The sequence below is a fragment of the Rhodococcus sp. MEB064 genome (assembly GCF_000834565.1).
In the GTDB taxonomy this organism is placed as follows: Bacteria; Actinomycetota; Actinomycetes; order Mycobacteriales; family Mycobacteriaceae; genus Rhodococcoides.
Window position 1 is genome coordinate 1 of the sequence record NZ_JXQS01000053.1, and the last position, 95,559, is coordinate 95,559.

The following is a 95,559-nucleotide window of genomic DNA, read 5'->3' on the forward strand; positions in this document are numbered from 1 at the left end:
CGTGCCTCGTCGTGCTGGCCTGCTCGCTGGCCCTCATCTGGTCGCTCTCCTGGGGCACCGCGCGCATCAGCCTCGCCACTCCGGGTAACACCGCGACGAAGGGCAGCAAGGAGCGCAGTCGCGTATGACGCCCGCCCCGAACGTGATCTACCTGGCGGATCACTCTGTCGTCCTGGCACTTCCGGCTGTCATCCCGGCGCTGCTGATCGCCCTCGTGGTGATCGTCATCGTCGTGCGTGACCGGCGTGCCGAGCGGGCGGAGAACGCCGAGAACGAATTGAAGGATGCGAACGAGAGGGAGGACACGGCGTGAGGCGGGCAGTGGTGGTCGGGCTGGCAGTACTGGCGCTGGCGGGGTGCTCGCAGTCGGAACCGGAGACCGAGGCAACGCTCGAGCAGACGTCGTCGGCACCGGCCACATCTGTCGCGGCGTCGGACGTCCCGCGCATCACGCCCACCACGACCCTGGACGTCTCCATCGCCGGCGGTGAGGTCACGCCAGTGGACCAACGCCTCGAGGGCACGGTCGGTCAGGAGATCGTCGTGACCGTGTCCAGCGATGCCGAGGACGAGATCCACGTGCATTCGGTTCCGGAGCACAGCTTCCCGGTTGCCGTCGGTGACGATCAGCAGTTCCGCTTCACGGTCGACGTGCCGGGCTCGGTCGACATCGAACTGCACGAAGCCGACGTCACCGTCGCCACGGTGCTCGTTCGGCCGTGAGCAGCGAGCTCCTCGCCCACGGACTCGGCGGCTCGTCCGATCTCCCCATCCCGGTCACCTACGCCCTCATCGGCGGCGCGTGGGCGCTGGCAGCATCGTTCGCAATCCTGTTGCTGGCGTGGAAGACACCGCGGTTGAACCCTCGGCGGTACTGGACGACGACACCTCTGGCCGGCGTCGTCGATTCCGCTGTGTTCCGCGGAGTCGTCGGCGGGGTGTCCGTCGCGCTGGCCGTGTGGGTCGGCGCGGCATCGCTGCTGGGACCGCAGGACTCGTCGAATGCGTTGCTCGGAGTCTTCTACGTCCTCGTCTGGGTGGGTCTGGTTCCGGCGTCGCTGATCTTCGGGCCGGTGTGGCGCATCGTGTCGCCGGTCCGCGCCGTCTACCGGGTGCTGCCCGTGCGTCCTCGTCGAACGTTGCCGGAGAGCATCGGGGTACTCCCCGCGGTGGTCGGACTGTTCGCGTTCGTGTGGCTCGAACTGGCGTCCAGTGACCCGGGTTCCGTTGCTGCGGTGCGACTGTGGTGCCTGCTCTACGTGGTGATCATGCTGGCCGGCGCGCTCGTGTTCGGTAAGGAATGGTTCGCACGGGCCGACCCGTTCGAGGTGTTCAGCGACACCGTCGCTCGACTGTCCGTGACGGCACGCGATCCCGAGACGCGGCAGGTGGTGCTGCGCAACCCGCTCGACGGTGCGGCGACGCTGCCCGTTCGGCGGGGAACCGTTGCAGTCCTGGCGATGCTGCTGGGCTCCACCGCTTTCGACTCACTGGCGCAGACACCGACGTGGAAGAACCTCGTGCGCGACGTCGGTGATCCCGTGGTGGCGCGCACCCTCGGAATCCTGGTCTGCGTCGCCGTCGTGGGTGGGTTCTTCCAGCTGGCGTCACGTGCGACCGGCGGGGTGACGAAGGAGAAGCGAGCCCAGCTGCCGGGGCTGCTCGCGCACTCGTTGATACCCATCGTCGTCGGCTATTTCTTCGCGCACTACCTGACCTATCTCGTGGAAAAGGGTCAACAGAGCATCTTCACGTTGTTCGATCCGTTCGACCGAGGGTGGAATCCGCTGGGGATCGCGGATGCGTCGGTGAATTACGCGCTGTCCTCGCACCCGTCGGTGGTCGCGACCGTCACCGTGTTGAGCGTGGTCATCGGGCACGTGGTCGGAGTGACGCTGGCCCACGACGCGGCATTACGGCTGATCCCGAAGAGGCATGCGCTGCTGGGGGGACTGGCGCTGATGATCGTCATGGTCCTTTACACGTTTCTCGGGCTGTACCTCTTGTTCGGTGCGTGAGTAACCGTTGACCTCTACGCAACCGTAGGTTACCGTCCGGTAAGCTAGTGGTGCCGGTCACAGATCGAGCGCCTTTCCTTGTGAGCATGGGGGCTCGAGTGCGGCGTCGTTCCACGGTCATGTCTGGCGTTCTGGTCGCTCTTCTCGTCGCAACCGGTATCGCGGTGCCGGCGACGGCAGACCCCACCGGCGGCGCCGACGCCGTCGCCTGGACCGCCGCGGCCGATGCCCCGCCGCAGTATCCGCAGGTGGCCATCGACTGGGACGTGCCCATCACGATGAGCGACGGAACGGTGTTGCAGGCCAACATCTACCGGCCTGCGGACGCGTCCGGTCGCCCGGTGGAGACCGACCTGCCGACGGTCCTGAACATCACGCCGTACACCAAGCTGGTCGGCAACCTGATCGACTCGATTCAGCAGATCCCCGGTGTCAGCGAGCCGGTGCTCGACTTCCTGGCGAGCCTGAACTTCGCGGGTACGCCGTTCGACGGCATCACCGATCTGACGCAGGCGGTCGACGGCGGCGGACTACGGATCTTCGCCGTGAACCGGAACCTCGTCCAGAACGGGTACGCGCAGGTGGTCGTCGACGCCCGCGGAACCGGCTTCTCCCAGGGTGCGTGGGACGTGTTGGGTCCACGCGAGCAACAGGATTCGGCGGAGATCATCGACTGGACGTCCCGGCAGTCCTGGTCCGACGGCAAGGTCGGCATGTCGGGCATCTCCTACTCGGCGATCAATTCCGTTCAAGCTGCGGCACTTCGGCCGCCTGCGCTGAAGGCCATCTTCCCGGTCGAGCCCGGCAACGACCTGCTCCGCGACATCGTGGGTACCGGCGGCGCGTTGGGTGTCGGGTTCATGCCGCTGTGGCTCACGTTGGTCAACGTGCTGAAGTTCGTCCCGAATGTGCAGTCGATCCTGCAGGGCCAGTTCGATACTCGGTGGCTCGCGGATCGATTGGCGGATCCGGCGATCCTGATTCCGGAACTCGCGAACGCTTTCACGGCGCCGACCATCGGAGACATCCGGCCCGAGACCCTCGGTGTCGCGCAGGACGGCGAGTTCTACGCAGATCGGTCCGCGAATCTGTCGCAGATCGAGGTGCCCACCATGGTCTACGGCGGCTGGCACGACATCTTCACCAACAGTGAGCCGCGCATCTACAACGACATCCCCATGGAGCCCGGACGCAAGCAGCTGATCATGGGCGACGGCTACCACATCAACCCCGGTGCGGGTTTCGGTCGACCGGGCAATCCGCCGCGTCTCGATGCGCTCGAGCGCGCGTGGTTCGACCACTGGCTCAAGGGGATCGACAACGGCGTCGAGAAGTACGGTCCCGTGACCCTGCTCCAGCAAGGCGGCGGGTGGACCACCACGGATCAGTTCCCACGTGCGGGTGCGGAGTCGCAGCGCACCTACCTGGCGGCGGCACCCAGTGGAACCGCCGGGCATGCGTCGTACGACGGCACGCTGTCATCGTCGCCGACCCCGGACACCGCGCGGCTCACCGTCGCTCCCGGATTGCGGGGTGTCTGCTCGCGTGATGCCGCTGTCGGTACGGCGGGCGCGGCGGCGATCCTGGGCTCCGCGTGCACGAAGGATTCCCGGTTCAACGAAGCCGAGGCACTGACGTTCACCAGTGCGCCGGCCGAGTCGCCGACGCAGATCTCGGGTGCGACCAACATCCACCTGAACACGGTGCTGGATCGACCCGACGGATTCTGGGCCGCCACCATGAACGACGTCGCGCCCGACGGCACGTCGACGCCGCTGACGCACGGTGCTCTCACCGCGTCGCTACGCCAGATCGACGAGGGCAAGAGCACCCGCTCCGCCAACGGTGACTACGTCGACGCGAAGCCCGCGCTGACCTTGGCCAGCAGGCAGCCACTGGTGCCCGGCGTCCCGACGACGGTGGACATCAACCTGCTCCCGACGGACGCCGTGATTCAGCCGGGCCACCGGATCCGCGTGGACATCTACGCCGCCAGCGTGCCGCGCTACTTGCCCCTCGGACCGATGCTCGTCGACTCGGCCCTCGCGCCCCAGCACGTGCAGTTGGACCCGGCGAATCCGAGCTTCGTGAACATTCCGTATGTGAACTGAGCGGATACCGTGACCGTTTCGCGTCCTCGCAGGCGGTTCGGTCGCCCGTTTCGGTGGAAGACTTCGTGACATGTGGTGGTTCATCATCGGCTTCGTGGCCGTCTGGATGGTGGTGTCGGTCGTTCTCGGCGTCCGAGTCGGACACGCCATTCACGTGGCGGACGTCGAGGAGGATGTCGAGCACACGCGCGAAGTCGACGGTGACGCTCCGCTGGCTCCCACGAGGTGATCGGTACCGAGATCGGATTGTGATCAATCCCGACAATCCTCGCTAGCGTGTGTGACGAAAGCCGGGTGTGAGACTCCCTGGATTCGGTCACTCCCGCTCAGCGCCCACGGTTGTTCCGGCTCCCGGCGCCGTGCTCACCTTCACCGGCCCGGTCTCACTCCTGGTCGAGCTCGCGGACACCAGGCCGCGATTCGTCGACATCGGGTACGTCGATGTCTCAGGACAGAAGGCGCGGCGAAGCGCTCTGGTCGACACGCTGTGGCCCGAGGAGGATCGGGTCCGCATCGAGTTCTCCGATAAGTCCGTTCCGGACATGGTCGTGGGTGCGGACGAGGACGTCACTTTCCACGTCGTGGACATCGATCGGCCTGATCTCGCGCAGTTCGGTGAGGACGGGTACGTGGTTCGGATGGAACCGCGCTAGGGCGTGCACCTGGACACGACGAGTTCTGGACCGATCGGTCGGATGTCAACGACCGGAGGTCGACGAGGTAACTACGTGGGGCGAAAGGAAGCGCCGCGGAGTTGTGGGATCCCACCAAGTTGGAACCGACCGATTGTTACGGCATCATCTCATTCGTGACTGTCGAGAAAGCGCCACCACGGACTACGCCACGGTTGGCCGCGGTAGTTGCAATCTTCGGGTTCGCAGTCGTCTGGAACGCATGGCGGTTGTCCTCTCCGTCGATGTGGTCCGACGAACTAGCAACGGTATCCACCACACGAAGCGGGCCGTCGGGAATCGTCGACGTCGTTCGGAACCAGGACGCCGTGATGGCGCCCTTCTACTTTTTCATCGAATCGTGGACCTCGGTCTTCGGTACCTCGGACGCTTCGTATCGGTTCCCGTCAGTCGTCGCTGTCGGTGTGGCCGCGGTCGCCGCTTTTCTCTTGGCCGAAAAATATGTCGGCCCCGTCGAATCGTGCATAGTGGCAGCCCTCGTCATCGCGTCTCCGTCAATGACGAGATATGCGCAGGAAGCACGGGTCTACGGTTTCGTCATTGCTGTCGTTCTGGTAGCCACAGTGCTGCTGCACGAGGCGTTGGAGCGCCGTCAGCGCAACTGGTGGGTGGCGTACTCGGTCGTGCTCGTGGCAGTCGCGGCGGGACACTTTCTCGGACTCATGGTGATCGCGTCCCACCTGGTCCTGGCGGTCGGTCGTGGTGTTCCCTGGCGCAGTCTGGCGGCGGCCGTTGCGCCCGCGATCTTGCTCGGTGCGCTGATAGCGGGCATCGGACTCACTCAGACGGCAGTCATCGAGTGGATACCGAAGGGTGGGGTCTGGCGGCTTCAGGTGGCGCTGGAGTTGTTGGCCGGTGGTGGTATCGCGGCGATGGTTCTGCTGGTGTCAGGTGCAGCCTTCACTGTATGGGTTGCCGTGGACCGGGATCGCCGGGCAACGCTGTCGTGGCTGATCGTCATCATGGCAATGCCGCTCGTTCTGTGGGTTGCCGGCAACGTGACTCATATCTTCAACGTTCGTTACGTGCTGTGGGTTGTTCCCTTCTACCTTTTCGCCGCGGTCATCGTGTGGTCGCGTCTCGGACGGACGTTCGCGCTGATCTGTGCCGCCGTCATGATCGTCGTGTGGATTCCGGTCCAAATGGATGTGCGGGCACCCGACGGTCACACCGCCGCTTACAGAGACGCCGTGCGATACCTCGACGAGAACGCCGGTCCTACCGACGTGATCCGATCGAACGATCTACGTACGCGGCAATCTGTCCAGCGTTACAGCGAGACATTGCGAGCAGTCGATTGTGCCGATCTCGTTCGTGGTGTGACGTGGGAGCTCGTGCGTGGAGCGGACTACGCCAAAGCGAGTTCGTGCCCGGCAGACCGAAGTCCGGTAGAAATCGTCGAGTTCACGGGCGTGACCGTCGTGAAGTACGCGCAGTAGTCGGTGGAGAACGCCCGGCGGTCTCATCGCAGGAGTCGCCCGTCTCGGGGCCATGAGTCGACTCATGAAGAAACCGGTCGTACGGGACGATCGCCGAAAGGGGCATTCACCGTTGCGCTCGACGATTCTGCACACGCTGGTGCGAGCAGAGAGATGCAGATGAACTCGGTGGGTGGGCGGCGGCCGGACCTTCAGGGTATGCGCGCGCTTGCCGTCCTGGCCGTCTTCGCTGACCATCTGTTCGGCTGGCCGTCAGGTGGTTTCGTCGGCGTCGACGTATTCTTCGTGCTCAGCGGATTCTTCATCACAGGATTGCTGATTCGTGAATGCAGCACCACCGGAAAATTGTCCTTCGAGCACTTCTACGTGCGGCGAGCGAAGCGCATCCTTCCGTCCGCAATGCTCGTTCTTGTCCTGACGGCCGTCGCTTCCTTCATCCTCTTTCCCGCGGTACGAGCCAAAGAGACTCTGCTCGATGCCCTTTACGCGGCCGTATTCGCCGCGAACATCCACTTCGAGGCGGTCGGCACCGACTACTTCCAGGAGGGTCGACCCCCGTCACCGCTCCAGCACTATTGGTCGCTGTCCATCGAGGAACAGTTCTACTTCGTCTGGCCGGTAATGCTGGTGCTGATCTTCGCACTGACTCGCCGCCTGGAACGCAGGGGCAAGGCCCGGGCACGACAAAGCGGCTTGTTCACATTCATGCTTGCCGTGGTCTCGGTATCCTTCGCATGGTCGATGCACCAGTCCGCGGTCGACCCGAATGCCGCCTATTTCTCGACTTTCACCCGAGTGTGGGAACTCGGCGTCGGTGCTCTCATCGCGATCGCCGGGCCCTGGCTGCTGCGGATCCCGTCGGCCGTGCGCCCGGCTCTCGCATATCTCGGTTTAGCCGGCGTGACTGCATCGCTGTTCCTGATCGACTCGACGGCTCAGTTCCCTGCGCCGTGGGCTGCCCTTCCGGTCGTGTCGACAGCGATAGTTATCGCGTCCTTCCATGGTGCACGGGTTCGAGGCATGGCACTTCTGACGAATCCACTGATCCGATACTTCGGTGACACCAGTTACACCTTGTACCTGTGGCATTGGCCCGTGATCATCCTGCTACTGACGGTCATTCCGAAAGGCCCGGTGTTCTATGGGTCGGCTCTGATCATCGCGGTGGGGTTGACCGCGGTGACCTATAGGTTCTACGAGGACCCGATACGCAAGTCAACCTGGCTTCAGAGGGGTCAACAAGCGAAGGATGACCGGGGCCTCGGCACTTCGCCTACGGCATGGGGAGTGGTCGGTGTCATCGCGGCCGCGGTGATCGTAGCGTCTATTGCGGTGATCCAACTCGACGAAGGTGCGTCCGGTGAATCTCAGGCAGGCCAACGTCTCGTCGTCGAATCGACTGCGCCGTCGGACGAGGCGGACCCGTGCTTCGGTGCTCCTGCGATGGTGACTACGAGTGGATGCGCGATGCGAGACTCGGATATCACGTTGCAACCGGGCGTCGACCGGTTCGCCGATGACACCCAGGGAGCGTACGAATGCTTCCGCAGAGAAGGTGCAGGCGTGAAGTCATGCACCTACGGCTACGAGGGCGACGACGCAATTCGGATCGCACTGGTGGGTGACTCACACGCCGCAATGTTGCTTCCCGCTCTAGCCCCGTATCTCGTGTCGGAGAAATGGCGATTGACCAGCTTCGTGGGGTGGGGATGTCAGTGGCAGGACCAGAGCAAAGGTGACTGCGCGGTCCCTATGAAGGAGGTTCAGTCTCAGTTGCTCACCGAACAGTACGACCTGGTTCTGACAACATCGAGCCGTAAATACGGCGGGCAGCTCGGTGTTGCCGCAGAGTCGTACGAGCGCGCTTGGACGCCAGTCGCAGCCGCTGGCAGCCGGATCGCCGTGATAGCAGACAATCCCGCAGTCAGCCCCGAATCATTGGAATGCTTGACCAGAGTGAGCCTCGGGCGGGACACGGTCGCGGAGTGCGGCACCCCGACTCGCGAGGCGTTGTCGCGGCCCGATCCCCTGATCGCAGCTGCTGCGCGGGTGCCTTCAGTGTCCTTGATAGATCTGACGGAGTACTACTGCACGACTGATCTGTGCCCCTCGGTCATCGGCAATGTCATCGTCTACCGAGACGCGGAGTCGCACCTCACGGCAACCTTTGCCAAGACGCTTGCTCCGACCCTCGTGACGGAAGTGAAACAGGTGCTGACTCCTTCCTGATTCTCGGCCGCCAACCTCAGATGTAGCACCGGGCCACCCGTGCGACCACAGCGCTCGAGCCTCTGCAGTCGTACCCGAACAGTCGTTCAGCAAGGGAACCCGGTGTGATTCCGGGACTGGCGCGCAACGGTGACGAGTTCCGGCTCGAAGTCCGATCGCTTGCTGTCCGGCACCACCCTCGAAGCTCCGACGAGGACCGGGTCCGCATCGAGTTCTCCGACAAATCCGTTCCGGACATGATCGTGGGTGCGGACGAGGACGTCACGTTCCACGTCGTGGACATCGATCGGCCTGATCTCGCGCAGTTCGGTGAGGACGGGTACGTGGTTCGGATGGAACCGCGCTAGGGCGTGCACCTGGACACGACGAGTTCTGGACCGATCGGTCGGGCATCATGAGCATGGTGATCACTGACGTGAGGGTTGGGAAGCAGCGAAGAACCCGCGTCGTCGAAGTCGCGGTTGTCTTCGTAGTTGCGGTCGCCTGGAACGCTTGGCGGCTGTCGTCACCATCCATGTGGGCGGACGAGGTCTCGACGACCCAGAACACTGCACGCGGCTTTTCAGGCATCGTGGATGTCATTCGACAGTTCGATGCCGTGATGGCACCGTATTACTTCGGTATCGAAGCGTTCACCTCTGTCTTCGGAACCTCCGATGCCGCTTTCCGTTTTCCTTCTGTTCTGGCTATCGGTGTTGCCGCATCTGCCTTCTACCTCCTGGCACGCAAGTACGTGGACTCACTCGGCGCAGTCGTGGCGGTGATTCTGGTGATCGCGGCGCCATCCATGACCAGGTACGCCCAAGAAGCGCGGGTGTACGCGTTCGTTGTCGCCGGGGTCGTCCTCTCGACACTGCTACTACACGAGGCCGCAGAGCGCGGCAGTCGTCGGTGGTGGGTCTTTTACTCCGTGGTGCTGGCCTCGGTGGGTGCAGGTCACATCGTCGGGCTCATGATCATCGCCGCTCATGTGCTGTTCGCCAGAAGCCGACCTGTTCCGAGTCGTGCCTTCATCGGAGCGCTCGCGCCAGCGGTGATCGTGGGGTGCACTCTGGCCGTGATCGGGCACTTCCAATCCGGCGTCATCGGGTGGATTCCGAAAGGTGGCTATCGGCGACTCCAGTATGCCGAGAAGATTCTTCTGGGTGGAGATCGCCCCGCGATCCTCTTGATCGTCAGTTGCGTCGGGTTCGCAGCCTGGACGCTGAGTCGACGTGACCGCCGCCGGACGCTGGGATGGTTGCTCGTACCGTTGTCGGCGCCGGTGCTGCTCTGGCTGGTAGGCCACACGACGCACATCTTCAGCGCGCGATACGTGGTGTGGATGGTCCCGTTCTATGTGCTGGCAGCCGTGATCGTGTGGCGCCGACTTGGGACGACTATCACCATTGCTGCAACGGCAGCTCTGCTGATCCTCTGGGTTCCGCAACAAGCCGATGTCCGGTCCTCCGACGGCCACCTTGTGGCGTACCGAGACGTCGCGGAGTTCCTGGACGGGCAGGTGGCACCGGGCGATGCAGTCCGAGCGTCAGAAGAAGCGACCCGACTGTCTGTAGAGAGATACAGCTCGCGGCTGGCGGCTGGCGGGTGTGCGGAATCAGGCGCCGTCACATGGGAGTTGGTGCGGTCCGATCAGATCGACGTATCGAAGACATGCTTTCCCGGTACCGAACCCGATCGCACCGTCAGATTCCGAGGCGTGTGGGTCGGGGTGTACGAGCGGGGAAACGGATAGGCTTCGTCCGAACAGTCGTTCAGCAAGGGAACCCGGTGTGACTCCGGGACTGGCGCGCAACGGTGACGAGTTCCGGCTCGAAGTCCGATCGCTTGCTGTCCGGCACCACCCTCGAAGCTCCGCGCACGGGCTCCCAGCAGGACGGCACAACCGAACATGACCCCACGCCTCGCGATCGCCGCTGTCGTCACGACAGTCGGCGTCTTCGCCACTGGATGCACCACCGGCCCGGCGACCACCGCCGACGACCATTTTCTCACTCTCGAGAACTGCGGCCGCACGATCACCCTCGACGCCCCTCCGCAGCGCGCGGTGTCGCTGAACCAGGGATCGACGGAGATCCTGTTGTCCCTCGGATTGGCCGATCGGATGGTCGGCACCGCCACGTGGACCGACCCGGTACGGGCGAACCTTGCCGACGCGAACTCGACGGTTCCGCGACTGGCAGACAATCAGCCCTCCCTCGAAGCGGTGCTGGATTCCGATCCGGACATGGTCACCGCGTCGTTCGGCGGCACGCTGGGGGAGGGCGGGGTCGCAGATCGGGACCGGTTCGACGCGCTCGGCGTCCCGACGTACCTGTCGCCGACCGACTGCATCGGCAAGTCGGCCACCAGCGTCAACGCGGACGGTGCCCGTGACGAGCCGCTGAGCATCGAGACAGTGTTCCAGGAGGTGCACGATCTGGCGGCGATCTTCGACGTGCGGGAGCGCGGCGATGCTCTGGTGAACGAGCTGCGGGCGCGGTATCAAGCCGCATCACGACGGGTGTCCGATGCCTCGCTCGCGTTCTGGTTCGCCGATACGACGGCGCCGTACATGGCCGGCTGTTGCGGAGCGTCGGGTGTCATCTCCGACGCGGTAGGTGCCCGCAACATCTTCGCGGACACGACAGACGAATGGCCGCAAGTGAATTGGGAGAGTGTCGCAGACCGCAACCCCTCCGCGCTGGTGCTCGCCGACCTCAGCCGACGCAGCATCGACGGTGACGCGCTGGCGAGCAAGATCGCATTCCTCGAGAGCAACCCGGTGACCAGTCGCATGCAGGCGGTGATCGACAAGCGCTACATCGTCGTGAACGGCGCGGACCTCAATCCGTCGATCCGTACGATCGACGGCATCGAGAAAGTGGCTGCAGCCCTGCGGGAGTGGAACCCCAGCACGTGAAAGTGGCGGCGGGACTGTTCGTCGTCCTCGCCTCGGTCGCCGCGTCCATAGCGTTGGGGCCGGCGAACGTGACGGTGCCCGACGTCGTCGCGGTCGTGGTCTCGCATCTCGGAGGGCCACCGGCCGACGTGAGTCGTATTCAAGACGGCATCGTGTGGGAGTTGCGTCTGCCCCGTGCGCTTCTCGCCGCGATCAGTGGATGCGGGCTGGCGCTGTGCGGCGCGATCATGCAGTCGTTGCTGCGCAACAGGCTCGCGGACCCGTTCGTCCTCGGCATCTCGTCCGGCGCCTCGACGGGCGCGGTGTCCGTGGCGGTGCTCGGGGTGGGGGCAGGAGCGCTGTCCTTGTCGACGGGCGCCTTCGTCGGTGCCCTGGTGTCGTTCGTGCTGGTGATGCTGCTCGCGACCGGTGCCGGTGGCGGCACCGGTCCGGTGATCCTGGCGGGTGTGGCGGGGACGCAACTGTTCTCGGCTCTCACTTCGTTCATCGTGCTGTCGTCCGCCGACGCGGAACAGACTCGTGGCGTGCTGTTCTGGTTGCTGGGCTCACTCGCCGGGGCAGGGTGGAGCGACGTCGCGGTGTGTGCGGGAGCAGTCGGTCTCGGGGTGGTGGCCTGCGTCGTCGCGGCGCCGTCGCTCGATGCGGTCACGCTGGGATCGGATACCGCACGCGCTCTGGGCGTGTCACTGCTCCGGCTGAACATCGTTCTGCTCGGCGTCACCGCGCTGATGACCGCGACCATCGTGGCGTCGGCAGGTGCCATCGGCTTCGTCGGGCTGGTGATACCGCACGCCGCCCGCATCCTCGTCGGTACCGCGCACCATCGGGTCTTGCCGACGTCCATGGCTATCGGCGCCGTCTTCATGGTGTGGGCGGACACCCTGGCGCGCAGCATCTTCGCGCCGCAGGAAATTCCGGTAGGTGTAGTGACGGCGCTTGTGGGTGTGCCGGCGTTCGCGGTGATCCTGCTGCGTGGGAGACGGGGATAGTGGAATCGGGACCCCGGAATCCGGGGCGCCGATTCCACTATCGACGCAGAGCCCGACGCACCTCGGCGATCACGGCATCCGGTTCCCGTATCAGCCGGTGGTACGTGAACCGGAGCACCGTCCAGCCGTCGTTCACGGTCGCGTTCTGGCGTACCGCGTCGTGAGCCATGCGCTCGGACGTCCGGTGGTACGCCCAGCCGTCGATCTCTATCGCCACCCGTCGGTCGACGAAGGCCACGTCGATCACATAACCGCACGACCGAACGGCGCACGCCCATCCGGTGACGCGAGCGGCGCGCAGCAACCGCAGGAAGATCCGCTCCGCCTCGGACTCGCCGCCGGATGCCGCGTGCACGAGCATCGCCGCGGCACGAGGTCTGCCGACTCGCCCGGGGTTGCGGTCGTGAGCACTCTGCAGCCGGTCCAGTGACGTGCTGGTCTGCAGTGCTCGATCGAGGAACTGTGTCCCGTCTCCGGGTCGGGCCTCCTCCAGAATCACGGTTGTCTCGAGCACCGTCAGAGCAACGCCGGTGACACGCAGCTCACGGACGACTGCCACGTCGGCCGCGGGAACGTCGCGTCGCCTCACCGTGACAGACCTGTCGCGGTACCGACGCTCGCGCGGAATGGTCACCCAGGTGTGGGTGGGCGGTCGTTCGAGGAGGCCGAGCCACCAGGCGGCGGTGGGTCCGCACGCCAGCGCGCCACGACCGCATCTCAGTACCGCGATGCGCACCATGGCCTTCTGGCTGATCGGTTGGCCTGCCGGCATGTAGATACCCGTTGCCATGCGCGTCCACCGTCCCATGGACACGCGGCGCTCGAGCGCGGTGGACGACAGACCCAAGTCGAGTGCCTGCGTCCGGCTGATGACACCGTCGTGTCGGCCGGCGAATCTGTCCAGTTCGTCCACACATCCTTTGACGCCGATGCGCTCGTCGAGGATCCGTCGTACGAAAGTGGAATGTGGACCCCGGAATCCGGGGTCCACATTCCACTATCAGCAGCGCCTCGCCACCACGAACGCTTGCGCTGCGGTTTCCGACGCGTTGGCAGACCGCACGGCATCCCGGTGCAGCAGGTAGCCGCTCTCGATGAGGAGGGTCTGGACCTCGTCGACGTCGTGGCGGAGGTAGTCGAGGTGCACGGGCTGACCGAACGCCGAGCGCAGTTCCAGTGTCGGCGCCGCGGTCTGGAATGCCAACAGGAGCCAGCCGTCGGGGACGGTGACCCGCCGGAACTCCGCGAACAGCGCACCCAGCGCAGGGGTGGGGGTGTGGACGATCGAGTACCAGGCGCACACGCCGTCGACGGAGCTGTCGGCGAGAGGGAGCGATGTCATGTCGCCCACCACCCACGAGGCCGGCCCGGATGCTGCGGCAACCATGTCCTTGGATGCGTCCAGGCCGATGACGTCGAGCCCTGCTTCGGCCAGTTCCCGCGCTGCCTGGCCGGTGCCGCATCCTGCGTCGAGAACGGTCGTGCCGCGCGAGAACCGCACCGATCGAGCGAACGACGACACGAACCCCCGGTCGAACGGACGCGACGCGAGTTCGTCCGCGAACGCTGCCGCGTAGTCGGAGGCGATGGCGTCGTACGGGGAAGCCGGAGTCACCTGCTCACCATAGTGAGCGCCACAAACCGGCACGGTGCTGACAAACTGCTGAGATAGTGGCCGAAAGTACTGACTTTCGATCTCGGCTCTGATGTCATGGAAGTGGCGTCGAGGGCGGCGCCGCTCAGCCAGCCGAGGTGACGACAGTGAAGTTCCGACCCCGAACCAGACGACCTGTGTCCGTGGTGCCTGCGCCGGGTGCGGTGCTCTCGTTCACTGGTCCTGCCGCCACACTGCTGACTCTCGACGACGGTCGACCCCGTTTCGTCGATCACGGTACCGAGGACGTCTCGGGTGTCGTCATGCGTCGTAGCTCGCTGGTCGACACCCTTCTCGTCGTGGGGGAGGAGATCCACATCGGTTTCAGCGACCCCACGATCCCCGACCTCGTCGTGGCGCGTGGCGGCCAGCTGACCTTCCACGTGGTGGACATCGATCGACCCGACCTCGGAACGCGCGAGATGAAGGACGTGTTCGTGCGAATGGAACGACGAGCCTGACAGGCGCGCAACTTAATACGTCGCGATGACGGCCGACTCCACGTACCGTTCGGACCTCACCGAACACGACGAAGGAGAAAGTCATGCCACCGACAGGCGCGGGACCGCGGCTGCTCAACTGGGCCTCGGCTATCGAGGATGCCACGTTGGAGCAGGCGCGTCGCACCGCGGCCATGCCGTTCATCCACCCGCACGTCGCCCTCATGCCCGATGCGCACCCCGGAATGGGAAGCGCTGTGGGAACGGTCATTCCGACGCTACGGGCTGTCATTCCCGCTGCGGTGGGAGTGGACATCGGGTGCGGGATGATCGGCGTCGAGACGACGCTGAGCCACAGCGACATCGCCGACCTCGACCTGGCGCAGCTGCGTCAGGACGTCGAGCGCGTCATCCCCCTCTCGCCCGGTAACTACAACGGGCACCTCGACCGGTTCGAGTTCACCGCTGCCAAGATCGCGGAGCTCGAGGAACTGGCCGAGAAGAGCGGGGTGGATCTGCCGCACTCGCCGAAGTGGCGTCAGCAGCTGGGGTCTCTCGGTGGCGGTAACCACTTCATCGAGCTGTGCCTCGACGAGCGGGATCGCGTGTGGCTGTTCCTGCACTCGGGTTCGCGGGGCGTGGGCAACAAGATCGCCAAGAAGCACATCGCGATCGCGCAGAAGATGTGCGAGAAGTGGTGGATCCAGCTGCCCGACCGGGACCTCGCGTATCTCGCGCAGGGCACACCGGAGTTCGATCGGTACATCGCGGATCTGACGTGGGCGCAGCGGTTCGCGTACCTCAACCGGGCCGAGATGATGGACCGGTTCCTGCACCAGTTCGCGCACCGCACGGGTACCGACATGGGAATCGAGTCGGACCGGATCAACTGTCACCACAACTACACCCGGCCGGAGAAGCACGCCGGCAAGGACGTGTGGCTCACCCGGAAGGGCGCAGTTCACGCGGCCGAGGGTGTGCGGGCGATCATCCCGGGCAGCATGGGTACTCGGTCGTACGTCGTCGAGGGCAAGGGCAGCGCGAGCGGCCTGAACTCGGCGCCGCACGGTGCGGGTCGGCGGTTCTCACGGGCCGAGGCGAGGAAGCGCTACACGCAGGACGATCTGCGGGAGCGGATGGTGGGTATCGAGTACCGGGACTCGGCGGAGTTCATCGACGAGATCCCCGATGCCTACAAGTCGATCGACGTGGTGATGGAGGACGCGCGGGACCTCGTGACGGTCCTGCACGAGCTCCGTCAGATCATGAACGTCAAGGGCACCTAGACGTTCCGCCACGAGTCGTCGGGCACGAATTGCACGGCTTGTGGACCCATCAGTGCCATTCCGCCGTCGACCACCAATGACGCTCCCGTCATGTAGGAGGACGTGGCCGACGCGAGGAACGCCACGACGGAGGCGATTTCACGCGCGTCCCCGGTACGCCCCAGCGGCACGCCGGGGCGCGCGTTGATCTCGCCCTCCTGACCGGTCATGGGTGTCGAGATCTCTCCCGGTGCAACCGAATTGACCGTGATGCCGTGCTGCGCGAGTTCCAGGGCCATCACCTGGGTGAGCCCACCCAGGCCGGCCTTGGCCGCGCAGTACGGTGCCGCGCCGACCTTCGGGAGATGCTCGTGAACGCTGGTGATGTTGACGATGCGACCACCGCGGCCCTGCTCCACCATCAGGCGCGCGGCGCGCTGGCTGCACAGGAAGGCGCCGTCGACGTCGACGGACAACACCTCGCGCCACGAGTCGTAGTCGAGGTCGAGAAACGGTGTGGCAGTACCGGTACCGGAACAGTTGACCAGTACGTCGATGCCGCCGAGCTGGCCGGCGAGGGTGTCGACGGCGTCGGCGGCACCGGGCAGGTCCGTCAGATCCATGTGGGTGCTGAACGCTGCACAGGCCAGTTGACGAATCTCCTGCACGGTGGCGTCGGCACCGTCCTTGTCGCGGTTGTAGGTCACGCCGACATCGATGCCGGTGCCGGCCAGAGCGACGGCGACTGCGCGGCCGATGCCGGAATCACCGCCGGTGACCACCGCGGTGCGGGGAACGAACGTCGAATCGGTGAACGGGGAAGTCATGGTGTCGGCTGTACCCGGTCAGGGAGCGATCATGCGACCGTTCACTCCGGAGATTTCCTGCGGTCGGCCGACGAGGAAACCTTGCACCATGTCGGCTCCGAGACCACGCGCGGAGTCGAGTTCCTTCTGCGTCTCGACGCCCTCGTAGATGCACTGCGCGCCGATGGCGGCCGCGAACGTGGTCAGTGCGCTGGCGGCGGCGCGGCGCATGTCGTCGGTGTCGATGCCGCGGACGATCGACGCGTCGAGCTTGATGACGTCGGGCTTGATCTCGACCAGCTGACGCAGACCGGAGTATCCGGCCCCGACGTCGTCGACGGAGATGGACAGGCCCGCGTCGCGCAGGTGGTCGAGGGCTGCGCCCAGTGCGGTGTAGTCGCTGACCAGGTCGTGCTCGGTGATCTCGACGACGACGCGTCGACACGTCGTGGCCTCGTCGAGGATCGGCACCAGATCGGTGGCGACGATGGTGGTCGCCGAGACGTTGACGGCGAGGAAGGCGTCGGCCGGGAGATCGCGCGACGCGGCGACAGCGCGTCGCACGGCGGCGAGTTCGAGCGGGATCTGCAGGCCGTCGGCAGCGGCGTCGAGGAACCAGCTCTGGGTGGTGCCGTGCCCGGAAGGGAAGCGGGACAACGCTTCGTAGCCCATGATGCGACCCGTCGCCACCGACAGCACGGGTTGGAAGACGATGGTGGGCCCACCGTCGGCGATGAGTTCGGCGACGTGGTCGTTGTTCCGTGGAGCTACGACGTCGCCGTACTGGAGGAACGCGGCGGCGGTGAGGGTCTTGCCGAGCGCTACGGTCGCCGTGGTGCGGTAGTCGACCGGCACGGTGGAGCTGGTGCACGTCATGCTGACGGTGGCGCTGCGCAGACGGGTGGACTCGACGAGCGACCGGACCGCGGCGAGCCGGGACGCCACGTCGTCTTCGGAACCGAGCCAAATGCAGGCGAACTCGCCGGGTTGTGTCCGGGCGACGATGGCATCGGGGAACGCCTCCGAGAGCAATGCAGACGTTTCGGCAACCAGGTCGTGGCTCGTGGCGCGGCCGAGACGGCGCTCGATCTGCACGAAGTCCCGGAGGTGGACCACGGCCGCGCCCAGTGTCTGCTCGACTCCGCGGGCAACGTCGAACCGTGTGACGGCACCGTCCAGTCCGCGTCGGTTGAGCAGACCGCTGACACTGTCGCGTCGGCTGTTCTCGAGCTTCTCGGTGAGGTAGTCGATGTGGATCTTGAGCAGGATCGGCACGATGATCGCGGTGAGCAGGGTGAGGGATCGGGAGAGAACGAGCCAGCCGGGAACGCCGTCGTGCACCGAGAGAAGAGACAGCGCGACGAGGACAGCCGCAGCGAGGACGAGTTGGGCAGCGAGGACCCGCCCGGAGGTGAACACACCGGCGTACAACGACACCAGCATCAGCAGAACGACGCCGGGAAGGGCGTCGAACGGTGACTGGGAGGCGAACAGCACGACGGTGATGCCGATGTCGGAGTACACGATGAAAGGAATCGAGTAGCGCAGGCTTCGCCCGTACAGGTAGATGAGCAGCGCGGACGGAAGTGTCGTCAGCGCCGCCACCGCGACGACGATGAAGGACATCCTGTCGAACTGCGGCGACAGACCCCAGGTGATCCCGGCCAAGCCCACGACGATGACCAGCGTCAACACCACGAAACGCATCGCGGGCACGCGTGAGCCGTCGCGAGCCGAGCCGCGCTCGGCTGTCGGGATCGGACGTACGGGCAACGCACTCTCTCGTTCGTCGAGCCGCGTCGACCCCCGACGAACGATGCGGCAGTGAAGAGAAGGACAGGTCGAGTTCCCGGTATTCGGAACAGCGGTACGGAAGGACGGGCGAAACGGTACCCGACGTTCGCAGAATAGTTGCCGAGTGAATGCAACAACCGGGAATGGCCCGATTACCGCCATGATGACAACGAGCGTTGTACCAATCAGGGGCGGCTCAGTGGTTGCGTGGTACAGCTGGTTGCAGTAACTTTACTGCGACAGCCTGTCGCATCAAGTCGGCCCGGCACTCACGGAGGTTCACGCCATGACGATCACATCCGACACGCGCTCCGAGTACGAGCAGACGCTGCGCACTCTGTCGGAGGCGTCCGTGCATCAGCACTTCGACGCTTTCCTCGACATTCCCTGGGACGATCCGCACTACGCGATCGTGGCCGACGATCCCCGCTGGGTGCTTCCGGCGGCCGATCCGCTGGGCAACACCGACTGGTACCGGTCGCTTCCGCTCGATCGGCAGATCGCGGTCGGCATGTACCGCCAGGCCAACATCCTCAAGGTGGGTCTGCAGTTCGAGCAGGTACTCATCGCCGGCATCATGAACTACGCACTGCGCCTCCCCAACGGCTCGCCGGAGTTCCGCTACTCCACGCACGAGGCGACGGAGGAGTGCCACCACACCCAGATGTTCCAGGAGTTGGTGAACCGTATCGGCGTCGCTGTCCCGGGTGGCCCGAAGTGGTTCCGCAAGGCCGGCCCATTGCTCCCTCTGTTCGCAGGTCCCTTGCCGTTCGGCTTCTTCGTCGGAGTATTGGCGGGCGAGGAGCCCATCGACCACGCGCAGAAGTCGATCCTGCGCGCCGGTGAGTCGCAGCACCCGTTGATGACGCGCATCATGCAGATCCACGTGGCCGAGGAAGCGCGGCACATCGGGTTCGCGCACCAGTACCTGGAACACCGCGCCCCGAAGCTGTCGCGACGTCAGCGATTCGCGATGTCGATCGCGACGCCGATCATCATGCGCGTGCTGTGCGACGTCATCATGAAGCCCAGCAAGCAGGTTCAGCGCGAGCTCGGCATCCCGCGCGAGGTGGTGCGTGAGGTGTGGTGGGACAACGACGCCTCCGCGAAGACGTTGCGCGACATGTTCGGTGACGTCCGCAAGCTGTCCGAGGACATGGGGCTCATGAACCGCGTCTCGAAGCGTCTGTGGACGAGTCTGCGTATCGACGGACGCCCCTCGCGGTTCCGCAGCGAGCCCGCCTCCGCCGCGGCCTGATTCGATGCCCCACGTCGTCACCGGGACGTGCTGCGCCGACGCGTCCTGCGTCCTCGCGTGCCCGGTCAACTGCATCCATCCCGCGCCGGGCGAGCCCGGGTTCGGGACCACCGACATGCTGTTCATCGACCCGGCGACGTGCGTGGGGTGCAGTGCCTGTGTGACGGCGTGCCCGGTGGGCGCGATCGTTCCCGACACGAAGCTGACGATCGCGACGGCTCCGTACGCGGCCCTCAACGCCGAGTACTTCGAGAGGATGCCGCACGCCGATCGCACACCGCTGGCTCTCGTTGCGCCGCAACGACGTCTGCGCCGCGGCGGTCCGTTCCGCGTCGCGGTGATCGGTGCCGGCCCGGCCGGGCTGTACACCGCGGACGAGCTGCTCAAGCATCCCGAGGTGGCGTCGGTGGAGGTCTACGACAAGCTGAATACTCCGCACGGTCTGGTGCGGCACGGCGTCGCGCCCGACCACGCGACCACCAAGAAGGTCACCGATCTCTTCGAAGCGATCGAGAACGAGCCGGGCTTCCGGTACGTGTTGGGTGCCGAGGTGGGGACCGATATCACTGTGGCGCAACTGCAGTCGGTCTATCACGCCGTCGTGTTCGCCGTCGGCGCATCGTCCGATCGCGTGCTGGGGATCCCCGGCGAGGGGCTGACGGGTTCGGTCGCCGCGACCGACGTCGTCGGCTGGTACAACGGCCATCCCGATCACCGGGACGCCGCCGTCACGCTCGATCACGAACGCGCTGTCGTGGTCGGTAACGGCAACGTCGCCCTCGACGTCGCGCGCATGCTCACCCGCGACCCCGAATGGCTTTCGGAGGGAACGGACATCGCGCCGCACGCTCTCGATCAGCTCGGGAACTCGGGGATCCGTGAGGTACAGATCCTTGGTCGACGCGGACCGGCAGACGCGGCCTTCACCGTGCCCGAGCTGATGGGTCTCGCGGCGCTCACCGATGTCGACGTCGTGGTCGAGGCGGACCCGGCGCAGCTGCAGGGTGACGATCAGCGGAGTCGCCTGCTCGCGGAGCTGGCTGCTCGACCGCACTCGACGGATCCCACGCGTCGCCGCATCGTGCTCACGTTCGCGGTGTCGCCGGTGGAGATTCTGGGCGAGAACGGCCGGGTGACCGGCGTCCGCGTCGCGCGGAACGACCTCGTCGAGGGTGTCGACGGTTCCGTCGTCGCCGTCCCGACGTCGGAGGAGTACGTCCTCGACGCCGGCCTGGTAGTGCGATCGGTCGGCTTCCGCGGCGTCGGTCTGCCCGGGCTCCCGTTCGACGAGCGCACGGGCACCGTCCCCAACGATCACGGGCGGGTGGCGCCGGGTGTGTTCGTCGTCGGGTGGATCAAGCGTGGACCGCGCGGCTTCATCGGCACGAACAAGACCTGCGCGCAGGAGACGGTGGAGGCAGTGCTCGACCACCTGGACTCCGACATCGCCGATCCGCACCACACGCCCGACGAGCTCATCGCGGCGACGACCCCGCGGGCGGGCGACCTGGCAGCGTGGCGCCGGCTGGATGCGGAGGAGCTCGCGCTCGGTCGACGCACAGGCCGGCCGCGCGTGAAGATCGTCGACCGGCTCGAACAGGAGGCCGTCGCGGCACGCGTCAAGGTCAGGGCACCGCGGAGACTGCTGCGTACGTGAGATGCTTCGGTGCAATGAGCACCGAGCGCACTGCCTCCGGTGACGGCCGGAGGCGACGGTGGGAGCAGCACAACGCCGACCGTCGCCGTCAGGTGATCGCCGCTGCCCTCGACGTGCTCGAGCGGGGCGTGAATCCGGGGGAGTGGATCACGGCGCAGCAGATCGCCGACGAGGCGCGCATCCACCGCACCGGCATCTACCGCTACTTCGCCGACCGCGCTGACCTCGACGTCGCCATCCAGCGCACCATCTGCGAGCAGCTGGAACAGACCCTGACCGCGTCGGTGACGCTCGAGGGTCTGCCGCGCTCGGTGGTGCAGCGTGTCGTCGATTCCTACGTGCGTTGGGTGGTGGCCCATCCCACCTGGACATACGTCGTCGAACAGAACGTCACCGGCTCCTCGGAGTCGCCTCTGCAGAGCACGATCGCCCGCGTCGCCCAGAAGATCGAGGTGGCCGTCGGCGGCTTCCTGGCTCTCGTCGGCGCGGACCTGGGTGACGACGATTTGAGATTGGTCGGACCATGGGTGTCCAGCCTCATCTCCGGCTGCGTCGGGGCCGTGAGAACCTGGCGCGCACAGGAAGATTCGGTCGGCCTGGACACCTTCGCCGCCTTCCTTGCCGACACCATCTGGCTGCAGATCACGGGCCTCGGAGCGTCGCGGGGCATCACGATCCCGGACGTGCCGCTCGAGAGGGTTCTGGACGGCCCCTGATCTCTGGCGTCATGGTGGCTCGCACGCTCCCGGCCACCGCACGGGTCGGTCACTGCCCGTAGGTGAATCGAAGGTTGGCGTTGATCAGCCTGTCGATGCGCTTGCGCAAACTCCGAACGACGTCGTCATCGGGGTGCGGCGGATCGAGTAACAACGTCCATCGAAGACTCGTCCCAGTGCCGTCGTCCGCCAGGTCGAAGCGAATGAGGGCACCAGGTCTCGCCGGCCAGAGCGACGACCACACGACCAGCGACGGCGGCTCGGACTCGATGACGCGCGGAAGCGTCTCGTCGTCGAGCAGGTGCAACCACGGCCGTATGGTCTCGCGTCCGGGATTGACGAGATCGTCGAAGACGACATGACGGGGCGGCGGCTGGTTCTTGCGCCGGGTCACCATCTCGTCCATGCACCGAACCGTACGGTGTCGACGACATCATGAAAAACAGTTTTTCGAGCACCTGAATACTTGCCACACTGGACCCATGTGGGGACCTAATCTCGAGTACGTCGACGAGTGGACGCTGCCGTTGCTGCCCGACGCAGGAATGGGTGCACCCACCCCGTTGGTGGACGCGTGTTTCGCAGTGGGGTCGGACCTGGGATTCCGCCGATACGGTGCCCACCTGGACCTCGACCGACTTCGTTGGACCCTCTCGCTGCACGAGACGGGTGTCGTCGGACTCGGAGTGAACTCCAGCGGCCCTCGCCGAAGAGTGAAGGTGACCAGCGTCGACGAGAGGACCCTCGGTATCTCGCTCTACACGGTTGCGTTGCACATGGATCTGTCCCTCGCGGAGGCGACCGTGGTCATCGCTGACATTGTGCAGACCGAACTCGCGGGGTACTCGCCGTGGGTCGAGTGGCCCGTCGAGGAGAAGCGTCTGCTGTGGCCGACGGTCGTCGACGGGGAAGCAGTATGGCGCGATCCCCGCACCGATCGGGCAGTGGCACAGATCGGACTGCTCGCAGCGAGAGGATGACTGACGTGAGTTCGTACGCACGCCCGACAATCGACGAGCCGGTGTTCCGTGACCCCGACGGTCGGGTTATCGAATACGGAAACCTGTGGGCCGACTCTCCCCCGGAGAGCGCCTATTCGGTGACCGAACACCCCGAACGCTATGCACCCCTTCACACCGTTGCCGACGCCCTCATCGAGCACATACGCGAAACCTACGACGTCGAGATCGACGAGGGACCGGAGGCGGCCGCGGAGTTGGTTCGCCCGCATCGCGATACGACCCGTGCTGTTCGGATCAGACCTAACGATTCGATCTGCGCAACACTGGCATTCGTTTTCACGTCCTACCCCGGGATCGGGATGCACGCGGGTCTGCTGCACGACTTTTACTTCCCGACCTGCGGGTGCGACGCGTGCGACTCGACTTGGCAGGACGAAGCCGACCTTCTCGAGCGTCAGGTGTTCGCGGTCGTCACCGGCAACTTCCGGGAGAAGGTCGGGCACGGGCAGCGACCGTCGATCGGGTACGCCTTCACCTATCCCAGCGGCCGTAGCTCGGGCGAATCCCCCTCCGAGGGTGTGCCCGCAGCACGTCTCGACGCCGCGGACCGCATTCTCAGCGCAATCCCCGACGGCTGGGCCGCCTGGCCACCGCGCCAGTGATCGCACCAGGCCCAGGTGTCGCGGCCCGGCATACGGGTAACTGCTGACAACGGCACAAGGACGGAGGTAGTCGATGGAACTTCGTATCGGCATCTCCGGCTGGCGTTACGCGGGTTGGCGGGGTGACTTCTACCCCGCGGGGCTGGCCCAGCGCCGCGAGCTGGAGTACGCCTCGCGTGCCCTGACCTCCATCGAGATAAACGGTTCCTTCTATTCGCTACAACGGCCGTCGAGCTATCAGCGGTGGCGTGCCGAAACGCCGGACGGGTTCGTGTTCGCGGTGAAGGGGCCGCGCTTCGTCACCCACATGAAGAAGCTCGTCGGAGTGGACGCCGCACTGGGCAACTTCTTCGCGTCGGGTGTTCTGGCGCTGGGCCCGCGGCTGGGCCCGATCTTGTGGCAACTGCCGGCCACCTTTCGTTTCGACGCCACCAGAACGGCCGACTTTTTCGCGCTGCTGCCGCGTTCGACGACGGAGGCAGCCCGGCTGGGGGAGAAGCACGACGACAAGCTTGCCGACGACCGGGTGTTTCTCGACGTCGACGAGGATCGTCCGCTGCGGCACTGCCTCGAGGTGCGGCACCCGAGCTTCGACTCACCCGAGGCGTACGAGCTCATGCGCGCACACGACATCGGCTGTGTGGTCGCTGATTCGGCCGGAAAGTTCCCGATGCTCACCGAGGCGACGAGCGACGTGGTCTACGTCCGGCTGCACGGCGACACCGAGCTGTACACGAGCGGGTACTCCGACGATGCGCTCGGCCGGTGGGCCGAGCGCATCGGAGAGTGGCGCGCAGCGAAGCGAGACGTGTACGTCTACTTCGACAACGACGCGAAGGCTTCGCGCCGTGGGATGCGTTGCGGCTCATCGAGATGCTGCATTCGTAGCACCAGTCGTCGGAACTGCAGCGGCAGTAGAGCCCTGTCTCGGTCGACCGTGTAGTCCGAATGGACGCTTTCCGCGCACCTGCTCTCCTGCTTACGCTTCGGCAGTTCGATTCGAGATGGCGAAGGGAATAGACGATGACGTGGGACAAGCGGTGCAAAGACTGTGAGCACGGGAAGTGCAGGACCTGCAACGGCGAAGGCAAGGTGTGGGGGATGTTCGGTAATTGCACGAAATGCCACGGCTTCGGTGGCAATCCTTGTGCGCGGCATCGCTGAGAGACGGCCCATGATATTTCTGCTGTGCGTCGTTCTCGGCTTCGCCATGACTGGAGGCACGTGGTTGGCGACGAACGACGGAGTGTCCGTCTTCGTCGCATTTCTCGTATGGATCGCCGCAATCTGGGTTTTGTTCATGGTTCTGTCCGTCATCGCCAAGCGCCAGGTCGACTACCTCGTCGATGCGACGGAAGAGGCGGTAGTGCAGGCCGTTCGAGGGAGTTTCGGCGCGTTGTGGCGTGAAACCTCAGGACCTGGAACCCTCAACTTTCGATCTCGCGGACCAGGGGTCGGTATTCGCTCGCCCGGTAAGCAGCCCGTCATGTCCATCACGATCGAGACAACTCCGGATGCGGTCGAAGTGTCGGAATGGATGTCGACTTGGTTCTCGCAGAACGGGATGGTGTTGGCGATCGATCGCTTCGCCTTCCAACGCCTTCGTGTTCGTCGCTCATTGGCGGGTATCTCGCCGATCAGTGAGCCGAGCGCGTCGTTCTGACAATCGCATGCCACGGCGACCGGCCGGGCCACCGTCGACGACGCCGTCGAGTGTTGTGGCCCGGTCCGGTTGGTAGAGAGCCCGCCCGCTCACGCCGCCGGCTCGTCGTCCTCCCACAGATAGTCCTGTGGATGGTGAAAATGGTTCACTCGGCCTGTCCTTGACGGGTCGATAAGTGCAGGCGGGTGCCACAGAGTGCGCCCGGCGTAGGGGTGACCTGGTGGCGCTGTGGTGGTGGACCACCCGAGTGCACCGTCGTGAATCATCGGATGGTGCATGTCGCACACGAAGGTGAGCGACTCGATGTCGGTGGGCCCGCCGTCCTGCCACTCGTGGATGTGGTGCGCCTGTGTTGCGACGGCGGGGCGATCGCATCCCGGGGCGGTACACCCACGATCTGTGGCCATGAGGACGAGGCGCTGATCTTCGCTGGCGATGCGGCGGGTGCGGCCGAAGTGCAGTGGCCTGCCGTCGTCGTCACCGAAGACCGCGAGGTAATGGTCGGCGTGTGACCCCATGCGGATGACGTCTCGAATCGACACGGTGGAACCCGTTGCGGTGGTGGCGAGTCCGGCGCCGCGCAGTAGGTCCACGAGCCTCGCGACGATGATGACCTTGACCGGCACGCCGCGATGCTTGCCGAGATCGTCGGACGACAGTGTGTCGCGCAGGAGCAGCTTCAGGGCGTCGTGCCTACGTTGCGGTGTGGTCCGGGTATCGCGCCGGCGGGTCTCGTCGTCAGGGTCCGTGCCGACGACGGGCGCACGCGTGTCCTCGGGATTCCCTACTCCGCGCGCCGCGTACTTGCTGTTGTAGGCGTCCATGTACGCCGCGGTCTCGGAATCGAGAACGAACCTGCCGGTGCGCATGCCGTCGCTGCCCTGCTTGTTCATGATGATGCCGCGCTTACGCACCCGCTCCGGCGGCAGCTCGAATTCGCCCTCCTCGACGATGTGCGCGGTAAGGCGCTCGGCGAGTGCGGTGAGCTCCGCAGGACGGACCTCGCGCGCCGCAGTGGCTAGGTGCCGCTCAGCGTGAGCGCGGGTGTCGGCGTCCACAGCGGCGGGGAGGTTCTTGTCGAACTTCCGGATGACCGTCACGTGAGCCGGGTCGATGGCGCCTTCACGCAGCGCTGCGGCTGTGGTGGGTAGTTCCGGTTCCATGACGTCACCGAGCAGGGTGGTCCTGTTGCCGAGCTGTGCGGCGAGGGCCAGGCGCGTCGAGGCGGCCGAGCGGTCGATGGTGAGGAGCAGTGCCAGGGCATCGGCATTGCGTGCTCCGGTCTCCTCGAAGCCGCGCTGCTGGACGAGCTCCGCCAGCCACACGTGGGCCTGGCCCAGACGGGCACGCGTCACCTTCTCGTCCCGCACCAGGAGAGCGAGGCGGTCCGCCGTGTCGAGGTGCTGTGTGCCGTACGCCGCGATGCGACGCGTCAGCTCTTCCTGCTCGGCGATGAGCTGGGCGAGAACGGGGTCGCCGATGGAGCCGTCGTCACGACGACCAGCCCCTGCGTTTCCCCCCGAAAACATGCCCTAAGCTACCGCGACCCACCGACAGAAATCGAACATGCGTTCGAGTTACCTACCCGCGCGCAAGCGGCCGAACTTAGAAAAGGCCGTGGCTGATGCAAAGAAACAGCAATACGAGAAAAGCGACGAAGCTGACACCGACGGAACCGACTTGTCCGAGCGTCGGTTTATCGGGCGCAACAATGCGCGAACGTCGTCTGACCATATAGAAAGTATGACCATTCGCTGTTTTGGCCGCAAGCCTCCTGCTGCGGTCCCCGATCGACAGCGGGTCGTTAAAGACGATCTGACCAGGCTTGATGACGGCAACGTCCACCGACTCGATCCTTCGATCGAATGACAAGGGTGGTGGGCGGATCGTGTCCGGTAGTTGTCCGTGGCGCCGCTGAGGCCTTGTCGAAGGACGGAATGATCTGGTTTCATGCCACATATAGGGGAGAGTTCTGGTTGGCGATGCCACACTCATGCGAGTGGTTGTTGATATACGGCATGGTCGCCATCTGGCTCGTCGCATCTCCGGTCATCGCCTCGTCACCGTGCTCGCGGTGGCTCGGCGGTTCGATGTGTGATTCCCGTCGCGTCCTTTCGTCGCCGGCTGCTCCGTCACCGCGATCGTTGTGTCCTTCGGGTGAGCGCTGTACGAGTGTGTCGTGAATCCCTCGGGTGCCAATTGTCGCGACTTTCGCGCGGGTGGGAACTCGCTGCCGGAGCATTGATCGCGGGATACCGCACTGCTGACGCGGCTTCCGACCTGACTCCGCAACGCTGTGAGTGCGGTTGGGTTCGCCGGAATCGATGCGTCCCGTTCTCCTAATCGACGTGTTGTCACGCATACGGCGCCAATGGGTGCGCTGCCGATCGTAACGACGTGTCTCGTCATCGCCGCGGGGTAGGTGTCTGCGGGGTCGCCGTCAGCGCGCTCTCACCGTGCGACCGGCTGTCTACGTCGGGGTGTTGTCGTTCTCGCTGTATCTCAGGCAGTGGCCGATCATAATGTTCCTCCACCGCACTGACGACGCGGTGTAGGTCAGGGCTGTTCGATCCACTGTTCGACGGTCGCTGCCCACAGTTCGGACCCGGCCGTGTTGGGATACTCGGAGTCGGCCATGAGGGCATCCGAATCGCCGGTCCGCACGAAGGCGTCGAACACGTCGATGGTGGGCCGGTCGAATTGGTCGGCGAACGACCGCGCTGCGTCGACCTTCCCCGCCTGGTCGGTCTGGTCGGGGAACTTGTTGGGATTCTGTGCGATCACCGCGATGGGGATACCCGAGTCGCGGGCGGCGATGGCGCCGTTCAGGCTTGCAAGTGCACCGCGGACGTTCGCGAGGCCGCGAGACTGGTTGTGTCCGTGGCTGACGAACAGAGCGTCGATTGTCGTTGCCTCCGGAGGCAGCATGGCGGGCAGCGTCACGCGGGTGTAGCCGGCGTCGCGTCCTGGCGCGGACGCGTTCCAGATTGTGAGCGGGCGACCCGGGCCGGTGCCGAGCTGGACGGGCGTGCCGTAGGCGCGGGCCCCGTCGTTCCACGGCATCAAGGTCACCGGGCGGGCGTACCGGACGCTTGCCCACGCACCGATGCGATACACCCATTCGTCGGGTTCGTCACCGGTCGAGTCTCCGAGCACCACCACGGTGGTGTCACGGGCGGTGTCCGAGAACGCCGATCGAATCAACCGGGCGTCGGACTGGGCGGTGCGTGTGAGTTCCGGACGGTCCCCGAAGTTCGGCACGATGACCTCGGCGATGGGGTCGGCCGGCGGCGCAGGTCGGGTGACGTCGACGACGACAGCGACGGCTACGGCCAGAACGGCGAGCGTGACCGCTACGGTCCCGAGAATCTGCCACAGCGTGAGTCGACGGCGGCGTCGCTGCTTGGTTGGCTTCCGGCGTTCCGGTCGTGCGGGTGTCTCTGTACTCACCCGCGCATCATGCCGCACCGGATAGTGTCTGCGCCTGTCGAGCGACTGCATCAACACCGGGGAACCACCACAGCGGTGCCCTCGATTGCTCACGACTTGCACGGCGATCGCGAATGCAACGATCCGGATGGTTTGATCCGCTCCTTCTACACCTACGAAATCACGCCGTACGAGAAGATCGCTTCGCCTGTCACGCAGAATGCGGCGCAAGAACTGTTCAGAACCGTGTGCAGGAACCACACCAGTGACCGCGCAGGATCGCGCGGCGCGACGTACCTGAACGGAGCGCGCGCAGGTGAGTAGACCCCAACTTGCTCCCGTCGCAGCGGATTCACTCCTGCACTCCCGTGTCTGTCCGTCTCGACGGGGGATGGGTTCTCGCCGTAAGTGCTGACTATTGCTGAAGACGAATCACCGGTTGTCCAGCGGTTCAACCTGCCTTCGACTTGTAAAAGTGCACAAAGCCGCGCGTTCGAGAGTGCGAAGTTTCACATATCGGGGCGCTTGCGCTCGATTAGCCGACGGCACACTCGGACCGTACGCTGTCGAGAGAACCCCAAGTCGGACCCAAGATGATTGGGGACCGCAACTTCGATGAGAGGTAAATGATGCCGGGGATGGAGATGGCTGCGGGTTCGGCGTGGTTGGCGTCCCCGAGCGGCAGCATGTCGATAGAAATCTGTGTGACCCACCGCCCTGCGTTACAAGGAGAATTGTATATGTGGGGCAACGATGGAGGTCGAAGTTTGAATGTTCGTGATCACCGCGGTTCTGACGACGCAGATTGGTGTCACGGGTACAGTTCTTTAAGCTCGCATGCAATTGCCTTGCGACAGGGTCTCGACACTATTTCCTACCTTAGCGAAGAAGCGAAGAACAAATTTCATGCGAATGTATTAGCCAATCGAGGATCTCGATATCATGAGTAGCTCTTCATCTCGGGACCGGGGGTCCTCCGTCGCGATACTCCTTCCCTACGTCAATTCATACCGCGCTCCTTTCCTCGTGGTGCTGACGCAAAAACTCAAATTGAACCACACGGACGTCGTTGTATTCAGTGGGATGCCCGCCGGCGCGGATAGATCGCGCAATGATCTTGTTCACGGCTTTCCACTGATTCATCTTCGGCAGATCGAGATCCCACTTGCCGCGAAGCGAATACTTATCCGCATACCGCGAACCAAGCTCTTGCTTTCCGATTTGATCGTCATCGAACATGCAGTGAAAAACCTAGAGTCTTATCTTCTAATCTGCTGGGCAACGCTCACCGGGAGGAAGATAGCACTGTGGGGGCACGGGATGACTATCACGCAACCGGCTTCGCGGCTCTCTATTGCGCTGCAGCGCTGGATGCTTCGGCATGCGTCGTGGTACTTCGCGTACACCGAAGGTAGTGCGACGAGAGCCACGTCAAACGGTATCGACCAAGAAAAATGCACTGTACTCAATAATACGATCGACGCAATGCCTCTAGTGCGCCTGCGAGACTGCGTGAAACAAGACGCCTCGGGTACTTGGCGCGCTTTGTATGTCGGCGGCCTCGACGGTGCGAAAAGAATCGACTTTCTACTCGACTGCTGTCGCCGTATCTATGAAATCAATTCCCACTTCCGGTTGATTGTCAAAGGCGATGGCCAGATGCGCACGATGGTGGAGCAAGCTGCGCTCGAACCGTGGCTGGAATACAACGGCGCAGGCGCACTTCACGGTGACCCGGAGTCCGTGACAGGTGTGAAAGCAATCTTGATGCCGGGCCGTGTGGGATTGGTTGCGATCGACTCCTTCGCCCTCGGAATCCCGATTATCACGACAGCGTGGCCTTGGCATGCTCCGGAGTACGAGTACCTTGACGAAAGCAACTCGATCACCACGGACGATGACGAACCCGCTTTTATCAGGGCCGTGGTGGACCTGATCAACAATCCAAAACGGCAAGAAAAATTGGCTGAATCGTGCAGAGGTTCTAACGACAGGTACAGCGTCGAGTCGATGGCCGACAACTTCCAGGCCGGCGTATACAAGGTTCTAACCACACGGGATGGAGGAGATCAGTGACGACGGGGTTCGCTGCTCTGCGGAGGCTTGTAAAGTCCGACATTTCTGTCAATGTTGGCAATCCAAAAGGTTGTTTCGTTCTCGTAGCTTTCCGACTCGGGCACGCCTTGCGGAGTCGTCAGCCGAATATTCCTGTACTCACACCCATCTACGGAGTGCTTTACAGAGTCATTATCGAGTGGGTGTTGGGAATCGAAATCCCGTGGAAAACGACTATTGGACACTCGACTCGTCTATACCACGGCACAGCTCTGGTCATCAACGACAAAGCAATACTGGGAGATCGCGTCATCCTGAGGCACGGGGTCACCATCGGTCACCTCGGGCCTGGTTTGCCTGCTCCCCGTATTGGCGATGACGTCGAATTCGGGTCTAACTCGATCGTCATCGGCGACATAGACGTGGGAGACCGAACGATCATCGGGTCCGGCGCTGTGCTGACGAAGTCCGTACCAGCGGACAGCGTTGTACGCGGAAATCCAGCACAAATTTTCCCGAGAAGTACAGCAGTATGAACGAACCGTGCGTAGTGCTCGAAGCCGAGAGCCTCCGTAACCCACTCGCGGAAGCGTGGCGCTCCGCCCTTGAGATCGCTGGTTTCAACGTTGTAGCAGTATGCGAGCGCGCAGACGAGACTTGGCTGCGCGGGTCCGGCGAAGTTCGAAGCAATTGGGTCACCCGGCAACAGGCCTCGGCAATTACCGCGTCGCAGCAGGTCGACACAGTGCTAGTTTGGTGGGGGATAGAGACTGCCGCCCGTTCGTGGGCACTGCGTGAATACCGGCATGCGCGCCGAATTTTGATAGTGGACACGTTTCCTAACGCGTCCGGGATACTAGGAGCGTTACGCGAGACAGCGTCTTCGCTGCGGGCTCGCCACTTCCTCGACGCATCGCTTACGTACTCCGACGCGATGACGAAGGACGTCCGAAGGCTGTCCTTCTTGGGGAAGCTTGAATCTCATGCACTTGTGCAGCCGTTCCCTAGTTCAATCCACTCAGCGAATTTCAAACCTGTGTCGTCTCGTACATGCGACTTTATCTTCACGGGTAGATCCGACCTGATGTTTTCGGATGATAAGAAAATGGTCAAAGATAGAGTGGGCCCCACGCTGCAGCGGCTGCTCCAGCTCGGCCACCAAGTGACAGTCGGCGAGACCGGTGATAACCACTACGACTTCGAATTACGGAACCGCGGGTTTTCGCTGTATCAGCGGTTGAGCAACGGTGAACTCCTCCGTGGTGGCCTTACCGATATAATCGCGGCGCACAAAGTGCACATCAATCTGTACAACACGCCCACGCGGTTGTTAAAGAGGCGTGTACGAAACGGCATGTCCTCTCGATTCGCGCTCGGTGTATGCGCCGCCGCACCCCAGGCCGTCATGACTGGAGCGTATGACTCGGTCAGATGGATACGAACCCGTGGGATCGGCTTCGATTTTTCTAACGCTGACGACCTCGCGGGTAAATTCGGTGCATTGGACCTTCAGCAGATGGTCGATGAGTGGCGCCTCCGGCACGAGGCATGGACGGCGGAAGGTCAATCTGAAAACCTGCGACGGATTGTAAGTGGGCATGGTTCGTAGACCAGCCTCAGTTACCGTTGCGACCACACTGAGCGTCGTAGCAACCGGAGCCACAAATTTCCTCTTCCCAGTTGGTATACAAACAGTAGCTGGTCTCTCAGCCCTCGGTCTTTACACCCTGGTCTCGATTCCGGCTGTTGCCGGCTTGGCAATACAGAGACAGGTGCTCTCCCAGACTGTGGTTCGTGGCGCTAACCCGGTGTCGGTCCCTGGTTTGCTCCTCTTTCAGGTGATGCTGATTGGTACGGCGACGTCCGCGAGCTTTGCTATGGCACTCGTGAATGGCGCCGATGTTTGGTTGCTGCTGGTGGCGGCGTTGACGCCAGTATCGCTATTCCAGGATTTCTGGCGTTTCACACTTTTCGGGCAGAGTCGCCCGGTGGTCGTACTTGGCAGCGATCTGATATGGCTGGTCGGCCCTGTTGCGGGGTATGTCCTGGTGAAGACCAGGGGCTTGGGCAATTCTGCGCTCATAGATTTCGTCGCGTTATCGGTCGGCACCGCAGCGTGCTCGTTACTCGTGATCGCAGTATGCGCGAGGCTTCGCACAACCGATGCAACAGACAGTGTGGCGGGTGTCGGGGCAGTCGCCGCGGAGGCTGTGTCAATTTTTGGTTTAGCTCAAGTGTCGCAACTCGTGATCGGACTAGCTGTTTCACCGACCACGGTCGGAGAGTTCAGGTCCATGCAGCTCTTACTGACTCCAGTTACGCTCATGGCGTCGTTACTGGTTCTGATAGTTATTCCGAAAATGAACGTTACGAATCGTCGGAGCGTGCTGAACAGCTCGGCTGCCTGCTGCAGTCTCATTGGAAGTGCCGGAGTGGCAATCATCGTTTTTTGGTTGGTCAATCCCCTCGGAATTCTTAGCAGCTTGGGTTTCGCTGAATTCAATTCAGCAGTATGGGTACTCGCAGTTCTCGTTCTTGCCGGTGTCATCAGCAGTTTCTCCGCAATCTATATGGTGAGGATTAGGGTCCAACAATCCTCGAGGCGGTGGCTTCCGATACGCGTAGCGGGGGCAATTCTCGACCCCCTTATATCGATCCCAGGCGTTCTAATCATCGGAACTGCCGGCCTTGGGCTAGGCTCACTGAGTGCGGGTTCGGTCTCACTTTTCTCATTGGTAATACCGGACTTGATGAAGCCGAAGGAGAAGAGCTAGTGCAGACCGATGTTGGGCACGACGTGAAGCTCTCGCTAGGTAGGCGTGAGCAGCGATCCGCGAGACAGATCTTGGTCGCTGAGGTGGGCATCGGCGTTGCGGTGTTCGTAACCGGCTTGAACGGTCGTGGAGTCCTCGCGCCGATCGCGTCCGAAACGGCCAAGTTGGGAGTACTTCTGCTGTCCGCTTCACTGGTGTTGGTAGTCGCACTGGGACAACCGAGGATCTTTGGCATTCCGCGTCACCTCGTTGTCTGCCTTGCGCTGTACGTGACCATGATGTTTGTATATTTCCTGGTTACGCTGAGTGTTGGCTCTGACCTTGCGCTACTAAAATATCCGTCTCAGCTGCTCGCCCTAGTGTGCTTGAGCCTCGTTCTTGTGTGTTGGGATCGTGACTCAAGTCCGAAGATAGTCTTTGTGGCCGCAGTACTGAGTTCTCTCGCGGCAATCGCGTTTCCTGGTGGCAGTACGTCAGGGACTCACCTCACGGACGGTGGGTCCCATGCGAGTGCAGTAGGGTTTCTCGCGTGCTTCGGACTGGGCGCATCGTGGATCCTCTTCAGGAAACGCGCGATCTTGATGGTTGCATCGTCGATGCTCTTCGTGGTGGCTCTGGTTCTCAGTTACAATCGCAATTCTTTGATCGCTGTGCTCCTGTCGATCGTGTTGGTCGTTTTGCTGCGACGTGACCAGTGGCGTTTGTGGCGTGTTTCAGCGGTGGCAGTGTTGTTGGTCTTCTTCGGCAAAAATATCTTTACAGCAATTTTAGAATATTTGTTTGACGGAGATTTAGCGGGAGCTCGCTCAGGTACAGGTCGGACCTCAATCTGGTCGCGCCTTCTGTCCGTCAGCGACGAATGGTCGGGATGGGGTCTTGGTTTGGCATGGAACTCTGACGCAGCTAGTTTTTCATTAGCGCGTTCGGCCTCCTTGGGCCAGCCTGCTGAGAACTCGCTTCTCGATTCGTGGATTACCGGCGGTGCAGCAGCAGCTCTTGTATTACTAATACTGTTATTTGCTTTATTAGTGAGTGTGCTCACTGCTGACATACCGCTTCAATCCAAAATCATCTTTATCTGTGCAAGTGCCACTGCCGGGATGGTGACCAGTGGCCTAATGGGAACTAGCGCTCCATCCGTGGTTCTTTTACTCCTCGCCGGACTACCTAGAAGCAGTTCTCGTTCGAAGCGGCAGTGGTACGCAGGAAAAACAGCCAGCGGTGGAGCTCCGGTTCCCACCCTCGATCGCAGAGGTAGGCTCTCATGATGCAACGTCGGCGCGATAGCGAATGTTTGCCAGTGAGACTGCTCCGGCTTCAAAGATTTCGCATATTGAGGAAATTGTGCCGAGAGGTGCTTTATCTGTACGGATGTGACATACCTTATGGCGTCCAGATTGGGCACCGCGTGCAGATATCGCATCGTGGGCTTGGAGTTGTCATTCACCCACGGACTACCATCGAGGATGACGTCACTATCTTCCACGGAGTAACGATAGGCCGCGCGGCGGCTCATAAACCGATGGGGCCCATCTTGGTAGGTAGAGGTGCAATAATCGGTGCGGGAGCGGTGGTGCTGTCAGGCGAGTCGGGTCGAGTCATCGGTAACGGCGCAAGAATTGGTGCAAACTCGGTTGTGACTTGCGACGTACCCCCGCATGAGACGTGGGTAGGAATACCCGCACGTCCCGTAAGCAAGTCGATCCCGCTATGACCCGCACTATCGCGACATGGCTGTACATGCACGAAACTGCCAGCGGTGAGTATGCCCAAGTAAGGGGAGATGCGTCCTCGGATAAATTCTTGGACGTTTACAGGCGTTGTTTGGTAACTTTTTTCGTATCGGCTCGTGAAACGAACCCTGGCGCTCGCCTCATTCTCGTCGTGAATCGCGAAGATACGGGTCAAACAGACGTGTCTGATGTACTCCGCAGTGTCGTCGCATCCTTGGGGGTGGAGGTCATTACTTCGAGTTATGCCTTCATGCCGCCAGCGACGTGGACCAAGAGTTGGTGGAACCAATTCTACTTATTCGATGCCTTGAAATGTATAAGTTCGACTATGAACTCCGGCGACTTGTTGATTATGTCGGACAGTGACGTGATATGGACGGGAGCCGATGCAGCTGAAAGGATGTGGGCTGAGCTCTCTAAATCCGGAAGCGCATCCTACGTGGTGGGCTACGAGGAGATGGACAAAGTAAATGGCCTGACTCGGTCGGGCATGTCTGACCTGGCGGTGCGCATTGGTTTGGCCCGGTGTGCAGATGTTGTCTATATCGGTGGGGAGTTCGTCGGTATCGAGTGGACCAAACTCGGTGAACTGATTAGTACATCCGAGGATATCGTACGAAGAATCTTCGAGTTGCACCGGAGCGATACGAGCGTTGTTTGCGAGGAAGCTCACGTTTTGAGTTTAGCGTTCGCGAGTATGGACTTCCCGATAGGGAACGCTGATTCTTTTGTCAGGCGCCTGTGGACTCAACCCCTGAAATGGAGGAATGTCTGTAGTGATGATCTGCACCTGGCGTTGTGGCATCTGCCGGCCGAAAAAAAGTATGGTATTAATCGTCTATATGTTGACTACGTGAAACGGCGACGAGGATCGCAGCTTGTTCGTAGCAGCTCAGGTGCTGCGGACCGGGCGACATTAGGACGTTGGGTCGGAGTACCGCGAAATACCGCCTGGAAGGTAACACGAGATTGCGCACGGGCAATCCTGGCGAGAATGAAAGACCGGCTTAGCCACGGCTGAATCTTTCAGACTCAACGCAGAACATCTCCGCCTCAGGACTTCTGCAAGTTGGTGTGTCAAAGCTTGTGTTTCACGACAGCGTGTCCCTCGAAATGAGGGCCTCTGAGTAGACTGAGCTAATTAGGGCCAACCAAGCATCGGTCGAGTACCTTGATTGGTGCAGAGATCTGGCCGCGCTACTCATCGACACTAAGTTGCCTTCCATCGTTCCGAGATGATACGAGAGATCGAACATTTGTTCGTTCATATTCAGAATGATCCCCGCGCCTCCGCTTGTGAGGTTTTCCGCGGCACTGATGTGCGATGACAAAACGAGGGGTGTCCCGAGCGATAGCGCTTCTAAGGCAACGGTAGGTATCCCCTCTGACCATAGACTCGGAATTATGAGCCCCTTTGCTCCTGCGATTAGATCGATAGCTTCGTTGTGCGGTTTTGGACCGTGAAAATGTATGTTAGGTCTGTGAAGCGCTTCGTCTTGAATGTCAGTGACGATGGGTCCAGATCCCACCAGGTCTAATTCTTGATCGTCGGGCCACTGTTTCAAAAGCCAGGGTATACCTTTTTCTTCAGTCATCCGTCCGACATATGCCCAACGTCCGGTCTGGGAAGCGACTGTCCGGGGCGGAGCGGCCGCAAAGTTCGGGACTTCGTAAACTTTTTTAGCCGGTAACAGTCCTGAATAGAATGCATAGGCTGACCGGTTCAATGTTATTAATGCATCGGCGTGATTGAGTATGTCCGAGTGCTTCCCCCGGCCTCGCGTAGAGATTGTCAAGGGCAAGGTCGCGTAACGGCTATTTTGGTAACAGGCGTGTGTAAGCGATGATGTCGACCCGGTGGTTGGACAGAGGTGGCAATCGTGTCCGTCGCGCCACAATAAACCGTTCGCGCAGACTGTGCGGTAGTTGTGCAAGGTTGCGATGATAGGACCTGGCCAACCACGCAGCCATCTTGTCCCCCAGTTCGGGAAGAGATTATGAACGTGAACGATGTCCGGATTGAAACTACGTAGCATGGCGGTGGGGTCGTCGCCGTGCCCCGTTGCCGCGGTCAATGCTGCCTTGTACTTATATCCCGGTTGATCGAGCAGATCGTCCGTGTGTTTTGCCAGGACCGCAACGTCGTGACCAGCTTCCTTCAGGGCGTCGATCTGCGCGCAGACCACGTTGTTTTCGCCACTGGGGTTGTCAGACCGGTAGAAACTGTGGACGATGGCTATTTTCATTCTTGTTGCCGGAAGGCGGCTTTAATAAATTGTATATTCCCGAAAAGATATCGGCGCCACAGCCGTCTAGGCTCACTGGCAAATCGATACAACCATTCGAAACTGCTACGCTGGACCCATAACGGAGCTTCTTTGCTGGTGCCAGCGATGAAGTCGAATGCCGCGCCCACGCCGATGCAGGGTTTGTTGACGAGAGGCGCCAAGGCAGCTGCGACAAAGTCCTGTTTGGGTGTGCCCATCGCGATCCATATTATGTCGGACTCCCGAGCGTTCACCTCGTCAGCAATCTCCTGGATCATCTCGTTACTGACCGGCGCGAACTTCGGTGCGTACGTTCCGGTGATCTCAAGGCCGGGGTATCGGCGTTCCGCCTCGGACTGGAGCAGCTCGAGAGTGGAGGTGGTAGTTCCTACGAAGAAGTGCTTGACGTCGTGCTCACGGCCTTCGTCCAGGCACTGAGCGAACAGCGAGGGTCCACGAACGCGTCCGGGTCGCTGGCCGATGCCCTTCGATCGCCGCATGAACCACACAACAGGTGACCCGTCGGGGAAGTTCATGCCCGGGCCGCGAAGGATTTCCATGTAGTTGTCATCGCTGTTGGCAGCCGCGACGCAATACGCATTAGCGAGGCGAATGGGCTGCGCGGATTGATCTCGCGCGAGAGCCATCACTGTCGATGTCGCTTTTGTGAGCGAGGTCACCTCGAAAGGCACGGATCCGACGGAGACTCGTGTGGTGTCTGTACGTATGTTGTTGCCTGCGCTGGACACTGCCGAACCCCCTGACGCGCGATCGACCTGCACGTTCGATTATCACGATCTCGTTACTGTGTGAGGTGATATTAGTCTGACCGGTTGTAGCTCGCTACTCGAGGCGTGTTGCTTGGTAGAAGTTCGTAAACAGCGTCAGGCATTAGGTTTTCGTCGCTCGAGTCGCCCGAGAGTTGCTGTCGTGATTAAGATTACGCGTCACATGCCGTTCGATACAGTAGGGGAACCGTCGTGAAAACTGCTCTGATAACGGGAATTACCGGGCAAGACGGTTCTTACCTTGCCGAGCTGCTTCTGAGCAAGGGCTATGTTGTCCATGGGCTCATCCGGCGGTCATCTAGTTTCAATACCTCGAGAATCAACCACCTTTATGTGGATCCTCACGATCCTGACGCCAAGTTGTTCCTTCATTACGGAGATTTGAGCGACGGTGCGCGCCTGGTGACCCTGATGTCGGAGATTCGCCCGGACGAGGTCTACAACTTGGGTGCTCAGTCTCATGTCCGCGTGAGCTTCGACGAGCCCGAGCACACGGGCGACACGACGGGCATCGGTTCCATCCGCCTCCTCGAAGCGGTCCGTCTGGCCGGCGTGCAGTGCCGCTTCTACCAGGCGTCGAGCTCGGAGATGTTCGGTGCGTCTCCGCCTCCGCAGAACGAGGACACGCTGTTCTACCCTCGGTCGCCGTACGGAGCGGCGAAGGTCTACTCCTACTGGGTGACGCGCAACTACCGCGAGGCGTACGGCCTGTTCGCAGTCAACGGCATCCTGTTCAACCATGAATCGCCCCGTCGAGGCGAAACGTTCGTCACCCGGAAGATCACGCGTGCGGTCGCCCGCATCAAGGCGGGAACCGAGAAGCACCTCTACATGGGCAACCTCGATGCCATCCGCGACTGGGGTTACGCACCCGAGTACGTCGAGGGCATGTGGCGGATGCTGCAGGCGGACGAGCCGGAGGACTTCGTGCTTGCCACCGGCGGCAACTACAGCGTGCGCGACTTCCTCACCACCGCGTTCGAACACGCCGGCTTGGACTGGGAGGAGCACGTCAAGTTCGACGAGCGCTACCTGCGCCCCACCGAGGTGGATGCGCTCGTGGGAGATGCGAGCAAGGCCGAAAGTAAGCTGGGGTGGAAGGCCTCGGTGCACACGCCCGAGCTCGCCAAGATCATGGTGGACGCAGACATTGCCGCTCTGGAACACGAAGGGCGGCCGTGGATCGACTCGCCCGCGCTCCCCGACTGGAAGTGACGTCGTATGCCTGAAGAGCTGCTCGACTTCGTGCCGACCGCCCTCGATCGTTCCTCGACGGTGTACATCGCCGGCCATCGGGGACTGGTCGGGTCGTCGCTGTGGCGTCATTTCGAGGATCAGGGATTCACCAACCTAGTCGGCCGGACGTCGTCCGAGCTGGATCTGAAGAACCGTCAGGCGGTGTTCGGCTTCTTCGCCGAGTCGACGCCGGACGTGGTGATCCTCGCTGCCGCCAAGGTCGGCGGGATCATGGCCAACAGCACGTACCCGGTCGACTTTCTGAGCGAAAATCTGCAAATTCAGGTGAATGTTCTGGACGCCGCCCTCGAGCACAAGGTGCAACGTGTGCTTTTTCTCGGCTCGTCCTGCATCTATCCGAAGTTCGCTGATCAGCCGATTCGGGAAGATTCTCTGCTGACCGGCCTGCTGGAGCCGACCAACGACGCGTACGCCATCGCCAAGATCGCCGGCATCCTGCAGATCCAGGCCGTCAGGCGACAGTACGGGCTCCCGTGGATCTCGGCGATGCCCACCAATCTCTACGGGCCGGGCGACAACTTCTCCCCGACGGGTTCGCACGTTCTGCCGGCGTTGATCCGTCGTTTCGACGAGGCCGCGAAGGCCGGCGCGCCGAGTGTCACCAATTGGGGGACAGGATCACCGCGTCGGGAGTTCCTCCACGTGGACGACATGGCCGCTGCCTGCCTCCATCTACTCGAGAACTTCGACGGTCCGCAGCAGGTGAATGTCGGCACCGGTGAGGACCAGACGATCAAGGAGATTTCCGAGACGGTCGCGTCGGCCGTCGGATACACGGGGTCCATCGAGTGGGACACCTCGAAGCCTGACGGCACCCCGCGGAAGCTCCTCGACGTATCGACGTTGACGAACAGCGGGTGGAGGCCGCGGGTGAGCCTGCAGGAGGGCATCGTCTCCACCGTCGGATGGTTCAGGGAGCACATCGGCACCTTGCGCGAGTAGATCCGGTTCGGGTCGGCGGTAAGGCCGCGCGTTCTTGATCCTGACAGGTCGAACCAGGCATAATGGCCGGTATGTTGCCACTGAAACGAACCGGAACCCGGTTTGTCGCACTCGCGGCATTGCTCAGACTCGGTTCTTCGAGGTCGGCGAGCGTCACCGAGTCAGCGAGACGCACCGCGGAACATCGCGACCGCGCCTGCACGTGTGCGGCTTGCCGCTACACGCGAGGGTGACGGCTGGGTCGCCAACCGGGTGAGCGCCATGTCGTACGACGTGCACACGTCGTCCCATGTGTATTTCTCTCTCGCACGCCTCGATACTCCGGCGCTCAACTGCTCCTGCCGGGCCGAACTGCTCATCAGCGCATCGATGCCTCGGACGATTGCGTCCGGGTCGGGGGTGACGTACTCGGCATGAGGCCCGAGGACTTCTCGGTTGTATGCGGTGTCCCGTGCGACAGTGGGGGCTCCGCACGCCATCGCTTGAACCAGGGCGGGATTGGTACCTCCGACGCTGTGGCCGTGGAAATACGCGCCGGCGTTCTCCCACAGAGCGAACAAGGCATCGTCGTCGCTGACATGCCCGTACCACCTCACGTTGGTGCACTCGGTCGTCAGCGCCGTCACACGGTCCTCGATCTCACCGCCGTACCCCGACGACCCGACGATGACGATCGGCCAGCGGCTACCCAGAATTCGTGCGGCGTCGAGAAACTGGTCGATCGAATTCTCGGGAACGAACCGGGCGACCATCAGCACATAGCCGCGGCGTGTCAGTCCGTCGCGGGTGGGGCCGTAATCGCGGAAAACGCCGCCGTAGGGAATGAACACGCCCTCGCGACCGAACTTCTCGTACCACCGGTCGCCGAGAGAGGTGGAGTCGTAGACCAGGTCGTCGGCATATCGAGCCGTCAACGATCCACCGACGCGAAAGACGCTTCGTGCCGCCCGGCCCCATTTCTCTCTTTCCCACTCGATGCCGTCGACATTGACGAGCGAGGGAATGTTGCGGGCTCTCAGCATCGGCAACCAAAAACCGTTGGCTACATTCAGGACGAGGGCCACGTCCGGTTTCGGTGTCATCATCACAGCGTGGACGGTCGAGGTCATTCCGTAGGTGAGGGTGCTGAGAGATCGGGATTCGATTCCTCGTGTCTCCACGCTTATCACGCCGTCGTCCATACCCTCGGGTCGGTCGACAGTGGCGCCGGGACGGCCGTATACGACGACGTTCCAGCCCCGTTCGACCAGAAATGGCGCGAGATGCCGAAGCAATGTCTCGAAGCCGCCGTAGTAGCTGGGATAGCCACGAGTACCGATGATGCACACCGTGCGGCCGATCATGATGCACTCGTTTCGTTGGTCCGTCGTTCGCCCTGGCGACAGCGGTGACACTAATGGACAGACCCGCCGTGCGCGCGATCACGCAACTCTTCATCAAAGGCGTGTGCGGCGTTTCCTCCGTCCGTTTGTAAGACATCGACCGAAACATCTCTGATTGCCCGGTTCGCGCCCGTCGAACAGCCGCCGGGCCCGTTTCCGTGTTGACGTCGGCCGACCAATTGCGTCGATGTCGGCAACTGCTGTTCGTGCACTTATGTCATGGTGCGGTCGGGTAGCCCCTGGTTTTCTGAGGCCTGGCGGTATCAGGTCGTCACGACTGAGAATCGGGATCGAGGATGCACAGCCTTGTGATGCCGACGATGGTTTCAGCGAACTCCGTACACGCGGTCGATTCACATGACATGCCGCAGGACAACAACGAGTCCGGGGGAGGTCGTTGCGGATCAATGCTCGGAAGGCAGCCGTTCGAGCGATGACGTCCAGCCGCCCTTGGCGGCCGTTCACGTCGGCCGGCGCACCGCTGTTCTCGCGAAAACGCTGGCTACACAGGTATCGGACCCCGAAACGGGGGTATCGGCGCCCAGTGGGCGATGAACGGGGCGGAGGTCCGAAAGACCGTCGGAACTGCGTCGCAGTTGTCCTGGCATCGCGCTCCTGTCGTCGTACGATCTCGTTGACGACGCTGGGAGACAAGCACAGTGGGAACACAGGGATTTGTTCGAATCTTACGTACTCGGTGGTGGGTCATTCTGCTGGCGACGCTCGCCGGCGCGGTGGCAGCACTCGCGTACTCGGTGTCAGTCACGCCGATCTATGAATCGACCACGAGGTTCTTCGTGTCGACATCGGCTCAGACGGTCGACGAGTTGTACCAAGGAAACCTCGCGTCGCAGCAACGTGTCGCGTCATACACCGATCTGCTCACGTCGGAAGCGTTGGCGGAACGTGTCATCACCGCAGGCACGTTTGCTCTCTCCGCCGACGAACTGGTCGGGAAGATCGCAGCGGAGTCGAAGCCCAACACCGTCCTGATCACCGCGACGGTCTCGGACCGTTCCGCTCAGTCGGCACGCGATATCGCAGACGTGCTGGGAGTCCAGTTCGTCGATTTCGTACGCGAGGTGGAGACACCCGACGAGGGAGGGGCGTCCGCGGCACAGGTCTCCGTCGTCCAGCAGCCGCAGGTCGCCCGCGAACCGTCGTCTCCCAAGACGGCACGAAACGTCGTGCTGGGCACAGTGTTGGGCGTACTGGTGGGGCTTGCTGCTGCGGTACTGCGCCAGCGCTGGGACAGGACCATCATCGATCCGTCGACACTGGAAGAGGTGTCCGACAGCGTCATCGTCGGCCGAGTCCCGATGGACAAAGCTTTGGGTGAGTCGCACCTCATGGCACAGGACGACGCGGGCTCGTTCGTCGCCGAGGCGTTCCGGGAGCTTCGCACCAACCTTCAGTTCCTCGCGGTGGACAATCCGCCACGCCTGATCGTCGTCACGAGTTCCGTACCGGGTGAGGGAAAATCGGTCACCTCGATCAACCTCGCAGCCGTTCTGGCGGAGAACGGAAGTACGGTCGCGCTGGTCGAGGGTGACCTTCGCCGCCCTCGGGTCGCGAAGTATCTCGGATTGGTTTCCCGTGTCGGACTGTCGAACGTTCTGTCGCGACAAGCGACCACGGAAGAGGTCCTTCAGTCGACGACCATGCCGGGTATGCAGATACTCGCGTCCGGGCCCATACCTCCGAACCCCAGCGAACTGCTCGGCTCCGACACCGCTCGTAGAACCCTCGCGGAGTTGAAGGCTGCGTTCGACTACGTGATCGTCGATGCCCCGCCTCTGCTACCGGTCACTGATGCTGCCGTACTCACCGCGCACTGCGACGGGGCGCTCTTGGTCGCTCGTCATGGCGTCGTCAAGAAGGAAGAGCTCGCTCGTGCAGTGAGCAACCTGAACATGGTGAACGCACCTCTGCTGGGGGTCGTCATCACCATGGCGCCTGTCTCCGGACGTGATTCCTCGCACTACAAGTACGACTACAGGCCGGACGCCCCCACGGCGCCGAGCGAACAGACCGCCGAAAGCTCGTCGAACGAGGATCCCTCGACCGCGCGCCACGCCACCCCGACATGACCTCCTCGCGGACGGGGGAGGGCGCGACGGTGATGGTCGTGGCGTGCGTGGCGACGCTGTGTGCGCTGTCGTTCCCCACCGCGGCTCTCGTCGGTCTGGCACTGGTCGCTGTGGTCGGAACAGCGGTGCTGTCGCTCCGCGACATCCGGGTCGCATGGTGCGTCCTGTTTCTGGCTGTCTGCGCGAACGGCGCATCCGTCGACGTGGCCGGAGCGACCTTCCGGCCCGAGTACTTCGTGGTCCCGTTGTTCGTCGCTGCGCTCGTGGCGCATCACAGACGGGAGGGCACCTCCTTTCGCTCCATGAGCGGTCGAGAACGGACTGTGGCAGGCGCGATGATCGTCTGGGTTCTCATCGCAGTGATGACCAGTTCGGTGGTCGCGCCGAGTCCTTTTCTCAGCCTCAGAAGCTGCGTCCAGTTCCTCGTCGGTCTGGTGGTGTTCTTTCCCCTTCTGTTGTCCTCGTTCGATCGGGTGTACGCCCTTCGTAGTGGGACCGTCATCCTGTCGTCGATCTCGGTCGGGAGTATCGGGTACTGGCTTCTGGATCCTTCCCGCCGCGTGAGTGGTCTCGCGTTCGAGTACAACATCATGGGGAGCCTCTGCGCGGCGTGGCTGGGTGTGATGTATTACTATGTGGGTCAACATCTTTCGAACGGTACGCCCATCATGGATCGTCGGCTCGGGTGTGCCGCCGTCCCGATCGTCATCGCACTTCTGCTGACGGAGACGAGGGCGGCCTGGGGTGCTCTGCTCGTCATCCTTCTCTTCGCGGCATGCCGGGTGGTCGGGCGATATCCGATTTCCGTCATCGCGGCGACCATGGGCCTGTGTCTGGGAGCAGCAGCGCTCGCAGGTGTTCGCGACGGATCGGGTGAGGACACACTGTTGTGGAGGATCTCCCATCTGACCGACTTCGACAGTGGCACCGGTGCGTATCGAATGCTGTTGTGGCAGGACGCGATCACGCAGATCGGAGCGCGAGACTGGAGTTTCCTGTGGGGTACGGGTGCGAATTCTTTCTCGCAGTTCAATCCTGTGGATCCGACCTTCGTCGGCGCGGCCTATCTGAGCTCGATCTGGCTGGGTCTTCTGTACGACGTCGGGGCGCTCGGGTCGATCGCTTTCCTCGTCGCGGTAGCGGGGATCGTGTCGAGGATTCCACGGCCCGTCCATGCGATCCCACTGATCGTGTCGCTCGCCGCATGTGCGTCACTCACCAACATTCTATGGTTCGCGTTCCCGTGGGTCTTCCTCGCGTTGGTTGCGGGGCCTGTCGCTCAGCAAAGGCCTGTGGGTCAGCAGGGGGCGCAACGACGGAAGCCACGCGGGCGCAGGATCCATCGTCGGCGTCTCCGCGCGCAGGTGCAATTGTGAGCGGCCGCCGAGAAGTGATTCTGTTGTCCGCGTTCGTCGTTCATCCTGACATGCCCAGCGAGCCGGGAATCGGCTGGCAGTTCCTGACAGCTGCGCTGGAGCACGCGCACGAGCACGACATGGGTGTGGTTCTGCTCACCAACCGGCGATCCGCCGCTGCGGTCGACGGCCGTGTGTCGGAGCGACTTCGCACTCGACTGGTGGTCGTCGCTGTCGACATACCCTTCGCACCGTCGTTCTTCCGTTGGCACGAACCGTCGTTCACACGATTCGAGCACGAGGTGTGGGTCCGGTTGGCCGCCCGGCGCGTCCCGCAGATCGAACGAGACCACCGAGTGCTCTTCGCACACCATGTCACCTTCGCCACCGAGATACTGGCAACACCGATCACGCGGTCGGCCCCGGGAGTGTTGCGGGTGTGGGGCCCGGTCGGTGCCGGCGGTGTCGCTGCCGTCTATCGCATGGAGCCACGAAGCTGGGCGTCGCGTCGACAGTGGGTGATGCAGCGGGCCCGCGACGGGGTCGCGGGTACACGGGCTCGAAGCATCGCCCGCCGCTGCGATCTGGTGATCGCACAGAACACCGCGACAGCGGCGGCGGTGTCGAGCACCGGTGTGGAGGTTCGAGTGTTCCCCAACGTCGTCGTCGACGGCCCCACCGCGGTGGATCGTGATGAGCCGCGTGCGCCCGGCGCACTGCGCCTGCTCGTGGTCGGTCACTTGATTCCCCGCAAGCGACCCGAACTCGCGGTGGCATTGCTGGCAAGGCCGCAACTGGCCGAGGCCCGGATGACGTTCCTCGGCGACGCCACCGTCGACTTCGCCGCTGAGGTCTCGGACCTGGCCGACGAACTGGGGGTGCGATCCCGTGTGACGTTCGCGGGAGTCTGCGACCACCGACGCGTCATCGACGAGATGATGCACGCCGATGTTCTCGTGCACACCTCGGGCCGTGAGGGAGCCAGCGGCGTTGTGGGCGAGGCGAGCGCCGTCGGCCTACCGGTGGTCTGCTTCGGCGGTACAGGAGCAGCGTCCGTTCTCGAAGAAGCTGGGACGTCCGGAGTGGTGGTCGACGTCATGCCGACCACCACGCTCGACGACGTCGCGGATGCCGTGGCCGCTGCTGCGGCAATGGCGCGGACGATCACTCGCATGTGGACCACCGCACGCTTTCGATACTTGATCGACGATCTTGCTCGGGTCGCTCGCGCCCGACAGGCGACAACGGAGGACGTGCGATGACGACCGCTTTACGAACAGGGCTGCCGCGTCCGCTCACCCCGCGGAACGTGTCGTTCCGATTCCTGCACAACGTGCGGGTCTACGGTCCTTTCGACCTCCCGGACCAGACAGTCGTGGAAGATCGCCTCCGGGCTCTGTTCTCGTCCGAGCGCGGACGGTCGGTGCTTCGGTCGGTGGATAGAGACCGTGCGACGGAGTATGTCCCGCGAGGTCGTCACGCGATCGACGCGGTGCTCGACCGCATCGTCCGCCGGAGTTCTGCAACGAGTGCACGGGAACTGTTCGACGAGCTCATGGAACTCGCAGCCCCGGAGGTCCCGCTGGAGATCACGGTGTCGGACCAGTTCATCGGAGTGAGACCTAACCACTCGTTCTCGGACGGCACGTCCGGCAACGCGTGGGTGGTTGCCGTGGTGTCCGCAGCAGCAGGTACGCCGGACTTCCGACTGATCGACGATCTCGTCACCAGCATGGCGCTCCCGAGAGCGGTGGCTCGAACACGCCTTTTCCGCCCGCGCGTGCTGCGTGCCGCGCTGAGTTCCGCGCGGCAGCACGTCCCGGAGATCGTGCCTCCCGAGCCGCAACCGCGAGCTCCGGTGCGCACGGCTGCTGCGCTTCTCGATCTCGAGGACCTCCGACGTTATGCAGCATCTGTCGCGCCACCGGGGGAGAAGCTGTCCGTGGCGTCGGCGTTGTCGCTCCTCGTCCTCCGGAGCGCGTCCGACATCGTGCCCGACGATCTCGACCTCGCCGTGCTGATGTCGTTCGAAGCCCGTCGCTATCTCGGCTCCGGGCACGGGACGTCGGGGAACTTCGCGCCGGCCCTGACCATCGGACGGCTCCGAGACCCCCAGTGGTCACCGGCCGAGATCTCGGCTCGGCTCTCGACCCTCGTCGAATCGTCCGCGCCGCTGGCGGTCCTCCTTCGGGGAGCGGCGTTGGACTACCGGCCTCACCGCGCGCTGACCACACGGCGCGGCGGCGCGACGGGTGCGCACGTCTTCCGACCCGGCCGTTCGATTGCCCTGTCCAACATCCTTCCTACGCCCGGGTACGACGACTTTCCGTGGTCGAGTCCCGTCGAGAGGTGCTGCATGTCTGCGGCCGTCACACCGTCCGGCATAGGCATCACCGTCTACACGGAGCGAGCGGGTGGTGTGCTGACGATGAGCGTCGTCGATGACTCGCAGCTGATCGATGTCGACACCCTGCTCGACACTGTGGTGCGGGAAAGTGTGGTGCGGGTTCATGGCCGCGTCTGATGCCGGTCTTCGTACGCTGGGGGTACGTGTCGTCGACCAGGGGTTCTGGTCCTTAGGCTTCTTCGCCTTCACCCTGACCGCGGGACTCGCGCTCGACATTCCCATGTTCGCAGCGGTCTCCGTCGGAACAGCGATCGGCGCCATTGCGGTGGGGGCGGCGAGAGCATGGGCGATCAATGCGCCCGTCATCGTGGCCGGGCGTGCAGGCGTCGCACCGGAGGCCGCGATCGATCTCGTGTCGAGCAGGAAGGGTGCCGTCGCCTTCGCAGGCGTCGCGGCGGCCGTCACAGGTGGTTGGACAGCGGCCGACGGCGCCATCGCCGCGGCAGTCTCCATCGCCGCACTGTGCGCCCTGGTCGTCTTGGCCGACGTTCCTCGACAGGTTCTCGTCATACGAGGGAGGTATCGCCAGTCCGCCGCCATCAGCGTCACGTACGCGGTCCTGGGGGGAGCCACGGGCGTGGCCGTCGCATCGGGAACCGCCGCCGGCCTCGTCGTTCCTCTGTGGTGCGCGACCCTGCTCGTACTGACAGTGATGGGTGTGATCCTGTGTGGCCGCGCCGAGTCGGGCCCCGACCCGTTGTCGAACCAGGGGACTCGGGTGTCCTTCGCGTGGAGGATGACGGCGGAGGCCCTCTATCTCGGGATCGGGAGTCAGGTGTCCACCCTGATTCTGTTCCTCGTGAACGACGACGTCGCCACGGCCGGCATCCGGTACGCGTACACCTTGGTGTTCGCGCCGGCGTTCGTGGTCGTCCAGGGAATCCAACCCCTGGTGATCAAACACGTCGCCCGAGTCGCGCCCGAAGGACCGAAGGCTGTGGTCGGAGTGGGGGTGGCCTGGAGTGTCGGCGTGACGGCAGCCGTTCTGGTCTGCGGATCGTCCGGCGCTCTGCTGCTGGCGACAGTGTCTGCCGATGCGGGACCGGCGGTGGCGCTCGACTATCTCCTGCCGGTCGGTATCGCCATCGTGTCGGGCCAAGTGTTCGAGGTCGCGCTGTTGGCGGCACGAATGTTCACAGAGCCGGAAACTGCTCACAGGATTCGCATCGCGTCGGTTCTTCTCGATGTCGGCTCGCAGGCGATCGGGGTAACCGTCGGGGGCGCGATGGGGCTCGTGGTCGCTCTGGTGGTCGTCGGTGTCGCACGTACAGCGGTCTCGGCCGTCGTGCTGGTAGCCACCCCCCGATGGGTCGCGCGTCACCGCGTGGCGGATGAGGCGGCTCTGTGAAGGTCCTTTTCGACGGTTATCACTGGTTCGACGGACCGCCGTCCGGCAAGGTGACAGTTCACGAAATGGTGGCCGCCTGGCGGACCACGTTCCCCGACGATCGGATAACCCTTGCGCTCCCGCGACTTCCCGACGCGGACGAGTCTGCGGTCTTCGATGCGACGGGTATCGGATGGTGCCGCACCCACCTGCCCACGCACCCGGCCCGGAACGGACTCGAACTCGCTCTTCGGGCGACCTCGTACGACTGGGTGATCTGCCAGAACTTCTCCACCCTCTTCGGTAGGGGCGCAGTCTTTCTGCACGACGGCATCTTCCAATCCAATCCGGAATGGTTCACCCCGATCGAGCTGGCCTACCTGTCCCTGTATCCACCGCTGTCGCGTTTCGCCCGGGTGCGGTTCACGTCCAGCACGACGGAAGCGCAACGGATCCTGCGATACAACCCCACTCTGAACGCCGTCCATCCGGTCGGACTGGGAATGTCCACGAAGCTGGCCGAGGCGCGCCCGGAGATCGATCCCGGCTGGACCATCGTCCCGTTTCGGTACATCCTTTCAGTGGGCCGTTTGAACGCACGAAAGAACCTGCACCGCACAATCATCGGGGCACTGTCCGAAGGCGCGCTCTCGGCTGATTGTCCGCTGGTCGTCGTGGGCGAGGCCGATGGACTGGGCGACGCGCCGGATGACCGCGTCACGCGGGCGATCGATGCGGGATTGATCGTCCACGTCGGACGGGTGAGTGTCGAGCGACTCAGCTGGCTCTACCGGAACGCCACGTTGTTCGTCTACCTCTCTCTCGACGAGGGCTACGGTCTACCGCCGGTGGAGGCCCGATTCTTCGGCGCACCATTGCTGGTCAGCGACATCCCGGTCTTTCGTGAGGTCTTGGGTGGGGGAGCGGTGTTCGTCGAGCCCACGAACGTGCAGGCGATCTCACAAGCCTTCGTCTCGGCACCGCGTCGCACATTCGCGTCACCGGTGGGCAGTGACCTGACGCCGAGGTGGAGCGATGTCGTGAAGAGAATGCGTCGGCATATGGCCGAGTCGTCGGCCGGAGCGGGCCGGTTCGATTCGAGCAACGAGCGAAGGACGGCAGGGATGGTCGCGAGACTTGTGATGGACCGAGCGTATTGGGCGCTGCGGCGTCGGCATCTACCCGACGACATGGCGTTGTCCGAGATCGTGGGATTAGCCGGTAGGCGTGGGGGTCAATTGATTCGGGGGCAGACGTGGGGCACTCGCTACCTCCGCGGATCAGCGCCCCATTTTCGCGGGCGAGGCGTCCATGTCGTCGCCGCGAACAAACTGGTCGTGGGGCCCGGCGTCGTCTTCGAAGATTCCGTGACGATCGACGCGACGTCACGCGACGGCATCGTGCTCGGCGCAGGAGTCACTGTGGGCCGTGGTGCCTCCGTCATGGGGTCGGGCGTCGTGTCGGAACCCGGAATCGGGATCACAGTCGGGGAGGGAACCGCCATAGGCATGTACAACGTCGTCTGGGGACAGGGCGGTGTGCACATCGGCGCACAATGCCTGCTCGGTCCCCACGTCGTGATCGTCAGCGAGGATCACGCGGCCGGAGACGTGACCACGCCCATCAACCGGCAGGGGTTCGTCCGAGCTCCGATCGTGATCGGTGACGACGTGTGGCTCGGCGCGGGCGTCGTCGTCACGAGCGGGGTCACCATCGGGAACGGTGCGATCATCGGCGCCGGGTCGGTGGTGACCAAGGACGTCGCCGCGGGGGACGTAGTGGGTGGCGTACCGGCGCGAGTTCTGCGTGGAAGAGCGCACCAGTGAGTCGTAAGATCTCGGTGATCATGGTGACCTACAACAGCTCCCATGTCGTCGTCGATTCGCTGGCGCCGATCGCGGGTCACGATGACATGGAGATCGTCGTTCTCGACAACGCGTCTACCGACGACACGTGCTCAGTGGTGTCGACGCGGTTTCCCGAGATGACGTTACTGCGCGGCGATACCAACATGGGCTTCGCGCGAGGAGTGAACACGGCGGTGCGCTCTGCGAGAGGCGATGTACTGGTGCTCCTCAATCCTGATGCCGTCATCTCCGCCGACGGCATCAGGAAGCTCGCAGACCGTGTTCTGGATACCGGAGCCGTCGTGGCTCCCGTGGTGCAGCACCCGCAAGGACTACTCGCCGTCGGATCGTCCGGACGGTTTCCGACGACGTGGCGCATGTTCACGCATTATTCCGGACTCTCCCGCATCCGCCGTGTTCCGGCTTTCGCCGGCCATTACACCCTGCTCTCTCAGATGCCGTCCCGCACCGTTCTGGATGTCGACTGGGTGAGTGGAGGGTGCCTCGCGGTGGCGAGACCACAGTGGAACCAGCTGTCCGGGTTGAGCGAGCGATGGTTCATGTATGCAGAGGACGTCGACTTCTGCTGGCGGGTATCGAACACCGGTGGCCGATGCGTGGTGGACACCGGCGTCGCGGCCACTCATTTGGTGGGTGGGAGCGACGGCACACCGTCGCGCACTCCCAACAGTCAGTGGATTCTCAATCTGTACGACTTCGCGGCACTGCGCATACTGTCCGGCCGTGCTTCGTCTGTCCGGTGGGGAGTGGTCGTCGCCGCGGGACTGGCGTTGCGCGCTCAGATCTTCCGCGTCCAGGCATTACTCGACAGGGCGCACAGAGAGCCGCGAGTGCGGGCAGCCGCAGCTTTCGACGCTCACGCGCGCGCGGTCCTGCGCCGTGCACTGACCATCGCGCGAGGCAAGGACGAGAAGGGGGCGCAGACATGAATGCTTCCAAGAGGACCGTGGCAACCCTCGTCGCAGCAGGAGCGCTCGTGGTAGTCGCACTCCTGCTCTTGCGACTTGGCGACGACCGAGCCGAGAGCGGCGTTTCGGCGGGTCCGCCCTCGGACGAGGGGCCGACAGCGACGTCACTGTTCGCATCGAAACTCGACGACACCACCGTGCCGGTGAACATTCTCATCGTCGGTGACGACACCGGAAAATCCGTGGGAGGGTGGGTGACACTGGTCGCTCAAGACCTCGGCATCGCTCACTCGCGTGCCGTGGACGTTCGCGACTGGGATCTCGCTACCGGATCCGGCTATCTGCCACCGGTCAGAATGTGGGACGCACCCGGGGAACCGTTGACGGTCTGGAACGTGTCGGTGGCTCGCAATGTCGATTTTCTTCTCGGCGCATTACCGAATGCGGTCCCACCCACCCCGACGGACGTCGACGCCGTGGTCGTCAACACGGGGACGGTCCAAGCGCCTGAGACGCTTGCGCGGGAAACGGTGTCGCTCGCTCGTGCCGCGGAATCGCGCGTAAATCCGGAACGAACGATCGTCGTTGTGCAACCGGTATCGGATTCGACGAACGCCGGTGCCACCGAGCGAAGTCGGGTCGACGTCGAGACGTCCGCCCGCAAGAACGGGTTCGAGGTGGCAGATGTCCGGAGCGCCTTCGACTCTGCGAACACCGGGCCGCTCTTCGAACCGGGATCAATCTACCCCGACGTCGAGGGGGCCCGCGTGTGGGCGTCGACGGTCGTCGACGCCGCCACGTCCTGAGCCTCCCGTGTCCGGTTCTTGCGATCTATCGGCCGATCCAGCACGGTTTTCACGATGTCCGAAGCCTCCCCTGATTGCTCCCTCACCGTTGTCCTATCCACGAGCAACGAGCGCAAGAATCTTGCCAAGTCGGTCGTAATGTTCACCGCATGCCGATGAACGAAATCGGCGTCCTCGTGGTCGACGATGGATCGCCGGACAGGAGTGGCGACGTGGCGGACGTATTCACCCCTCCGTCGCCATTCCGGCGAGTTTCTGGATCGCACTACCTTCATCGTCGTTGCCTCTGACCGCCGTGCGTGCATGTAGGGCAACACAGTTCGTGCGCCCGCGTCATGGTTTATCGCCTAGCCCGCTGTTCTGCTTGATGTCGCAGGGGGACCGACGGTCGGTTCCCCACGACGTCGGGGGACATCTTGATCACAAGGCGCATTGTCGGCACCACGCTCGCAGCGGTCTCGATTGCAGTTGCGGGGGCCGGAACTGCCGGTGCAGCAACGACATCGGACCCGGTCCGGGACTTCGTCGAATCGTTCGAGACCGCCGTCGACGAGTGCTCGTCGGGAATGGTGACCGGCGCGATGAGCGGTGCCAGCGTCGGCGGCATGCTGGGTGCGGGGGGAGGGCCCATGGGAGTTGCGGTCGGAGCTGGAGTAGGCGGTCTGATCGGGGAGATCGCCGGCGGGGAGACGTCGTGCGAGGAGCGCGTCATCTCCGGTACCGCGGTCGCGGATCCGGACGACGTCTCCCGCGGACACAAGGGCAAGGGTCGTAAGTGAGGGCGTCTCGCGTCGACGCACGTATCTGGGCGGCCCTGTCGGTCCTTCTTCTCTGCACCACGCTGACGCTGATGGTCACCGGCGGCGCACCGGTCGCGATCTGTGGTTTCGCGGGCGCGACCGCTCTGGCGGCCGTCCGGGCGATGAGGACCTGACGACGGCTCTGACCTGCGTACGCTCGTGACATGAGTTCTCGGCTGGTGGACGAGGGCACGTACCAGGCAATGTTCGACGCCAGCACCGTTCCGATGGCGCTGGCGGACGAGCAAGGATTGCTGGTGCTGGCCAACGATGCCTACTGCCGTCTGGTCGGTCGCTCGTGGAACGACATCGCGGGCCTGTCCTCACGCGGATTCACCCATCCCGACGACATCGCCCAGCACCACCGGATGGAACGGCTCACGGCCGACGCCGATCGGCGCGGCGAAGTTCTGCGCCTGGAGAAGCGATACGTGCGTCCCGACGGTGAAATCCGGTGGGGATGGGTCTCGACCACCAGCGTCGTCAACGCCCGCGGAAGCGTCTGGACGATGGCGGTGATCCACGACGTCACCGACCGTCGCACCAAGGAAGACGCCCTCGCGCAGGCCGTGATGACGGACGGGCTCACCGGCCTGCTGAACCGCAGAGGCTGGCGTGAGCGTGTGCAGTCGCTGGTCGGCGACGAATCGTTGGTTCTCGCAATGCTCGACTTCGATCTGTTCAAGTCGTACAACGACGCTCACGGTCACGCGGCCGGGGATGCTCTGCTGGTGGGGTTCGCCGACGCCGCGACACGGATGCTCGGCCCTGACGTCGTGTTGGCTCGCTGGGGCGGCGAGGAGTTCGCAATGGCGGTCCCCGGTGGCGGCCCGGAGAGGGTTACCGCGATCCTGACCCGGCTGATCGCTGTGATGCCGGCTGAGCAGACGTTCTCCGCCGGCTGGGCGATGCTGGGCGTCGACGAGGACATTCACGACTGCCTCGATCGCGCCGACCACCTTCTCTGCAGCGCGAAACGAGACGGCGGACGGGGTCGCACGTACGGGGACAGGTCCTTCGGTTCTCCTGTCGACGCCACGTGGTGACGACGCGGAATGTCCGGTTCTTGCGATCGCGGCGCTGATCCAGCACCATTCCACAGTGTCCGAAGCCTCTCCTGACCCCCGTATCACCGTCGTCGTACCCACGTACAACGAGCGTGAGAACCTTCCGAAGCTGGTCGGGATGCTCACCGACCTGCAGATGAAGAACCTCGGCGTTCTCGTGGTCGACGACGGATCGCCCGACGGGACGGGTGAGGTGGCCGAGAAGCTGGGCGTCGAGGCAGCGATCCCGGTGAGTGTTCTGCATCGCACCAGCAAGGACGGTCTCGGTCGCGCCTACGTCGCCGGCATCCTGCGCGCACTCGACGAGGGCGCGGACATCGTCGTCCAGATGGACGCCGACCTCTCCCACCCGTGCGAAGCAATTCCGCGGATGGTGCAGACCCTCGCCGACACCGACGCGGCTGTCGTGCTCGGATCCCGCTACGTGCCCGGTGGCGCGGTGGCAGAAGACTGGCCGTGGCACCGCAAGGCCCTGTCCAAGTGGGCCAACCTCTACGTCAACACGATCCTCCGTCTGAAGGTCAAGGACGCGACCGCCGGCTTCAAGGCCTGGCGTGCGGCAACCCTGCGCACCATCGACGTCGGCTCGGTGGGAAGCAACGGATACGCCTTCCAGGTGGAGATGAACTACCGCGTCATCAAGCACGGAATGCGTATCGCCGAGGTCCCCATCCACTTCGAGGAACGCGTCGACGGGACGTCGAAGATGAGCCTTTCCGTGCAGCTCGAGTCGGCTGCTGTGCCGTGGAAGCTGCTGCGCTCGGGAATCGGGCGGAACAACTCGAAATAAGCCCCCTGGGTCGGCAGTTTCTCCTGCCGCACATGGGACAATCGACGTCGGCGCACGGTGCGCCCGCGGAGGAGGTTCGCTCGTGGATGTATCCCCCGAGAGCACTGGCCCCGACCACTCACAGTCCGATTCCGTGTTCTCCTTCACCGGCATCCGGCACGTCACCGAGACATCGGTTCGACTGACGGGTGTCGACGGTGCCGCAGTGGCGCTGCTCGGCTCGTCCAGCGATGTCCGTGAACTCGTCTTCGCCACCACGTCTCTGGCCCAGCAGCTCGACGAACTCCAGTTCACCATCGGTGAGGGCCCGTGCATCGATGCTCATCATTCGGCCGAGCCGGTGCGAGTGGACGACATCAGGTCCTCGTACTCCGCCCAGCGCTGGCCTATGTTCGGCCGCGGCGCAGCCTCCCTGGGGGCGCGCGGGATGTTCGCCTATCCGCTCCTGGGCGGATCGTCGTCGTTCGGCGTCCTCGAGCTGTACCGCACCACCCCGGTCGACCTCACCGACGTCGAGCACGACGCGGCCCGCATGTGCGCTCTCGCCATCGCCCGATCGGTACTGGGCCACTACACGGCGTCCGACGCGGGGGAGACCGGCAGTGACGCCGTTCCCTACGAGGCCGTCGAGACCGACCCGGACGACATCGTGTCCATCGAAGGCGGTGGCCACTACAGCCGCGCCGAGGTGTACGTCGCAGCAGGCATGATCTCCGTGCAACTGGCTGTGACCACCGACGTCGCGATGGACCGCCTGCGGGCACACGCCTTCGCCCGCGGTCGGAGCGTCACCGAGGTAGCCGCCGACGTGGTCGCCCGTCGGATCAGCCTGAAGGACGAACGAGACAGTGGAGGGGGATCCCTGTGAACACCACGCCTACCAAGCTCGCGCTTGCCGACATCACGGCAACGTTGGTCACCCACTTCGACCTTCCTGCGCTGCTCGAACGCATCGCGGCGACTGCGCTGAACGGGTTCGACGCCACCACAGCGGTCATTTCCCTGTTGGAGGGCGACGAACTCCACGCCGTGGCGACGTCCTCGGTGAATGACGTCCTCACCGACGACAGACTGTTCACGACGGGACCTGTCCTGACCAGCGCTCGCGAAACGGCCGTTGCCATGATCGGTGACGTGACCGAGCAGGGCACCGGACGGTGGGAGTCGTATCGGGCGCTGGCGCAGTCGTCCGGTCTCGGCGCCGTACGTGTCTATCCCATCACCTCGCTGGGCGTGGGCCTCGGAGCGTTGGCCGTCCACACCACCGACACGTGGGGTTCGGAGCGGCCCGACGAACTCGGCCAGATGCTGGCCGATCTGACATCTCTCGCACTCACCACCGGGGCCACCGAGGTACGCCGCACGGACGGAACGTCCGCCGTGCAATCGGTGCTGAACGGCGCGGCGGCGATCTCGGGTGCCACCGGCGTCCTCGCCGAGTTCTTCGGGGACTCGACGACGGAGGCACGCATCCGGCTCGCGCGGCTGGCTCGGGCGCACGGAACCACCGACAGCAAGCACGCGGCCGCGATCATCGCTGCGCAGAACGTGGCACCGGCCGACATCGGTTCGTCGCATCTGATCTACGTGCCGACAGCGCCGGTCCCGCCGCGGCGCTTCGATTCCTGAGCTACTTCTTGGTGATGGCGGCGCTGACGGCGTCGGGTCCGTCGTAGCTGTCGTCGGGCATGGACGACAGCGCGTCGACCACGTCGTCGTCTGCGCCGTTGCCCTTCGCCAGATCGGCCAGGTCCTTCGGCGATGCCGGGTAATCGGCGCCGGCCAGGTGCTTCTGCAGTTCGATCGGATTGACGGCCATGGGACGGTCCTCTCGTCGGTCGGATGATGGCTCGTGTGCGAGCTACCCGAGGACGGGGACGGCAAACCGACGCACGGTCAGGAGTCGGCGTACACCACCACGGTGTTGCGGCCCGCGGCCTTCGCTCGGTACATCGCGATGTCCGCGAGGTGCATCCCGTGGTTGATGGTCGACGCGATGGGGGCCGCCGTCATCCGAGTGGTGTCGAGGCACGAGACCCCGATGCTCACCGTCACGGGGATGAGGTCGGCCGTGTCGGACAGCGCGAGACGGATCGACTCGGCGAGAGCGTGCAGTCCGGTGGACTGCGCGTCGAGCACCACCAGGAACTCCTCGCCGCCGCGTCGGGCGACGACCGCGCGATCGCCCAGGTGATCGCGTAGGCGCTGCGCGGCGAGCGCGAGCACGCCGTCACCGGCGATGTGGCCGTGATGATCGTTGACCCACTTGAAGTGATCGAGGTCGACGAGCAGGAACCCCACCTGTGATCGACCGCGGAGCTGACGTTTCGCCTGCACCTCGAGGCCGCGCAGGTTCAGCAGTCCCGTCAGCGGATCGGTCCGAGCGCTGTCGATCTGGCGCTCGAGGTGGCGGTGCAGGGACATCGTGGTTGTGCTGACGATGGACATGGTTGCGTTCACGGCCAGCCAGATGCTGGTGGCCGCCGCAATGGTCGCCATCGCGCCGATCGGCTGCTCACGCAACACCAGTGCCGTCATCCACGCGATCACGACGGTGGTCAGCACCAGGTGCACCACCACGGTGGCGCGCCCGCCGAAGAAGGCGACGTAGGAGCTGATGACCGCGAACAGGGCACACCCGGCCAGACCCAGAGCGTGACTGCTGCAGAGCAGGAGGAACGTCGACGTCCCCACGTCGGCGTAGACGGTGAAAGCCAAGGCGACCGCGCGCTGGGTGCGGGCCCGCCGCCACCACGTGAACGACTTGCGGGCGGTGGCGACCACCGCGGCCACGGGGAGGGTGGAGAGCAACACGGCGATGGCGGCGATACGTGGAGCGCCCGCAGCAGGACCGGCCACGCTGAACATCGTCAGGATGCCGGGGAGGGCGAAGGTCGGAATCAGCACAGCGATACGACGACGCACGACGTCGGTCAAGGGTGCCCGGGACCGACCACGACTGCGGCCGCCGGAACCTGGACGTATCACCTGTCGGACGGTATCAGCGTGGAACCTGCGTCGAGGGGCGGATGGGCGCTTCCGTCGGGCCGAATCCTTGTTTTGCGCGGACGTACCGGGAACGGAATCAGGAATTGTCGTTCTCGCGCGCAAGTCTCTCGATCAGCGGTCGGGTGCGATAGGGAATAGCTTCACGCATCACCACGGAGACCGTCGTGCGTTCGACTCCGGGGACCGCAAGAATGAGTCCGGCCACCCGATACAGATCGTCGGCGTCGGCAGCCGAGACTCCGATCTGCAGATCCGCTCCGCCCGAGACACCGACCACCTCGGTCACCTCGGCAATGTCTCGCAGGCGATCGATGACCGCCTCGAGGCGGTGTTGGTCCGTCACGGCGCCCACGTACGCGCGGAGGGGATACCCCAGGTCCCGAGGGGAGACGAGCCGGTCCATCGGCGCGAGAGTATGTGATTCGTCCCAACGAGAGAGTCTGGCCTGGACGGTGTTTCGAGCCAGCCCGAGGACCGAGGCGAGATGGACTCCGGTGGCGCGTGGGATGTCGCAGAGCGCGAGCAGTAGTCGAGCGTCGGTGCGGTCGAGCTTGGTCACATGGTGAACTGTGCCACACGGCAAGCGGGTCGGCCCGAAGTATGCAGTGCTCGTGCCTCCGTTCCCGATTTCGGAAATCGGTATTTCTCACATTTATCGCGTAAAAACCGGAGTGGGGTATTCGTCACGTTCCCGAGATGCCCGATGGTCACGACATGGTTAAGGTGATCCCAGAAGTTTGTCCCCAGATGTGTGGTCCGGTGCTCGGTCCGGCCGTCATCGATGTGAGGAGTCGTCCCGGTGGAGATATCTGATTACGTGAGAATTCTCCGCGCGCGGTGGATCGTGATCGTGTTGACCACGGTGGTCGCCGCCGCGGCGTCGCTGGTGTTCTCGCTCGTGTCCACGCCCGTGTACGAGGCCTGCACGCGCCTCTACGTCTCCACCGGTTCGTCGTCGTCCTCGGTGACGGAGGTGTACCAGGGCAACCTGGCCTCGCAGCAGCGCGTCGCCTCCTACACCCAGCTCCTCGGCGGCGAGAGCGTCGCACAGCGCACCATCGACAGCCTCGGCCTCTCCATGAGCCCGTCCGCACTGGCATCGAAGGTCCGCACGACGTCGTCACCCGACACCGTCCTCATCGACACGTGCGTGTCCGACGCGAATGCCACCACCGCACGAGATCTCGCGAACGGCATCGGAACGACCTTCGTCGGATTCGTCGAGGATCTCGAGACGCCGCCCGGCGGCGGAGCGGCCCTGGCGAAGGTCAGCGTCGTCGAGCCGGCGCAGGTTCCCACGGGTCCGATCTCGCCGAAGACCACTCGGAACCTCGCACTCGGTATCGCCGTCGGTCTTCTGCTGGGCATCGCGCTGGCCGTGATCCGCGACCGCCTGGACAACACCATCAAGGATCGCTCGACTCTGGCCGATCTGTCCGGCGTCCCCGTCGTGGGCATCGTCCCGTTCGACAAGACGATCAAGGAGGAGGCGGCCCTGTCGTTCGCCGAATCCTCGTCCGGCACCGCAGAGGCGTTCCGCGAGCTCCGCACCAATCTCCAGTTCCTGGAGGTGGATTCACCGCCACGAGTCATCGTGGTGACGTCCGCGGTTCCCGCCGAGGGCAAGACCACGACTGCCGTCAACCTCGCCCTGGTGCTCGCCGAAGCCGGTCACCGCGTCGTCCTGGTCGAAGGCGACCTGCGCCGGCCGCGCGTGTCCAAGTACCTGGGACTCGTCGGCTCCGTCGGCCTGTCCACGGTGTTGTCGGGTCAGGCCGACGTGCAGGAAGTGTTGCAGCCGACCAAGTTCCACGGTGTCGATGTGCTGGCGTCCGGTCCGTTGCCGCCCAACCCCTCCGAACTGCTGGGTTCCGAAGCCGCACGCACGGTCATGGAGACGCTGCGCTCCGCCTTCGACTACGTCGTCGTCGACGCACCGCCGCTGCTTCCCGTCACCGACGCATCCGTCATCACCGCGCACGCCGACGGCGCGATCGTCGTCACCCGTCACGGCCACACTCGTCGCGACGAATTGACCCGTGCCCTGGGCAATCTCACGCAGGTGGGCGCGCCCGTCCTCGGTGTCATCCTCACGATGGCCCCGTCGCGCGGCAAGCGGGACTACGACTACCGCCACTACTACGAGACCGACAACACGGTCGCCCGTCAGGACGCACCGTCCGCCGCGGTGCGGCCGGCAGCGTCGCCCGTCGTCCCCGAACCGGCGCCGGAGCCCGCCCCCGAGAGCTACCCCGTGCCTCGCTACGAGCCGACACGGAGCCACGGCGGCCGAGCGGCCCGTCGTCAGGCCGAGAACGGGAACGGGAACGGCAACGGCATCGGTTACGAGGCCGAGCAGGTTCCGAGTCGGTCGACCATGCGACCGCCGCCTCGCCGCCCGTACCAGTCCTGACAGGAACACCTGCTCCTACTCTTAGACACCAGTAACGACGAAAGCCGCAGACCAGGGGTCTGCGGCTTCGTTGTCGGCGACGGTGTCCGCCGGTGCGCCTCTCGGCAGGTGGCCGCTCGCAGCGGCTGATGGTTGGTACCCGGGGCATCGGTATCGAACACCGTCGATGAGAGTAACGGCACCCGCGGGCGGCGTATTCCGCGTGTCAGTTGTCCCCGGACTCAGTCTCGTCCGCGTCGGCTGTGGTCGTCGTCGTGCGGGTCCGGGTGCGCCGCGTCGTGGTGGTCGGCTCGTCGTCGGTCGTCGCTGCGGCGGTGGTCGGAGGAGGCGTCGTGGTGGGCCGGGGTGTCGTCACGGGCGCGATCTGCCACGTCGGCGACGGCGGCACCGACACCGTGGGGGCGACGGAGATGCTGCCCGAGACCGCGGAACGGTCGATGGCCGGAGGCGACACTCGCTGCACATCCGCGTCGAAGACTCCGCCGGCAGCGGCGACGGTGAGTCCACCGGCCAGGGCGGCCGCGGCGATGCCCATCACGACGGCGACGGCAGCTCTCTCACGCATCTTCTCCGCGCTCCGTTTCCGCCCGTGCTCTCGAGCCGAGTCATACCGTAGCCGGGGAGACGGCGTGGAGCAGTACGAACTTCGATCAGCGAGCGCCCCAGATCTCGAACAGCGGACCCAGCGCCTCGGAGATGGCGTCGCCCACCCGCTCGTAGACGTCGGTCGACTGACCGATCGGATCCATGATGTCGAGTTGCGTCACCGGGTTCGCCGCGCGCTCGGAGACCCACGCGGCCGGGTCGATCACCCCGGTGCGTCGCGCGAACTCCGCCGCCTCGAGCAGCGTGAACGTGCGCCGCAGGTTGCGGGGCGCCACTGTCAGCACCTCGTCCCGGTGCCTGGAGGTCATCGTCAGCACCAGATCCGCCCCGGACGCGATGGCGGGGGTGAGCCGGCGTGCCACGAAGCCCGTGGGATCACCGCCCAGGGACTCGAGAACGCGAGCCGCCTCGGCCTGCACTCCGTGGCCGATCACGGCGCGAGTGCCGGCGCTGTCGGTGGTGACGTCCAGGCTCAGGTCGCGGGCGAACGCCGCGGTCAGCCGTTCCGCAGTGGGGGATCGGCAGATGTTGCCCGTGCAGACGTAGAGGACATGCATGAGCGGAGTGTAGGTCCGCGCCGGTGTCAGGCGCGCGCGTTGTCCGTCGTGGTGTACGCCTGGTCGTCGAACCGCAGGCTGTCCCCTCCCGCGCGCTTCGCCTCGTACATCAGGCGATCCGCGCGGCGGATCAGCACTTCGACATCGTCGACGTTGCGGGTCCACCTGCTGCCCGGAATCCAGGCGACTCCGGCACTCGCCGTGACGGGTACCTCGTCGGCGTCGCACCGGACGGCGGCGTGCACGTCGTCGAGACGGTTCCGCATCTCCGCCCACGGCACGATCCCGATGACACAGAACTCCTCGCCGCCGAGACGGGCGACGTACGCCCAGGTGTTCGTGCGGGTTTGCAATCGTTCGGTGACCCGTCGCAACACCTCATCGCCGCCGTCGTGGCCCACGCGGTCGTTGACCGCCTTGAACCTGTCGAGGTCGATCACCATCATCGCCACCACCTCGTCGTGGCGCGCCGTTGCCAGCAATGGCGCGTGCACCACCGCGCCGAGCCCCCGGCGGTTGAGCGCTCCGGTCAGCGGATCGGTGCCCGACTGGTATGCGTCGTCCCGCAGGTTGGACAGCGGGATCTGCGAGAGCAACGGTGCGAGGAGGAACAGCGCCAACTGCACGACCAGCAGAACGGACAGGTAGGCCACGTCTCTGCCACCCTCCACGGCGGCCGAGACGAAGAAGTACAGGGACACGGCCACCGTCAGCGCGATGTGCGCCACGAGCGTGCGGATCGAGTGGAAGTAGCCGCAGTAGATGCCGAGCAGGGCGAACACCACGGACACGGTGAACGAGGCCTGCACGTCGGCCAGCATCGACAGCCCCACCACCAACGCCACGTCGTCGCCGAACAGGAAGACGAGTGATTGTCGACGAGACGGCCACGCCCCGCGGAGCCACAGCAGCGCCGACACGGCGCCGGTGACCAGACAGGCGATGAACACGGCGCGGGCGGAAGGTGAGGGAGGTGCCCCGCTGGTGAACAGCAGCAGGGAGCCGGCGAGCACCACCATGAGCACCACTGCGGCCATCATGCGGCGGTAGGGCCGCTGCAGCCCGCGCTGCGCCATGTAGCCGGGCATGGCGGAGTAGTCGAACGGCCGAGTCCACCACTCACCCACAACACGGAACATCGACTGGTATCTCTCGGCTGGGAAGAATGGGGAAAGGTAGACCTACTCACAAGTTCGTGACGACGCCCCGCTTCGTTACAGCACAGCGGCCTCGCGTGGCAGGATTTCGACCATGGTTGATGAACTTTCACGACAGCGCCCGAGCGTCGTCGTCGTCGGCGGCGGATTCGGCGGTCTCTACGCCGCCCGGCAACTACGGCACATCGACGGCGACGTCACCGTGCTCGACCGCGGAACGTCCCACGTGTTCCAGCCGCTGCTGTACCAGTGCGCGACCGGGCTGCTCTCCGAGGGATCTATCACCTCGCCGCTGCGGCACCTGCTGCGCAAGCAGGAGAACACTCATGTCGCGCTCGGGGAGGCGTCGGCAATCGACATGGAGGGGCGCACCCTCACCGCGTCACGCATGGACGGCTCGACTTTCGAGCTGCCCTTCGACTACCTGGTCTTCGCCGCCGGAATGCAGCAGAGCTACCGCGGCAACGAGGAGTTCGCGCAGTACGCACCGGGCATGAAGACCGTCGACGACGCCCTCGCGATCCGACGGAAACTGATCGGCGCGTTCGAGATGGCCGAGTCGCTGCCCACCGCCGAGGAGCGGCGCCCGTGGCTGACCTTCGCCGTGTCCGGAGGCGGCCCCACCGGTGTGGAGATCGCCGGCCAGATCCGCGAACTCGCGGTGGGCGCCCTCGAGCACGAATTCCGCTCCATCGACCCCGCCGAAGCCCGCGTGCTGCTCTTCCACGGCGGCGACCGAGTCCTCGAGTCCTTCGACGCCCGGTTGTCGGGCAAGGCGCAGAAGACGCTCGACAGCATCGGAGTGGAGACGCACCTGGGAGTGCACGTCACCGACGTGAAGGCCGACCACATCGAAGTGACCCGTAAGTCGGACAAGCAGAAGACCACGTACGACACCCACACCGTGCTGTGGACCGCGGGCGTCGAAGCCGTGCCCTTCGCGCACACCCTCGCCACCGCGCTCGGCGTGACGCAGGCACGCGGTGGCCGCATCCCGGTCGAGAAGGACCTGTCCGTCGCGGGCCACCCGAACGTCTACGTCGTCGGCGACGTCAGCGCGCTCGACGATCTGCCCGGTGTCGCCGAAGTCGCGATGCAGGGTGGTCGGCACGCCGGCAAGATGATCGCCAAGACCATCGAGAGCGGGTCACGTGTGGCGTCACCGTTCAAGTACCACGACCTCGGCAGCGCCGCCTACATCGCGCGTCGCAACGCGTTGTTGCAGGCAGGGCCCATCCAGCTGTCCGGCTTCGTCGGGTGGGCCGCATGGGGCGCCATCCACATCGCCTTCCTTTCCGGTCGCCGCAACCGCGCGGGGACGTTGATCAACTGGGCTGCAACGTTGGCGTCGGGAACCCGGCGTGAGCGCGCCGTGACGTTCGGCGATCCCGAGACGGCGCGCATGCCGTACGCCTGAATGGCAGGGAACGGAAACGGTCTGCGCGTTCACGGAATGGCGTAATAACAGTCGGTGCGACGGCTACGGCATTGTCTTGTTACACTCGGCGACTGCAAGCGCGCACCGACTCGATCGTGCGCTCGATCGGTCTGACTGGGGCGGTTCATGACTTCGGTACTCGGGGTGTCGGTAGGCACCAGTGCCGTGCGTCTGGCACGGCCGGTCCACGGCCTACGCGCCGGTGTGCAGGCAGCATTCCGCCACCGCGCGATCGACACGACCTTCGACCAAGCGGAGCAACTGGCCGCCGAGTCCATCGGCGTGATCCTCGCCGACCCTGCCGACCCCGAGTCCGTCTCCGCCACCGGTGTCGCGTACCGCGACGACGCGCAGGCCGGAGCCGTCGCCCGAGCCATGGCGCGCCAACACATCGTCAACTACCGCCTGGTCCCCGAAGTGCACGCCGCCGTCGAGTTCCTGCGGTCCACCGGCGACCTCGACGGACTGCACACCGTCGCTCTGTACGACCTGGGTAGCTCCGGCCTCAGCGTCACCGTGGTCGACCTCGACGACGGCCGCGTCCTGGCGTCGCAACGCAGCTTCGACGTCAGCGGCAACATGTTCGACGCCACCATCCGCGACAGCCAGATCAGCCGGCAGCAGAGCGGCCTGGACGACGTGGACGGCCGCGAATTCGAGTTGCGTTGCCGCGTCGCCAAGGAGCAGTTGTCGTCGAGCGGTGCCGTCTGCCTGCCCGGCATCGGCGGACTGATCCTGCTCTCCCGCGAAGCGTTCGAATCGATGGTCGCGGTTCCGGTCGAGCAGTCCGCACGCCTGACCCGCGAGGTCATCGCCCGCGCAGGGCGGCCCGTCGACGCACTCGTCATGATCGGTGGTGGATCGCGGATCCCGCTGGTCCGCGCCACGCTGGCCGGCTGGGTCGGCCTGCCCACCATCACCCCCGCGGAACCCGAACTCGTCGCCGCCAAGGGTGCGGCACTGTCCGCCACCCCGGTCGACGGGTCCGACGTTCCCTTCCGCGCTGCTCCCGTTCAGGGGCCGCCGGAGCCTGCCGTCGAAGAACCGTTGCCTGAAAGGCCCCTGACTGCTCCGTCCGCGGCGACGATGGCGTACAGCGATGTGCAGGAACGCCCCGCGTCCGCGTCGGCTCTGCCTACGTCGGACGTTGCGGATCCTCGCGCAGCCGAAACCCCGTCCTGGCTGTCCGGGTCGGGCTCCGTCGCGCCGGAACGCACCAAACGTCCCCGTCTGCCACTCGTCGCTGCGCTCGGACTCGCCGTGGTCGCGGCGATCGGCCTCGCCCTCGGCTACGGCGCGACCCCGGCCTCCACCGCGGACGAGTCGCCGGCCGAACCCGCTGCGGTGACCACCTCGTCGTCGTCCACGACGGTGCCTCCGACGACGTCGACGCGGGCACGGTCCACCACGGCTACCCCCACCACGACCATCGCACCGCCGCCTCCCGTCGTCGAAGCACCGGCGCCCGTCGAGGAAGCACCCGAAGCGCCGGCCCCCGCGCCCTACGTCCCGCCCACCATCCCGGGCCTCCCCGGTGTGCAGCTGCCCCCGGGCATCCAGATCCCGCCGGGGCTGATTCCGGGGTTCTGATCGACAACATTCGGTAACCAGTCTTGTTGAACGCTCTAAACAAACTGAAAGTATCCTTTGTGGTATCGTCTCAGTTGTTCGGTTTTTTCATGACCGAGGGCTGCGCTGCGGGGCGCGACGGCACGGATTCGTAACTGAGGCGGTGTCTTGCGTGACCAGTGTTGACGAGCGAAGCAGCATAGAAGGCCTATGGGGCCTGCGGACGGCCCCCGCTCGGCGCCCGCAGGACAATCGACCCCCCGATCGAACAGAGGCCGCGCAGCGTCCACGTCTGCACTGGCTGGTGGGATACCGACGCCGTGTCGTGGCGACGGACACCGTCGTCATCGTGCTGGCCGTCTTCCTGGCGCATCTCATCCGCTTCGGCGAGAACTCGAGTCTCGAGGGCTCCACGATCGGCATCAGCTACGTCACCGTATCGGTGTGCCTCGTCGTCGGATGGACTGCGTTCCTCGCCATCTTCGGTGCGCGGTCGGCCCAGGTCATGGGCACCGGGGCCGAAGAATACCGCCGCATACTGTCGGCGACGATGCGCATGTTCGGCGTCGTGGCAATTCTCGCGCTGCTCCTCCGCGTCGACTTCGCCCGAGGCTATCTCGCCATCGCCCTCCCCTTCGGTCTGGTGGGTCTGCTGGTGGAGCGCCATCTCTGGCGCGGATGGGCGCGGCGTCGAAAGGCGTCGGGTCAGTTCATGACGTCGGTCCTCGTGGTCGGTTCCCACCGTGCCGCGACGTCGATGGCGGCGTCCTTCGAGCGCGACAGTTCGAGCGGTTGCCGCGTGGTCGGGGCGTGCGTCCCCGGTTACGCCGGCATCGGCGAGCTGAACGTCGACGGGCACCGCGTGCCCATCATGGGCGACGAGCACGCGGTCGTCTCCGCGATGAATTCCACCGGAGCCGACATCGTCGCCGTCACCGCCACCGAGCACATGGGTGCCGAAGGTATGAAGCGCCTCCTGTGGGAGCTCGATCCCTTCGGCGTGGACCTCGTGGTCGCGCCGGGTGTCGCCGACATCGCCGGCCCCCGGTTGACCCTTCAGCCGGTCGCGGATCTGCCGCTCCTGCACGTACAGAAGCCGCGCTACCAAGGCGCCACGCGCTTCACCAAGACCGCGTTCGACATGTGCTTCTCGCTGCTCGCGCTGATCGTCGTGTCCCCGGTGCTCTTCGCCATCGCTCTGGCCGTCAAGGTCGACACCCGCGGTCCGATCTTCTACCGGTCCGAGCGAATGGGCCTGGACGGCAACCCTTTCCAGATGATCAAGTTCCGCACCATGGTTGTCGATGCCGACAAGAACCTGGCGAACCTCCTCGCGCAGAACGAAAGCGACGGGGGAGTGCTGTTCAAGATGAAGCACGATCCCCGCGTGACTCGAGTCGGTCGAGTGCTGCGGCGCTACAGCCTGGACGAGCTTCCCCAATTCGTCAACGTTCTGCGCCGCGAGATGAGTGTCGTCGGTCCGCGCCCGCCGCTGCGCCGCGAGGTGGAGACGTACGACGGCAATGTACGGCGACGCCTGTTGGTGCGTCCCGGTGTGACAGGCCTGTGGCAGGTCAGCGGACGCTCCGATCTCACGTGGGAAGAGTCGGTCCGGCTCGACCTCTCGTACGTCGAGAACTGGTCGATGACCCAGGACATGTTGATCATCGTCAAGACGGTGCGCGCCGTGTTCGGCAGCGAAGGCGCCTACTGACCCGACGGAGCCGAGCCCGGCGGATAGCCGCCGGGCTCAGCAGTCCTCGAACACCGCGCGCGCGAATCCTGCTGTCTGATAGATGTATTGCCACGTCCACGCCCACCACGGAAGTTCGGTAGGGCTCGCGAGGACCGTGATGTCGCCGCCCCAGCACTTGTCCAGGATGTAGCGACTGCGGGACACATGCGGACGGAACGTGACCACGAGTACGTGGGACCAGTTCTGCTCCTCCGCGAGCCGGCGAATCTCCCGACCCTCACCGCGGGTCGTCGACGGGTCCGGTTCGAAACACGTGACCGTGAAGTCGTACGTGCCGTTGCACAGATCGTTCATGTAGTCGGGGTTGCCGTACGAGCCCACACCGCGTGCGGTGTACGGGTCGGAGAACACCACCTGAGGGGCGTAGCCCTGCTCGGCGAGTTCGAGTCCGTATTCTTCGCGTCCGTCGTGCGCGCCGCCGAGAACCACGATCGCGTCCGCTTCGGTGGGCTGGTCGACGCGGGGACTCACGTACGGTTCCCAGCCGATGACGACGCCTGCAGCGAGCACTCCGGCGGCCGTGAGAGCCGCGGTCCGACGTCGCCGACTTCGGGGCGGTTTTCTCTCGAGCACCCGGTAAGTCTACGGGGCAGGCAGCGCTGCCGGATGTCGCGAGTACTCGGCTTCGAGCGTCCGAGCGACCGCGGGCATACCGGAGGTCTCCCGCACCGTCCGAAGAGCATTGTCGCCCGCTCTGCGCAGCACAGGGGGGTCTGCGAGCAGGGCAGAGAGGGCGGCCGTCAGCGACTCGACAGTGCCGTTGGTCACTGCGCCGCAGGCGTTCTCGGCGACCATGGGTGCGAGACCGCATGTGTCGGTGACGATCACAGGAATTCCGACGGACATCGCTTCCAGGACGGACATCGGATACGGCTCGTTCACGGAGGGCAGAACGTAGACGTCGGCCTCACGCATCGCGTCGAGGGTGCGCTCGGGTGGGAGTGCCCCCCGCCACTCGATGGAGTCGCCGGCGCCCGATCCGGCGATGCGTGAGGACACCGCGTCGCCTTCGCCCTCGTCGGGGCCGATCAGCGTGAACCGGGCCGAATGTCCCTCGGCGAGAACAGCAACTGCGGCGTCGACGAAATCGACAGGCCGCTTGCGTGCCTGCAGGCGAGCGAGGAAGAGCACGTGCGGCCGGTCACCGGTGGATGTCGCCGGCCGTTCGGAGGTGGGTACGCCATTGGCCAGACGCACGAAGCCGACCTCGGGTCCCGCGACGGCGGCGACATCGGACTTCTCGTGGTCGGTGAGGTGGAAGACGGCAGAGGCCCGACGCAGCACCGGACGGGTGAAGACACCGTCGAGCGGCTTGGCCAACATCTTTCCGGTCGGGTCGATCATCCCGTGTGTCTGCGTGAACAGGCGCTGTGATCGTGCGACCGCGATGCGTGCCACGGGCAGCGTGACCAGGTCGCGCGCGAGGTGGACGTGAATCACGTCGTAGTCGCGGCCGTGGCGGAGGAACCACGCCACCATGGCCGGTGACGAGAGACCGGCGAAGCCGGCACCGGGGAGCACCGAGCGTACCGGGAACAGGCGAACCGGCACCCCGTCCTGCTCGGTGGGGATCACGTCGAAGCCCCGCGTGCCGGCGGCGATGGTGACGTCGTGCCCTCGAGCGATCAGCTCGCGAGCCTGGTTGACGGCGACGCGCACCGGACCGCCGTAAGCGCCGTCCGGTGAGATCAGGGTGACGACGTGCAGGATCTTCACGGTCGAACCACCGCGGTCGGTGCCAGAGCCATGGCCCCCGGCGCCACGTCGGCTGTGACCAGCGCGGTGGCGCCGACCGTGGCTCCGGCGCCGACGGAAACCCCGCGCAGCACCGTCGCTCGCGCGGCCACCCAGGCACCGTCTCCGATATCGATGGGCGCGTTGTCGAACTCGAAGGTCGGTGACCGACGATCATGACTCCCGGTGCACAACAGCACACCTTGCGAGATGCAGACGTCGGAGCCGATTGTCACGGGTTCCAAATTGAGAATCCAGGCGTCCTCGCCGATCCACGAGTCGCGGCCCACCGCCAGTTTCCACGGCCAGTGGATGCGCACGCGGTGCCGAATGAGGACGCCGTCGGCGATGTTCGCGCCGAAGGCGCGAAGGATGCGAATGCGGACCGACCCCGGGCACCACCATCGAGTCAGGACGGTTCCCGACACCGCCAACCACAGAACCTGTTTCACCGGTCCTGCGCCTTTGTCGTACCCGCGGCCTGTGAACCCCGCCAGCGATCGGCGTGGCATGTGGTCGCTCACGACCGGACGGTGGCGGCGTCGGCCCTACCCGCAGCGCGATACCAGTCGACGACACCGGCTATGCCGTCGGCCAGGTCGACGGACGGTGACCATCCGGAGTCGGTGAGTGTCGTGACATCGAGCAGCTTGCGCAGTGTTCCGTCGGGCTTCGACGTATCCCAGTTCACTCGACCGTTGTACCCGACGGCGGTGGCAACCATGTCCGATATCTCCGCGATCGAGTGGTCGACTCCGGTACCGACGTTGACCTGTTGCGGGCCGTCGAAGTGCTCGAGCAGATGCAGACAGGCGGAGGCCATGTCGTCGACGTGCAGGAATTCTCGACGCGGTGCCCCGCTACCCCAGTTGGTGACGTCGTCGGAACCGTCGGCAATGGCGTCCTCGAAGCGTCGGATGAGTGCAGGCATGACGTGTGAACCCGAGCGCGAGAAGTTGTCGCCGGGTCCGTACAGATTGGTCGGCATCGCCGAGATCCACGGCAGACCGTACTGTCTGCGAACTGACTGGATGTGCAGGATGCCCGCGATCTTCGCGATGGCGTAGGCGTCGTTGGTCGGTTCCAGAGTTCCGGTGAGGAGGTACTCCTCGCGGATGGGCTGAGGAGCCGACCGGGGATAGATGCACGAGGAGCCGAGGAACAGCACCCGTCGAACGCCGTTGGCCAGAGCCGCGTCCAAGACGTTCACCTGGATCTGCAGATTCTCCGACAGGAAGTCGACCGGGTAGGTGTCGTTGGCGAGGATCCCGCCGACCTTGGCAGCCGCCAACACGACGGTGCTGGGTGCCGACTCGGCGAAGAAGTCGAACACCTGGCCCCGGTTTCGGAGGTCCAGCTCCGACGACGTGCGCCCGATGAGTGACGTGAAGCCCTGGTCCTCGAAGTGACGCCAGAGCGCCGAGCCGACAAGCCCGCGATGGCCGGCGATGTAGAGCGGCTCGTCACGATCGAGGGGACCGGGCACGAAGCTGCTCGGTCCGGCGGTCACGAACGATTCCAGTCCGGAAGTGAGGGACGGTCGATCCACGGCTTGCCCTCGTGCGTCAGTGCCGCAACGTCTGCGTCGACCATGATGCGTGCGAGTTCGGGGGTGTGGACGGTGGCCTTCCATCCCAGGTCGCGCTCGGCCTTGCTCGCGTCGCCGATGAGGGCGTCCACCTCGGACGGGCGCAGGTACCGCTCGTCGAACTTCACGTGCTGTGTCCAGTCGAGACCGACCTGTTCGAATGCGGCGACCAGGAAGTCACGCACCGAGAAGTTGCCACCGGTGGCCAGAACGTAGTCGTCCGGGGTGTCGACCTGCAGCATCCGCCACATGCCCTCCACGTACTCGGGTGCGTAACCCCAGTCGCGGATCGCGTCGAGGTTGCCGAGGTAGAGCTCGTTCTCGACTCCGGCGGCGATGCGAGCGGCGGCACGTGTGATCTTGCGAGTCACGAATGTTTCACCGCGACGGGGCGATTCATGATTGAAGAGGATGCCGTTGACCGCGAACATGCCGTAGGCCTCGCGGTAGTTGCGGGTGACCCAGTAGGAGTAGACCTTCGCTGCACCGTAGGGAGAACGCGGGTGGAACGGCGTGCTCTCGTCCTGCGGAGGCGGTGTGGCGCCGAACATCTCGGAGCTGGACGCCTGGTAGAAGCGGCAGTCGACTCCGGCGAGACGGACAGCCTCGAGAAGGCGGATGGATCCGATACCCGTCGTGTCGCCGGTGTGCTCGGGCTCGTCGAAGCTCACCCGCACATGGGACTGGGCGCCGAGGTTGTAGACCTCGTCGGGGCGGATCTGCATGAGCAGAGTCACGAGCCGTGCGCCGTCGCTGAGGTCGCCGTAGTGCAGGAACATCTTCGCGTCCGGGTTGTGCGGGTCGGCGTAGATGTGGTCGATACGCGAGGTGTTGAAGGACGACGAGCGACGGACGACGCCGTGCACTTCGTAGCCCTTCGACAGCAGCAGTTCTGCGAGGTAGGAGCCGTCCTGTCCGGTGATGCCCGTGATGAGGGCGCGCTTGCCGGTTCCGACTTTGCCGATGGTGTCGATCGTGGTCATGAGGTAGTCAGACTTTCGGTACGGGCCGGGGAGCGGCGTGCGGCTGCGAGCCGACGGAGCCACCCCTCGTAGCGGTCGATGGCGTAGTCCTCGGAGAGAACGCGGGTGCAGTACTTGCGCCCGGCATCTCCGAACCGGCGAGACGACACGTCGTCCGAGCCGATCGCGAGAGCGGTGTCGAGAAGCTCTCGGGGGTCCCCCGACCCGATGTGAATCCCGGCCCCCGACGCACGGATCTCGTGCGCCGTCGTGCTCATGGGGTCGGTTGCGGCAAGAATTGGATTACCGCTGGTGAAATAGGATGTGAGCTTGCTGGGAACGGCCATCTCGGCGACACCCGGCTTCTCGTTGACCAGGAGTACGTCGGCCGCGGCGAGCGCGGACCGGAACTCGAGATCCGGGAGAGGCCGCACGAACTGGATGCGTGAGACGCCTGCGGCAGCCTCCTCCAGCTGTGGACGCTGATTGCCGTCGCCCATCAGGACGAACCGAACACGTCGGCCCTCGGCGTCGGCGAGCCGTGCGGCGTCGATGACGTTCTCGAGGCCCTGCTTGGCACCCATGTTGCCCGAGTGCAGGACGACGGTCTCGTCCTCGGCCCATCCGAACGATCGCCGGACGGCGTCCTTGTCGATGGTTCCCATCGGCTGGATGTGAGTCCAGTTGCGGATGACCTCGACCTTGTTCGGGTCGACCTGGAGGTTGGTGGTGACGTGGTCGCGGAAGCGGTCGTGGATGACCGAAACCCCGTCTGCAGCACGGAGAATCTCCGACTCGAATCGGGCGGCGGCGCGGGCACCCCGCCCGTCCATCGCGCCGGTCTCGACGACACCGAGACTGTAGAGATCCTGCACCCAGACACCGACAGCGGGCCGACGCGGCGACAGGCGCGCTCGAGCGATGGCCATGGCGGTCGAGATGAGGGTGGGGCTGACACAGAGAAGAACGTCGGGGCTGTTCCAGCCGCTGCGGACCGACCGCGCGCCGAAACTGGCCTCCATCTTGATGCGGCCCTTGGGTGTGGGCGGATCCGGCACCAGGTGACGCCGACGGTGGACGTCGACACCGTTGACGTTCTGATCCATGGACGACTGGTCGTAGCCGTCGGCGATGCGCCACTGCGGGTAGTGCGGCATACCGGTGACGACATCGATCCGATGTCCGCGTAGCGCAAGCCCTTCGGCCAAGGCGGTGGTGTACGGAGCGATGCCCGTCGTCTCGGGCGCGTAGTTGATCCCCAGGATCGTGACGCGCAGTGCCCGAGCGTCGGCAGATTCCGGCCCGTCGAACGGTGCCTGGAAGTCGTCCTGCGTCTCGGACGTGGTGTCGGGGAGTGTTGTCCACTCCCGCTGCGGCGAACTGATGGTGCACCTCCGGGTCTGATTGTGGGAAACCGTCCCCGAGTCGGTTTCAAGCCATTGAACCAGAATATCGGTTTCACGACAACTGTGAAACCGCGCGGGTTTGTTGTTAACCTGTCACTGTAAGACCGCGTGGTCCGGGATCGAGCGGGCAAACCGATACGCTCCGCTCCTCTGTGGACTGTCACCGAAAGGCCAGGGAAACGTGATGAGTAGTCGGGTCCAAGCTCCCGGAGTCGTGACTCGCGTCCGATCGGATCGACCGCGATGACCGTGGACCCGTGGGCCGGCAAGTTCTGCTGTCAGATCGAGACCTTGTACGGCCGGGTGGACTTGCGGTCTCTGGTAGCACTCGGAATCGACTGGGCGCGAACATGCTTCACTGCCTACGATGGACCGTCCGTATCGTGGTCGGTCGCCGTCGGTCCGGATTTCGATGTCCGCCCGCTGACGGAGTCGGTCATCCAGGGCGTGGAGGACGGCGACCTCGAGCTCACCGACGAGGGCTTCGAGCACGCAGCCGCCCACGACTTCGCCCGTGTCACCGACTCGCACGACACTCGGGAGGGTCGCTCGTACGACTCGTCCGTGGTGCACGTCGTTCTCGGGGCTCGCCACGTCCGCGTGGTGTACAGCCATTTGTTCGGCGACGAGACCGTGTTCTACCCGAAGTCGCGCCGGCTGCTGTTGGCCGCGTGTGGACTTCCGCCGGTGGACGTACCTCCGCTGAACGACCGTCGGCCGCTGACGGGGCGCCGCATCGTCGGGGCCGCCGCGCATGTCTTCGTACGTCGACCGACAGTGGCCGCGAGGTCGATGCGTCGCATCGTGCAGGAGCGAACCGAGTTGTCCGACTCCTCGGTGTCGTCGATGCGCATCGCGGATCCCGAGTCCGTGTTCGTGCTCGCCGTGACCGTCGAGAAGGTCCGTGCCGCGAAGATCCCGTCGGTCCTCTTCTACTGCTCGGTCCTGCGCGACCTGCAACTTCCGCCGACGGTCGTGCATCACGTGGTGACCGACATCCGTAGCTACTCCGACGTGTTGACCGGCACCGGCGGGAACGCGGTCAGCCACGTCCCGTTCGTCGCCGACTTCTCGACCCGGACGCCGGACAGCGTCGCGTCGTCCGTCTCCGCCCGCATCCGCCAGGCCGAACCGTCCGTTCGCGCCGCCGCGGCGCGCGTTTTCGGCCTGCGGGAGTCGCGTTCGCGCGTAGCGCCCATCGTGGCCTCGGACCGAGTGCCTCTGGTGACCACCATGTCCTACTACCGGCTTCCGCCCGGGCAGCAGCTCTACGGCGACGACGGTGCTCCGACTCGAACCATCGGTTTCCAGAATCCCGACCTCGGAGTACTCGCGTTCAATGCGCGCGACTGCGACGGTCGCGCGCACTTCACGGTCTCCCACCGCGGCGGCCTGATCGACCGCGATCGCCTGATGGCGGCGATGGTGGTCAGCGCTGCCCGTGTCGGATGCAGAGTGTCCTGGTCCTTGCCCGACGTCGACGCGGAGCGGCGCGTAGTGACAATCCACGAGAACGGCGCCGCCCTCGGCGCCTAGGACGCGGTCGCGATGCTGGTCCTTGGTGAGAGTTCGGACTATGGGCAGTTATGCATCACGAGAAACAATCCTGTAGACTTCTTTATGGGCAGTGATCAGGTTGCCGGTACGCATCGTCGGGGTGTAGGCGGGTCATCAGTCGGATGATCTGTCGTCCAACACGTCGAGGGGCGGTGACAATATGGCTGGGCTCAAGTTTCGGGTGATCGCCAGTGCTGGCGATCAAGTTCTCTCCAGCGTCAGCAACGCGGTGATCCTGTTCGCCATGGCCGGCCCGTCGTCGGTTCAGTCGTTCGGAGCCGCAGTTCTGGTCTTCTCCATCGTCACGGCAGCCATAGGGCTGGTGCGCGGAGCGTTCGGAACTCCTCTGCTCCTGATGAGCGGTCACTCGCGCGAAGAGATACTGCACGAGGGCTCACGTGGTCTCGGCAGTGCAGTGTTGTTCGGCTCCGTGGTCGGAGTTCTCGCGCTCGTCGTGTCCATCGCTCTCGACGAGCCGCAGGTCGGCTACGCGTATGCCACTGCTGTCCCCCTCGTCCTGGCGCAGGACGTCCTGCGTTTCGTGTCCATGGCTCTCGGTGAGCCCGAATCCGCCTTCGTCAGCGACGCGATCTGGGCAGTCGGTGCCGGAGCTGTTCTTGTCGTCACCTGGGTGTCGCCCACCGCTCTCGTCATCCCGGAGATGATCTGGTTCTGGTCTCTCGCAGGCGGTATCGCGCTGGTGCACCTGTCGTGGAAGACCGGAATCCGGCCGACCTTCCGCGGACTCCGCGCTTGGTGGCTCGAATTCTGGCAACACCGCACACGGTTCGCTTTCGAGAGTGGAGTCGACCAGATCGCGGCCATCCTCATCGTGTCCGTCTCGACCATCTTCATCGGCACGATCGCCGCAGCGTCCCTGCGCGGCGCCGTCACGGTTCTCGGGCCCTTCGCGGTTCTCATCAGCTCGTTGCCGTTGATCGTGATACCCGAAGCCGTTCGTGCAGGGCACAGCGCCCGACAGATCTGGCGCACGCTGAGTTACGCGGCATGGATCACCTCGGCGCTCGCCGCCACGATCGGGTTCCTGGCGCCGTTCGTTCCCTCGGCGCTCGGCCGTCTGCTGCTCGGTGACTCGTGGGCCGAGGCAACGCAGGTACTTCCCTTCCTGGGCCTCGAGTACGCGGCGATCTGTTGGATCGCCGGCGTCTACAACTTCTACCGTTCACGGGGTGCTTCCGCGGAGCTGTTGCGTTACCGCATCGTCCAGAGCGTTCTCGGCATCGTCATCTGCACCACCGCCGCCGCGGTATTCCGCACGGCGACCGGAGTTGCCATCGGCCTTGCTCTTTCCGCCACCATCATGGCGGTCAGCCTGGTGGTCGAGGTCTACCGCAAGCAGTTGCGCGAGGCCCAGCCCGAGGCGAAACAAGCACGCGTGCAGTCTGCTCCGGCAATCGGGTACGCGGAGTCGCGCTCATGACCGCCCCGACGACACGCGGGAAGCGTGCGCGGTCCGCCGTCGTCGGCCGAGTGGGTGGCCGACTGGGCGCCCCGTTGTTGGCTGTGTGGGTGGCCGCCTCGATGGTGATTCTCGTTCCCGTCATCGTCATCGGGTTCACGCCGACCCCGCACCGATCGGTCTGGATGGGTGCGCTCGCCGTCACCACCATCGCCGGAGTTCGTTACGCGTGGATCATCGGTGAGGGTCATCGGCGACTGATCGAGATGTCGTTCTGGATGTTCACGTACGTGTTCCTGGGCCTGGCGCCTCTCGCGCAGCTGCGACTGGAGCAGAACCCGCCCACCACACCGCGTCTCGACCCGTCACTCGATGTCAAGGCGATCGTGATCGTGGTCACCGGCCTCGTGTTCTTCTGCGTCGGACTGTTCGTTGCGCGAGTCGTGTGGCCGAGACTGCCCGCCGTCGTGACTGGTGAGCGCGGTGCCGGGTCCATCGACCCGCTGCGTGCCGTGGCGCTCGCAGTGGTCGCGCTGGCCTTGAATGCTTACTACATCAACAAGATCGGCATCGGCACGCTCCTCGAGAGTCGCAGCGCCGTGACGGAGCAGGCAGAAGGTTCGCTGGGCCAGTCCACGACCGCCGTCATCATCGCTGCAGGAGCGATGATGTCGCTTCTCGTCGCGTTCATCGCAGTCGTCAAGTACTACGACACGATGACCGTGAAGGAGCGCGCGTTCCTGCCGATCATCGTCGTGTTGGGGATGACCCTGTGCGTCACGCTCAATCCCATCTCCAATGCGCGCTATCTCTTCGGCACCGGAGCTCTCGCCGTGGCGGCTCTGTTCGGACTGTTCGCGACACGAGCCCGATTCCGCGTGGTCGCTATTCTCGCAGTGGCCGCGCTGGTGCTGGTCTTTCCCCTCGCCGACGCCTTCCGCTACAGCTCGTCCGCGCAGTTCAAGACGTCGAACCCGTTGCAGTCGTTGACTTCTCCGGACTACGACGCGTTCGCGCAGATCAACAACACCGTGCTGTACGTGCAGAACCACGGCAATACCGGAGGGGACCAGGCGCTGGGCGTCCTCTTCTTCTGGGTTCCCCGGTCCATCTGGGCCGACAAGGCGCCGGATACCGGCGTGCTGTTGGCCAAGAGTCGCAACTACCCGGTGGACAACTTGTCAGCCCCGTTGTGGACCGAGCTCTACATCAACGGCGGCATGCCCATCCTGGTACTCGGGATGCTGCTCTTCGGTCTCGTCGCCGGTGTGCAGGATCGGCGGATCGAAATATCCCTGCGTACTGCAAGAGCGCCGACAGTGCTTGCCTGCATTCTCCCGTTCTACGCCATCATTCTGCTCAGAGGCTCACTGTTGCAAGCGATGTCGTACCTGCTCGTGATCATTGCATGTGCCCTGTTCGTCACTGGATCCGGAAGGAAGCGGACATGACCCGATCGACGTTCCGCCGACCCGACGTGGTCGCGGTGATGGTGTTGGCGGTTGCAGTGCTGCTCACGGTCGGCGCACTGATCGCTCGCACGCCGTCGTCGACTGCTCCTGGTGTCGCTGCCGCGACCACTACCGATGGACCGCCCACCGCGGTGGAACGGCCGGCGCAGCCCTCCGCACTCTGGGTCGGAGACAGCTACACGGCAGGCGTCGGTCGTATCGACAATGCGTCGTACGCCCGCATCGTGTGTCTGCGCATGGGCTGGGCGTGCAACGTGGATGCGGAGGGCAGCACCGGGTTCCTCGACGACGGCGCAGCCGAGTACAAAGGCGTCACCAGCCGGCTGCCCGCACGACTCGACTTCGACAAAGCAACGTTCGACGCAGATGTGGTGTTGATCGATGCAGGTCGGAACGACCTGGAGGTCGACTACCAGACACTTCTCGGCGCGATCGACCAGTACGTGAACGATGTCCGGGCCGGCTGGCCGGACGCACGGATCGTCATCATCGTGCCCACGTTCATGTCGCCGGAGAAATACGACAACTACGACGCGCTCGTCGACGGCATCACCGGCATCGCTACCCGGGTAGGCGGCCAGGTACTCGATCCGATCGCGCTCGGCTGGTACGCCGACGTCGATATCCCGTCCATGCAGATCGAAGATCGCGTCCACCCCAACGCTGTCGGCAATGCCTACCTCGCCGGAGTGATCGAAGGCGATCTCCGCGATCTCGGACTCGACCGCATCACCGCACAGGAAGGCGCCTGATGGACACCGGAGAATTCGTGCGCACTGCTGCCAAGCGGTGGACCACTGTCGTCGGCGGGGTGCTGTTGGGCCTGCTGGTGGCATCTGCGGTGCTTCTGACGTCCGACACCTTGTACCGATCCACGTCCCAGTTGTTCCTGAGCACTCCCGGGTGGGGTGGGCCGACCACATTGGGCAACTCGGACTCGAGCCCGTACCAGGGTGACGAGTTCACGCGCCAGCGTGCGCAGACCTACGTGCGACTGGTCGAGGACATGGACTTCTCGCAGCGGGTGTCGGACCGGATGCAGGGAGCTGTCTCGGCGGACGACATCAGCAGCCACATCGGTGTGCGAGTCGTCCCCGACACGGTGTTGCTCGAGGTCACCGCCGGTGACGCGTCACCGACCGTCGCTCGTGACATCTCGGTTGCAGCAACTGCCCAGCTCTCGGACGACATCGAGAGGCTCGAGACTCCCGCCGGACTCAAAGTCAGTACCGTGCAACCGGTCGAGGTAGGAAGCGCCCGGGTTCCGAGCGAGCCCTCGTCGCCACATACCGCGCTGACTCTGATCGCCGGTGTCACGGTAGGCCTGCTCGCCGGTCTGTCGCTGATGGTCGTGCGCGAGCGCTCACGCCGGACGGCGGACGATCCGGAAACGATCGCCGTCGTCTCGGGTCGTCCCGTGCTGGCGTCGCTGTCCGACGCCTCCCGCGATGCGGACTTCGACGAGTTCCGGTACAACCTCGAATTCCTTTCCCCGCGTGTGGAATCGGGAATCGTTCTCGTCGCGGGACTCGGACGAGGAATCGGACGGACGTCGACAGTCCACGGATTGGCGGCGGCCTACCGCCGCGCGGGTCGCTCCGTCGTGACCGTCGACGCGGATTTCCGCTCCGACCACCGGTCGAGCAGCGACGCCGGACGGGGCATCAGCAATGTGGTTCTGGGCGAGATCGACCTGACCCGCGCACTGACGTCCTCCGACGGTGTTGCTCACCTCGGCAGTGGCATCCACCCGGCAGAGCCTGCGCGGCTACTCGAGGATCCGCGATTCGCCGAGGTGCTGACCGCACTATCGGCCAGCTACGACATCGTCATCGTGGATTCGTCCGACCTCGGACGATTCGACGACGCCCGAACGGTCGCGCGGCTCGCGGACGTGACTGTTCTCGTGGTCGCATCGGGTAGAACGACGACCCCCGAGATCACACGATCCATATCCGAGTTGCGAGCGGTCGGCGTCGACATCGCCGGCACCGCGCTCACCCATTCGGCAACGAAGCGAGCACGACTCGGCTTCGTCGCACCTCCCGACGACCAGGACACGCCCACGCCGGCGCAGACAGGAACGGTGACCCGATGAGCACCCTCATCAAGAAGCTTCGAGTCGACACGATGGTGTGGGCCGTCCCGGTCGGTGCCGTCATCGGCGCGATCCTCGCCCTGATGCTCACCACGGTGATGCCGAAGACCTACACGGCGAGCACCGTGCTGTTCATCGGCTCGCCCGCCGCCGGTGACTCGGCCGGCGCTTACCAGGGCGATCTCTTCTCGCAGCAGCGCGCGGGCACCTACGCCCAGCTGTTCTCGGGGGACGACCTCGCAGTGAAGGTCAACGACGACCTGAGTCTCGGGTTGACGCCTACCGAGCTGGCATCGAAGGTCACCGCCGCTGCCGTCGAGAAGACCGTGTTGCTGCAGCTCGACGTGGTGGACTCCAGCCCGGGCCGCGCCGCGGACATCGCCAATGCCTACGCCGCCAACTTCGCCCAGTTCGTCGGTCAGCTCGAGAACCCCACCGGTGGCGGTCAGCCGAGCTCGCTGGTCACCGTCATCACGGCCGCAGAAGCCCCTGCTGCGCCCACGAGTCCGAGCAGCACCACGAACCTCGCCGCGGGCGTCGTTCTCGGCGGCGCGCTGGCCGCCGGCATCGTCTGGCTGCGCCGTCGATTCGACAAGCACGTGCGCACCCCCGAGGCCCTCGCCGAGTCCGTCGGCGCTCCCGTGCTCGGCATCCTGCCCGCAGACTCCTCACGCAGCCGGTCGATGCTGACTCTTCCGCAGGACTCCACTGACAGTTACACCGAGAGTGCTCGGAAGCTCCGGACCACCGTGCAGTTCGTCGATGCGAGCAAGCAGAAGGAATCGCTCCTCGTAGCCGGTATCGGTGACGGATCCGCATCGCGCGAGGTTGCTGCGAACCTGGCGTTGCTTCTCACCGAGACGGGACGCACCGTCGTGCTCGTCGACGCCGACCTGCGCGATCCAGTTCTGCACGACTACGTCGGAGCGTCGCCCGGCGCGGGTCTCACGGATGTACTCACCGGTGCCCTGATGGTCGAGGACGCGGTGGTGACTGTTGCTGACGGTCGCCTCTCCTTCCTTGCTGCCGGCACAGCCGGTCACACGCCAGGGGAGGACATCGCGTCCAACCTGATGCGGACTGTCCTCGCCGAACTCGCCCGGACGTACGACCATGTCGTGATCTCGGCCTCCGATGCACTCGAGTTCGCGGATGCCGCGGTGATGTCCCACGATGTGGACGGGACAGTTCTGGTGGTTCGCCGAGGAGCCTCCACGGCACAAGACATCGACGCCGCGACGCGGGCGGTTCGATCCACCGGTGGGCGTCTGTACGGAGCCGTCCTGGTCGATCGGCCCGGACGCGCGGGAGGTCGGCCCCGACGCGTGGTCGCGGCCAGCCCTGCACCTGTTTCGACGTCGGATCACCGTGTGAATGTCGAGCGAGACGATGCTCGTCGCGATCTGTACACAGCTGCTCCGTCGGTGGACGCCGCCGTGGATCGCGGCAGCTCGTATCGGGACAGCGACGCCGACGCCAGGCCCGACACCCGTCGCAGAACCGACTTCGGAGACGACGGCCAGCGACGCGACAGCTTCCGCACCAGCGACTATCGACAGGACGATCACGGACGGCAGTACGACGTCGACCTCTCGGGAGAGCTGGACACGGATCCGTTCCCCGTCGTCACGGCGAGCGACTCCGACGGTGGCTGGGCACCGGCCGCACCGGTTCGTCGCCACGTTCCGGCTCGTCCTTTCCCGCGCGCGACGCTGTCCGCACCCGTCCGTGTTGCCGACAAGTCGGTCGACGAGGGCAAGCCTGCCGCGTCGGTCGACGACGCAGTCGAGGGCGACACGGTAGAGAAGGCAGAGAAGGCGGACGCGTCTGCCGAGAACCGGGTCGTGCTCTCCAAGTCCGGCACATCGACGTCGAGTGAACCGACGGTGGAACCGGCGCCCGCGGTCGGCGAGGACTCACCTGCGGAGGACGAGGACTCCGACGCGGCCGATGTGTCGGACGAAGCGGCAGACACCACGGCGATCGCTATTCCGCATCGCCAGCCGCCACGGCGGCCGGCGGGGCGTACGGCACAGTCGCAGAAGGATGCTTCTTTCGTCGCGTCCGGGCGGGTGCGCGGTAGAGCACGGTGATACGACGTTCGTCCACCGGATCTCTTCCGGTGCGCACCATGGTGGTGCTCGTGTGTCTGATGGTTGCATTCGTCGCGTCGTGTTCGTCGGAGTCGACGGTGAACGGGCCGGCAGGCTTGGACGGTGCGAACGTCGTGGGAGAACCTGACACGACAACCGAGGCGGCGCTTCCGTTCGACGTTCCCGCACCGGTGCAGACGGGCACAACGCCCAAAAAGGTATTCGCCCATTACTTTCCGCCCTACCCGGTGTCTCTCGACAACGAGGATCCGTCGGTGGACTACTACGCGACCCACTATCTGGATCCGGCCGGGGAGAACGGGCAATACAGTGACGTAGGCGGGTTCCTGCGTGACCGTCCTCTTCCTCGATCGCCACGGCCGGAGAGCGACTGGGTAGCGAGAGACCTGCAGGACGAAGTTCGACAGGCGATATCGGCAGGAATCGACGGTTTCTCCGTGGACGTCCTGGCGCCGATGGAGACCGGCAACTTCTCGGTGGCCTCTCGACCCGCAGCTCTCCTCACCGCGGCGAGCGAGGTGGACCCCACCTTCTCGATCATGTTGATGCCGGACATGTCCGGAACCTTGGCGTCGCTGTCCCCGGAACAGTTGGCGGACGAGATGGCGGCGCTCGCGCTGTACCCGTCGGCTTTCCGCCTGGACGACGGCAGAATCGTCGTCAGTCCGTTCCGGGGGGAGGTCAAGACTCCCGAGTGGTGGAGCCAGTTCACCGACGCGATGAAAACCCGTCACGGCCAGACCGTGGCGCTCGTGCCCGTGTTCGTGGACTCGACCACGGATCTCGAACCGTACGCACCCGTGTCGTACGGAATGTCGTCCTGGGGGGCTCGAAATCCCGCTTTCAATCCGACGACCGACACCGGCCCCGAATCTGCAGTCGGGCAGGCAGCGGAGGCCCATCGGCTGGGCAAGATCTGGATGGCACCGGTCTCGGTGCAGGACGTCCGCCCGAGCCAGTCGATCTACGACGAATCGTCCAACACCGAAAATCTGCGGTTGACATGGCAGAACGCCATGGGAAGCGACAGCGAGTGGGTTCAGCTGGTCACGTGGAACGACTACAGCGAGGGAACGTCCTTCGCCCCCAGCGTCCGCCACGGATGGTCGTTCCTGGACATCTCCGAGTACTGGTTGTGGTGGTTCAAGAACGATGCACCGCCGGCGATCGTGCGAGATACCGTCTATCTCACTCATCGAACGCAATCGGTGACTGCGACGACGCAGATCGCCGAGGCGTCTCCGATGACTCTCCGGCCGGGCAGCACGCCCGCATCCGACAACGTCGAAGCGCTCGTGTTCTCCACCTCGGCGGCGACTGCCACGATCCGGACGTCCGCGGGTGAGACGGAATGCATGGTCCCGGCGGGAGTAGGTGTGTGCACCGCACCCCTGGCGCCCGGTGCCGTTTCGGTGGACGTCGCCCGAGACGGAAATGCCGTTGCGCGTGTGGATTCGCCGTTCCTGGTCGATACTTCGCCGGTCGTTCAGTCGCTCGACTACGTGGCTGTCAGTAGTAGGCGCTGAATACTGTGTGATCGACCCGTAAAACGTCGTCAAAAAAGAATCGGCGTTTGTTTCGAATGTGAGCGTGTTCGTAAAAATGTGAGCCGCGGCACGCTAAATTGCGTTTCATGCGACCTATTCTCCCCGTAGTCGATCCGAGCGCACGTCATGCGTGACCGAACCGACCGGAATGTCGGACCGCGCCGGTCGAGGCCGTCGATCAGCCGGTGGTTGCGCGCGGCAACTCTGACGGCGACTGCCGCGTTCCTGGTCACGGCTGTGTTGAACCCGGCCACCGGTCGGTTGGTGGTAACTGCCGACGATATCGTGAACACGGCGTACGCTTCTCCGGGCATTCCCGTCGACATTCCGACGACGCCGAGTGCGAAGAAAGTCTTCGCTCACTATTTTCCGCCATACCCGGTGTCGCTGGACAATGTCACGCCGGCGTCGGACTATTACGCGACTCAGTACCTCGACCCCAATGGGGAGAATGGCAAGCACGCAGCCTACGGCGGTTTCCTTCGTGACCGGCCGATTCCTCGCGCACCGCGTGCCGGAACCGACTGGAAGATCCAGGATCTCCGCCAGGAGGTCGCTGACGCCCGCAGCAGGGGAATCGACGGCTTCACCGTCGACATTCTGACGCGGTCCAGCAGCTCCAACCCCATAGCTCCTGTTGCCCGTCAGCTCATCGACGTCGCGGGGGAGACCCGTGGAGCGTTCTCCGTCGTGTTGATGCCGGATATGAACGGCGAACTGGGCGGACTGACCCCCGACGGTATGGCCGACGAGCTTCAGCAATACGCGAAACTGCCGGGGACCTACAGACTGGCGGATGGACGCCTGGTCGTGTCGCCGTTCTACGCGGAACGCAAACCGGCGTCGTGGTGGTCGAGCTTCATGACGTCCATGAAGAACCGCTACGGCATCACGGTGGCATTCGTCCCCACGTTCCTCGATGCCCCGTCCAACATCGATGCGTTCGCATCGATCAGCTACGGAATGTCCAACTGGGGTGGTCGAAACCCCGCGTTCAATCCGACCACGAACACGAATCCCTACTCCCCGGTGGCCATCGCGAATCGGGTCCACTCCTTGGGGAAGATCTGGATGCAGCCGGTGTCGTTCCAGGACAGCAGGCCGAACCAGAGTATCTACGACGAGGCGCAGAACACCACGAATCTGCGCAACACATGGGACATCGCGATATCGACCAACAGCGAGTGGATCCAACTGACCACGTGGAACGACTACAGCGAGGGTGCGACGTTCGCGCCGTCGGTGCGCCACGCATGGGGCCCTCTCGACGTGAGTGCGTACTACCTGGTCAGGTACAAGTACGGGTCGTGGCCGGCAATCAAGCGGATCGGCCTGTTCATCTCGCATCGAACCCAGACAGCGGCGGCTCGTCCGTCGTTTCCGGAAAGCCGCTTGATGACCCTGCGTCAGGGAAGCAGTCCCGCACGCGATCTCGTGGAAGTTGCGACCTTCGTCAGCTCTCCGGCGCAAGTCACCGTCCAGGTCGGAACGCGCAGCACGACGTGCTCGGTTCCTGCGGGGCTCGGCATATGCACCGCTCCGTTGGGTACCGGAACTATTCGCGCTGTCATCAAACGAAACGGACTGACAGTGCAATCGGTGACGTCGGCGCAGACTGTCGCGGCCACGCCGTATGTGCAGTCTCTCGACTACACCATGACAAGCAGCAGGAAATGATCAGGCGCAGACGTCCGCAGCAGCAGGCTGCCCGGCAAAGCGTGCCTCGAACCAGATAGCAGTTTCTGCACCGGGGTCCAGGTCGTTGTGTCCCTGCCCCTGCCGGACGATGTGATCGATGGAATCACCCATCGCACATGCTTTCTCGATGGCCTTCGCGATCCATTGCGGTTTGACCGTCTGATCGGAGTCGCCGTTGACGACGAGGATCGGACCCGCCGATGTGCGACGAGGAAGTTGGATCGTGTCCAGCCACGTTTCGAGCCGTGCCGCCGCTTCAGGGGACGACGGGACGGTGTCCTGCGGGTTGATGTTCTGGATCTTGCCCGCGCGCCGGCTCAGGGCGGCGGTATCTGCGGTGCAGGCAATCCAGTCGGAAGGTGTCTGGGAGAGCGTTCCATGCAGATAGTCGTCGGTCACCGCGTCCGGCACTGATGCAGTGAGCCCAGCGACGAGGAACGGGAAGCCGACCTGCTGGTCGCGGCTCATGAACCGTGACGACGCGAGTGTGCCCTGTTCCGTGAGGTCGAGTGCTGGGGCCAACGCCACTGCACCGACGAAATCGAGTTCGGGGGCGTAGAAGTCGGCGAGTTCGGACGCCGACCACGCGGCTTGACCACCCTGGGACACACCCATGGCGGCCCACTTGTCGGACGCAGCGGGTGACACGGCGCGGGCAGCCCGCACGGCGTCGATCATGTTGTACGCGCTGGTATCCGGTTCGAGATACGGGTGTACCGGCGACGAGCCCGGACCTTGATACCCCAGGCCCTGATAGTCGGTCATGACCGCGACGTACCCCAGTTTCATCAGGGGGACGATGGTGGATGCATAGCCCAGCAGGTTCGGATACGACGACGGTGCGCAGTCGGCTGTGACTCCCGTGGTTCCGTGTCCGAACGTCACGACCGGTCGTGTTCCACCGGGAACCGGCGCGTTCGGTGTGAAGACCACGCCGGAGACGGCTGTCGCCTGTCCGTCCAAGCCCGACGTCGACCAGTAGACGATGCGTGTGGCCGTAGCCCCCACGTCGACGATGGAGGGATCGACATCCTCGAACGGTTCCGAGGAGATCAACGTCCCACGCTGTGAGGCATCGGCTTGATCGAGGGTTGGAAGTGCTTGCTGCGCCGGTGGTTCCGGGGCAGCGGCAACCTCGGACGTGCACGCGCTGAGCAGGCCGGTGACGACGAGAAGCGCCAGTGGAACCCTGCGGCGGACGGAGTGGGAACGAAGGGAGGACAAGCGCGTCATATCAGAGTTTCTCGGCGCCCAGCGGAACCGTGGATGCAGGCGGAGTGGGAGAGCTGCCGAAGGTTTCGGCCACCACGGACAGCAGGTGCGTGAACATCGTCTCGCGGAGTCCACGGTGATAGAGCGAATGGTCACCGCGATCGAACGACGTCACCTCGGGATCGAGCCCGCGCGCCCGCAGACGGGTCAGTGCCGAATTTCCGCGGCTGGTGGTGAACAGAGCGTGATCTTCGGGAGACAGGAGCGTCACCGTCCGTGCGCCTCGGGCATTGAGCGGACCCAGCACGACTTCGGGTGCGCCGACCAGGCCGACAGCCCCGAGCGCCCGCCACCCGCGGTCCGGCAGGGAGTCGCGCACCGTCAGCCCTGCATTACGGACGACGCGGGCTGCTCGGAACGCCATGGTTGCCACTCGGGATTCCATGGCGTCGACGTGTGCTGCCTTGATGGGCACCCGGCTGTTGCGGAACGACCATTTGGCCATGTTCATCATCACCACCGCCGCGGCGCCGTTCTCGCGAGCAGCGTAAGCGGAGTGCCACGATCCCGAACAAATTCCGGCGTGCACCGTTCGCGATGCCGGAGCATCGGTGCTCCGGACGAGATGCAGGACATCGTCGCGGGCGACTGCCGATGTAGGTGCGGTGGACTCGTCGTGAGCCACCTCACCGCTGTCTCCGGTGCCACGGCGGTCGTATCGCAGTGCGCCCACTCCACGCGAGGCGAGCAGTCTGCCGCCCTCTACCCAGAGTCGCGCCGGTCCGATGCGATGTTCGGCGGCGGTCTGGTGCAGGACGACGAGACCGTCTCGGGACGACTTGCCCTCGGCGAGTGCGGTGAAGGAGAGCAGTCGATCCGGGCCGCGGTAGCCGATGGTCTCGACGACTCGCGCGCCGTCCGCTGCGAGGCCGACGGTGGCAGTGGTGCGGATCTCCGCGTCCACCGGAGAGAATTCACGTCCCGCACCTGCGGTCACCCATGTCGCGACGTCCGTCAGGACGGCGGTGGGAACGGAGAACACGAAGCTGGGCGGATTGACGAACGATTCGAGACGGGCCGACAGGCGGAGCTCTGCGTCGGTGGCTGCGAGCATCCCCTTCATGACCCGGGAGTCGGCATCGTTGGTCCGCACCACGGCGAGTCTGCGCTCGGATACCGATGTCAGGGTGTTGCTGTCCAGGGTCATCGCGGAGAGACGGTCGACCGTCTCAGTCGCGAAGGAACCGCCGATGAACGACACCAACCCGTCCGTTCCGTCGTCTTCGCCGACCATGACGCTGTACTGGGCCGTCTGCTCTCGGACGTACCGTCTGCCCGACACGACAGGGTCCAGCAGAACGACCGATTCCAGGGGGCCGAGATCGTGCGCGACCTCGGCGGCGAGCATGGCCCCGGCACGTACCCCGATCAGCGAGACCGGGACGTTCGCGGAGGCGCGTACGTACTCCACTGCTTCGCGGACGCTCTGGAGCCAGCCGTCCATCGCCTCCGGATCGGACTGCAGGCCGACGGAGTCACCCTGGCCTCGGTAGTCGAAACGGAGGACGAGAAATCCGGAATCCGCGAGAAGGTGGGCGAGCTGTCGGAGGCCGCGATACGTCGGGATGTGTTCGCGCGCGAGCGGTGAGCAGATGACGACGGCTCCACGTGCGGTCCGTGAGGCGGGGATGTGCAGGCTTCCGAAGAGGGAGCTCTCTCGTGGACCGAACCACGTTTCCGCCGTGATCGGGCGGCCCGATGTCACCAGGGGGCGGGTCGCTACCGACGTCCTACCCGTCGCATTCTCGACCTCGTGGCGAGCTGCAACGTCGGACGCGAGACCACGCTCGCTGTACGCGTGTCGAGTCATCGGTATGCCCCTGTTCCTTCGGTAGAGCCTTCGGTCGGTATCTTACTCACCGTCAAACATACCGAATGTTGATATTTATTTCATCGAACCGAGTCCGATGGCCCGATCACCGACGGTTCCCGCTGTGACCGACTGCTGTCGGTAGTCGTTCGGGCCGTGCATTGGTATGGTCGCGAGATACGGGAGCCGCCGGTGACCCTGGAGAGGAAAGGCGCATCCGCGATGACTGCCGTGTTCGGTATCAGCGTCGGCTCGACGTCACTCCGCCTGGTGCGCACTGATTCCGAAGCCATTTCCGCCGGTGTCGTCTCCTTCGAGATGAAGGTGGTCCACACCTACGATCGACCGAGCGACCGAGACGTCGTCGACAGCGTCTACTCACTCCCGGCCGAGCCCGGAACGCCCGCCGCCGTCACAGTGGCGTCTCCCGACCATCGCGTCCCGGCCCTCACGTCCTCCTTGGCGGGCGACGTGAACGGCGTCCGAGTGGTCGACGACACACTCGCAGCGCTCGCTTTCGTGGACTTCGCGTGGCTGGCGGACGGCTATCGCACATTCGCCCTTGTCGATGTCGGCGCTACCAAGTCGTCGGTGACAATTGTCGACAGTGAGGCCCGACGTCGCACCGAGACACGACGGTCCACCGCTGCTGCCGGGCGTGCCCTGGACCGGATCGTCGTCGATCACATGATCGATGCCGACATCGTGGACCGCCCCGCGACGGACGACGCCGAGCGGGAGATGTTCGCGTTCGCTCGGTCGGTCAAGGAATCGCTGTCCGACAGCGTGCTGGCACGAGCCAGTGGCGGCGAGATCGAACTCATGAGCCGCGCTCGGCTCGAGGAACTTTCCACCGCCACGGTGACGGCGTGCGTGAGGAACGTCGTGGATGCGGCCCTCGACTGCGGCGCAGCGGTCGAGGTCGTGATCCTTGTCGGCGGTACCGCCCGCATGCCACTCGTGCGGGCCATGATCGAAGAATCGCTCGGCGTCCCCGTGGTGGTGCCGGACGAGCCGGAAGCAGTGGTCGCCAAGGGTGCCGGGCTCATCGCCGGTACTCCGTTCACCCCTGACGATCTCCCTGATTACGTGGTATCGGCCCAACTCGGAGACGCACTCGACGTGTCCGACCCCGATACCTCGGAGGACCCCGGCAGCTCGTCGGACGCCGCGACGACCGAGGCCATGACCACGATCGTCACCGACGACATCCCTGTCGCTCCTCCCGAGTCGCTGCTGTCGGTCACCAGCCCCTACGACTCTCCGACGCGTCCTTTCGTCGCGGTGGACGACTCGCCTACCCCGCACACGTCGGTCGTGGAGACCGACGGGGAGTCGGCGAGCGATCGCAACGAGGAGACCGAGAGCCGCAAGCCCTCGTCCATGCGAATTCCTCGCGCTGCGGCAATGCTGCTCACAGCTCTCGCCGTCGCCAGCGGTGTGCTCTGGGCCGTCGTGCGACCCGGTGTCGACGTCGAACCGGCCCCCGCTGCAGTCTCCGATATCGCGGCGGACGTGGCGACGACTACGCCGGCCGTCACCACGTCGGAGCCTCCGCGCATCACCGTCGCCACCACGACCGAACCGGCCACGACGACCGAGTCCGCCGCCGAGGAGCCTGCGCCGGTGTATGTCCCACCCAGGACGTCGACACGTGCGCAGACCTTCGACGACACACCTCCCGCACCTGCGCCGTCGACAGTCGATGTGGCCCCGACGGTGAACGAGGCGCCTCCGGTCGCCACGTCGACGGTCGAGCGAAACCCGTTGCAGCAGCTCCCTGTGCCGCAGATCTTCCAAGACCTTCCCATTCCGGGCTTCTGAGCCGATATAGTCCAGCGCGACCTTCAGGAGATCGCCGATGACCGGTACCACCACCCCCGCGTCGATGTCCGCTTCGCTGGGCACCGACCCTGTGAACCATGTCCCCCACGCCATCCACCGCGGTGACCGTGTGTGGTCGCAGACCAACTGCTACGTCGATCTGTGGATCGAGGTCGTACATGCGTTGAAGGCGGATCCGGTTCCGGCGGCGGCGGTTGTCCTCAGCACCGACTTCGACGGGCGGCAATGGGACTTCGTCAAGTTCCAGCCGGAGGACATGCGCGCTCTCTACGGCATTCGCATCGACGAGATGAACGTGTGGAAACCGTTCTGGGAGCACATCGTCGAGAACCTTGGTGACGAAGTGTTGTGCACGGTCGAGGTGGATTCGTACTACCTCCCGGACACCGACGGCATCAACTATCACATCGGTAGTTCGAAGACCACGATAGTTCCCGTCGTCGTCGACATCGATGCCGAGCGCATGGAGTACTTCCACAACAGTGGCTATCACGTGGTCCAGGGTGAGGACTTCCGGAAAGTTCTCTCGATCGACGCCGTGGTGCCGCTCCCGCCGTACGTCGAGCGCATCGGAATCGACACGGATCGACTCGCTCTCGGAGCCGCTCACGCCGATGTGGATCTGGACATCGTCCGCTCGCACATCGCACGCCGACCTGTGCGCAATCCTGTTGCAGCACTGGGTGAGCGAGTGCAGGCCGATATCCCGTGGATTCAGCAGGCCGGGCCGGAACAGTTCCATCTCTGGTCATTCGGCACGCTGCGTCAGTGTGGTTTCACGGCCGAACTAGGTGCCGATCTCGCGCACTACCTGGAGGCACGCGGTGTCGTGGGGAGCGGCGACGCAGCGGCGGCATTCCTGAACGTCGCAACCGGAGCAAAATCCGTGCAGTTCAAGATGGCTCGAGCAGCGCGGGGTAGGGCGGTGGACGTGACGGACGCGTTGACCGAGATGGCGCAGTCGTGGCAGATCGCCACGGACACACTGGCCACCGCAGTGCGTGCCTGAGGCGATGACCGATCCTTTCGTCGGTGCGCGATGGGAGATCGTCGGTACCGAATCCGGTGCCTGCGAGTCACCGTCCGACGTGACCGGTGCTGCAGTCGTTGCGGTGGTTCCCGGAACAGTGGCAGCAGCGCTGGGCCCCTCGGTCGACGCGGTCCTCGACGCGCGGGACTGGTGGTACCGCTCGACGGTGATGCTTCCTGCCGGACCCGTCGTGATCACGTTCGACGGCCTCGCCACCGTGGCCGAGGTCTGGCTGGACGGCGAACTGTCAGCCCGCAGCGAGTCGATGTTCGTCCCTGTGAGCGTCGAACTCGATCGCCCGGAGGCCGGACCTGTACGCGTCGATCTCGTGTTCCGCGCGCTCGACGACGTCAGCACTCCGCGTCGGCCTCGTGCTCGGTGGCGTTCATCGATGCTCGACAGGCAGTCCCTGCGGTGGATCCGCACGTCCGTGTTGGGTAGAGCCCCTGTGTTCGTCGGGGCGCCGGCGCCGGTGGGGCCGTGGCGTCCGGTGCACCTCGACGCGCCCGCTGACCGGAGGCTGCGGGTCACCGGGACGCAGGAGAACGGCATCGCCGTCCTCGTCGTACGCGGAACCGCAACTCCGGGGCAGGACTTGGCCGTGTCCGTCGCGGGATCGGAGCACACCGTGACAGCCGACGCGGACGGAACCGTAGACGCGTCGTTCCCGGTGCCGGATGCGCAGCCGTGGTGGCCGCACACACACGGGACACCTCGCTTGTACGAGGTGAGGGTCGACGGAGTGCGTCTGTACGACACCGGTTTTCGTGAGATCACCTTCGACGCGGACTCGGGCGCGCTGACAGTGAACGGCGTCGAGGTCTTCTGTCGCGGCGCATGCTGGGTGCCGCTGGACGTGTGCGGACTGCAGAACGACCCCGGCGCGCTGGGCGCGGCGATCGAGTCCCTGATACTCGCCGGATCGAACATGATCCGGTGCACCGGCACGATGGTGTACGAGGACGAGGCGTTCTACGACGCCTGTTCTCGCGCGGGAATCCTCGTGTGGCAGGACGTCATGATCACTACCGTCGATCTGCCGGACACCGACGAGGTCAGGTCGTCCGTGGTCGAGGAAGTGCGATCGTTCCTACGGCGGACAGCGCACCACCCCGCCGTCGTCGTGCTCAGTGGCGGCAGCGAGACGCATCAGCAGCCGACGATGCTGGGACTCGAGTCGGCCGACGCGGCTCTGCCACTGCAGGACTCGATCATCGCCGACGTCGTCCGCACGGAGCGCCCGGACTCGGGTTACGTTCCGTCGTCCCCTCACGGCGGTGCCCTCGCTACGCATGTGGGATCCGGGGTTGCGCACTACTTCGGTGTGGGTGGATACCTTCAGCCGCTGTCCGATCTCCGCCGCGCATCCGTCGGTTTCGCCGCGGAGTGCCTGGCATTCGCGGTGCCGCCCGAGCGCCGAGCGGTCGACGAGGTGTTCGGTTCCGCAGCTGTTGCCGGACACCATCCGGACTGGAAGGCCGCGATACCGCGCGATCGCGGCTCGTCCTGGGACTTCGAGGACGTGCGAGACCACTACGTGCGCACCATCTTCGGAGTGGAGCCGACGTCCGTGCGCCGCGACGATCCCGAGTTGTACCTGGATTACGGCCGCGCGGCAGTGTGCGAAGCGACGACGGCCGCCTACGATTTCTGGCGAGGGTCTCTGTCGCGGTGTCACGGCGCACTGGTGTTGACGTATCGCGACACGGCGCCCGGCGCCGGCTGGGGTTTCACCGATTCGTCCGGGGGTCGGAAAGCGCCCTGGTGGGCGTTGGCACGGTCGTCGCAGCCGGTGACCGTGCTCGTGACGGACGAGGGGATGGATGGGCTTCGGCTCGAGGTGATCAACGACGGTGAATCCGCACGCACGCTGACCCTCGACGTCCGCGCGCACACGCGCGTGGGTGTCGTCGCGGCGGAGGGTCGCCGCGACATCCTTGTCGACGCACACGCGAGTGTGGTTCTGACGGTGGACGAGGTGCTCGGTCGCTTCACCGATGCCACCCATGTGCACCGATTCGGTGCTCGTACGTTCGATGCGATCAGCGCGTCGATCGCAGACGGCGAATCGGGTCCGATCGCGGAGCGGGTGTATCTCGTCGACGGTCCGGCGCTGCCGCGGCAGAACGACGTGGGACTGACGGCGATCGCCGGAGTGGACGAGTCCGGACGGCGCTACATCGACGTGAGTACGCGATTCGCCGCGCAGTACGTGTGCGTGGATCTGGACGGGTGGCTACCTCAGGACAACTGGTTCACCCTTGCACCGGGAACAACACGGCGAATAATGCTCACGGCACTGGGCGCCGGGGACCGAGCCCCGTCAGGCCACGTTCGCGCACTGAATGCGGAAGCGAGAGCGCGCATCGAAAGTTGATGACGCGCTCTCGCCCCCGTCGGTTCGGACCTCCCTCAACTCAGGTCCGAACCGGTATGGGAAGCCCTCGGGGCTCCGATCAGGAGACTCGGAGTGCGGCGGGCCAGCGTGAGGTATCGAGGCCGTGGGTGCGGAGCATCGCCAGGGCGATGCGCTCCATACCGAACCCGACGCACGCGCTGTGCGCCTCGGATCCGTCCGCGGTCTCGATGTCGAAGGTGTGTCCGAAGTGGTCGCGGTGGCAATTGCACGACACCACCGCGGTGCCCTCGTCGAGATCGCCGTAGAGGCGGACGACGAGTTCGGTCTTGAGGTTCTCGTTGCGCTGGTTCGCGGCGAGCATGCGGCCGGCGCGTCCGAAGAACGGGTCGTTGGCAATCACGGGCGAGGAGTCGAGACCCAGCTCGGTCAGAACCGACTGTCCGCGGTCGATCCACGACTCACGGTGCTCGACGGCCTGGTCGGGGGTACCGACCTGAACGAACTCGTGCATGCGGAACGCCTGCATACGAGCGGGATCCACGGCGGGCTCGTGGCGGAAGCAGTATCCGTACACGTCGAGCATGGTGCCCTCGGCGGGCAGCGCACCCGTCAGCATCGAGTACGCGGGGTGGCAGGCGGCGGAGACCAGCATGGTGCCGGCCGACTCGAGCCAGTGATCCCAGTCCTGACCTTCGGACCGCGCGGCGAGAAGTTCCGCGTGCGCCTTGTTGTCACCGGAGAAGGTGTTGATCGCACCGGTCAGATTGGGGAACGACGCGATGTAGTCCGTCTTCTCGAACGCATCGCGGGGGAACACGGGCGGAAAGCGGAAGCGCTGCAGCTTGTTTCCGTGCGCAGCCCGGCCGGCAGCTTTGACCCGCTCGTCGATGAGGTCGATGATGTCCTCGAACTCACCCGAGCGGCCGTACAGGCCGTCGAGGGAGCTGGGGACCAGGAGTCCGGCGGCGACGAGCTGGTCGCGGAAGTCCGACCGGGCCTGGTCGAGGTCGGACACGGTCTTGCGGTCGAGTGTGTCGGTCATGATCACAGCCCCTTGTAGACGAGAGACAGCTGAGCATTGTGGTTCAGGATCCGCTCGTTGCTCACCATGATCGCGGAGCCGTGCGAATCGCGGAGGTGGCGGCTCATGCGGAGTTCGCTGTCCTCGCGGTAGCCGGCGATGCCGCAGATGAGCAGAGCGCGGCCGACGATGTCGATGAGGAGATCCGACGCGGTGACCTTGACGTTGTTGATCTGCAGCGCGAAGCCGATGGCGCCGAGAGCTTCGGCGTCGTCCGCGATGGAGTCGAACTTCTCGCCTGCGCGGAACACGGTGTCGGTGAGCTGCTGGTGCACGACGAGCAGTTCTGCGAGACGAGCGGCGGCCGGGGGAGTGACGCCCGGAGTCTTACGCGCGGCCTTCTGCACGGACTTGCGAGCCTTGCGCACGGCAGCGTCGGCGATGCCGAGCCACGCGCCGCCCCACAACACATGGGCCGTGGGAAGCATCGTGCGTGCGGAGATGTCTCCGTAGCTGTCGGCCAGGACCCACTGGGCGTCGCCCGACGCGTGCAGCATGAAGCCGGGGCTGCAGGTTCCGCGGAAGCCCATGGTGTCCCACGTGCCCGTCTTCGTCAGCGTGAGATCGGCGCGCTGACATGCGACCAGGACCTGGTCGCTGGGAGCGCTCTCGACCGAGCGACGGGCGGTGGCCAGCACCACGTCGGAGTACTCCCCGTACGAGATGACCGGAGCGTTCTTGGTGAGCGAGTACCGATCGCCGTCGTATTCCACAGCGCAACTGCTGGTACGAACGTCGCCACCGATGTTGATCTCGGTG

85 protein-coding genes and 1 pseudogene are annotated in these 95,559 nt (G+C 64.6%); 59 read left to right on the forward strand and 27 right to left on the reverse strand.

The window, feature by feature from the left end; genetic code table 11:
- Positions 1-124: 124 nt before the first annotated feature.
- The 12 genes from RU01_RS18190 to RU01_RS18240 all read left to right on the forward strand — a co-directional run bounded on the left by RU01_RS18190 (position 125) and on the right by RU01_RS18240 (position 12,380).
- Complete coding sequence (locus RU01_RS18190; RefSeq protein WP_042576002.1) at positions 125-313, forward strand: hypothetical protein; 189 nt, start codon at positions 125-127, stop codon at positions 311-313.
- Complete coding sequence (locus tag RU01_RS18195) at positions 310-723, forward strand: hypothetical protein (RefSeq protein WP_042576003.1); 414 nt, start codon at positions 310-312, stop codon at positions 721-723. The genes RU01_RS18190 and RU01_RS18195 overlap by 4 nt, the downstream gene beginning before the upstream one ends.
- A complete protein-coding gene (locus RU01_RS18200) occupies positions 720-2,018 on the forward strand; it encodes a hypothetical protein (protein WP_042576004.1) in 1,299 nt (432 codons plus the stop codon). Before RU01_RS18195 ends, RU01_RS18200 begins: the two co-directional genes overlap by 4 nt.
- A 119-nt stretch (positions 2,019-2,137) precedes the next feature.
- Entirely contained in the window at positions 2,138-4,129 is a 1,992-nt protein-coding gene (locus RU01_RS18205; protein ID WP_231568764.1) for a CocE/NonD family hydrolase, read from the forward strand.
- A gap of 70 nt (positions 4,130-4,199) precedes the next feature.
- Positions 4,200-4,358 carry a hypothetical protein gene (locus tag RU01_RS22955; RefSeq protein ID WP_156148982.1) on the forward strand — a complete coding sequence of 53 codons (159 nt, stop codon included), beginning with the start codon at positions 4,200-4,202 and terminating at the stop codon, positions 4,356-4,358.
- A gap of 67 nt (positions 4,359-4,425) precedes the next feature.
- Positions 4,426-4,782 carry a hypothetical protein gene (locus RU01_RS18210; RefSeq protein WP_156148983.1) on the forward strand — a complete coding sequence of 119 codons (357 nt, stop codon included), beginning with the start codon at positions 4,426-4,428 and terminating at the stop codon, positions 4,780-4,782.
- A gap of 155 nt (positions 4,783-4,937) precedes the next feature.
- Positions 4,938-6,260, forward strand: coding sequence for a glycosyltransferase family 39 protein (locus tag RU01_RS18215; RefSeq protein ID WP_156148984.1), 1,323 nt, complete (start codon positions 4,938-4,940; stop codon positions 6,258-6,260).
- Positions 6,261-6,413: 153 nt separating this feature from the next.
- On the forward strand, positions 6,414-8,489 hold the full coding sequence (locus tag RU01_RS18220; RefSeq protein ID WP_042576008.1) for an acyltransferase family protein: 2,076 nt from the start codon (positions 6,414-6,416) through the stop codon (positions 8,487-8,489).
- 104 nt (positions 8,490-8,593) lie between these two features.
- Positions 8,594-8,836, forward strand: a complete 243-nt coding sequence (locus tag RU01_RS23545) for a hypothetical protein (RefSeq protein WP_042576009.1) — start codon at positions 8,594-8,596, stop codon at positions 8,834-8,836.
- Between the two features lie 254 nt (positions 8,837-9,090).
- Positions 9,091-10,224: a glycosyltransferase family 39 protein gene (locus RU01_RS18230; RefSeq protein ID WP_231568770.1), complete on the forward strand. Its 1,134-nt coding sequence runs from the start codon at positions 9,091-9,093 to the stop codon at positions 10,222-10,224.
- A 156-nt stretch (positions 10,225-10,380) separates the two neighbouring features.
- A complete protein-coding gene (locus RU01_RS18235; protein WP_042576011.1) occupies positions 10,381-11,391 on the forward strand; it encodes an ABC transporter substrate-binding protein in 1,011 nt (336 codons plus the stop codon).
- Positions 11,373-12,380, forward strand: a complete 1,008-nt coding sequence (locus RU01_RS18240; protein ID WP_042576012.1) for a FecCD family ABC transporter permease — start codon at positions 11,373-11,375, stop codon at positions 12,378-12,380. Before RU01_RS18235 ends, RU01_RS18240 begins: the two co-directional genes overlap by 19 nt.
- A gap of 37 nt (positions 12,381-12,417) precedes the next feature.
- On the opposite strand, the gene RU01_RS18245 is transcribed toward RU01_RS18240, so the two are convergent.
- Both RU01_RS18245 and RU01_RS18250 read right to left on the reverse strand, forming a co-directional pair.
- A complete protein-coding gene (locus tag RU01_RS18245; protein ID WP_042576013.1) occupies positions 12,418-13,293 on the reverse strand; it encodes a type IV toxin-antitoxin system AbiEi family antitoxin domain-containing protein in 876 nt (291 codons plus the stop codon).
- An 87-nt stretch (positions 13,294-13,380) separates the two neighbouring features.
- Positions 13,381-13,995, reverse strand: coding sequence for a class I SAM-dependent methyltransferase (locus RU01_RS18250; RefSeq protein WP_042576014.1), 615 nt, complete (start codon positions 13,993-13,995; stop codon positions 13,381-13,383).
- Positions 13,996-14,198: 203 nt separating this feature from the next.
- Here RU01_RS18250 and RU01_RS18255 point away from each other — a divergent pair, with 203 nt between their 5' ends.
- Positions 14,199-14,495 carry a hypothetical protein gene (locus RU01_RS18255; RefSeq protein ID WP_156148985.1) on the forward strand — a complete coding sequence of 99 codons (297 nt, stop codon included), beginning with the start codon at positions 14,199-14,201 and terminating at the stop codon, positions 14,493-14,495.
- Between the two features lie 83 nt (positions 14,496-14,578).
- The gene (locus tag RU01_RS18260) at positions 14,579-15,760 is read left to right on the forward strand and encodes an RtcB family protein (protein ID WP_042576016.1); all 1,182 of its coding nucleotides are present in this window, start codon (positions 14,579-14,581) and stop codon (positions 15,758-15,760) included.
- On the opposite strand, the gene RU01_RS18265 is transcribed toward RU01_RS18260, so the two are convergent.
- Positions 15,757-16,566 carry an SDR family oxidoreductase gene (locus RU01_RS18265; RefSeq protein ID WP_042576017.1) on the reverse strand — a complete coding sequence of 270 codons (810 nt, stop codon included), beginning with the start codon at positions 16,564-16,566 and terminating at the stop codon, positions 15,757-15,759. The genes RU01_RS18260 and RU01_RS18265 overlap by 4 nt on opposite strands.
- Positions 16,567-16,584: 18 nt before the next feature.
- Entirely contained in the window at positions 16,585-18,318 is a 1,734-nt protein-coding gene (locus RU01_RS18270; RefSeq protein WP_052493362.1) for an EAL domain-containing protein, read from the reverse strand.
- Positions 18,319-18,625: 307 nt separating this feature from the next.
- Here RU01_RS18270 and RU01_RS18275 point away from each other — a divergent pair, with 307 nt between their 5' ends.
- Genes RU01_RS18275 through RU01_RS18285 form a run of 3 tightly spaced genes read left to right on the forward strand, consistent with a single transcriptional unit; the run spans position 18,626 to position 21,970 of the window.
- Complete coding sequence (locus RU01_RS18275; RefSeq protein WP_042576018.1) at positions 18,626-19,597, forward strand: AurF N-oxygenase family protein; 972 nt, start codon at positions 18,626-18,628, stop codon at positions 19,595-19,597.
- 4 nt (positions 19,598-19,601) lie between these two features.
- Positions 19,602-21,254: an FAD-dependent oxidoreductase gene (locus tag RU01_RS18280; RefSeq protein WP_042576019.1), complete on the forward strand. Its 1,653-nt coding sequence runs from the start codon at positions 19,602-19,604 to the stop codon at positions 21,252-21,254.
- Between the two features lie 14 nt (positions 21,255-21,268).
- The gene (locus RU01_RS18285; protein ID WP_042576020.1) at positions 21,269-21,970 is read left to right on the forward strand and encodes a TetR/AcrR family transcriptional regulator; all 702 of its coding nucleotides are present in this window, start codon (positions 21,269-21,271) and stop codon (positions 21,968-21,970) included.
- A 49-nt stretch (positions 21,971-22,019) separates the two neighbouring features.
- On the opposite strand, the gene RU01_RS18290 is transcribed toward RU01_RS18285, so the two are convergent.
- Positions 22,020-22,376, reverse strand: coding sequence for an SRPBCC family protein (locus RU01_RS18290; RefSeq protein ID WP_042576021.1), 357 nt, complete (start codon positions 22,374-22,376; stop codon positions 22,020-22,022).
- A 76-nt stretch (positions 22,377-22,452) separates the two neighbouring features.
- On the opposite strand from RU01_RS18290, the gene RU01_RS18295 reads away from it, so the two are divergent.
- The 4 genes and pseudogenes from RU01_RS18295 to RU01_RS18310 all read left to right on the forward strand — a co-directional run bounded on the left by RU01_RS18295 (position 22,453) and on the right by RU01_RS18310 (position 25,257).
- Positions 22,453-22,950, forward strand: coding sequence for a hypothetical protein (locus RU01_RS18295; protein ID WP_042576022.1), 498 nt, complete (start codon positions 22,453-22,455; stop codon positions 22,948-22,950).
- 5 nt (positions 22,951-22,955) lie between these two features.
- Entirely contained in the window at positions 22,956-23,594 is a 639-nt protein-coding gene (locus tag RU01_RS18300; RefSeq protein WP_042576063.1) for a DUF6226 family protein, read from the forward strand.
- Between the two features lie 73 nt (positions 23,595-23,667).
- Positions 23,668-24,482, forward strand: a pseudogene (locus RU01_RS18305) (DUF72 domain-containing protein).
- 358 nt (positions 24,483-24,840) lie between these two features.
- On the forward strand, positions 24,841-25,257 hold the full coding sequence (locus RU01_RS18310) for a hypothetical protein (RefSeq protein ID WP_156148987.1): 417 nt from the start codon (positions 24,841-24,843) through the stop codon (positions 25,255-25,257).
- Between the two features lie 89 nt (positions 25,258-25,346).
- On the opposite strand, the gene RU01_RS18315 is transcribed toward RU01_RS18310, so the two are convergent.
- From RU01_RS18315 to RU01_RS18325, 3 genes are all read right to left on the reverse strand, one after another.
- Positions 25,347-26,786 carry an HNH endonuclease signature motif containing protein gene (locus tag RU01_RS18315; protein ID WP_052493363.1) on the reverse strand — a complete coding sequence of 480 codons (1,440 nt, stop codon included), beginning with the start codon at positions 26,784-26,786 and terminating at the stop codon, positions 25,347-25,349.
- A 76-nt stretch (positions 26,787-26,862) separates the two neighbouring features.
- Entirely contained in the window at positions 26,863-27,102 is a 240-nt protein-coding gene (locus RU01_RS18320) for a hypothetical protein (protein ID WP_042576024.1), read from the reverse strand.
- 711 nt (positions 27,103-27,813) lie between these two features.
- Positions 27,814-28,707, reverse strand: coding sequence for an SGNH/GDSL hydrolase family protein (locus RU01_RS18325; RefSeq protein ID WP_156148988.1), 894 nt, complete (start codon positions 28,705-28,707; stop codon positions 27,814-27,816).
- A gap of 75 nt (positions 28,708-28,782) precedes the next feature.
- On the opposite strand from RU01_RS18325, the gene RU01_RS18330 reads away from it, so the two are divergent.
- The 7 genes from RU01_RS18330 to RU01_RS22970 all read left to right on the forward strand — a co-directional run bounded on the left by RU01_RS18330 (position 28,783) and on the right by RU01_RS22970 (position 36,269).
- Positions 28,783-29,010 (forward strand): hypothetical protein, encoded by a 228-nt coding sequence (locus RU01_RS18330; RefSeq protein ID WP_042576026.1) that lies wholly within the window; start codon positions 28,783-28,785, stop codon positions 29,008-29,010.
- A 702-nt stretch (positions 29,011-29,712) separates the two neighbouring features.
- Positions 29,713-30,762 (forward strand): glycosyltransferase, encoded by a 1,050-nt coding sequence (locus tag RU01_RS18335; RefSeq protein WP_052493364.1) that lies wholly within the window; start codon positions 29,713-29,715, stop codon positions 30,760-30,762.
- A 182-nt stretch (positions 30,763-30,944) separates the two neighbouring features.
- Positions 30,945-31,277 (forward strand): serine acetyltransferase, encoded by a 333-nt coding sequence (locus tag RU01_RS22605; RefSeq protein ID WP_231568765.1) that lies wholly within the window; start codon positions 30,945-30,947, stop codon positions 31,275-31,277.
- A gap of 398 nt (positions 31,278-31,675) precedes the next feature.
- A complete protein-coding gene (locus RU01_RS18340) occupies positions 31,676-32,350 on the forward strand; it encodes a hypothetical protein (RefSeq protein ID WP_042576028.1) in 675 nt (224 codons plus the stop codon).
- Positions 32,334-33,515, forward strand: a complete 1,182-nt coding sequence (locus RU01_RS18345) for a hypothetical protein (RefSeq protein WP_156148989.1) — start codon at positions 32,334-32,336, stop codon at positions 33,513-33,515. Before RU01_RS18340 ends, RU01_RS18345 begins: the two co-directional genes overlap by 17 nt.
- Before the next feature lie 608 nt (positions 33,516-34,123).
- On the forward strand, positions 34,124-34,783 hold the full coding sequence (locus RU01_RS23240) for an O-antigen ligase family protein (RefSeq protein ID WP_197074816.1): 660 nt from the start codon (positions 34,124-34,126) through the stop codon (positions 34,781-34,783).
- Positions 34,784-35,576: 793 nt separating this feature from the next.
- On the forward strand, positions 35,577-36,269 hold the full coding sequence (locus tag RU01_RS22970; RefSeq protein ID WP_156148992.1) for a hypothetical protein: 693 nt from the start codon (positions 35,577-35,579) through the stop codon (positions 36,267-36,269).
- 70 nt (positions 36,270-36,339) lie between these two features.
- Here RU01_RS22970 and RU01_RS23550 read toward each other — a convergent pair whose 3' ends face one another.
- On the reverse strand, positions 36,340-37,494 hold the full coding sequence (locus RU01_RS23550) for a glycosyltransferase family 4 protein (protein WP_082043232.1): 1,155 nt from the start codon (positions 37,492-37,494) through the stop codon (positions 36,340-36,342).
- Positions 37,491-38,207 carry a WecB/TagA/CpsF family glycosyltransferase gene (locus RU01_RS18350; RefSeq protein ID WP_231568766.1) on the reverse strand — a complete coding sequence of 239 codons (717 nt, stop codon included), beginning with the start codon at positions 38,205-38,207 and terminating at the stop codon, positions 37,491-37,493. The genes RU01_RS23550 and RU01_RS18350 overlap by 4 nt, the downstream gene beginning before the upstream one ends.
- A 288-nt stretch (positions 38,208-38,495) precedes the next feature.
- Between RU01_RS18350 and gmd (RU01_RS18355) the strand changes: the two genes are divergently transcribed.
- On the forward strand, positions 38,496-39,518 hold the full coding sequence (gene gmd / locus RU01_RS18355) for a GDP-mannose 4,6-dehydratase (protein WP_042576030.1): 1,023 nt from the start codon (positions 38,496-38,498) through the stop codon (positions 39,516-39,518).
- Between the two features lie 6 nt (positions 39,519-39,524).
- Entirely contained in the window at positions 39,525-40,502 is a 978-nt protein-coding gene (locus RU01_RS18360) for a GDP-L-fucose synthase family protein (protein ID WP_042576031.1), read from the forward strand.
- Between the two features lie 161 nt (positions 40,503-40,663).
- Here RU01_RS18360 and RU01_RS18365 read toward each other — a convergent pair whose 3' ends face one another.
- Positions 40,664-41,845 carry a glycosyltransferase gene (locus tag RU01_RS18365; protein WP_082043233.1) on the reverse strand — a complete coding sequence of 394 codons (1,182 nt, stop codon included), beginning with the start codon at positions 41,843-41,845 and terminating at the stop codon, positions 40,664-40,666.
- A 698-nt stretch (positions 41,846-42,543) separates the two neighbouring features.
- Here RU01_RS18365 and RU01_RS18370 point away from each other — a divergent pair.
- From RU01_RS18370 to RU01_RS18435, 14 genes are all read left to right on the forward strand, one after another.
- Entirely contained in the window at positions 42,544-43,974 is a 1,431-nt protein-coding gene (locus RU01_RS18370) for a polysaccharide biosynthesis tyrosine autokinase (RefSeq protein WP_052493365.1), read from the forward strand.
- Positions 43,971-45,350 (forward strand): O-antigen ligase family protein, encoded by a 1,380-nt coding sequence (locus tag RU01_RS23245; RefSeq protein ID WP_042576032.1) that lies wholly within the window; start codon positions 43,971-43,973, stop codon positions 45,348-45,350. Before RU01_RS18370 ends, RU01_RS23245 begins: the two co-directional genes overlap by 4 nt.
- Positions 45,347-46,591 carry a glycosyltransferase gene (locus RU01_RS18380; protein ID WP_197074818.1) on the forward strand — a complete coding sequence of 415 codons (1,245 nt, stop codon included), beginning with the start codon at positions 45,347-45,349 and terminating at the stop codon, positions 46,589-46,591. Before RU01_RS23245 ends, RU01_RS18380 begins: the two co-directional genes overlap by 4 nt.
- Positions 46,588-47,853 carry a hypothetical protein gene (locus RU01_RS18385; RefSeq protein ID WP_156148993.1) on the forward strand — a complete coding sequence of 422 codons (1,266 nt, stop codon included), beginning with the start codon at positions 46,588-46,590 and terminating at the stop codon, positions 47,851-47,853. Before RU01_RS18380 ends, RU01_RS18385 begins: the two co-directional genes overlap by 4 nt.
- Entirely contained in the window at positions 47,840-49,084 is a 1,245-nt protein-coding gene (locus RU01_RS18390) for a hypothetical protein (protein WP_042576035.1), read from the forward strand. The genes RU01_RS18385 and RU01_RS18390 overlap by 14 nt, the downstream gene beginning before the upstream one ends.
- Complete coding sequence (locus RU01_RS22615) at positions 49,081-50,889, forward strand: glycosyltransferase (protein ID WP_082043235.1); 1,809 nt, start codon at positions 49,081-49,083, stop codon at positions 50,887-50,889. Before RU01_RS18390 ends, RU01_RS22615 begins: the two co-directional genes overlap by 4 nt.
- Positions 50,886-51,860, forward strand: a complete 975-nt coding sequence (locus RU01_RS18405; RefSeq protein ID WP_082043236.1) for a glycosyltransferase — start codon at positions 50,886-50,888, stop codon at positions 51,858-51,860. Before RU01_RS22615 ends, RU01_RS18405 begins: the two co-directional genes overlap by 4 nt.
- Positions 51,857-52,645 carry a hypothetical protein gene (locus RU01_RS18410; protein ID WP_042576036.1) on the forward strand — a complete coding sequence of 263 codons (789 nt, stop codon included), beginning with the start codon at positions 51,857-51,859 and terminating at the stop codon, positions 52,643-52,645. The genes RU01_RS18405 and RU01_RS18410 overlap by 4 nt, the downstream gene beginning before the upstream one ends.
- Before the next feature lie 416 nt (positions 52,646-53,061).
- Positions 53,062-53,424 carry a hypothetical protein gene (locus tag RU01_RS18415; protein WP_042576037.1) on the forward strand — a complete coding sequence of 121 codons (363 nt, stop codon included), beginning with the start codon at positions 53,062-53,064 and terminating at the stop codon, positions 53,422-53,424.
- Positions 53,421-53,579 carry a hypothetical protein gene (locus RU01_RS22975; RefSeq protein ID WP_156148994.1) on the forward strand — a complete coding sequence of 53 codons (159 nt, stop codon included), beginning with the start codon at positions 53,421-53,423 and terminating at the stop codon, positions 53,577-53,579. Before RU01_RS18415 ends, RU01_RS22975 begins: the two co-directional genes overlap by 4 nt.
- A 30-nt stretch (positions 53,580-53,609) precedes the next feature.
- Entirely contained in the window at positions 53,610-54,491 is an 882-nt protein-coding gene (locus RU01_RS18420; RefSeq protein WP_052493366.1) for a GGDEF domain-containing protein, read from the forward strand.
- A 55-nt stretch (positions 54,492-54,546) separates the two neighbouring features.
- On the forward strand, positions 54,547-55,302 hold the full coding sequence (locus RU01_RS18425; protein WP_042576038.1) for a polyprenol monophosphomannose synthase: 756 nt from the start codon (positions 54,547-54,549) through the stop codon (positions 55,300-55,302).
- Between the two features lie 133 nt (positions 55,303-55,435).
- Positions 55,436-56,170, forward strand: coding sequence for a GAF and ANTAR domain-containing protein (locus tag RU01_RS18430; protein ID WP_052493367.1), 735 nt, complete (start codon positions 55,436-55,438; stop codon positions 56,168-56,170).
- The gene (locus RU01_RS18435) at positions 56,167-56,931 is read left to right on the forward strand and encodes a GAF domain-containing protein (protein WP_042576039.1); all 765 of its coding nucleotides are present in this window, start codon (positions 56,167-56,169) and stop codon (positions 56,929-56,931) included. The genes RU01_RS18430 and RU01_RS18435 overlap by 4 nt, the downstream gene beginning before the upstream one ends.
- A 1-nt stretch (position 56,932) precedes the next feature.
- Here the strand turns inward: RU01_RS18435 and RU01_RS18440 are convergent, their stop codons facing one another.
- From RU01_RS18440 to RU01_RS18450, 3 genes are all read right to left on the reverse strand, one after another.
- The gene (locus RU01_RS18440; protein ID WP_042576040.1) at positions 56,933-57,121 is read right to left on the reverse strand and encodes a DUF2795 domain-containing protein; all 189 of its coding nucleotides are present in this window, start codon (positions 57,119-57,121) and stop codon (positions 56,933-56,935) included.
- A gap of 77 nt (positions 57,122-57,198) precedes the next feature.
- A complete protein-coding gene (locus RU01_RS18445) occupies positions 57,199-58,290 on the reverse strand; it encodes a GGDEF domain-containing protein (RefSeq protein WP_156148995.1) in 1,092 nt (363 codons plus the stop codon).
- Positions 58,291-58,387: 97 nt separating this feature from the next.
- Entirely contained in the window at positions 58,388-58,870 is a 483-nt protein-coding gene (locus RU01_RS18450; RefSeq protein WP_042576041.1) for an Lrp/AsnC family transcriptional regulator, read from the reverse strand.
- A 240-nt stretch (positions 58,871-59,110) separates the two neighbouring features.
- Here RU01_RS18450 and RU01_RS18455 point away from each other — a divergent pair, with 240 nt between their 5' ends.
- Positions 59,111-60,724 (forward strand): polysaccharide biosynthesis tyrosine autokinase, encoded by a 1,614-nt coding sequence (locus RU01_RS18455; RefSeq protein WP_042576042.1) that lies wholly within the window; start codon positions 59,111-59,113, stop codon positions 60,722-60,724.
- A gap of 205 nt (positions 60,725-60,929) precedes the next feature.
- Here the strand turns inward: RU01_RS18455 and RU01_RS18460 are convergent, their stop codons facing one another.
- The 3 genes from RU01_RS18460 to RU01_RS18470 all read right to left on the reverse strand — a co-directional run bounded on the left by RU01_RS18460 (position 60,930) and on the right by RU01_RS18470 (position 63,026).
- On the reverse strand, positions 60,930-61,289 hold the full coding sequence (locus RU01_RS18460) for a hypothetical protein (protein WP_042576043.1): 360 nt from the start codon (positions 61,287-61,289) through the stop codon (positions 60,930-60,932).
- A gap of 85 nt (positions 61,290-61,374) precedes the next feature.
- Positions 61,375-61,887, reverse strand: a complete 513-nt coding sequence (locus RU01_RS18465) for an arsenate reductase/protein-tyrosine-phosphatase family protein (protein WP_042576044.1) — start codon at positions 61,885-61,887, stop codon at positions 61,375-61,377.
- A 26-nt stretch (positions 61,888-61,913) separates the two neighbouring features.
- Complete coding sequence (locus tag RU01_RS18470; RefSeq protein ID WP_082043238.1) at positions 61,914-63,026, reverse strand: GGDEF domain-containing protein; 1,113 nt, start codon at positions 63,024-63,026, stop codon at positions 61,914-61,916.
- 112 nt (positions 63,027-63,138) lie between these two features.
- Here RU01_RS18470 and RU01_RS18475 point away from each other — a divergent pair, with 112 nt between their 5' ends.
- The 3 genes from RU01_RS18475 (at position 63,139) to RU01_RS18485 (ending at position 67,765) form a co-directional block, all read left to right on the forward strand.
- Positions 63,139-64,461, forward strand: coding sequence for an NAD(P)/FAD-dependent oxidoreductase (locus tag RU01_RS18475; protein WP_042576046.1), 1,323 nt, complete (start codon positions 63,139-63,141; stop codon positions 64,459-64,461).
- A 147-nt stretch (positions 64,462-64,608) separates the two neighbouring features.
- Positions 64,609-66,072, forward strand: coding sequence for an Hsp70 family protein (locus tag RU01_RS18480; protein ID WP_042576047.1), 1,464 nt, complete (start codon positions 64,609-64,611; stop codon positions 66,070-66,072).
- Positions 66,073-66,376: 304 nt separating this feature from the next.
- Positions 66,377-67,765 (forward strand): sugar transferase, encoded by a 1,389-nt coding sequence (locus tag RU01_RS18485; protein WP_331386545.1) that lies wholly within the window; start codon positions 66,377-66,379, stop codon positions 67,763-67,765.
- A gap of 36 nt (positions 67,766-67,801) precedes the next feature.
- Here RU01_RS18485 and RU01_RS18490 read toward each other — a convergent pair whose 3' ends face one another.
- Genes RU01_RS18490 through RU01_RS18515 form a run of 6 tightly spaced genes read right to left on the reverse strand, consistent with a single transcriptional unit; the run spans position 67,802 to position 73,476 of the window.
- The gene (locus tag RU01_RS18490; RefSeq protein WP_082043239.1) at positions 67,802-68,380 is read right to left on the reverse strand and encodes a YdcF family protein; all 579 of its coding nucleotides are present in this window, start codon (positions 68,378-68,380) and stop codon (positions 67,802-67,804) included.
- A gap of 9 nt (positions 68,381-68,389) precedes the next feature.
- Positions 68,390-69,523: a glycosyltransferase gene (locus tag RU01_RS18495; RefSeq protein WP_042576049.1), complete on the reverse strand. Its 1,134-nt coding sequence runs from the start codon at positions 69,521-69,523 to the stop codon at positions 68,390-68,392.
- The gene (locus RU01_RS18500) at positions 69,520-70,053 is read right to left on the reverse strand and encodes a DapH/DapD/GlmU-related protein (protein ID WP_042576075.1); all 534 of its coding nucleotides are present in this window, start codon (positions 70,051-70,053) and stop codon (positions 69,520-69,522) included. Before RU01_RS18500 ends, RU01_RS18495 begins: the two co-directional genes overlap by 4 nt.
- Positions 70,054-70,061: 8 nt before the next feature.
- Complete coding sequence (locus tag RU01_RS18505) at positions 70,062-71,051, reverse strand: GDP-L-fucose synthase family protein (protein WP_042576076.1); 990 nt, start codon at positions 71,049-71,051, stop codon at positions 70,062-70,064.
- Positions 71,048-72,112, reverse strand: a complete 1,065-nt coding sequence (gmd, locus tag RU01_RS18510; RefSeq protein ID WP_042576050.1) for a GDP-mannose 4,6-dehydratase — start codon at positions 72,110-72,112, stop codon at positions 71,048-71,050. Before gmd (RU01_RS18510) ends, RU01_RS18505 begins: the two co-directional genes overlap by 4 nt.
- Complete coding sequence (locus RU01_RS18515) at positions 72,109-73,476, reverse strand: glycosyltransferase (RefSeq protein WP_442970556.1); 1,368 nt, start codon at positions 73,474-73,476, stop codon at positions 72,109-72,111. Before RU01_RS18515 ends, gmd (RU01_RS18510) begins: the two co-directional genes overlap by 4 nt.
- A 264-nt stretch (positions 73,477-73,740) precedes the next feature.
- On the opposite strand from RU01_RS18515, the gene RU01_RS18520 reads away from it, so the two are divergent.
- From RU01_RS18520 to RU01_RS18555, 8 genes are all read left to right on the forward strand, one after another.
- A complete protein-coding gene (locus RU01_RS18520; RefSeq protein ID WP_042576052.1) occupies positions 73,741-75,033 on the forward strand; it encodes a hypothetical protein in 1,293 nt (430 codons plus the stop codon).
- Between the two features lie 202 nt (positions 75,034-75,235).
- A complete protein-coding gene (locus RU01_RS18525; protein WP_042576053.1) occupies positions 75,236-76,495 on the forward strand; it encodes a hypothetical protein in 1,260 nt (419 codons plus the stop codon).
- On the forward strand, positions 76,492-77,925 hold the full coding sequence (locus tag RU01_RS18530; protein ID WP_042576054.1) for a hypothetical protein: 1,434 nt from the start codon (positions 76,492-76,494) through the stop codon (positions 77,923-77,925). The genes RU01_RS18525 and RU01_RS18530 overlap by 4 nt, the downstream gene beginning before the upstream one ends.
- On the forward strand, positions 77,922-78,698 hold the full coding sequence (locus RU01_RS18535; protein WP_042576055.1) for an SGNH/GDSL hydrolase family protein: 777 nt from the start codon (positions 77,922-77,924) through the stop codon (positions 78,696-78,698). The genes RU01_RS18530 and RU01_RS18535 overlap by 4 nt, the downstream gene beginning before the upstream one ends.
- Positions 78,698-80,044 (forward strand): polysaccharide biosynthesis tyrosine autokinase, encoded by a 1,347-nt coding sequence (locus RU01_RS18540; protein ID WP_042576056.1) that lies wholly within the window; start codon positions 78,698-78,700, stop codon positions 80,042-80,044. Before RU01_RS18535 ends, RU01_RS18540 begins: the two co-directional genes overlap by 1 nt.
- Positions 80,041-82,137, forward strand: a complete 2,097-nt coding sequence (locus RU01_RS18545) for a hypothetical protein (RefSeq protein WP_042576057.1) — start codon at positions 80,041-80,043, stop codon at positions 82,135-82,137. Before RU01_RS18540 ends, RU01_RS18545 begins: the two co-directional genes overlap by 4 nt.
- Positions 82,138-82,271: 134 nt before the next feature.
- Positions 82,272-83,684 (forward strand): glycoside hydrolase family 71 protein, encoded by a 1,413-nt coding sequence (locus RU01_RS18550; protein ID WP_197074819.1) that lies wholly within the window; start codon positions 82,272-82,274, stop codon positions 83,682-83,684.
- 306 nt (positions 83,685-83,990) lie between these two features.
- Entirely contained in the window at positions 83,991-85,382 is a 1,392-nt protein-coding gene (locus tag RU01_RS18555; RefSeq protein WP_197074820.1) for a glycoside hydrolase family 71 protein, read from the forward strand.
- On the opposite strand, the gene RU01_RS18560 is transcribed toward RU01_RS18555, so the two are convergent.
- Together RU01_RS18560 and RU01_RS18565 are read right to left on the reverse strand one after the other, a co-directional pair.
- A complete protein-coding gene (locus RU01_RS18560) occupies positions 85,383-86,636 on the reverse strand; it encodes a lipase family protein (RefSeq protein WP_042576059.1) in 1,254 nt (417 codons plus the stop codon). It abuts the gene before it with no gap.
- A gap of 1 nt (position 86,637) precedes the next feature.
- Positions 86,638-88,485 (reverse strand): serine aminopeptidase domain-containing protein, encoded by a 1,848-nt coding sequence (locus RU01_RS18565; protein WP_052493370.1) that lies wholly within the window; start codon positions 88,483-88,485, stop codon positions 86,638-86,640.
- A gap of 192 nt (positions 88,486-88,677) precedes the next feature.
- Between RU01_RS18565 and RU01_RS18570 the strand changes: the two genes are divergently transcribed.
- The 3 genes from RU01_RS18570 to RU01_RS18580 all read left to right on the forward strand — a co-directional run bounded on the left by RU01_RS18570 (position 88,678) and on the right by RU01_RS18580 (position 93,737).
- Positions 88,678-90,309, forward strand: coding sequence for an Hsp70 family protein (locus RU01_RS18570; RefSeq protein ID WP_156148997.1), 1,632 nt, complete (start codon positions 88,678-88,680; stop codon positions 90,307-90,309).
- 64 nt (positions 90,310-90,373) lie between these two features.
- On the forward strand, positions 90,374-91,339 hold the full coding sequence (locus RU01_RS18575) for a DUF1839 family protein (protein WP_042576079.1): 966 nt from the start codon (positions 90,374-90,376) through the stop codon (positions 91,337-91,339).
- 4 nt (positions 91,340-91,343) lie between these two features.
- The gene (locus tag RU01_RS18580) at positions 91,344-93,737 is read left to right on the forward strand and encodes a glycosyl hydrolase 2 galactose-binding domain-containing protein (RefSeq protein WP_042576061.1); all 2,394 of its coding nucleotides are present in this window, start codon (positions 91,344-91,346) and stop codon (positions 93,735-93,737) included.
- A gap of 79 nt (positions 93,738-93,816) precedes the next feature.
- Here RU01_RS18580 and RU01_RS18585 read toward each other — a convergent pair whose 3' ends face one another.
- Both RU01_RS18585 and RU01_RS18590 read right to left on the reverse strand, forming a co-directional pair.
- Positions 93,817-94,761 (reverse strand): amino acid--[acyl-carrier-protein] ligase, encoded by a 945-nt coding sequence (locus RU01_RS18585; protein ID WP_042576080.1) that lies wholly within the window; start codon positions 94,759-94,761, stop codon positions 93,817-93,819.
- Between the two features lie 2 nt (positions 94,762-94,763).
- Positions 94,764-95,559 (reverse strand): acyl-CoA dehydrogenase family protein (locus RU01_RS18590; RefSeq protein WP_042576081.1); only part of this gene is annotated, 796 nt, incomplete at its 5' end.

What these genes read in the sequence shown, in the direction of transcription:
- RU01_RS18275 (WP_042576018.1), top strand. Translation starts at nt 18,626, where the DNA reads ATGACGATCACATCCGACACGCGCTCCGAGTACGAGCAGACGCTGCGC.
- RU01_RS18575 (WP_042576079.1), top strand. Translation starts at nt 90,374, where the DNA reads ATGTCCGCTTCGCTGGGCACCGACCCTGTGAACCATGTCCCCCACGCC.
- RU01_RS23550 (WP_082043232.1), bottom strand. Translation starts at nt 37,494, where the DNA reads ATGAAAATAGCCATCGTCCACAGTTTCTACCGGTCTGACAACCCCAGT.
- RU01_RS18540 (WP_042576056.1), top strand. Translation starts at nt 78,698, where the DNA reads ATGGACACCGGAGAATTCGTGCGCACTGCTGCCAAGCGGTGGACCACT.
- RU01_RS18470 (WP_082043238.1), bottom strand. Translation starts at nt 63,026, where the DNA reads ATGTTCCGTGTTGTGGGTGAGTGGTGGACTCGGCCGTTCGACTACTCC.
- RU01_RS18360 (WP_042576031.1), top strand. Translation starts at nt 39,525, where the DNA reads ATGCCTGAAGAGCTGCTCGACTTCGTGCCGACCGCCCTCGATCGTTCC.
- RU01_RS18560 (WP_042576059.1), bottom strand. Translation starts at nt 86,636, where the DNA reads ATGACGCGCTTGTCCTCCCTTCGTTCCCACTCCGTCCGCCGCAGGGTT.
- RU01_RS18535 (WP_042576055.1), top strand. Translation starts at nt 77,922, where the DNA reads ATGACCCGATCGACGTTCCGCCGACCCGACGTGGTCGCGGTGATGGTG.
- RU01_RS18530 (WP_042576054.1), top strand. Translation starts at nt 76,492, where the DNA reads ATGACCGCCCCGACGACACGCGGGAAGCGTGCGCGGTCCGCCGTCGTC.
- RU01_RS18265 (WP_042576017.1), bottom strand. Translation starts at nt 16,566, where the DNA reads ATGACTTCCCCGTTCACCGATTCGACGTTCGTTCCCCGCACCGCGGTG.
- RU01_RS18475 (WP_042576046.1), top strand. Translation starts at nt 63,139, where the DNA reads ATGGTTGATGAACTTTCACGACAGCGCCCGAGCGTCGTCGTCGTCGGC.
- RU01_RS18440 (WP_042576040.1), bottom strand. Translation starts at nt 57,121, where the DNA reads ATGGCCGTCAATCCGATCGAACTGCAGAAGCACCTGGCCGGCGCCGAT.
- RU01_RS18480 (WP_042576047.1), top strand. Translation starts at nt 64,609, where the DNA reads ATGACTTCGGTACTCGGGGTGTCGGTAGGCACCAGTGCCGTGCGTCTG.
- RU01_RS18340 (WP_042576028.1), top strand. Translation starts at nt 31,676, where the DNA reads ATGACGAAGGACGTCCGAAGGCTGTCCTTCTTGGGGAAGCTTGAATCT.
- RU01_RS18295 (WP_042576022.1), top strand. Translation starts at nt 22,453, where the DNA reads ATGTGGGGACCTAATCTCGAGTACGTCGACGAGTGGACGCTGCCGTTG.
- RU01_RS18410 (WP_042576036.1), top strand. Translation starts at nt 51,857, where the DNA reads ATGAATGCTTCCAAGAGGACCGTGGCAACCCTCGTCGCAGCAGGAGCG.
- RU01_RS18585 (WP_042576080.1), bottom strand. Translation starts at nt 94,761, where the DNA reads ATGACCGACACACTCGACCGCAAGACCGTGTCCGACCTCGACCAGGCC.
- RU01_RS18460 (WP_042576043.1), bottom strand. Translation starts at nt 61,289, where the DNA reads ATGCGTGAGAGAGCTGCCGTCGCCGTCGTGATGGGCATCGCCGCGGCC.
- RU01_RS18235 (WP_042576011.1), top strand. Translation starts at nt 10,381, where the DNA reads ATGACCCCACGCCTCGCGATCGCCGCTGTCGTCACGACAGTCGGCGTC.
- RU01_RS18580 (WP_042576061.1), top strand. Translation starts at nt 91,344, where the DNA reads ATGACCGATCCTTTCGTCGGTGCGCGATGGGAGATCGTCGGTACCGAA.
- RU01_RS18230 (WP_231568770.1), top strand. Translation starts at nt 9,091, where the DNA reads ATGGCACCGTATTACTTCGGTATCGAAGCGTTCACCTCTGTCTTCGGA.
- RU01_RS18365 (WP_082043233.1), bottom strand. Translation starts at nt 41,845, where the DNA reads ATGATCGGCCGCACGGTGTGCATCATCGGTACTCGTGGCTATCCCAGC.
- RU01_RS18465 (WP_042576044.1), bottom strand. Translation starts at nt 61,887, where the DNA reads ATGCATGTCCTCTACGTCTGCACGGGCAACATCTGCCGATCCCCCACT.
- RU01_RS18545 (WP_042576057.1), top strand. Translation starts at nt 80,041, where the DNA reads ATGAGCACCCTCATCAAGAAGCTTCGAGTCGACACGATGGTGTGGGCC.
- RU01_RS18390 (WP_042576035.1), top strand. Translation starts at nt 47,840, where the DNA reads ATGGCCGCGTCTGATGCCGGTCTTCGTACGCTGGGGGTACGTGTCGTC.
- RU01_RS18565 (WP_052493370.1), bottom strand. Translation starts at nt 88,485, where the DNA reads ATGACTCGACACGCGTACAGCGAGCGTGGTCTCGCGTCCGACGTTGCA.
- RU01_RS18385 (WP_156148993.1), top strand. Translation starts at nt 46,588, where the DNA reads ATGACGACCGCTTTACGAACAGGGCTGCCGCGTCCGCTCACCCCGCGG.
- gmd (WP_042576050.1), bottom strand. Translation starts at nt 72,112, where the DNA reads ATGACCACGATCGACACCATCGGCAAAGTCGGAACCGGCAAGCGCGCC.
- RU01_RS18260 (WP_042576016.1), top strand. Translation starts at nt 14,579, where the DNA reads ATGCCACCGACAGGCGCGGGACCGCGGCTGCTCAACTGGGCCTCGGCT.
- RU01_RS18280 (WP_042576019.1), top strand. Translation starts at nt 19,602, where the DNA reads ATGCCCCACGTCGTCACCGGGACGTGCTGCGCCGACGCGTCCTGCGTC.
- RU01_RS22955 (WP_156148982.1), top strand. Translation starts at nt 4,200, where the DNA reads ATGTGGTGGTTCATCATCGGCTTCGTGGCCGTCTGGATGGTGGTGTCG.
- RU01_RS18290 (WP_042576021.1), bottom strand. Translation starts at nt 22,376, where the DNA reads ATGGACGAGATGGTGACCCGGCGCAAGAACCAGCCGCCGCCCCGTCAT.
- RU01_RS18500 (WP_042576075.1), bottom strand. Translation starts at nt 70,053, where the DNA reads ATGCCACGCCGATCGCTGGCGGGGTTCACAGGCCGCGGGTACGACAAA.
- RU01_RS23245 (WP_042576032.1), top strand. Translation starts at nt 43,971, where the DNA reads ATGACCTCCTCGCGGACGGGGGAGGGCGCGACGGTGATGGTCGTGGCG.
- RU01_RS18315 (WP_052493363.1), bottom strand. Translation starts at nt 26,786, where the DNA reads ATGTTTTCGGGGGGAAACGCAGGGGCTGGTCGTCGTGACGACGGCTCC.
- RU01_RS18520 (WP_042576052.1), top strand. Translation starts at nt 73,741, where the DNA reads ATGACCGTGGACCCGTGGGCCGGCAAGTTCTGCTGTCAGATCGAGACC.
- RU01_RS18190 (WP_042576002.1), top strand. Translation starts at nt 125, where the DNA reads ATGACGCCCGCCCCGAACGTGATCTACCTGGCGGATCACTCTGTCGTC.
- RU01_RS18205 (WP_231568764.1), top strand. Translation starts at nt 2,138, where the DNA reads ATGTCTGGCGTTCTGGTCGCTCTTCTCGTCGCAACCGGTATCGCGGTG.
- RU01_RS18285 (WP_042576020.1), top strand. Translation starts at nt 21,269, where the DNA reads ATGAGCACCGAGCGCACTGCCTCCGGTGACGGCCGGAGGCGACGGTGG.
- RU01_RS18420 (WP_052493366.1), top strand. Translation starts at nt 53,610, where the DNA reads ATGAGTTCTCGGCTGGTGGACGAGGGCACGTACCAGGCAATGTTCGAC.
- RU01_RS18220 (WP_042576008.1), top strand. Translation starts at nt 6,414, where the DNA reads ATGCAGATGAACTCGGTGGGTGGGCGGCGGCCGGACCTTCAGGGTATG.
- RU01_RS22970 (WP_156148992.1), top strand. Translation starts at nt 35,577, where the DNA reads ATGAACTCCGGCGACTTGTTGATTATGTCGGACAGTGACGTGATATGG.